Annotated in this window: 81 protein-coding genes, 1 tRNA gene and 1 pseudogene (1 of these 83 running past the window's edge); 46 read left to right on the forward strand and 37 right to left on the reverse strand. The window is 58.9% G+C overall.

Annotated features, from left to right (window positions below; genetic code table 11):
• Positions 1 to 1,292 carry the 5' portion of a hypothetical protein gene (locus FE702_RS18675; RefSeq protein WP_222611824.1) on the reverse strand. The gene continues 205 nt to the left of window position 1, outside the view, so the window shows 1,292 of its 1,497 coding nt (coding positions 1-1,292); it begins with the start codon at positions 1,290 to 1,292; its stop codon lies off the left edge, out of view.
• A gap of 117 nt (positions 1,293 to 1,409) precedes the next feature.
• Complete coding sequence (locus FE702_RS16275) at positions 1,410 to 1,961, reverse strand: GcrA family cell cycle regulator (protein WP_147127366.1); 552 nt, start codon at positions 1,959 to 1,961, stop codon at positions 1,410 to 1,412.
• 174 nt (positions 1,962 to 2,135) lie between these two features.
• Here FE702_RS16275 and FE702_RS16280 point away from each other — a divergent pair, with 174 nt between their 5' ends.
• The 6 genes from FE702_RS16280 to gndA all read left to right on the forward strand — a co-directional run bounded on the left by FE702_RS16280 (position 2,136) and on the right by gndA (position 7,912).
• Positions 2,136 to 2,921, forward strand: a complete 786-nt coding sequence (locus FE702_RS16280; protein ID WP_147127476.1) for an ABC transporter permease — start codon at positions 2,136 to 2,138, stop codon at positions 2,919 to 2,921.
• Positions 2,922 to 3,124: 203 nt separating this feature from the next.
• Complete coding sequence (locus FE702_RS16285) at positions 3,125 to 4,315, forward strand: aspartate aminotransferase family protein (RefSeq protein WP_147127367.1); 1,191 nt, start codon at positions 3,125 to 3,127, stop codon at positions 4,313 to 4,315.
• Positions 4,302 to 4,784 (forward strand): GNAT family N-acetyltransferase, encoded by a 483-nt coding sequence (locus tag FE702_RS16290; RefSeq protein ID WP_147127368.1) that lies wholly within the window; start codon positions 4,302 to 4,304, stop codon positions 4,782 to 4,784. The genes FE702_RS16285 and FE702_RS16290 overlap by 14 nt, the downstream gene beginning before the upstream one ends.
• A gap of 82 nt (positions 4,785 to 4,866) precedes the next feature.
• Positions 4,867 to 5,793, forward strand: coding sequence for an ornithine carbamoyltransferase (gene argF / locus FE702_RS16295; RefSeq protein ID WP_147127369.1), 927 nt, complete (start codon positions 4,867 to 4,869; stop codon positions 5,791 to 5,793).
• A gap of 96 nt (positions 5,794 to 5,889) precedes the next feature.
• On the forward strand, positions 5,890 to 6,378 hold the full coding sequence (locus FE702_RS16300; RefSeq protein WP_147127370.1) for a hypothetical protein: 489 nt from the start codon (positions 5,890 to 5,892) through the stop codon (positions 6,376 to 6,378).
• Positions 6,379 to 6,499: 121 nt separating this feature from the next.
• Positions 6,500 to 7,912, forward strand: a complete 1,413-nt coding sequence (gene gndA / locus FE702_RS16305) for an NADP-dependent phosphogluconate dehydrogenase (protein WP_147127371.1) — start codon at positions 6,500 to 6,502, stop codon at positions 7,910 to 7,912.
• 3 nt (positions 7,913 to 7,915) lie between these two features.
• On the opposite strand, the gene hrpB is transcribed toward gndA, so the two are convergent.
• Positions 7,916 to 10,336: an ATP-dependent helicase HrpB gene (gene hrpB / locus FE702_RS16310; protein WP_147127372.1), complete on the reverse strand. Its 2,421-nt coding sequence runs from the start codon at positions 10,334 to 10,336 to the stop codon at positions 7,916 to 7,918.
• Between the two features lie 111 nt (positions 10,337 to 10,447).
• On the opposite strand from hrpB, the gene FE702_RS16315 reads away from it, so the two are divergent.
• From FE702_RS16315 to FE702_RS16355, 9 genes are all read left to right on the forward strand, one after another.
• Positions 10,448 to 11,125 carry a response regulator transcription factor gene (locus tag FE702_RS16315; protein ID WP_147127373.1) on the forward strand — a complete coding sequence of 226 codons (678 nt, stop codon included), beginning with the start codon at positions 10,448 to 10,450 and terminating at the stop codon, positions 11,123 to 11,125.
• Positions 11,112 to 12,488 carry a HAMP domain-containing sensor histidine kinase gene (locus FE702_RS16320; RefSeq protein WP_147127374.1) on the forward strand — a complete coding sequence of 459 codons (1,377 nt, stop codon included), beginning with the start codon at positions 11,112 to 11,114 and terminating at the stop codon, positions 12,486 to 12,488. The genes FE702_RS16315 and FE702_RS16320 overlap by 14 nt, the downstream gene beginning before the upstream one ends.
• A gap of 113 nt (positions 12,489 to 12,601) precedes the next feature.
• Entirely contained in the window at positions 12,602 to 14,659 is a 2,058-nt protein-coding gene (locus FE702_RS16325) for a DUF1800 domain-containing protein (RefSeq protein WP_147127375.1), read from the forward strand.
• Between the two features lie 12 nt (positions 14,660 to 14,671).
• Positions 14,672 to 15,859, forward strand: coding sequence for a DUF1501 domain-containing protein (locus FE702_RS16330; RefSeq protein WP_147127376.1), 1,188 nt, complete (start codon positions 14,672 to 14,674; stop codon positions 15,857 to 15,859).
• Positions 15,860 to 15,899: 40 nt separating this feature from the next.
• Positions 15,900 to 16,859 carry a methylmalonyl Co-A mutase-associated GTPase MeaB gene (meaB, locus tag FE702_RS16335; RefSeq protein WP_147127377.1) on the forward strand — a complete coding sequence of 320 codons (960 nt, stop codon included), beginning with the start codon at positions 15,900 to 15,902 and terminating at the stop codon, positions 16,857 to 16,859.
• 249 nt (positions 16,860 to 17,108) lie between these two features.
• Positions 17,109 to 18,860, forward strand: a complete 1,752-nt coding sequence (locus FE702_RS16340) for an ATP-binding protein (RefSeq protein ID WP_147127378.1) — start codon at positions 17,109 to 17,111, stop codon at positions 18,858 to 18,860.
• Between the two features lie 339 nt (positions 18,861 to 19,199).
• Positions 19,200 to 19,487, forward strand: a complete 288-nt coding sequence (gene rpmB / locus FE702_RS16345) for a 50S ribosomal protein L28 (RefSeq protein WP_147127379.1) — start codon at positions 19,200 to 19,202, stop codon at positions 19,485 to 19,487.
• Between the two features lie 104 nt (positions 19,488 to 19,591).
• Positions 19,592 to 19,939, forward strand: coding sequence for a hypothetical protein (locus tag FE702_RS16350; protein ID WP_147127380.1), 348 nt, complete (start codon positions 19,592 to 19,594; stop codon positions 19,937 to 19,939).
• A 40-nt stretch (positions 19,940 to 19,979) separates the two neighbouring features.
• On the forward strand, positions 19,980 to 20,531 hold the full coding sequence (locus FE702_RS16355; RefSeq protein WP_255449711.1) for a copper chaperone PCu(A)C: 552 nt from the start codon (positions 19,980 to 19,982) through the stop codon (positions 20,529 to 20,531).
• Positions 20,532 to 20,541: 10 nt separating this feature from the next.
• On the opposite strand, the gene FE702_RS16360 is transcribed toward FE702_RS16355, so the two are convergent.
• A complete protein-coding gene (locus FE702_RS16360; protein WP_147127381.1) occupies positions 20,542 to 21,282 on the reverse strand; it encodes an NAD-dependent deacylase in 741 nt (246 codons plus the stop codon).
• A 27-nt stretch (positions 21,283 to 21,309) separates the two neighbouring features.
• Here FE702_RS16360 and FE702_RS16365 point away from each other — a divergent pair, with 27 nt between their 5' ends.
• The gene (locus FE702_RS16365; RefSeq protein ID WP_147127382.1) at positions 21,310 to 21,735 is read left to right on the forward strand and encodes a low molecular weight protein-tyrosine-phosphatase; all 426 of its coding nucleotides are present in this window, start codon (positions 21,310 to 21,312) and stop codon (positions 21,733 to 21,735) included.
• 45 nt (positions 21,736 to 21,780) lie between these two features.
• On the opposite strand, the gene FE702_RS16370 is transcribed toward FE702_RS16365, so the two are convergent.
• The 6 genes from FE702_RS16370 to FE702_RS16395 form a co-directional block, all read right to left on the reverse strand.
• Positions 21,781 to 22,122 (reverse strand): hypothetical protein, encoded by a 342-nt coding sequence (locus tag FE702_RS16370; RefSeq protein ID WP_147127383.1) that lies wholly within the window; start codon positions 22,120 to 22,122, stop codon positions 21,781 to 21,783.
• 130 nt (positions 22,123 to 22,252) lie between these two features.
• Positions 22,253 to 22,648, reverse strand: a complete 396-nt coding sequence (locus FE702_RS16375) for a hypothetical protein (RefSeq protein WP_147127384.1) — start codon at positions 22,646 to 22,648, stop codon at positions 22,253 to 22,255.
• 3 nt (positions 22,649 to 22,651) lie between these two features.
• On the reverse strand, positions 22,652 to 22,942 hold the full coding sequence (locus FE702_RS16380) for a hypothetical protein (RefSeq protein WP_147127385.1): 291 nt from the start codon (positions 22,940 to 22,942) through the stop codon (positions 22,652 to 22,654).
• Positions 22,943 to 23,000: 58 nt separating this feature from the next.
• Positions 23,001 to 23,204: a hypothetical protein gene (locus FE702_RS16385; protein ID WP_147127386.1), complete on the reverse strand. Its 204-nt coding sequence runs from the start codon at positions 23,202 to 23,204 to the stop codon at positions 23,001 to 23,003.
• Positions 23,205 to 23,337: 133 nt separating this feature from the next.
• The gene (locus tag FE702_RS16390; protein ID WP_147127387.1) at positions 23,338 to 23,640 is read right to left on the reverse strand and encodes a hypothetical protein; all 303 of its coding nucleotides are present in this window, start codon (positions 23,638 to 23,640) and stop codon (positions 23,338 to 23,340) included.
• 83 nt (positions 23,641 to 23,723) lie between these two features.
• Positions 23,724 to 23,978 (reverse strand): hypothetical protein, encoded by a 255-nt coding sequence (locus tag FE702_RS16395; RefSeq protein ID WP_147127388.1) that lies wholly within the window; start codon positions 23,976 to 23,978, stop codon positions 23,724 to 23,726.
• Between the two features lie 348 nt (positions 23,979 to 24,326).
• Between FE702_RS16395 and lepA the strand changes: the two genes are divergently transcribed.
• Together lepA and FE702_RS16405 are read left to right on the forward strand one after the other, a co-directional pair.
• The gene (lepA, locus tag FE702_RS16400; protein ID WP_147127389.1) at positions 24,327 to 26,123 is read left to right on the forward strand and encodes a translation elongation factor 4; all 1,797 of its coding nucleotides are present in this window, start codon (positions 24,327 to 24,329) and stop codon (positions 26,121 to 26,123) included.
• A gap of 520 nt (positions 26,124 to 26,643) precedes the next feature.
• Positions 26,644 to 27,951, forward strand: coding sequence for an RNA/DNA-binding domain-containing protein (locus FE702_RS16405; RefSeq protein WP_186827127.1), 1,308 nt, complete (start codon positions 26,644 to 26,646; stop codon positions 27,949 to 27,951).
• Positions 27,952 to 28,027: 76 nt separating this feature from the next.
• On the opposite strand, the gene FE702_RS16410 is transcribed toward FE702_RS16405, so the two are convergent.
• The 4 genes from FE702_RS16410 to FE702_RS16425 form a co-directional block, all read right to left on the reverse strand.
• Entirely contained in the window at positions 28,028 to 28,543 is a 516-nt protein-coding gene (locus tag FE702_RS16410) for an REP-associated tyrosine transposase (protein ID WP_147127391.1), read from the reverse strand.
• Positions 28,544 to 28,771: 228 nt separating this feature from the next.
• A complete protein-coding gene (locus FE702_RS16415; RefSeq protein WP_186827128.1) occupies positions 28,772 to 28,999 on the reverse strand; it encodes a type II toxin-antitoxin system prevent-host-death family antitoxin in 228 nt (75 codons plus the stop codon).
• Positions 29,000 to 29,178: 179 nt separating this feature from the next.
• Positions 29,179 to 29,589, reverse strand: coding sequence for a hypothetical protein (locus FE702_RS16420; protein WP_147127393.1), 411 nt, complete (start codon positions 29,587 to 29,589; stop codon positions 29,179 to 29,181).
• Between the two features lie 35 nt (positions 29,590 to 29,624).
• Positions 29,625 to 30,377: an alpha/beta fold hydrolase gene (locus FE702_RS16425; protein WP_147127394.1), complete on the reverse strand. Its 753-nt coding sequence runs from the start codon at positions 30,375 to 30,377 to the stop codon at positions 29,625 to 29,627.
• 59 nt (positions 30,378 to 30,436) lie between these two features.
• Here FE702_RS16425 and FE702_RS16430 point away from each other — a divergent pair, with 59 nt between their 5' ends.
• The 3 genes from FE702_RS16430 (at position 30,437) to FE702_RS16440 (ending at position 33,249) form a co-directional block, all read left to right on the forward strand.
• Positions 30,437 to 30,805: a hypothetical protein gene (locus FE702_RS16430; protein ID WP_147127395.1), complete on the forward strand. Its 369-nt coding sequence runs from the start codon at positions 30,437 to 30,439 to the stop codon at positions 30,803 to 30,805.
• A gap of 154 nt (positions 30,806 to 30,959) precedes the next feature.
• Entirely contained in the window at positions 30,960 to 31,502 is a 543-nt protein-coding gene (locus FE702_RS16435; RefSeq protein ID WP_147127396.1) for a heme NO-binding domain-containing protein, read from the forward strand.
• A 10-nt stretch (positions 31,503 to 31,512) separates the two neighbouring features.
• The gene (locus FE702_RS16440; RefSeq protein ID WP_147127397.1) at positions 31,513 to 33,249 is read left to right on the forward strand and encodes an ATP-binding protein; all 1,737 of its coding nucleotides are present in this window, start codon (positions 31,513 to 31,515) and stop codon (positions 33,247 to 33,249) included.
• A gap of 63 nt (positions 33,250 to 33,312) precedes the next feature.
• On the opposite strand, the gene glyA is transcribed toward FE702_RS16440, so the two are convergent.
• Positions 33,313 to 34,602, reverse strand: coding sequence for a serine hydroxymethyltransferase (gene glyA, locus FE702_RS16445; RefSeq protein WP_147127398.1), 1,290 nt, complete (start codon positions 34,600 to 34,602; stop codon positions 33,313 to 33,315).
• Between the two features lie 204 nt (positions 34,603 to 34,806).
• Here glyA and FE702_RS16450 point away from each other — a divergent pair, with 204 nt between their 5' ends.
• Both FE702_RS16450 and gloA2 read left to right on the forward strand, forming a co-directional pair.
• A complete protein-coding gene (locus FE702_RS16450) occupies positions 34,807 to 35,574 on the forward strand; it encodes an NAD kinase (protein WP_147127399.1) in 768 nt (255 codons plus the stop codon).
• Complete coding sequence (gene gloA2, locus FE702_RS16455) at positions 35,571 to 35,963, forward strand: SMU1112c/YaeR family gloxylase I-like metalloprotein (RefSeq protein WP_147127400.1); 393 nt, start codon at positions 35,571 to 35,573, stop codon at positions 35,961 to 35,963. Before FE702_RS16450 ends, gloA2 begins: the two co-directional genes overlap by 4 nt.
• A 12-nt stretch (positions 35,964 to 35,975) precedes the next feature.
• On the opposite strand, the gene FE702_RS16460 is transcribed toward gloA2, so the two are convergent.
• Positions 35,976 to 36,182, reverse strand: coding sequence for a cold-shock protein (locus FE702_RS16460; protein WP_147127401.1), 207 nt, complete (start codon positions 36,180 to 36,182; stop codon positions 35,976 to 35,978).
• Positions 36,183 to 36,430: 248 nt separating this feature from the next.
• On the opposite strand from FE702_RS16460, the gene FE702_RS16465 reads away from it, so the two are divergent.
• On the forward strand, positions 36,431 to 36,631 hold the full coding sequence (locus FE702_RS16465) for a CsbD family protein (protein WP_147127402.1): 201 nt from the start codon (positions 36,431 to 36,433) through the stop codon (positions 36,629 to 36,631).
• Positions 36,632 to 36,716: 85 nt separating this feature from the next.
• On the opposite strand, the gene FE702_RS16470 is transcribed toward FE702_RS16465, so the two are convergent.
• Both FE702_RS16470 and FE702_RS16475 read right to left on the reverse strand, forming a co-directional pair.
• Complete coding sequence (locus FE702_RS16470; RefSeq protein ID WP_147127403.1) at positions 36,717 to 38,606, reverse strand: propionyl-CoA synthetase; 1,890 nt, start codon at positions 38,604 to 38,606, stop codon at positions 36,717 to 36,719.
• Positions 38,607 to 38,782: 176 nt separating this feature from the next.
• Positions 38,783 to 41,062: an NADP-dependent malic enzyme gene (locus tag FE702_RS16475; RefSeq protein ID WP_147127404.1), complete on the reverse strand. Its 2,280-nt coding sequence runs from the start codon at positions 41,060 to 41,062 to the stop codon at positions 38,783 to 38,785.
• Between the two features lie 150 nt (positions 41,063 to 41,212).
• Here FE702_RS16475 and FE702_RS16480 point away from each other — a divergent pair, with 150 nt between their 5' ends.
• Positions 41,213 to 42,301 carry a cupin domain-containing protein gene (locus FE702_RS16480; RefSeq protein WP_147127405.1) on the forward strand — a complete coding sequence of 363 codons (1,089 nt, stop codon included), beginning with the start codon at positions 41,213 to 41,215 and terminating at the stop codon, positions 42,299 to 42,301.
• Here the strand turns inward: FE702_RS16480 and FE702_RS16485 are convergent.
• Complete coding sequence (locus tag FE702_RS16485) at positions 42,298 to 42,552, reverse strand: DUF3072 domain-containing protein (protein WP_186827129.1); 255 nt, start codon at positions 42,550 to 42,552, stop codon at positions 42,298 to 42,300. The two genes, FE702_RS16480 and FE702_RS16485, sit on opposite strands and share 4 nt — an antisense overlap.
• A gap of 113 nt (positions 42,553 to 42,665) precedes the next feature.
• On the opposite strand from FE702_RS16485, the gene FE702_RS16490 reads away from it, so the two are divergent.
• The 6 genes from FE702_RS16490 to FE702_RS16515 all read left to right on the forward strand — a co-directional run bounded on the left by FE702_RS16490 (position 42,666) and on the right by FE702_RS16515 (position 48,551).
• Positions 42,666 to 43,070: a cytidine deaminase gene (locus FE702_RS16490; protein ID WP_147127407.1), complete on the forward strand. Its 405-nt coding sequence runs from the start codon at positions 42,666 to 42,668 to the stop codon at positions 43,068 to 43,070.
• Complete coding sequence (locus tag FE702_RS16495; RefSeq protein WP_147127408.1) at positions 43,067 to 44,374, forward strand: thymidine phosphorylase; 1,308 nt, start codon at positions 43,067 to 43,069, stop codon at positions 44,372 to 44,374. Before FE702_RS16490 ends, FE702_RS16495 begins: the two co-directional genes overlap by 4 nt.
• Entirely contained in the window at positions 44,374 to 45,564 is a 1,191-nt protein-coding gene (locus FE702_RS16500; RefSeq protein WP_147127409.1) for a phosphopentomutase, read from the forward strand. The genes FE702_RS16495 and FE702_RS16500 overlap by 1 nt, the downstream gene beginning before the upstream one ends.
• Positions 45,561 to 46,538 carry an adenosine deaminase gene (locus FE702_RS16505; RefSeq protein ID WP_147127410.1) on the forward strand — a complete coding sequence of 326 codons (978 nt, stop codon included), beginning with the start codon at positions 45,561 to 45,563 and terminating at the stop codon, positions 46,536 to 46,538. The genes FE702_RS16500 and FE702_RS16505 overlap by 4 nt, the downstream gene beginning before the upstream one ends.
• Entirely contained in the window at positions 46,535 to 47,164 is a 630-nt protein-coding gene (gene upp, locus FE702_RS16510; RefSeq protein WP_147127411.1) for a uracil phosphoribosyltransferase, read from the forward strand. Before FE702_RS16505 ends, upp begins: the two co-directional genes overlap by 4 nt.
• Positions 47,165 to 47,228: 64 nt before the next feature.
• The gene (locus FE702_RS16515; RefSeq protein ID WP_147127412.1) at positions 47,229 to 48,551 is read left to right on the forward strand and encodes an SPOR domain-containing protein; all 1,323 of its coding nucleotides are present in this window, start codon (positions 47,229 to 47,231) and stop codon (positions 48,549 to 48,551) included.
• Between the two features lie 2 nt (positions 48,552 to 48,553).
• Here FE702_RS16515 and FE702_RS16520 read toward each other — a convergent pair whose 3' ends face one another.
• From FE702_RS16520 to FE702_RS16545, 6 genes are all read right to left on the reverse strand, one after another.
• Positions 48,554 to 49,573, reverse strand: coding sequence for a hypothetical protein (locus FE702_RS16520; RefSeq protein ID WP_147127413.1), 1,020 nt, complete (start codon positions 49,571 to 49,573; stop codon positions 48,554 to 48,556).
• 120 nt (positions 49,574 to 49,693) lie between these two features.
• Positions 49,694 to 49,933: a hypothetical protein gene (locus FE702_RS16525; protein ID WP_147127414.1), complete on the reverse strand. Its 240-nt coding sequence runs from the start codon at positions 49,931 to 49,933 to the stop codon at positions 49,694 to 49,696.
• 25 nt (positions 49,934 to 49,958) lie between these two features.
• Entirely contained in the window at positions 49,959 to 51,011 is a 1,053-nt protein-coding gene (locus FE702_RS16530; RefSeq protein ID WP_147127415.1) for a hypothetical protein, read from the reverse strand.
• Positions 51,008 to 51,418, reverse strand: coding sequence for a DUF4383 domain-containing protein (locus FE702_RS16535; protein ID WP_147127416.1), 411 nt, complete (start codon positions 51,416 to 51,418; stop codon positions 51,008 to 51,010). The genes FE702_RS16530 and FE702_RS16535 overlap by 4 nt, the downstream gene beginning before the upstream one ends.
• Positions 51,415 to 52,902, reverse strand: coding sequence for an FAD-binding oxidoreductase (locus tag FE702_RS16540; RefSeq protein WP_147127417.1), 1,488 nt, complete (start codon positions 52,900 to 52,902; stop codon positions 51,415 to 51,417). Before FE702_RS16540 ends, FE702_RS16535 begins: the two co-directional genes overlap by 4 nt.
• A gap of 263 nt (positions 52,903 to 53,165) precedes the next feature.
• The gene (locus tag FE702_RS16545) at positions 53,166 to 54,794 is read right to left on the reverse strand and encodes an AMP-binding protein (RefSeq protein ID WP_147127418.1); all 1,629 of its coding nucleotides are present in this window, start codon (positions 54,792 to 54,794) and stop codon (positions 53,166 to 53,168) included.
• 80 nt (positions 54,795 to 54,874) lie between these two features.
• On the opposite strand from FE702_RS16545, the gene FE702_RS16550 reads away from it, so the two are divergent.
• Both FE702_RS16550 and FE702_RS16555 read left to right on the forward strand, forming a co-directional pair.
• Positions 54,875 to 55,768 carry a DMT family transporter gene (locus FE702_RS16550; RefSeq protein WP_186827130.1) on the forward strand — a complete coding sequence of 298 codons (894 nt, stop codon included), beginning with the start codon at positions 54,875 to 54,877 and terminating at the stop codon, positions 55,766 to 55,768.
• Positions 55,765 to 56,418, forward strand: coding sequence for a sulfotransferase family 2 domain-containing protein (locus FE702_RS16555; RefSeq protein WP_147127420.1), 654 nt, complete (start codon positions 55,765 to 55,767; stop codon positions 56,416 to 56,418). The genes FE702_RS16550 and FE702_RS16555 overlap by 4 nt, the downstream gene beginning before the upstream one ends.
• Before the next feature lie 602 nt (positions 56,419 to 57,020).
• Here FE702_RS16555 and FE702_RS16560 read toward each other — a convergent pair.
• The 8 genes from FE702_RS16560 to FE702_RS16595 all read right to left on the reverse strand — a co-directional run bounded on the left by FE702_RS16560 (position 57,021) and on the right by FE702_RS16595 (position 65,424).
• Entirely contained in the window at positions 57,021 to 59,216 is a 2,196-nt protein-coding gene (locus FE702_RS16560; RefSeq protein WP_147127421.1) for a 3-hydroxyacyl-CoA dehydrogenase NAD-binding domain-containing protein, read from the reverse strand.
• A 92-nt stretch (positions 59,217 to 59,308) separates the two neighbouring features.
• Positions 59,309 to 59,779 carry a hypothetical protein gene (locus FE702_RS16565; protein ID WP_147127422.1) on the reverse strand — a complete coding sequence of 157 codons (471 nt, stop codon included), beginning with the start codon at positions 59,777 to 59,779 and terminating at the stop codon, positions 59,309 to 59,311.
• 112 nt (positions 59,780 to 59,891) lie between these two features.
• Positions 59,892 to 60,362, reverse strand: coding sequence for a hypothetical protein (locus tag FE702_RS16570; RefSeq protein WP_147127423.1), 471 nt, complete (start codon positions 60,360 to 60,362; stop codon positions 59,892 to 59,894).
• 3 nt (positions 60,363 to 60,365) lie between these two features.
• The gene (locus FE702_RS16575) at positions 60,366 to 61,577 is read right to left on the reverse strand and encodes an acetyl-CoA C-acetyltransferase (RefSeq protein ID WP_147127424.1); all 1,212 of its coding nucleotides are present in this window, start codon (positions 61,575 to 61,577) and stop codon (positions 60,366 to 60,368) included.
• 13 nt (positions 61,578 to 61,590) lie between these two features.
• The gene (locus tag FE702_RS16580; RefSeq protein WP_147127425.1) at positions 61,591 to 62,223 is read right to left on the reverse strand and encodes a glutathione S-transferase family protein; all 633 of its coding nucleotides are present in this window, start codon (positions 62,221 to 62,223) and stop codon (positions 61,591 to 61,593) included.
• Positions 62,224 to 62,532: 309 nt separating this feature from the next.
• Positions 62,533 to 64,311, reverse strand: coding sequence for an acyl-CoA dehydrogenase C-terminal domain-containing protein (locus tag FE702_RS16585; RefSeq protein ID WP_147127426.1), 1,779 nt, complete (start codon positions 64,309 to 64,311; stop codon positions 62,533 to 62,535).
• Positions 64,312 to 64,361: 50 nt separating this feature from the next.
• Positions 64,362 to 64,760: a MerR family transcriptional regulator gene (locus FE702_RS16590; RefSeq protein ID WP_147127427.1), complete on the reverse strand. Its 399-nt coding sequence runs from the start codon at positions 64,758 to 64,760 to the stop codon at positions 64,362 to 64,364.
• 295 nt (positions 64,761 to 65,055) lie between these two features.
• Positions 65,056 to 65,424 (reverse strand): MerR family transcriptional regulator, encoded by a 369-nt coding sequence (locus FE702_RS16595; RefSeq protein WP_147127428.1) that lies wholly within the window; start codon positions 65,422 to 65,424, stop codon positions 65,056 to 65,058.
• A 171-nt stretch (positions 65,425 to 65,595) separates the two neighbouring features.
• Between FE702_RS16595 and FE702_RS16600 the strand changes: the two genes are divergently transcribed.
• Genes FE702_RS16600 through FE702_RS16610 form a run of 3 tightly spaced genes read left to right on the forward strand, consistent with a single transcriptional unit; the run spans position 65,596 to position 67,845 of the window.
• Positions 65,596 to 66,021: a PaaI family thioesterase gene (locus FE702_RS16600; RefSeq protein WP_147127429.1), complete on the forward strand. Its 426-nt coding sequence runs from the start codon at positions 65,596 to 65,598 to the stop codon at positions 66,019 to 66,021.
• A complete protein-coding gene (locus FE702_RS16605) occupies positions 66,021 to 66,527 on the forward strand; it encodes a PaaI family thioesterase (RefSeq protein ID WP_147127430.1) in 507 nt (168 codons plus the stop codon). The genes FE702_RS16600 and FE702_RS16605 overlap by 1 nt, the downstream gene beginning before the upstream one ends.
• Positions 66,520 to 67,845 carry an MATE family efflux transporter gene (locus FE702_RS16610; RefSeq protein WP_147127431.1) on the forward strand — a complete coding sequence of 442 codons (1,326 nt, stop codon included), beginning with the start codon at positions 66,520 to 66,522 and terminating at the stop codon, positions 67,843 to 67,845. Before FE702_RS16605 ends, FE702_RS16610 begins: the two co-directional genes overlap by 8 nt.
• Here the strand turns inward: FE702_RS16610 and FE702_RS16615 are convergent.
• Together FE702_RS16615 and FE702_RS16620 are read right to left on the reverse strand one after the other, a co-directional pair.
• Positions 67,842 to 68,918: a quinone-dependent dihydroorotate dehydrogenase gene (locus FE702_RS16615; protein WP_147127432.1), complete on the reverse strand. Its 1,077-nt coding sequence runs from the start codon at positions 68,916 to 68,918 to the stop codon at positions 67,842 to 67,844. The genes FE702_RS16610 and FE702_RS16615 overlap by 4 nt on opposite strands.
• A complete protein-coding gene (locus tag FE702_RS16620; RefSeq protein WP_147127433.1) occupies positions 68,893 to 69,231 on the reverse strand; it encodes a DUF952 domain-containing protein in 339 nt (112 codons plus the stop codon). Before FE702_RS16620 ends, FE702_RS16615 begins: the two co-directional genes overlap by 26 nt.
• A gap of 112 nt (positions 69,232 to 69,343) precedes the next feature.
• Between FE702_RS16620 and FE702_RS16625 the strand changes: the two genes are divergently transcribed.
• From FE702_RS16625 to FE702_RS16635, 3 genes are all read left to right on the forward strand, one after another.
• Positions 69,344 to 70,903, forward strand: coding sequence for a bifunctional metallophosphatase/5'-nucleotidase (locus tag FE702_RS16625; protein WP_147127434.1), 1,560 nt, complete (start codon positions 69,344 to 69,346; stop codon positions 70,901 to 70,903).
• Positions 70,904 to 71,027: 124 nt separating this feature from the next.
• Positions 71,028 to 72,224: a class I SAM-dependent methyltransferase gene (locus FE702_RS16630; protein ID WP_147127435.1), complete on the forward strand. Its 1,197-nt coding sequence runs from the start codon at positions 71,028 to 71,030 to the stop codon at positions 72,222 to 72,224.
• 2 nt (positions 72,225 to 72,226) lie between these two features.
• Positions 72,227 to 72,910: an SOS response-associated peptidase gene (locus FE702_RS16635; protein WP_147127436.1), complete on the forward strand. Its 684-nt coding sequence runs from the start codon at positions 72,227 to 72,229 to the stop codon at positions 72,908 to 72,910.
• Here FE702_RS16635 and FE702_RS16640 read toward each other — a convergent pair.
• On the reverse strand, positions 72,874 to 73,440 hold the full coding sequence (locus tag FE702_RS16640) for a TetR/AcrR family transcriptional regulator (protein ID WP_147127437.1): 567 nt from the start codon (positions 73,438 to 73,440) through the stop codon (positions 72,874 to 72,876). The genes FE702_RS16635 and FE702_RS16640 overlap by 37 nt on opposite strands.
• A gap of 81 nt (positions 73,441 to 73,521) precedes the next feature.
• On the opposite strand from FE702_RS16640, the gene FE702_RS16645 reads away from it, so the two are divergent.
• The 6 genes from FE702_RS16645 (at position 73,522) to FE702_RS16670 (ending at position 82,200) form a co-directional block, all read left to right on the forward strand.
• A complete protein-coding gene (locus FE702_RS16645; RefSeq protein ID WP_147127438.1) occupies positions 73,522 to 73,941 on the forward strand; it encodes a hypothetical protein in 420 nt (139 codons plus the stop codon).
• Between the two features lie 181 nt (positions 73,942 to 74,122).
• Positions 74,123 to 74,196: transfer RNA gene (locus FE702_RS16650), tRNA-Gly, on the forward strand.
• A 106-nt stretch (positions 74,197 to 74,302) separates the two neighbouring features.
• Entirely contained in the window at positions 74,303 to 76,102 is a 1,800-nt protein-coding gene (locus FE702_RS16655; protein ID WP_147127439.1) for an ABC transporter transmembrane domain-containing protein, read from the forward strand.
• Positions 76,103 to 76,195: 93 nt separating this feature from the next.
• On the forward strand, positions 76,196 to 78,085 hold the full coding sequence (locus FE702_RS16660) for an acyl-CoA synthetase (protein ID WP_147127440.1): 1,890 nt from the start codon (positions 76,196 to 76,198) through the stop codon (positions 78,083 to 78,085).
• A 190-nt stretch (positions 78,086 to 78,275) separates the two neighbouring features.
• A complete protein-coding gene (locus tag FE702_RS16665) occupies positions 78,276 to 80,054 on the forward strand; it encodes an ABC transporter ATP-binding protein (protein ID WP_147127441.1) in 1,779 nt (592 codons plus the stop codon).
• A gap of 97 nt (positions 80,055 to 80,151) precedes the next feature.
• Positions 80,152 to 82,200: a DEAD/DEAH box helicase gene (locus FE702_RS16670; protein ID WP_147127442.1), complete on the forward strand. Its 2,049-nt coding sequence runs from the start codon at positions 80,152 to 80,154 to the stop codon at positions 82,198 to 82,200.
• Between the two features lie 118 nt (positions 82,201 to 82,318).
• Here FE702_RS16670 and FE702_RS16675 read toward each other — a convergent pair.
• A pseudogene (locus FE702_RS16675) lies at positions 82,319 to 83,038 on the reverse strand (transposase).
• Between FE702_RS16675 and FE702_RS18905 the strand changes: the two are divergent.
• The coding region (locus FE702_RS18905) for a hypothetical protein (protein WP_255449714.1) at positions 82,941 to 83,217 on the forward strand (277 nt) is incomplete at its 3' end. The pseudogene FE702_RS16675 and the gene FE702_RS18905 sit on opposite strands and share 98 nt — an antisense overlap.

Raw genomic sequence — 83,217 nt, forward strand, 5'->3', positions numbered from 1 at the left:
GTGCGCAGCCAGAGAGGTTGCTGAAACCCAATGGCCCCAAGTGCGATGATGGCGTGGAGCGCGGTTGGAATGAGCGTGGTAAGCAGCATGAACCCAAGCCATGAATAGGCACCCGGGTTGCTGACAAGCCCGTCAAAGAGAGTTTGCATGTCGAAGATGGGCGTGCCGTCTGAGAAGGTCACAAGGTGAAAATAGGTAATTGCGCCGCAGCCTAATAGGGCGAAGATCGCGGCACCGCCGATGATGTCCAGCGTTGCGCGCCAAGGGCCGAGATTGGTGAGGCCTTGACGAAGCAGGAAGCGGGTGAGGCCGACGGAGGCGAAGTCAGCCAGTGTGTTCATGAGGGGGAGGAGGCCGAGCATGATCAGGGGATAGGCCTGCTCAGCGGGACTGCTGGACGGCGGGTTGAACATCATGACGGTAGCAGAGATTGCGAGGAATGCATTATAAAGGGCCACCAAAGGCCATGTGCTGTCGGTGCGCTCTGCCATGCGCTTTGCCCACAATGCGGCTGCGGCTGCGCCTGCGCCTGCAGCTACCAACACGGCTGCGAATGCGGCTGCGGCGGCGCCTGCGGCTGCGAATGCAGCTGCGGTTGCGGCTGCGAATGCGGCTGCGGCTGCGGTTGCGGCTACGAAAGCGGCTACGAATGCGGTTGCGGTTGTGGCTGCGGCTGCGGCTGCGGTTACGGTTACGGCTACGAATGCGAATGCGAATGCGATGTCTTGCGGAATGCCCAACCAATCCGCGAAAAGGACTGCGCCCAATAAAATCACGACTGCGAACACAAACGATGGCAGGCGCAGCCATGATTTTGATACCTCGGAAGCCAAGAACAAAGCGCTAGTAACCGCTAGAAGTGCCCCGATTTTCAGCCGCTGCATCTCAGAGCCCTGGGCGAGGACCTCTTGCGCGCCGAAGGTGATCGCACTGCCCGATACCCATTGAGCAATGGCGGACAAAACCGGATAGGCAAACGCCGAGATTGCTATCACCTGAAACAACCCGGGCGACCAAGCCACCTGCGCGGCGCCCAATCTCTTTTCGCCCTCGGGCGTCAGCCGACGGTCGATCCCGTTCAAAATCGGCTCAATCACCTTGCGATAGCGGTCATGCGGTTTGTTCTGGATCAGCCGCCCGATATGGCGTTTGCGTTGGTCGGTCTGCGCATCCAGATGCAATTTGCCCATCGGTGACACTTGCCAGAGCACGACAAAGAGCACGGGTCCAAAGGTGATAACCCAATGCCCATCGGCCAACAAAACCTCAAACAATTTGACCAGTATTTCCAAAACCCTGCCCTGCACCGACCCTCGTTTTGCCACCTTAGGGTTGTGCGGCGGGCGTGCAAGGCAAAGAAAAAGCCGGGCAAAAGCCCGGCCTATATTTGTTTTAAGGGACGCTTGGCTTTACCGCCGACGATCTCGACGCGAGCTCATGGGCTGGAACGCCACACCGACATGCGCTTCACAGTATGGCTTGCCGGATTGGACGGGCAGGCCGCAGAACCAGAAGTCTTCGGTGGCGGGGTCGCCAATCGGCCATTTGCAGGTCCGTTCTGTCAGTTCCATCAGCTTGAGCTTCTTGGCCCCTTTTTCAACCTCGTTCACCTTGGCCAGCGCCTCTGGGCTGATCTCATTGGCGGATGGCTGCGGTGGCAGGGGTTGGCCCGCTGGAATGATCTTGCGCACGGCCGGGATCGGTGTCGCGGGCGGCGTTGCGCTTTCGGTCTTTGGCTCCGGCTTTGGCTCGACCTTGGGTTTGGCCTCTGCCTTGGGCTTTTCCTTGGCGGCGGGTTTCGACGCCGTTGTCCCGGCACGGTTCGACAGACCCAGGCGGTGGACCTTGCCGATCACCGCGTTGCGGGTCACGCCACCCAACTCCTTGGCGATGACAGAGGCGGATTGGCCTTCGCCCCACATCTTCTTCAGGATTTCAACGCGTTCGTCAGTCCAGGACATCCAGTGGCCTCCAGGCGGGACAGCATCCTTGCGATGCAGACCCGGTTTGTGAAACAGAGCATTAAACAAGCAGGGCAGACCCTTGGCCTGCCCGCGCTAGCGCCTTACTTTAGGCCTTCGCACAGCCAAGAACAACCGGGGGCAGCGGATTTGCGACAGGAAAATCAGATGCAAATGGGCACGCGGCGCTTTGGGCGGGTCAATTGGCTGGGTCTGTGGACGCTGGTCCAGCGTGAATGCCAGCGGTTTCTGGCCATTCCAACGCAGACAATCCTTGCGCCTTTGGTCACGGCTGGCCTGTTCTTGGTGATCTTCACCATCGCCGTTGGCGAACGGCGCGGCGATGTGATGGGCGTGTCCTTTACGACGTTTCTTGTCCCGGGGCTGATCGCCATGACGGTGATCCAGAATGCTTTTGCGAACACATCAAGCAGCCTGATGTCGGCCAAGGTTATGGGCAATATCGTCGACACACTTATGCCGCCGCTTTCTGGGTGGGAGTTGACCGTCGGCTATCTGGCTGGTGGGATCATGCGCGGGCTTATGATCGGGTTGGTGCTGGCCATCGCCACCGGCATCGTTCTGGGGCAGGGCGTCGCGCATCCTATCTGGGCGCTGGCTTTTGTTGTGCTGGGCGGCGCGTTTATGGCGGGGCTGGGCCTTCTGACCGGCATGCAAGCGCAAAAGTTCGACCAGCAGGCGGCGATCACCAATTTTATCATTACGCCGCTCGCGTTCCTGTCTGGCACGTTTTACTCGGTCACCGCTTTGCCGCCGGTGTTGGAGACGATAACGCGGTTCAACCCGTTCTTCTACATCATCGACGGGGTGCGGTGGTCATTTCTGGGCACTAGTGACACCGCACCCGCGATGTCGTTGACCGTGGTCGGCATCGCCGCATTGGCGGTTGGCATCGTGGTGTGGTTGGGGTTCCGCAGCGGCTATCGGCTCAAGACCTGATCAGATTTTTCTGGTCAAACGCCACGCGGCCCGCTATCCGGCAGCCATGGCACTGACACGCAGCACCACGCGACGTCGATACTAATACGTCCGACCTGACCCATCCAACGGGTCAGCCCGCTGCACCTGCGCCATCTCTTTCATTGACAATCAGGCCAAGGCTACGCCACGTAAGCGCCTCTATAAATCCAAGGACCAAGACCATGATCCCGTCGATCTTGCCGACCTACAATCGCGCACCGCTGAACTTCGTCAAAGGCGAAGGCAGCTGGCTGATTGAGGAAGACGGCCGACGTTATCTGGACCTCGGGGCCGGGATTGCCGTGAACTGTCTGGGACATGCCGCGCCGCCGCTGGTGGATGCGTTGGCCGAACAGGCGGGACAGCTTTGGCACACGTCGAACCTTTACGGCATTCCCAAGCAACAGGCGTTGGCAGACAAACTGGTCGCCAACACCTTTGCTGATACTGTGTTCTTTACCAATTCAGGCACGGAAAGCTGCGAACTGGCTGTGAAAATGGCGCGCAAGTATTTCCACGACAAAGGTCAGCCGGAACGCGTAGATATCATCACTTTTGCCGGGTCATTCCATGGGCGCTCCTCGGCCGGGATTGCGGCGGCTGGGTCGGAAAAGATGACCCATGGCTTCGGCCCGCTTTTGCCGGGTTTCGTGCATTTGCCTTTTGCTGATCACGATGCCATCGCGCCAGCGATCACCGACACCACTGCCGCGATCCTCGTGGAACCTGTGCAGGGCGAAGGCGGCATCAACGTGTTGCCCGATGTCTGCCTGAAAGGGCTGCGTGATCTGTGCGACGAACATGGGCTGCTTTTGATCTTTGACGAGGTCCAATGCGGCGTCGGCCGCACGGGCAAACTCTTTGCCCACGAATGGTCCGGCATCGCACCCGACATCATGATGGTGGCCAAGGGCATCGGTGGGGGCTTCCCCCTCGGCTGCGTTCTGGCGACCGAAGATGCAGCAAGCGGCATGACCGCAGGAACCCACGGATCGACCTATGGCGGCAACCCACTGGGCTGTGCCGTTGGATGCAAGGTGATGGATATCGTGTCGGATCGCGACTTCCTCGCCGATGTCGGGCGCAAGGCGGGCCTCTTCCGGCAAAAGCTGGAGGGCTTGGTGGCGAGCCATCCAGAGGTCTTCGAAGAGGTGCGCGGCGCGGGCCTCATGCTTGGTCTCAAATGTGTGGTCCCCAATACCGAAGTCGTTGCCGCGGGGCTGGCAGAACAGGTCCTGACGGTCGGGGCCGGAGACAATGTCGTGCGGCTATTGCCTGCGCTGAATATCCCAGACGGCGACATTCTTGAGGCCATTTCCCGGCTGGACGCTGCGGCATCCGCGCTGAAAGGGGGCGGAGATGCCGCAGTATAGCTTTCGCCCCATGACGCGCGCGGACCTGCCGATGTTTAAGGAGTGGCTCGCCAACGACCATATCGCCGGATGGTGGGGCGACCCGGGGACCGAAGCCCGCCTTGTCGAAGAGGACATGGCCGAGGACAAGGTCGACATGCGCGTGGCGCTCTGCGACGGCGCACCCTTTGCCTATATCCAGGACTACAATGCCCACGCCTTTGATGCGCCGCACTATGTCGATCAGGACAAAGACGCCCGGGCAATTGATACGTTTCTGGGCGACCCCGCTTTTCTGGGGCAGGGGCACGGCGCGGGCTATATTGCTGCGCGCTTGACCGAACTGCGCCGCTCCTATCCGACGGTGCTGACGGACCCGGACCCACGAAACACCCGTGCAATCGCCGCCTATACCCGGGCTGGGTTCCGACCGCTTGATATCCGACCCTGCGAAGATGGCGATCCCGTCCAAGTCATGATCCACCCCTGATCTTCATCTTTCCAAAAATACCTCTGCGGGGGTCTGGTGGTGCAAAACTCCCAGATCCCAGCTCTCAAGAAAGAGCCACCCGATGAACCATTTTCTAGACATCAACAAAACCGACCCTGAAACGCTGCGGTCCATTCTCACGCAAGCGCAGGTGACCAAGGATGCCCGCCAAGGGCTGCCCAAAGGGACGCCGGATGCCGATCAACCGCTCGCCAATCACATGGTCGCGCTGATTTTTGAAAAGCCATCGACGCGCACGCGGACATCCTTTGACGTGGGCGTGCGTCAGATGGGCGGGCAGACCATGGTGCTGTCGGGTAGCGACATGCAGCTTGGCCATGGCGAAACCATCGCTGACACGGCGCGCGTCCTCAGCCGCTATGTCGATCTCATCATGATCCGGACCTTCGAAGAAGAAACGCTTCTGGAGCTGGCCGAACATGCGACAGTTCCGGTGATCAACGGCCTGACCAACCGCACGCACCCCTGTCAGATCATGGCCGACATCATGACCTTCGAAGAACACCGTGGCCCGATTGTCGGCAAAAAGGTCGTATGGTGCGGAGATGGCAACAATGTCTGCGCGTCTTTTCTGCACGGGGCGCAGCAATTCGGATTTGATTTCACCTTCACCGGTCCCCAGACGCTCGAACCGGAGGCCGAGTTCATGGCGGCAGCTCGCAAAGCGGGCAGCAAGGTGATTGTCGAACGCGACCCGTTCAAGGCGGTTGAAGGTGCGGATTTGATTGTCGCGGACACATGGGTGTCGATGCATGACAGCCAGACCACCAAGGAACGCCGCCACAATCAGTTGCGCCCTTATCAAGTCAACGATGACCTGATGGCCGCAGCCGGGGAGCAAGCGCTATTCATGCATTGCCTGCCAGCCCATCGCGAAGAAGAGGTCACAAGTTCCGTCATGGACGGCCCTCAATCCGTGATCTTCGATGAAGCTGAAAACCGCCTGCATGCGCAAAAGGCGATCATGCGCTGGTGCGTGAACGGCTGATGCCAACAGGCTTTCGGGGCATTGCTGGTCTTGCTCCGAACGCGGCCTTGCGGCATGTCGTGGCATAACATTTCTGTATCGCGTGTGGAGTATCCGATGAAGCGTAGTATTTTTATGACCTTGGCTGCCCTGGCCCTTGTCGCGTGTCAGCAGACCCCTGAGCAGCAGGCGAATGCTGCCAAAAATGCCGAAATTATGAATGACAGCGCTGCGGATGCGTTGGTTGTCCCGGCCAATGCCTGTGCGCGGTTTTATTCTACCGGCGTGCTCCCAAAGGCGGATCTGGCGGCCGCTGGATTTGGCGAAGCCAATATCGGTTATGTACGTCAGGTCACGCCGGGGAGTTTTTCCGTGCCCGGGGGCACCAAGGTTCTGTTGAGTATCGGTCGGCGGGACATCTGCAATATCACTGTGACGAATGCGCCGTTTCGCCTGCTCTTTGCGCGCAACGCGGCCGTGCGCGGGCTGATGGATGACGGTTGGGAACATCAGGGTGATTTGATCTACACCAAAGGTGATCGCAGAATCCGTTTGACCGGCGGAGCAAGTGGGTTGCTTGTCACCATTTCCATGGTGCCGAAGTGACGTTCTGCCAGCCTACTGTGTGACCTCGCACCCCGGATGCGCGACATCGGGGGTTGCAGAGGTCTGGCGGCTCCATAAGTTGCACTCGCAATACAACGCGCATTTGACATGAGGGCAGGCGATGGCAGTGGCACATATGGGTTTGGTCGGCGTCGGCACGATGGGATCGGCCTTGGCTTTGAATATGGCCGAGAACGGCCATGATGTTGCGCTATACAACCTCGATTCCTCTACAATCGATGCGCTGATTGACAGGGCTGGCGACCTTGCCCCGCGCCTTAGCAAGGCGGACAGCATTGAGGCGCTGGTGGCGTCGATGCCGACACCGCGTGCGATCCTGATGATGGTGCCTGCAGGCGACCCGGTCGATCAGACCATCGACGCGCTGCTGCCGCATCTGGCCCCGGGCGATACGATCATCGACGGCGGCAACAGCGATTTCCGCGACACGCAGGCGCGCGTGAAACGGGTCGAGGATGCAGGATTTCGGTTTCTAGGTGTTGGTGTCTCGGGCGGAGAAGAGGGCGCGCGAAAGGGACCTTCGATGATGGTGGGTGGTTCACCAGAGGCGTGGGAGCCGATCCAGCCCATACTTGAGGCGATTGCCGCGAAATACGAAGGGTCGCCCTGTGTGGCGCATCTGGGAACCGATGGCGCAGGGCATTTCGTGAAGACCGTGCATAACGGGATTGAATATGCCGACATGCAGCTGATCGCCGAGGTTTACGGACTTTTGCGCGATGGAGAAGGCCTGCAGGCCGAGCAGATCGCACCGCTCTTTCACACGTGGAATGAGGGGCGGCTGCAATCCTATCTTGTGGAAATTACCGGGCATGTCTTGGATGCCAAAGACCCAAAGACGGGTCAGGCTTTGGTCGATGTGATTGTCGATCAGGCGGGGCAAAAGGGCACCGGGCGCTGGACCGTGATCGAAGCGATCCGCATGGGGCAGTCTGCCTCGATCATCGAAGCTGCTGTGGGCGCGCGGGTGCTGTCGTCTGAACGTGAGACCCGCAGGATCGCCGCGCCGATCCTGACACCTGCCGGGGTCGAGGAATACGGCTTGCGCTTTGACGAACGTGAGCTTGAAGCAGCGCTCTTTACGGCTCGTATCCTAGCCTATGCGCAGGGCTTCCGAATTCTGAAGGCGGCGGATGAAGAATTTGGCTGGGGCCTTGATTACGCGCGCATCGCGGAAATCTGGCGTGCGGGCTGCATCATTCGGTCATCGCTTCTCGATGACATCGCCACGGCGTTTCGCGGCGATCTGCCGGGTGGGCGTCTGGTTCTGTCAGACCACTTTGCACCGCTTCTGACCCAGAACGTGGGCGCGTTGCGGCGCATTGTGTCTGCTGCTGTACTCCGTGGTTTGCCTGTACCTGCGCTTTCTTCCGCGTTGAGCTGGTTTGACGAAATCCGGCAAGAACGCGGAACGGCAGACGTCATTCAGGGTATGCGAGACTACTTTGGCGCGCATTCCTTCGAACGGCTGGATGAAGAGGGCAGCCACCATGGCCCGTGGGCCAAAGACTGATCTTTATTTTCGGCGCTTGGCCCGCAGCGTTGGGTCGGCTTGGGTGGGGTCTTCGGGCCACGGGTGTTTGGGATAGCGCGCGCGCATATCCTTGCGGACGTCGGCGTAAGAGCCTGACCAAAAGCCGGGCAGGTCGGCTGTGGTCTGAACCGGGCGCTGGGCGGGCGACAGGAGTGTGATCAGCAAAGGCTGACCAGCCACTTGCGGGTGCGTCGTCTGGCCAAAAAGTTCCTGCAGGCGCAACGCGATTTCAGGCGTCTCGCCGCTGTAATCAATCGCGATCTGGCGGCCCAATGGGGTTGTGAAACTCTCTGGAACGATCTCATCCAGCCGTTGGGATTGCGACCAGTCCAAGAGCGATTTCAGCGCAGCAAGTTTTGACGCCTGCCGCCATGCGGTTGCCGTTGTGATGCCCGCCAGAAAAGGCGGCAGCCAATCGATGAGCGTGGCCATCAGATGCTCGTCGGACAGGTCAGGTAGGTCGGGTGCAACCGCTCGTGCGCGCAACACACGCGCCTGAAAAAGCCGCGATTTGGCGTCGAGGCACAGGCCGATCTCAGCGATCCCATCACACATAGCGCGCGCCACCGCGTCGGGCTCCGGGTCCGACCACGTCTGGTCGGTCAAGGCTAGCGCCCCCAGCATTTCGCGGCTGCGCGCTAGAACACGGCTGTCACGCTTGGACCATTCGCAGATGTTTTCCTGCGTGACGCTGTCGACAAAAAGCTCCCTGATCGATCCTTCGGCAATGGGCGCCGCCAGCCTGATCCGCGCTTCTCGCCGGTCGCCATCCGTATCGAGGGCCACGATGAACGGGGCCTCGGACGGATCACCATCTGGCAGGACAGCACCCTTGCCACCGGACAGCACATAACGCGGCGCGGTCCCCTTGCGCCGCGCGCCGATGCGGTCTGGATAGGCCAGTGCCGCGGATTCGGCGTCGCTGAGTGTGGATGCAGGCCCTGCCATTTTGCGCAGGCGTTTTGCTTCGTCCTTAATCGTGCGCAGCGCGCCGTCGCGAGTGGGAAATGCGCGCTCTTTCCGAAAGCGGCCCGTGTCCCTGATGGCCTCAAGCCTGAGAGACAGCGCCGTGTTGCGCGTTTCCACCGGATCGCGAGCCGAAAAAAGGGCTGCGAGCGCTGCCGCCTCGGGTCCCGCGCGCAGTAGCATATGCGCCAGACGGGGATGCACGGGGAGACGCGCCATGCGGCGCCCGTGGTCGGTCAGCGAGCCGCCCTGCAAGGCGCCCAATCGGGTCAGCAAATCCCGGGCTTCAGCCAGCGGTCCGGGCGGTGGCTGGGTCAGGAATGCAAGGTCATCGGCATCCGCGCCCCATTCGGCCAGTTCCAAAACCAGCCCTGTAAGGTCGGCTGTTTCAATTTCGGCCGGGGCAAAGGCCGCGCGCGCCCCCTGTTCGCCCGCTGTCCAAAGGCGCAGCGCCTGACCTGGTGCCACACGACCCGCACGACCGGCGCGTTGTTCTGCTTCGGCCCGGCTGGCACGTTCGGTGACAAGGCGGCTCATGCCAGACCCCGGATCAAACCGCGCACGGCGGGCTAGGCCAGCATCAATCACAACGCGGACGTCTTCGATGGTCAATGAGGTCTCAGCGATAGACGTCGCCAACACGACCTTGCGCTTCTGTTTCGTGGGTTGGATGGCGGCCTGCTGGTCGGCAAAGGGCAGCGCGCCATAGAGCGGGTGGTAGCTCACACCCGGTTGGTCCGGCAGGGCCGAAAGCGTGCGTTTGATTTCACCCTCACCCGGCAGAAATACTAGAATGCCGCCTTCGGTTTGATCCAGCATCTGGGTGATATGCCCCGCCACAAAGGGTTCCAACCGCTGAGATTTGTCGCGTGGGCGGTCGTTATAGGTCACATCGACGGGATAGGTGCGGCCTTCTGAGGTGATGATGGGTGCGTCGTCTAACATCCGCGCAACCGGGCCTGCGTCCAAAGTGGCCGACATCACGAGGATGTTCAGATCATCGCGCAGCGCCTGCCGCACCTCCCACGCCAGTGCCAGACCCAGATCGGCATTCAGCGACCGCTCGTGGAATTCGTCAAAGATCAGAGTAGAAATACCGCGCAGTTCCGGGTCGCTTTGCAGCATCCGGGTCAGGATTCCTTCGGTCACCACCTCGATCCGTCTACCTGCCACGCTGTCGCCGCGCATGCGGTAGCCCACGGTTTGTCCGGGTTTTTCGCCCAGCGTCTGCGCCAGTCGCGCCGCGGCACCTTTGGCTGCGAGCCGCCGAGGTTCCAACATGATGAGCTTGCCCGGCACATGATCAAGCAGCGCCAGAGGGACGCGTGTTGTCTTGCCCGCGCCGGGTGGTGCTTGCAGCACCGCGCGCCCATGCGTCACCAGCGCCGCGCACAACTCTGGCAATATCGGATCAATGGGCAAAGCTGGTGAATTCATAAGCTGGTTAAGGGCCAGCCGGCCGCGCCCGTCAACCCGGTCGCAGGACGGGCTGACACGAGCGGCGAATTCAGGCACGTTCACATCTGTAACAAGCAGTAGGGTTCATCAATGCAGGTGCTCGTCGTTGAAGATGAAGCCGAAACGCGGGAATTTCTGACTCGTGGCCTGTCAGAGGCCGGGTGGGATGTGACCGTGCACGATAACCCGCAGCCCGCGCTGCTGGATCTGGGGGCGCGGCGGTTCGACGTGATCATCCTCGATCGTATGATGCCGGGTATGGACGGGTTGAGCGCGCTTAAGTTGATGCGCGGGGCCGGGGTGACAACACCTGTCATACTGTTGACGGCAATGTCCGGAATTGATGACAGGGTCGAAGGGCTGGAAAGCGGTGCAGATGACTACCTCGTCAAACCCTTCGCGCTGAGCGAATTGATCGCCCGGATCAAGAGCATCGCCCGCAGGCCCGAGATCGTGGAGGAAGTGAATGAAAGACGGCTGGGATCATTGCATATCGACCGTTTGGCGCGTCAGGCGCGCCGGGGCGATGTGGTGTTGGACCTGTCACCGATCGAGTACAAACTGCTCGACGTGATCGTGGAACACGCGGGTGAAGTCGTCACGCGGTCCATGCTGCTTGAAAAGGTGTGGGGGTATCGGTTTGATCCGAAAACCAGCCTTGTTCAGACGCATATGAGCCGTCTGCGCGCCAAGCTGGACAAACCTTTTGACACCGAGATGATCCGCACCGTGCACGGGTCAGGATACATGATCCATGACCCGGACTAGGGTTCTTGCTTCGAATATCTTCCGCCGGACGGTGGCGGCGTCGATGGGCTATATCGCTGTCGCGGTGGGTCTTGTCTGGCTGATTGGGTTCATTGCCATCCTTCAAATCGAAGGAGAGGAATGGGCGCGGATCGAGGCAGAGATTGCGGAAACAGAAGACGCCTTTCAGGAAGGTGGGATCGAGGCCGCGCTGGACCTGCACAGGATCGGGGATGCGGCCGAGTGGGACGACGACGTCATCCTTGCCCGATTGGAAGAAGAGCAGATCGTTGTCGCGATCCGCAACTTCGATGATGACGTGCTGGTGGGCTATCCGGGCTTGTGGCCCGATGACGCGGCAGAGCTGGTCTACCTGGATCACCCGACACTGGACGAAGGCCTGCGCGCGGAAGCCTTTGGTTTGGGGGATGAGGCGTGGGGCACAATCGCGCTCTTTGTGCCAGAACGGGAATACTACTGGGGCTGGCTGATGCCTCAGATGACCTATGCCCTGATCCTTGTGGGTCTCCCGCTGTCCTTGATCATCGGGTTTCTGCTCAGCCGTGGTGTGCTGGCGCGGATCGAGGCTATTTCAGACACAGCTGGGGCCGTTGTGTCAGGCCGGATGCAAAGTCGGGTCGAATTGCAGGGCACGGGCGATGAATTCGACCGCCTGTCGTCAGAAATCAACGGGATGCTGGATAAGCTGGCTCAACTGAACCGCAATATCGAGGCTGTGTCTGTCGGCGTGGCCCATGACCTGAAAACGCCGCTGGCCAATGTGGCCGGGCGGCTGGACCTGATCCGCCGCGATCTAAATGACTCTGACGCAGCACATGCGCATATCGAAAAGGCAGAAAGGTATCTCGACGGCCTTTTGCGCGTGTTCGACGCGCTTTTGCGATTGGGTGAGGTCGAAACGGGACGCAGGCGCGCTGGGTTTGGGCAGGTTGATGTCTCTACGCTGGCGCAAGACATGGCCGATAGCTTCGCGCCGCTCTTCGATGACGCTCAGAAATCGCTGGACGTGCGGGTGGCCAAAGGCGTTGCAACCACCGGTGACCGCGAGTTGTTGCAGCAGCTCCTGTCGAACCTTCTCGAAAACGCTATCGAGCATTCCCGCGATGCGGCGCGCGTGTTTGTTGAATTGGAGCAAGCCCGGGACGCTGTCGTTCTACGTGTCGGCGATGACGGGCCGGGAGTATCGCCTATCGACCGTGCGCGCCTGTTTGATCGTTTCCACCGGGGCGACCAGAGCCGCAACACGCCCGGCAATGGGTTGGGGTTGAGCCTTGTAAAGGCGATCGCGGAACTGCATGGCGGCGACGTGACCCTTCTGGAGGGCACGACCGGCGCGGTTTTCGAAGTGAAAATTCCTGCCTAATCAGACACTTAGGAAAATCATACAAAACCGTATGATTTCCGCCCCGGAGTTGTAAAACACGCAACCGGCGAACGCCCTTAGATGTGTCTTCGTGATCCACGAAGGAGTGTCTGATGACGAATTTGGCCCGATTGATTGGTTCGACGGCAATGGTCCTGTGTGCGGCTGATGCGCTGGCCGGACCCGATGCGATGGACGCCGCTGAGGCGCGACATTTGCTGGCACGGACAGGGTTCGGTGCGTCCCCGGACGAAATCAGCGCATTTGTCGGCAAATCCTATACCGAGGCTGTGGCCGAGATCGTCGGTGGATCACGAACCGCTCCCTCGATCCCGATGCCCATATGGACGACAGGGTGGCACTATCCAACTGATCTGATCTTTGCGCTTGGTCAGACCGAACAGGAATTATTCTTCGCGAACCGTTACCTTGAATTCGAGGATCTCGCAGGTTGGTGGCTGGCCGAGATGGTCGCGACCCCGTCACCGTTGACCGAACGGTTGGTCCTGTTCTGGCATGACCATTTTGCAACGTCCTATGGCAATGCCGAAAATCCCCGTTGGATGGCGGACCAGAACCGACTGTTCCGGACACATGCCGCCGGAGATTTTGCTGCTCTCGCAGATGCAATCCTGCGCGATCCGGCCATGCTGGAGTTTCTGAGCAATACCGAAAACTCCAAAGAGGCTCCGAATGAGAACCTTGGGCGCGAGTTTCTGGAACTGTTCACTCTGGGGCAGGGGCGCGGCTACACCGAAAAGGATGTGAAGGAGGCCGCGCGCGCTCTGACTGGGCATTCCATCGGGGCCTTTGATGGGGGCCGCTATGCGTTTTATGCGGAGGATCACGATGCCGGGACGAAAACGATCCTTGGTCAGACTGGGCGGTTCGGCGCGGATGATCTGACCGACATCGTGACGGCTGATGCGAATTTTGGCCCTTACATCGTGGAAAAGCTTTGGCTGCATTTTGTGTCTGACGTGCCTGATCCTACCGAAATCACGCGGCTGGTTGAGGTTTGGAAGTCGAACGAACTGCAGATGAAGCCACTGCTTGAGGCGCTCTTCCTGACGGATGCCTTCTGGTCCGTGGAAAACCGGGGTCGGTTGGTGAAATCCCCAATCGAACTGCTCGTGGGCACCGTGCGCACGCTGGGTTTGGACGGGATCGACACCGGTCAGATGATCTGGGCTGCAGAAGAGATGGGGCAGATGCCCTTCATGCCGCCTAATGTGGGCGGTTGGCCGTCCGGAACCGCGTGGGTCACCGATGCCAGCGCCGTCAGCCGGGCCACCTTGATGGCCGAAGCGCTCGAGACCGATCGTGCGGGCTATGCCCGCGATCCGATGATGGCGGGCAAGTCCTCGCCAGCAATCACTGCCGGACCCAGTGACCTCCGCGTCGGTCAGGTCTTTGCGATCGACGGCGAAGCGGGCCGTGAGGATGGGCAGCCGTTTCGCGGCGCGTTCCTGACGCTCTTTGACGTCAGCTTTGGTGGTGAAACCTTCCGGTCGCTGCCGTTTTACGTCGAACAGTTTGGGCGTGAGGCACCGGAGGTGTCGATTTTCGTCGGCGATTGTGAACCGGGTTGCCTCTTTGGGGCCGAATTCGAGACCGAAGACGGTGACGCTTGGGTCTGGCTTCCGATGGATGCCGAGATGGCGGACTACTACGATGACGTGACACCAAAGGCCCGCGCGTTCCTCGGGGCGCTGGCAGGGCACATGCCGACGCTTCTTGCGTCCACCACGGAACAGCTTCTCTGGACCGAGGCACCCGAGGAGGATTTTAGCCCACCGACCTATCGCCAGATGAAACGCGTCGCACGGCAGGTTGCTCAGGCGGGGCAGGATATCTTTGGCAGTCCTACTGGCAACCTCGTGCAGGGCGCGAGCCAACCGGAAAAACTCGGTTTGGCCGGTTTGGATCAGGTGAGCAGCCTCGCGGATATCGACGCGATGTTCGAAGATTACGACGGCACGCCCGGTCGCCCGACGGCACCACCTTTTGTCTATGCCAGCATAAGCGATTGGATGGCGGCGCTGCCCGATGGCGCGACAGCAGAGGATGTGTTGCTGCCGATCACCTTGATGAGCCGCCCGATGCCCGAAGGCGACGCCCGCGCGCAGGTCGAGGCCTTGATCACAGCACCCGAATTTCAACTGAACTAAGAGGACGGACCCATGACATTTTCACCCAATCGTCGCCGCTTTCTGACAGCCCTTGGCGCGGGCGCAGCCAGTCTGCCGCTCTTGAACCTTCCCGGCTTCGCCGCTGCGCGTGCGGCCAATACCGGCAATATTCTGATCCTGATCGAATTGGCTGGCGGCAATGACGGGCTGAACACTGTCGTGCCCGTCACAGACCCCGCCTATCGCGGTTTGCGTCCGACAATAGGTCTGAACAAATCCACCACGCTCAGCCTTGACCGTGACACTGGCCTTCATCCCGCGATGCGCGACATGGCGGATCTGTGGGAAGACGGCACGCTGAGCATCGTTGAGGGCGTCGGCTATCCCAACCCGAACCGGTCGCATTTTCGCTCGATTGAGATCTGGAATGCGGGCATGGGGGCCGAAAGCACATCTGAAACCGGTTGGATTTCAACGGCGTTTTCTGAAGGGCGCGCGCCGCAGGCTGACGTTGCCTCGGGCGTAACGCTGGGCGGCGATATGGGACCACTGCGTGGACCCGGACGGTTTTCAGCCCTCAGGGATGAAGAAGGGTTTGCCGAGATGATCGAAAGCCTGCCGAACCGCCGCCATGCTGTGCGGCCTGTTCTGGCATCCTCACCTCTGGGTCACGTACTGAACACCTATGACAGCGCGCAGATCACCGGGGAGGGCATCAGTCGCCGTCTCGAACGCAGCGCGGCGCGTCATTTCGCGTTCCCGGACACCGAGCTTGGAAACCAACTGCGCGTGGCCGCACGTCTGCTTGAGGCTGGCGTCGATGCTCCGGTCCTGAAGGTCGTGCAAGATGGCTACGACACCCACGACAACCAGCCGGATGAACACAGTCTGCTGCTGTCGGACTTGTCAGAGGCGGTCGGCGCGTTCGCATCCGCCATGAAAACCATTGGTCTTTGGGATCAGGTGACCATGGTCACGTATTCCGAGTTCGGTCGGACGGCGCGCGAGAATGCCTCATTCGGCACCGATCACGGGACCGCTGCGCCTGTGTTTGTGGCCGGTGGGCAGGTGGCGGGCGGGTTTGCTGGTAAGCGGGTATCGCTTGATCGGCTGGTGGACGGTGATCTGGTTCACACCTCGGACTATCGCGGCGTATATCTAGGTTTGCTGAGCGATCTGTGGGGGATTGAGGCCCCTGAACTGGCCGCGTCAGACATTCGTCCCATCAGGGTCTTCTGACCTCTAGACCTCTGCGTCCGCTCCCGCCATACCGCTGGCCATGATCCAAGACCTTGCCGCTCAAGTTGCCACCGGAAACCGTCGCGCCATTGCCCGCGCGATCACATTGATCGAAAGCGGGCGCGCGGACCATCGCGCACAGGCGCAAGAGATGTTGGGGCACCTGCCAATCGACCGTCAGGCCCTGCGGATCGGGCTGTCCGGCACGCCGGGTGTCGGCAAATCGACCTTTATCGAAGCCTTTGGTCTAATGCTGGCCGAAGCGGGGAAGAAGGTGGCGGTGCTTGCCGTGGACCCATCATCGGCGCGCACCGGCGGTTCGATTCTTGGTGACAAAACCAGAATGGAACAGCTGTCGCGCCACCCCAACGCCTTTATCCGACCGTCCCCCTCACAATCCCATCTTGGCGGCGTCGCGCGCCGGACGCGCGAGGCGGTGCAAGTGTGCGAAGGCGCGGGCTATGATGTGGTGCTGATCGAAACCGTGGGCGTCGGCCAGTCCGAGACGATGGTCGCCGAGATGTGCGACCTCTTTGTCTTGCTCTTGGCACCCGCGGGCGGCGATGAGCTTCAGGGCGTGAAACGCGGCATCATGGAGATGGCCGACCTGATCCTTGTGAACAAAGCCGACGGCGACCTGCGCGCCCAAGCCATCCGCACCTGCGCCGACTATGCTGGCGCGCTCCGCCTCCTGCGAAAACGTCCACAGGACCCCGACGATTTCCCCAAGGCGCTAACTATGTCGGCCTATGACGGAGTAGGGCTGTATGAAGCCTGGGACGAAATGCAAACGCTCGCGAATTGGCGCAAAGACCACGGCCATTGGGAGGCCCGCCGCAGATCACAAGCTGTGGGGTGGTTTCAGGAAGAGGTTCAATCAGCCCTCCTTGCGCGTGCGCTTGCAGACCCCGAGACCAAGGATGAAATGGAGCGCATGGGGCAGGCGGTTGCCGAAGGTCAAGTTGCACCATCGGTAGCGGCGGCTCGGGTTTTGGGGTGAAGGTTCGGTAATGGCTGTGGCCCCCTAACCTGTAAATCAATGCGCGAATGAGCCAAATTGGGCACGTTCACCCAGCATGTTTCGACCATGCACCTTCAGGTGGCCAACGGAACGACAGCCGGGTGTTGGTCGATAGGCGAACTGCCAGAAAAAATGCGCACCACAACCCTAGCGGTAGAGCCGAGTGTCCGATCTGGACGAAATGCCCGTGAAGCAGCAAAATAGCTTGCATCGCAATCGAGAGGCATCGTGAATCGTCCTATCGACAAAGCCGGGTTACGGCTAACACAAATCGAGTCGATCGCCCAAGCCGAGCAATTGTGGAGCGTCATGTACTTTTCACATGTCGGCCTGATGCTTTTGGGGAGTCTGTCAGCTGCTGTCTTGCTCAACGCTTGGGCGCTGTCACTGATGGCGGTTTGCTACGTCTCCTTGTTCACTTTGGAAAAGTTCGTCGCGGCGAGAGCGTTGTCTCTGCGAGATCCGTCTCTTTATTCTTCGGTGCTGGTGACGCTGACTTTGCGCGCATTGTTCTACAACGCGTTGGCCGTGGCGGTCTGGTCGATTGAAGGCGACATTTTCAAGATGGCGGCCTTGGCTCTTCTGGTCGCCGCAACGATCAACATCATGGTGTTCCACGCCACGTTCCGCCCAATCATTGCCTGTGTCGTTGGGCCTATTTGGCTAGGGTTCCTAGCAATCGCGTGTCTGATATTCGCCGAGTTTGGCCTGTCCGCCGAAACCGCCGCAGCCTTTGTGACACTCTTGTGTATATCACCCTACTTTTATCTCGCCTTGATGAACGCCAGCGACAAACACAGTCAATTCGAGTGGACGAAACAGGCCCTTAACCGGTCCCAACGGCAGGAGATACTCGGGCGTCTCGTTGCCGGGGTGGCGCATGACTTCAACAATGTGCTTGCTGTATCGCTAGGCAACGCTGAGCTTGTGAAAGAGAGTTCCTCCGAAGAGGAAAAGCAGAGGTTCGCTGACGAGATCATCAAGGCAGCGCAACGTGGCTCGTCGCTGGCCTCGCATTTGCTGACATTTGCTGGTCAATCCAGGTTGGAGCCCAAGCAGCATGACCCAAAGGACATTCTCACGGACTTCAAGACAATGGTGGACCGGGTGTTGCCAGAGAGCATTCGGATTTCCACCTCGGTGAAACCGGGAATAAGTGAAGTTCTTGTGGATCGGCACCAATTGGATGTCGCGTTGCTCAACCTTGCGGTCAATGCGCGCGACGCCATGCCTGACGGCGGGACACTGCACCTACAAGTGGATGAGCTTGGTGTTTCCCGCGAAGAGTCGCATCGACTGGCTCACGATATCCCACAGGGGCATTTCGTTCGCTTTCGGGTATCAGACACTGGTACCGGCATTCCAAAGGACACGCTTCAGAGTATTTTCGATCCATTCTTTACGACAAAAGGGGTTGGAAAGGGGTCAGGGCTTGGCCTTTCGATGGTTCAGGGGTTTGCAAAACAATCCAACGGCACCGTGTTTGTCGAGAGCGAGATCAATGTCGGCTCAACGTTTTCCCTGCTCATTCCTGCTGTCGACAGAGGCATGAAAATTGCTGAAAACTCCTCGCCTCCAAACATCCTCGATAAGGCGTGTTCGCACGTGTTGTTGGTGGAAGATGACATCGCCGTTCGGCAGTTGCTTGAGACCCAGATCACCGAGCATGGCCATCAGGTGTCTGTCGCGACCAATGGCGACGGAGCCGCTGCGATGCTCCGTGGCGGTTTATGTCCGGATGTTCTAGTAACCGACAACGTGATGCCCGGCTCGATTCAAGGTCTAGATCTCCTGAGTATTGCCGTTGATCTCCATCCAAACCTGTCAACGATAATGGTCTCGGGGTATGCCGCAGATGCGCAGGATGTGCTCAAAGAGAAGAAGCTTGATACCTCCATCCTCACCAAGCCGGTGAAGATGGCTGAACTGCTTGCGGCGATTGAGGCAAAGGCCCCTGCGAAGCGAGGGTTTCGGAGATAGCGACGGGCGTCGTTTTCGAGAACTGTCTTGGGCTGGCCGCAATCACCGTAGAGGATTGGGACCTGAGACATAAAGCAGCCGTTCGCTCCGCTTCGAATTTTGGCGGATGCAAAGCTACTGACCGTGGACGGGAGAGACCCACTTAAACGTGCCGAAAGACAGAAGTCTAAAGAGGTCATAGGCCTTCAGGGACTTCCATGTCTGCTCGACCCGAATCCTCTTGACCCCATCCTCATCCCCGCCTAAACCGCGCGAACCGAATTAAGGGCCCTGCGCACGCGGGGCTTTGCCCGTTGACGGGCGCCCGACCAGACGAAGATATGAAACGAGGAGTGGACGATGTCGCGCCGCTGTGAATTGACCGGAAAAGGCCCGATGACTGGCAACAACGTCAGCCACGCCAACAACAAGACCAAGCGTCGGTTTCTGCCGAACCTGAACGACCAGACCCTGCACTCGGAAGTGCTGGATCGCTCGTTCAAACTGCGCATCTCGGCTTCGGCTCTGCGCTCGGTCGACCATCGTGGTGGCCTTGACGCGTTCCTTGCCAAAGCCAAAGACGAAGAGCTGTCGGCCAACGCGCTGAAGATCAAAAAAGACATCGCAAAGGCGCAGGCGTCGGCGTAAGCCCCTGACCATATTGCGGAACTGATGTACAGCCCTGCCGATCCGGCGGGGCTGTTTCATTTTGTCCGCTTGTTACGCAGGCCGGATTGTTTACATCCACACCCATGTTATTGCGTCGCACTCTAATTGGCCTGTGGCTGGTGGTGGCAAGTGTCACGCACCTCGCTGCTGGCGTTGCGACGGGCGCAGCGGAACCCACCTCGACCATCGTGATCTGTCGCGGTCATGCCGCCGTCACCATCCATCTGGACGCCAATGGTCAAGAGGTCGAAGGCTGGACGCTATGCCCAGAGGTCATTGGCACTCTGTTGGCCGCGGTTGATGCGGGGCAGTCCTCTGTTTTTTTCACAGACACTTCGGCCACGACGCTTTCACTGAGTCGCACCGCACCGCAGACCGACGGTCTGCGCGGGCACCAACAACGCTCCCGGGGGCCGCCTGTTTCGGTTTGAACCAACAAACTGACAGACATCCAATACTCGGAGCTTTCCAATGCTGACCAAACTCTTTGCGCGCGCGACTGCGCCCGTTCTGGCTGCGGCCCTTACCTTCTCGTCCCCCGTTTTCGCCGATGGCATGGGGCTTATGATCGATGACCCCTATGCGCGCAGCGCGACGTCCATGTCGACATCCGGCGCGGCCTTCATGGCGATCACGAACCACAGCGACACAGATGATCAACTGATTTCGGCTGCGACAGATATCGCAGCGCGTGTCGAACTACACACCCATACCGAGGATGAAAACGGCGTCATGCGCATGCGCGAGGTCGAAGGCGGTATCCCAATCCCCGCCGGTGAAACCACCGTTTTGCAGCGCGGCGGATTGCACGTGATGCTGATGGGCCTGACTGAAGGACTGGAGCAAGGCGATGAAATCGATGTGACGCTGACGTTCGAGAATGCGGGCGACATGGTGGTGAGCATACCGGTCGACAATGAACGCAAGGCGTCCCATGGCGGGATGCAAGGGCATGGGTCACATGATCACGGGGCCATGGACCACGGCGACAAGGACGAAGACCATTCCGGTCACAACCACTGATCACCTGTCCTTAGGACGGAAATGGCGCGTCGGATCCCGGTCCGGCGCGCCCTTTTGTTGCAAACCGCTCTTTGATCTCGGCCACCCATAGCGGCACGGTGTGCGTCGCAGGCCCCGCGATCACCCGATCAAAAATCGGGTTGCCGGACGGCTCCAGCGTCAATTCGTGACATTCCGCTCCGGCCTGCTGCGCAAACTCTCCAAACCCGGCAGCGGGATAGACCTGACCAGATGTTCCAATGGCGGCAAAAACCTCGGCCTGTGACAGCGCCTCCAGGATTCGGTCCATGTGATACGGGATTTCTCCAAACCAGACGATGTCAGGGCGTGCGCTCGGCGCCCCGCAGGATGGGCAGGCATGCCCAACTTCTAACTCTGTGGGTGACGGCCACCTGTGCCCGCAGGAGGCACACAGCGCCTGATCCAACTGACCATGCATATGCACCACCGCCCGGCTGCCGCCCGCCTCGTGCAGGCTATCCACGTTCTGTGTCACGAGCAGCAAGTCATCGCCAAAGGCGTGACCCAAATCAGTCAAAGCAATATGCGCGGCATTCGGTTGCGCTTTTGCCGCTCCTGCGCGGCGCTCGTTGTAGAACCGCTGAACCAGCGCCGGGTTGCGCGCGAACGCCTCTGGCGTTGCCACATCCTCAACTCGGTGGTTCTCCCAAAGGCCTCCACCACCGCGAAAGGTGTTCAGCCCGCTTTCGGCGGAAATTCCTGCGCCGGTCAGGATCACGATCTGGCTCATGGGCGCAGGCTATGGCAGGTAGAGGCCATGCGCATCCTCTTTGTCTGTCTCGGCAACATCTGCCGGTCCCCAACCGCCGAAGCCATCGCCCGCAATCAAGGGCTGGCGTGTGACAGTGCCGGGACCGGGAATTGGCATATTGGCAAACCACCTTATGGACCGATGCAGGATGCCGCCCGCGCGAGGGGTATCGACATGTCAGGCCTCCGCGCCCGGCAATTCGGTCATGCTGATTTCCATGATTTTGATCTGATCATCGGGATGGATGACGAAAACATCGCCAATATTGAGGCACTGCGCCCGACTGGGTCAGAGACACCGGTTGTAAAACTGACCGACTATGGCAGCAGCGCCGATCACGTCCCTGACCCGTATTTCACCCGCGATTTTGACGAGGCGCTCGACATTATTGACGACGCCATCACCGGGCTGCGCCAGACCATTCAGGGCTGACTCAGGTCCTTCTATGTTTCAAAAATACTCAAATCCGGCGCGCGCCTACCCGCGGCACGACCGCTCAGCCGTGCGTGCAAAGGCCTTGTAGCGGTCCCAAAACGCGTCGGCGGCCGGGCCATCTGCGGTGCGGGCATCTTGTGCTCTTTGAGGATCGGCGAAAAAGCCAACGGCGCGCGCCCGGTCGCGGCTGCTGAGTTCTCGATTGGCAACGGCCTGAACACACCCGCAAAGTTGCCGTGACGCAGCTTTGCGACCCGCTGCAAGGCAGGCATCTTTGATCGGTCCTTCGGCGTAATAGGCAAGACGCGCGCTTGATCCGCCCCGGTCACCGCCACCACAGCCCGCCAATGCCGCTGCCGCGACAATCATCAGTATTACTCGCATGTTCCGGCCTCTGCTCTGCCATCCGTCCGGTCTTATGCCGGTTCCTCATATCGTGCCACGGCAAGGCAGCCTTGGCAATTGGCGCGCGGTCGCACACCTGCCTTTAGGCGGACAATTGGCCGTGATGGGGCTACCCGAGATCCACACGTCCTTTGTATTCGATCTGGCCATCAAGATAGACGTTGACCGACACTGTGCGTGCCACAGCAGGCCCCAGATCAATGCGGATTTCCCGCGGCATGAGAGGCGCTCTGTTCACAGGCTCGGGACGGCGGGGTTGCAGAAAGTCGGGGTCGACGCCCGTGCCGCGGCTGGGCGCGCTGTTCTCCATGGTGCGCATTTCGGGTGGGTCAAAGTCCGGCCGCCATTGCGCTGTGCTTAAATCGACGCGGAGCGTTTGCGGATCAAGCCAACGGAATGCGTGATCCTTGAAGTAATGCGACCGCGACAGCATCCCTTTGATCATTAGGTAATCGCGGCCCTCCGCGCGTTGGGTGGTAATGGTTGGTTCAGACAGGCGCGGCATGGTCTAGGCGAGAATGAAGGAGCCGCCGGCCACGGCAGCGTCATTGCATGTGATGGTGTAAGAACAGGTGCCCGCCGGCATGGCGTCTAGCGACACGGTTTCGCGGACTTGTTTCAGCATCATGGCCGTCATTCCTCCGGATGATCCGCTGTCGTCGGTGTAATACCCAACGCTGATCTGGTTCCCGTTTGTCGAGATATGCGGGCCGCGCAGGGCGATGCCCACATGAGGTAGGGTCCCTGAAATAATCAGGCTGCGACCCTCTGGGGTCACGGATGTTACAGTCAAAGTCATCGAATTACCTCCTTCGATTGCCCCCCGGCGCGCGAGCGCACCGGGGGCCGATCCGCGATCAGGAATTGGCGCGCTTGGTCGCCTCTTGCGCGGCTCTGACCGCGTCACGTTTGCGCTGCTCGGCCTCTTGGCGCATTTGCGCGGCCTGACGGCGCGCATCCGCAGTCGTGGCGGCATTTTCCATCTCGTAGGCGCGTTTGATTTCCTCATCAGCTGCGTTCATCGCGTTGACGGCGGATTGTTGATCTGCTGTGCGGCCCATGAATTGGCCCTCCTGTGTTTAAGGTTTTTGATTTGAATGAGTGCTGAAACAAGCAACGCCAAAAGAGTTGCGAGAATTGTCAACTGGGAAAAGTCGGGAAACCCTGACCCAATCCCATGCGTCCGAAATGAGATTAGGACAAATTCAAGATCTTCTCCGGGCTTCCATCCACGAAAATATGGACAAGATACTGGTTTTGGATCGCTTCATCCGGAATTGGCGCGGCAAGCTTCTGTGTGGTCAGCACCTGCGCGCTTACGCCGCCGGGATTGGCGTCCCGCGTGTTGATCCGGACATGCAGTTCACTGCCACGCAAGATAATCTGATCGACGCTGGCTTTTATGGCCGGGGTGGCAGTTTCGACGTCAATCATCAACGTTGCGGGATGCGTCTCGGCCAGACTCCAGCCTGTGACGCGGGCGCGGAATGGGGTCATGTTGTTGGAACTCCTCAGAAAATGGTGCGTGCGGGAAGCCACATGCTCCCGCACAGGTTTGTTTGGAACTGTTTGAGCGCTGCCTAATGTGCTGCGGCTTTGGCCTCTTGGATGGCGCGGACACGATCCGCCCAGTCCTTGGTCCGGCGCGCAGCCTCTTCAAGTTCAAGGCGTTTGTTGTCGCGGGTGGAATGTTGGTCTGCGAGAATACCACTCTTGTCGAGGTCGCGGTAATAATCGGAGTCCCATTTGGCTTTGACTTCACGCTCGTGTTTCTCGGCGGCGCGAAGCTGCTTTAGGCTGCGTTGGTATTCCTTGTTTTCGTAAAGGGTCGTCATGGTCGCAATTCCATTTAATCGTGCTTCTGAATGGTCTTAGATTGTGTGGGGAATTGCTATCTCACCAGTAAGGAAAGCCGCACCCCTGTTTGGGGGATTGTTTCTTTGGGTGGCTGCTGTTTCTGGGCCAGACGCGATTGATCCGTGCTGAGCGCAAGGCTGCACAAGCGCCGCTCGTGGGGCTGATCTAGACCTCAGCGGAACGCAGCAAACACCGGGTCTCCAAGACCTCTTTTGGCCGACTGATTGTGGGGTGTGAGACGCACAAAAGACGCCTGTCGACACTGTGCATTTTCAACGCAGCCGCACGACCTTGACCGGGACCCCAACCTGCAGCATATCCGGTCCATGACACCGCTTTCAAACATCCGCAATTTCTCGATCGTGGCCCACATCGACCACGGGAAATCGACGCTGGCTGACCGCCTGATCCAGTCCACGAACACCGTGGCGGACCGGGACATGAAGGAGCAGCTGCTCGACAGCATGGATATCGAACGCGAGCGCGGGATCACGATCAAGGCGAACACGGTGCGCATTGATTACAAAGCCGCTGATGGTCAGGACTATGTTCTCAACCTGATCGACACCCCAGGACACGTGGACTTTGCCTATGAGGTGTCTCGGTCGATGCGCGCGGTCGAAGGGTCGCTGTTGGTCGTCGATAGCACCCAAGGGGTCGAAGCACAGACGCTGGCCAACGTTTATCAGGCCATCGACGCAGACCATGAGATTGTCCCGGTCCTGAACAAGATCGACCTGCCAGCCTCGGAACCCGAGCGCGTGGCTGAACAGATCGAGGATGTGATCGGCATCGACGCCACCGATGCTTTGCTCGTGTCGGCCAAATCTGGCATCGGCATCCCAGAGACACTTGAGGCCATCGTGCAGCGATTGCCCGCGCCCGACGGCAACGAAGATGCGCCGTTGAAGGCGATGCTGGTGGACAGTTGGTACGACGCCTATCTTGGTGTCATCGTCCTGATCCGCGTGATCGACGGTCGTCTGAAAAAGGGCGAAAAGGTCAAGTTCATGTCGAATGACTCGATCCACCATGTGGATCGCATCGGCGTGTTCCGTCCCGAGATGGAGAACGTCGACAGCCTCGGCCCCGGCGAAATCGGTTTCCTCACCGCGTCGATCAAACAGGTCCGCGACACTCGCGTGGGTGACACCATCACCCACCAGCGCAACGAAGTTGAGCCGCTGCCGGGCTTTAAGCCTGCGCAACCGGTGGTGTTCTGTGGCCTCTTCCCAGTGGATAGTGCCGAGTTCGAGGACCTGCGCGACGCGATTGAGAAACTCGCGCTCAACGATGCGAGCTTCAGCTTCGAGATGGAAACCTCCGCCGCCCTCGGCTTTGGCTTCCGCTGCGGCTTCCTCGGGCTTTTGCACCTTGAAGTGATCCGCGATCGCATCGAACGCGAATATAACATCGAATTGATCACCACCGCGCCGTCGGTGATCTACCACGTCTACATGAAGGACGGCACGCAGATCGACCTGCACAACCCCGCCGACATGCCCGACGTCACGCTGGTCGACCATATTGAAGAACCCCGGATCAAGGCGACGATCCTTGTGCCTGACGACTATCTGGGCGACGTGCTCAAGCTCTGCCAGGACCGCCGTGGCATCCAACTCGACCTGACCTATGCCGGCTCCCGCGCTATGGCAGTCTATGACCTGCCCCTGAACGAGGTCGTCTTTGACTTCTACGACCGCCTGAAATCGGTGACCAAGGGCTACGCGTCCTTTGACTATCAGATGGAGGGCTACCGTCAGGACAACCTCGTCAAGATGTCCGTTCTCGTGAACGAGGAACCGGTCGACGCGCTGTCGATGATGGTCCACCGCGACCGCGCCGAACAACGCGGCCGCGCCATGTGCGAAAAGCTCAAAGACCTCATCCCCCGACACATGTTCAAAATCCCGATCCAGGCGGCCATCGGCGGCAAGGTCATCGCGCGCGAGACACTGTCGGCACTCCGCAAAGACGTGACTGCCAAATGCTACGGCGGCGACGCGACGCGTAAGAAGAAGCTGCTGGAAAAGCAGAAGGCCGGTAAGAAGAAGATGCGCCAGTTTGGGAAAGTCGACATACCGCAGGAAGCTTTCATAAGTGCGCTTAAGATGGACGGCTAAAGCCGTCCATCCCGCGCGCACTTATGAAAGCGGTGCGCGAAAGCGACTTTCTGCAAGAAAGTCTGCGGGCGCACTCGGTGCAGAAAAGAGTACTGTCGCCCGTCGGGGAAAGCGACTTTTGGAACAAAAGTCTGCGGCCCGACCCGGTGCAGAAGAGAGCGCAACGCTGCAGCCATACCACCCGCAGCCCCGGACCCGATCCGGGGCCTCAAACCACCCAACCCTTCCAAATCACACTCCCAATCACCAAACCCGCCCGGTGGGAACCACCGGGCAGCGCCCGACCCTCCCCCCGGGAGGGCGCTTCACGCCCACCCAGGGTCGGGCGCTGGTCCCAAGAGCCATTTAGAGAAGCAAATCGCTTTTATTCACCCAACATCTGATTAAACTCCCGGTAAGCGTGCAGATTTAAGCATCCGTTGCACAATGTTAAATGAGGAACTTTATGACCACCTTTTCGTCGGGACACCTTAACAGTGACGAAGTCAAAGCCTTGTGTGCTCTGGATGAAGGACAAAGAATGGATTTGAAATCTGCGAGAATACAGCCTGCAAAACTGTCCCAGGCAATATCAGCTTTTGCAAACACAGATGGCGGTGAGCTCTATATTGGCATTGAAGATGATAAAGCCTGGAAGGGATTTGAAAAGCAGGAGGAGGCGAATGGCCTTACGAGTGTAATTTTTGACATGTTCCCTGTTCAGGACTATCTGCATGCGTCATTCCTGACCGGTGAAGGTCAACATGGGTATGTGCTAAAATTGGAGATATTTCGAACTCCAGATGTTAAATTTGCCACCAACGGGAATGCCTACACACGGTTTGGAGCGCAAAATAGGAAGGTCGCTGGTTCAGATGCAATTATGCGTCTCAAGTACACGAAGGGAGTGCACTCGTTTGAAGATGAGTTGGTCAATGACTCGATAGAGGATGTAGTAAACTCCCTTGCAATCCTAGAATTCTCTCTCAGTTTGCCAACTGAGCCTGAGCCAATTGAATGGCTTAAGAAGCAAAAGCTCATTTCCGGCGGCCGAGCTAATGTTGCCGCATACATGCTCTTCGGCGAGGAGCCGCAAATCGAGTTTCCTAAAGCTGCGGTCAAGATTTATAGATATAAAACGGCTGCCCCTGAGGGAACACGTGACACGCTTGCATTTGATCCCAAGACCATCGATGGACCACTTGTGTCGATGATTTCGGAGGCGGTAAAAACCACCAAGGAAGCTGTCCAAGATATCCCGAAAATCGGTGCGGTTGGTCTTGAGTCGGTTGTTTACCCCGAAGAGGCAATTCACGAAGTGTTAACCAATGCCGTATTGCATCGAGATTATAGCGCAAAGGATGAAGTGCACATTCGGATTTTTGACAACAGAATCGAAATATTTAGCCCCGGTAAGTTGCCTGGGTACGTTACTCCACAGAATATTTTGAAGGAGAGATTTGCCCGAAATCCAAAGATGGTTAGGATCGCCAATAAATTTCCGAACGCCCCAAACAAAGACATCGGAGAAGGGTTGAATACTACCTTTGAGAAAATGCGTGAACTAAAGCTTCGCGACCCCGTTATTGCAGAGTCTGAGGCTGGAGTTACAGTTACTTTGTTTCATGAACTGCTCGCATCGCCGGAGGAGATTATTAGTAAATACCTTGTTGAACATGGAGAAATAAATAACTCGAAAGCGAGGGAGATTTGTAGGGAGGGTAGTGAAAACAAAATTAAGCGAGTTTTTGAACGTATGATGGGTTCCGAAATCATTGAAAGAATTCCGGGAAAGAGGGGTAGGGCCACTTCATATAGACTTAAGGTGATTGAAGCGGATGAAAGCTGATTGTCTACCTCGGTGCTAGAAGCACGATGCCAAAAGAGAAATTGCCGAGCTATGAAAGACGCCGATCCCACTCCAATCACTCTGCATCACGTCTGGCATCGCGACTCACCGACGAATGCGGCCACTCATCGGGCGCGCTCACATATCCATGCTTCACTGGATTCCACGCGCAATACCGCATGTGATGCCAATAATCGGCCTCGTTTCGGATCAAATGCTCCCAAAATCGGGGTTGCCAAGACCCCACCTCGCCCTTCCGGCGTAGGGCGGGGTTCACCCCGCCGTACAATGCGCCAACCGGGGCAGGCGGGATAAATCCCGCCCTGCGGCAGCGGCGGGAAAAACCCGCCTTAATCGCACCCCAGCGTGTTGAAAAATCTGCGTCGCCATCTGGCAATGTCCAAACTGCGTGCAAATGATCCGGCAGCACCACCATCGCCTCAATTCGAAACGGCCGCCGCCTTTGCACCTCTGCCACCGCAGCTCGCAAATCCGCAACCCGGTCCACGAGCATCCCTGACGACCGATCCGCCAAGTTCACCGTAAAGAAAAACGTCCCACCCGGCGCATGGGCTCTCACATAGCGCGGCATGGCCTTACCCTATCGGGCGGGCACTTAACCAAATCCTAACCAAGCCCCCCAGGGCCACAGCCGCCGCCACCAACGCGCGCGGCTCTCTGTGATCTCACACTCCACCTCACCGCCCGGTACCGGTCGCAGGCCTGCACGTTTCAGAACCTCACGCTCCATACGGCGGTCCATTTGCGTGCGTTGGATCACCTCGGCGGCCTCTCGGTTCGTGTCGCAGCCCGTGCGGCCTCAGCGAAAGAAACCGGGCTCGCGCTTGCCGTCGATGATCGCGTCGATGTCCTCCTGGCTCCAGATGCGTTTGAGCATGTCCATCGAGACCAGCGCAGCCTCGGGACGTTCGTGGCGGGTCAGGACGATATAGGCGTCGGGGTGCTGGACGTGGCTGATCAGGTGACTGAGTTGATCGCGGGCCTGCGTCGTGGAAACGCGTTTGGGACGGGGGATGGTCAGCGTCATGGGCATGTCCGTTTTGGGGAAACGGATGGGATATTTCGTGCAAAACGTACATTTTCCGTCAGTGCACCGCACGGCGTCTGTACAGAGAGCGCACGTTCTCTCTCTTGGAGAACGGCGCAATATCGAGGCGTTATGCAGCCCTTTCCGGTCGGCTCGCGCGGTGCAATCGCCTCTCGCAACTAAGCTGCCACTCCCAACCGATGCACAGAACTAAAGGGCCAATCCTCGGCCTGTTCTACCAGACGCCACGCGACCGGCTGCGCGTGGATGTCGGCCACGGTGCGGGGGATGTCTTCGGACATCACGGGCGCGACCCATGCGGGATGCAGGGCCACGGGTTGGGGGAGGTGGCGCATCAAGGTCTTGGTGAAGCGTTGCCAACGGGGCAAAGGCTCCACTGTTGCAGGAAGTTGCCAGACGGCGTGGATAGATTGAGGCAGGACGACCATAGCGCGTGTCGTCAGTGGTCCCTCGGTCGCCGTAGCGCGATAACAGTCGCGCAGAAGGGCGATGTGGTGCGTCAGGCTAAGGTCTGTGTCGCGCAGGTGGCTGGCAAAGCGCCATGTGCGGGGGCGGTCAATGGGTGTCATACACGCAGAGTGGCGCGGTTATGGTTAATGACGGGTTACTGCGCCTGATCCAAAAAGACCCGAACAGCCGCCTCAAACTCCCGCGGTTTCTCGGCGTGCAGCCAGTGTCCCGCACCCGGAATCTTGGCAAACCGACTGTTCGGGAACAGCTCTCTGATCCTTGGGCGTGCCTCTGGAAGAACGTAGTCAGAGGTGGCGCCGGCGAGGAACAGAGCAGGTGCCTCGCAGCTGCCGGATATATCGGGAAATCCAATGATGTCAGGCATTTGTTCGGCGAGAATGTCGAGATTCAGTCGCCATGTGCGGGTCTTCACGTCAAGCGATTGGAGCAGGAAGGCGCGCGTCGTCGGGTCAGGTATCTGACTGACCAATGCAGCATCCGCGTCGCTGCGCTTTTCAATGCCGCTCAGGTCAAGCGCTTGCATCGCTTCGATCAGCGGCAGTTGCGTGTGCCCGTAGGCCACAGGCGCGATGTCGGCCACGATCAGCTTGCGGATCGGCGCGCCGTTCAGCGCGGCGACCATTGCCGCCTTGCCCCCCATGGAGTGTCCCAAAAGGTCGACGGTCCCGAAGCGGGCGATCACCTCTTGTAGGTCACCAGCCAGAGCGGCGTAGCTGTGATCCGGGTCCCAGAACGATCTTGCATGGTTGCGCATATCAACAGTGATGACGCGGCGGCTTTCGGCCAACCGTTTGGCGATGACGCCCCAGTTGCGGCCAGAGCCAAAAAGCCCATGCGCGATGATCAGTGGCGTGCCGCCTGTGCCGAATTCCTGAAAGGCCAACATGCGCATGGGCTTAGCGGATCAGGGGTGACATCGCCAGAGCTTCGCGGCTAGATCAGGTCATGGACCCGACCGAGCTTCAGAAAGAACTGACCAAATTGCAGGCGGAAATCGCTGATCGCTACGGCATCAAGGGACGGACGCTGCGCGATCAGGTACGGAAATTGGGCCGCTGGTTGCCTCGTTATGAGCGCGGACAAGCGCGGGTGCTGGTCGAGGCCGAGACCGCTTTGCAGCATCCAAAGATGGCGATGTTGGTCCAGCCCAAGCCATTTCACCACGCCAAGACGGCATTGATGATGCATCTGGAAGGGATCGACCCCGCCGAGCGGCGCAAGGGTATGATGCTCAGCATTGCTGCTACTATTTTGGTAAACGTGGTTTGCGCAATTGGTGTATTGGCGCTGCTCTGGTTTCTCGTGCAAGATTGACCTGTGGGGCGCGTGTGATCCACGGCTTTTGAACTAAGGCCGGTCTTTCGGGAGTGCGTTGCCGATGATAGCCATGAGGTGTGGGGCCTGTGGCAAACGCAGCTGGATCGGCGACGATGGTCGCGATCGCAGGCAAAAGAGAGAGGGTGACCGGATGAAGGGAGTGGTTTTTGTCGAACTGCTAAACATGGCTGAGTCCGCATTTGGCGAAGACGCGGTTGATGAGGTTCTGGATTCAGCCGATCTTGAAAACGACGGGGCGTACACGGCGGTTGGGAACTATCCCTGCGCGGAACTTATGAAGATCGTTGAAGGGTTCAGCGAAAAATCCGGCGCCAGCCCAGAAGTGCTTCAACGCAAGTTTGGTCACTGGATGATGGAATTCTTTGAACGCGGGTATCCCGAATTCTTTGCTGGCAAGGAAAACGCGTTCGAAATGCTCAACGCGATCGAAGACGAAATCCACGTTGAAGTGCGCAAACTTTATCCGGATGCCGAGCTGCCGACGTTTCGCACCCGGCAGGTGAGCGACGCCCATCTTGAGATGATCTACAGTTCACCAAGGCCCCTAGCCGAATTCTGCCATGGCCTGATCGAAGCTTGTGTGGGCCACTTTGGCCAGACCGCCGAGATCACGGCGCAGCCGACGGTGGGCCGGTCCGACTCCATGACATTCCAGATCGCGCTGGCCGCGTAACGGACGGCAGGTGGGTTCGGACGAAGACAAGGGCGTTTCGCGCCGCCGCTACAACCGGGCGGTTGCTGCGCGTGCAGAGGCTGAAAAGCTTCTCGATGAAAAGAGCCGTGCCTTGTTCGAGGCAAACGAAGCGCTGCGCGAACATCAATCCGCCCTAGAAGACACCGTGCGCGAACGAACCGCTGATCTTCAGGCCGCGCTGCAAAAAGCACAGATGGCTTCTGAGGTCCGGGCCCGGTTCATCGCAACGATGAGCCATGAAATCCGCACCCCGTTAGGGGGATTGATGGGGATCGTCGACCTTCTGCACATGGAAGAGAGCGATCCTAAGAAACAAGAACTTCTATCCTTTGCCAAGACGTCCGGCACCGCGTTGAAAACCATCGTGAATGACGTGCTTGATTTCTCCAAAATGGAGGCGGGCGCGTTCCAATTCAAAACCGAACAGGTCGATATCAGGTCGCTGGCTACCGGCGTTGCAGCGCTTGCGCGGTATTCGGCGGATGAAACCGAGCGTGAGATAGAAGTCGAAATTGGCGATGATGTTCCGCAGCGGTTTTATGGCGATGCAACGCGCATCCGGCAGGTCATCTCAAACTTGGTCAGCAACGCGGTTCGATATTCGACCGACGGTTTGATCTCGGTCAGGGCGCGGATGATCGAGGTGGATGATGCGCCGTGGCTGCGCGTTGAGGTCGAGGATTTTGGCGTCGGGATCGCCGCTGATAAGCGGGATGATCTCTTCAAGGACTTCTCGCAGGTGTCTAACGAATTGAGCGATCAGGCACAGGGAACGGGCCTTGGATTGGCCATCAGCCGCCGCATCATCGAAGGCGCGAACGGGCACATTGGGGTCGATAGTGAACTGGGTGTCGGTTCGACGTTTTGGTTCGAGATTCCGATTGAAGAGGTACCGCATGCGCCTTTGTCCGACCCAACGACGACGGCCGAAGTGGACAATGCAGAAGATATTGTCCGCGGCGCGCGGGTCCTCTTGGCAGAGGACAATACGATCAACCAGACCCTGCTCATGCGGTTCCTGAAGAAGATGGGCGTCGTCGCTACGCTGGCAGAGAACGGGCAGGTGGCCGTGGATCTGTTCAGGCCCGGTGCCTTTGACCTGATCTTGATGGATGTTGCGATGCCCGTGATGGACGGGCTTCAGGCGATCAGACATATCCGCGACGCGCATCCGCCCGATCAGGTTCCGCCGATTTCACTACTGACCGCGCATGTGATGGAGACGGTTGCGGATGACGCGATTGCAGTCGGGGTGGAGCATGTCTTGAGCAAACCGATTGCGTTTGACGATCTGCGCCTTGGAATCGCGAGCCTGATGACAGGGCGGAAAGTGCATTCGCTGTCACTGTCCGCGCCGCAAGCAGGGTCCCATGTGCCTGTCATGGACCTGATGTCAGAGGATATCAGTGCGGGATTGGCAGCCAGTCTGTCAGGTGCCGAGATCGAGGAATTGGCAGCGCAATTCGTCACGGATGCCGAATCTCTTTGGGCGGATGTCATGAAACATTCGGATGATGCTGCCAGTCGTGGGAACTGCAAAGCGCCTGCCCATGCTTTGAAGGGCGCTGCAGGGTTGCTGGGCTTCGCCACGGTTTCGGAACATGCGGCGATGGTCGAGGAAAGCTGCGCGTTTCTGGACGCAGAGGATTTCGACGTGATCGGCGGAATGATCGCAAGCGAACTGGACCGCATCCGTGCCACGCTTCCGAGCGGGGCCTCTGCGTAATCTCCAAAAGAAAAGGCCGGGGAGGGACCCCGGCCTTTGGTATTCTCTCAGAACCAGCTTTGATTAGGAATAAAGCGGGAAACGCGCGCACATTTCGGCGACTTCTGCTTTGACCTTTTCTTCGACAGCCGCGTTTCCTTCTTCACCATTGGCGGCAAGGCCGTCGACGACTTCATTGATCCAGTCCGCGATTTGGCGGAACTCGGCCTCGCCAAAGCCACGGGTGGTGCCAGCCGGTGTCCCAAGACGGATGCCCGAGGTGACCATTGGTTTTTCCGGGTCAAACGGGACGCCGTTTTTGTTGCAGGTAATGTGGGCGCGGCCCAATGCTTTCTCGGTCGCGTTGCCCTTCACACCCTTGGGGCGCAGGTCGACAAGCATGACGTGAGTGTCGGTGCCGTTCGTGACCGTCGCCAAACCGCCTTTTTCCAGCTGATCGGCCAGTGCCTGAGCGTTCTTGATGACCTGTTTTTGGTAGGTTTTGAACGACGGTTGCAGAGCCTCACCGAACGCAACAGCCTTGGCTGCGATCACGTGCATCAGCGGTCCGCCCTGAATGCCAGGGAAGATGGCCGAGTTGACCTTTTTTGCGATCGCTTCGTTGTTGGTCAGGATCATGCCGCCGCGTGGTCCGCGTAGGGTTTTGTGCGTAGTTGTCGTTGCAACGTCGACGTGCGGGAACGGATCGGGATATTCACCTGCCGCGATCAGACCGGCAAAGTGTGCAACGTCCGCGAGCAACCATGCGCCGACGCTGTCTGCGATTTCGCGGAACTTGGCGAAATCCAAATGGCGTGGGATGGCCGATCCGCCTGCGATGATCATCGCTGGCTTATGCTCTTGGGCCAGACGCGCGACCTCGTCATAGTCGATCAGGTTGGTGTCTTTTGACACGCCGTACTGGACCGCCTTGAACCATTTGCCGGATTGGTTAGGCGCCGCACCGTGGGTCAAGTGACCGCCTGCATCCAATGACATGCCAAGGATGGTGTCGCCGGGTTTGATCAGTGCTTGAAAGACACCTTGGTTGGCCTGCGAGCCCGAGTTTGGCTGTACGTTGGCGTATTCCACGCCAAAGAGTTGCTTGGCACGCTCAATGGCCAGGTTTTCGGCGACATCGACATATTGGCATCCGCCGTAATAACGGCGACCTGGATAGCCCTCGGCGTATTTGTTTGTCATGACCGAGCCCTGTGCGTCGAGCACGGCCTTGGACACGATGTTTTCCGACGCGATCAGTTCGATCTCGTCGCGCTGACGGCCGAGTTCCTGATCAATGGCCGCAGCCAGTTCCGGGTCGGTATCAGCAACCGACTGGGTGAAAAACGCGGCTTCGCGATGGGGGGCATTCATGACGTGTCTCCTTTTGGAGGCTCTGTAAGGGACGTTTCCTATCGGAAATACTCAAAAATCGACTTCGGACAAGGCGATTCCGTCCAGATTGCAGAAAAGCGAGGGAATAAGTGTTCGCATCCGATCCTTGCCTTTCCTTTGGGCGCAGGCGATGACTTTGGGAAACAGGGGTGCAAACGGTCCCTCAGGGAAGGAAGCAAAGCCATGGGCGGAAACCAGAAAATCGCGTTCGTGGCCAGCGATGCAGAGGTCGCGCAGAGCGCGCTGATCGCGTTTCAGGGGAGGTATCCATCGGTTCCCTTGGAAGAGGCCGATGTCATCGTGGCACTGGGAGGTGATGGTTTCATGCTGGAGACGCTGCATGGGACAGAGCATCTGGATAAGCCGGTCTATGGTCTCAATCGTGGCACCGTAGGATTTCTGATGAACGAGTATGGCGAAGATGACCTTATGTTTCGCCTTGCTGCCGCAGAGGAAGAGGTCATCAATCCGCTGAAAATGCGTGCAATCACCAAGGATGAGGTCGAGGTCGAACGGTTGGCCATCAACGAAGTTTCGCTGCTGCGTCAGGGGCCGCAAGCAGCCAAGTTGCGGATCTACGTAGATAACAAGCTGCGCCTGAGAGAGTTGTCTTGTGACGGCGCGCTGGTTGCTACACCCGCTGGCTCAACGGCCTACAACTATAGTGCGCATGGGCCGATCCTGCCGATTGGGTCCGATGTTCTTGCGCTGACGGCTGTTGCCGCGTACCGGCCGCGTCGCTGGCGTGGGGCGCTTTTGCCGAAAGAGGCAACGGTCAGGATTGAGGTCATTAGCCCAGAGAAGCGTCCGGTGATGGCAGATGCTGATGGTCAGTCGGTTCGCGATGTAACGTCGGTTGAAATCACGTCAGACAGCAGTGTCGAACATCGCCTGCTCTTTGATCCTGGCCACGGATTGGAAGAGCGGCTGATTCAAGAGCAATTCGTGTGATCCCGGGCCTGCAAGGTATCCATCACGTTGCAGTAATTTGCAGCGATTATGCACAATCCAAGGCTTTCTATACCGAAACACTTGGGCTGCAGATTATTCAGGAAACCTACCGAGACGCGCGGGATAGTTGGAAGCTGGATTTGGCACTGCCGGATGGTGGACAGATCGAGCTGTTTTCGTTCCCGGAGGCGCCGCAACGCCCATCGTACCCGGAGGCCCAGGGCCTGAGGCATCTCGCGTTTGCTGTGAACGATATCGAGAAAGCCGTATGCGACCTTACGGCGAAGGGAGTAGCTTTCGAACCCATACGTGTCGACGAACTAACAGGCCGGCGATTTATGTTTTTCGCCGACCCCGATGATTTGCCGCTGGAACTATACGAAGCCTAGCGGACTGCTGGCTTACAGAAGCTCGATGTTGACTGCGCTTTCGCGACCGTCGCGGCCAGCTTCGACTTCGTAGCTGACTTTTTGGTTGTCGTTCAGACCTTCGAGACCCGAGCGCTGTACCGCGCGGATGTGGACAAATGCGTCCTTGCCGCCCTCATCTGGTGCGATGAAGCCATAGCCTTTTTCGGTGTTGAACCATTTGACGGTGCCGGTTGGCATATCCCGTTCTCCTTAAAATGTCCGGCTGCGGTATGCGCCGGTTCCTGTAGCGTCGGTGCAGATCGAGACCGGATCGCCAGATAGGAAAACGGGGGTCGATGTAGTGCGCACGTCGTGCGACACAGGCCGTCGCACGATAGCGCTCACAAGTAAAGTGAAGATTTCGGAACCATTCGTCAGGTCATCCCGTTGGCAATATGTGCGGCCATCGCCGCACTGAGCAGACATGGAACCGAAAGGAGGACACGATGAATTGGGAACGTATCAAGGGCAACTGGAACGAGTGGACCGGCAAAGCGCGCCAGGAGTGGGGCGAATTGACGGAAGACGAACTGGAAAAAACCAAGGGCGAGCGCGATGAAGTGATCGGCCTGATCCAGCAGAAATACGGTGTGGCCAAAGACGAAGCCGAGAAGAAGGTCGATGCCTTCTTTGACAAGGCGGCGTAAACGACCAGAGCCCCATAAACACTGCGGGCCGGAACCTATGTCAGGTTCCGGCCCGCGTGCGTTTGTGAAAGGGCGCAGGCCATGACTAGGATTTGGCGTAACCCATTCCCTGCAATGCCTCTTTGATCTCATCAAGGATTGCTGGATCGTCAATGGTTGCTGGCATTTTGAAGGGTTCGCCATCGGCGATTTTGACCATCGTGCCACGCAGGATTTTGCCCGAGCGGGTTTTCGGCAGACGCTGCACAACGCAGGCCAGCTTGAAGGCCGCAACAGGTCCGATTTCCGAGCGAACCTTGGCGACGACTTCTTTCACGATCTCTGCGTCATCCCTGTCTGTCCCAGCGTTCAGGCACAAAAAGCCCATCGGTAGCTGGCCTTTCAGGGTATCAGTCACGCCGATCACTGCGCACTCGGCAACGTCCGGGTGCCCTGCAAGGACCTCTTCCATAGCGCCGGTCGACAGGCGGTGGCCCGCGACGTTGATGACGTCATCGGTGCGCGCCATGATGTAGAGGTAACCGTCTTCGTCGATCATTCCGGCATCGCCGGTTTCGTAATAACCTTCGAACGTGTTCAGATAGCTTTTCTTGAAGCGTTCCTCGGCATTCCAGAGCGTCGGTAGTGTACCAGGCGGCAAAGGCAGTTTGACGGCGATGGCACCCAGCGTGTTGGGACCGAGTTGTTCGCCTTCATCATTCAAAATCTGCACGTCATAGCCGGGCATCGCCACCGTCGGTGAGCCAAGCTTGATCGGCAGTTGCTCAATGCCAGTTGGGTTTGCCGCGATGGCGTAGCCGGTTTCAGTTTGCCACCAGTGGTCGATCACCGGCACTTTCAGGTGCCGTTCAGCCCATTGGATCGTGTCGGGGTCTGCGCGCTCACCTGCAAGGAACAGGCTTTCCAATGACGAAATGTCGTAGTCGCCGATCAGCTTGGCCTCTGGGTCATCCCGCTTGATCGCGCGGAAGGCGGTTGGGGCGGTAAAAAGGCATTTGACGTTGTGATCCTGAATGACGCGCCAGAATGTGCCTGCATCAGGCGTGCCGACGGGTTTACCTTCGAACACGATCGTCGTGTTGCCGTGGATGAGCGGCGCATAGCAGATATAGCTATGGCCCACGACCCAACCGACGTCTGAAGCGGCCCAGAAAACGTCGCCGGGGTCGATGTTGTAGATGTTCTTCATCGTCCAATTCAGAGCAACGAGGTGGCCGGCAGTGTGCCGCACGACGCCTTTGGGCTGACCGGTCGTACCCGAGGTATAGAGGATATAGGCTGGGTGGTTGCCTTCGACCGGGACGCAATCAACCGGGGCGATGCCTTCCTGCATGCGGTGCCAGTCCAGATCGCGTTCGCCCAATTCACAGGGACCTTCTTCGCGCTGAAGGATGACGCAAAAGTCAGGCTTGTGTTCGGCTAGCTCAATGGCCCCATCAAGCAGTGGTTTGTATGCAACCACGCGGCCGGGTTCGCAGCCGCAGGATGCAGCAAGGATCGCCTTGGGCGTCGCGTCGTCGATGCGCACGGCAAGCTCGTTTGCGGCAAACCCGCCGAAGACGACCGAGTGGATCGCACCAATGCGGGAGCAGGCCAGCATGGCGACCAATGCCTCGGGTACCATCGGCATGTAGATGATGACCCGGTCGCCTTTGGTAATCCCGTTCGCTGCAAGCGCACCTGCAAGCCGCGACACCTGATCCTTCAATTCCGCGTAAGATGTCTTGCCGGCTTTGCCGGTGATCGGGCTGTCATAGATGATGGCGGTCTGGTCACCGCGCCCGGCCTCTACATGTCGGTCGACGGCGTTCCAGCAGGTATTGACCTTGGCATCGGTGAACCACTGATAAAGTGGCGCGTTGCTGTCATCCAACGCGCGGGACGGGGCCTGATCCCAATCAATCGCCTCAGACGCCTGCATCCAGAATGCCTCTGGGTCAGCTTGCCACGCGTGATACACGTCTTTGTAGGTCATCAGTCGTCCTCCCGTCTTCCGACAAAAGGCATAGGGGGTGCGCAATAGGGCGATCAAGCGTGGATGCGCCCTTGTTCGCGCCAACAGGGAAATATGTCGCGGACCTTTGCAGCGATTTGCAGCTGAATTTTGCAAAGAAGCGCCTGTAGGTGCAGGCGCTTTGCAGAGTTTGCAATCTAGCCGTAATGCGCCACCGGTGTGCCCGCCAGCGCAGTCATGTTGAGCAGACCGCGTGCGGTGATCGACGGAGTCACGATGTGTGCGCGGTTGCCCATGCCCATGAGGATCGGTCCAACCTCAAGACCGCCTGCCTTCATCTTGAGGATATTGCGGACGCCGGATGCAGCATCAGAGTTTCCAAAGACCAGCACGTTGGCCTGACCTGTCAGGCGCGAGTCCGGGAAAATGCGCGCACGCAGTTCCGGGTTGAGCGCGGTTTCGACATGCATTTCGCCTTCATAGACGAAGTCGCGGTCTTCGCTATCCAGCAGGTCCAGCGCTGCGCGCATCGTGCGCCCGGTACCGCAATCCTGATCGCCGAATTGCGAGCGGCTCATCAAGGCAATGTTCGGGGTGATCCCGAAGCGCCTGACGTGGCGAGCGCAGCCAATGACCGTTTCGCAAATCTGCTCTGGCGTCGGCTGATCGTGAACATGCGTGTCGGCGAGGTAGAGCGGCCCATCCTCTAGGATCATCATTGATAGCGCACCGACAGGGTGCAATTGATCCGTCCCGACCTGTCCGGTGCCAAGGCATTCCGTTAAGTATTTCAGGTGCCAGTGATACTGACCGAAGGTGCCGCAGATCAGGCTGTCGGCCTCTTCGCGGTGGACCATGACCGCGCCGATGGCTGTGGTGTTTGTCCGCATAATCGCGCGGGCGATGTCGGGCGTCACGCCACGGCGTGCCATCATCGAATGATAGGTACCCCAGTAGTCGCGGTAACGCGGGTCATTATTTGGGTCGACGACCTGAAAGTCGCCAGGCCGAATTTTGAGACCAGCGCGCTCACAGCGTTGGGCAATCACGTCGGGACGGCCGATCAGGATCGGTTGTTCGGTCAAATCCTCCATCGTCGCCTGAGCGCAGCGCAGCACACGCTCGTCTTCGCCCTCGGCAAATACGATCCGGCGCGATGATGTTGCAGCGGCTTCGAAGACCGGGCGCATGATCAGGGCCGATTTGAAGACCGAGCCGTCGAGGTCGGCCTTGTAGGCCTCAAGATCCGCGATGGGTTTCGTGGCTACACCGCTCTCCATAGCGGCACGGGCCACGGCGGTGGCCACAACCCCCATGAGGCGCGGGTCGAATGGTTTAGGGATCAGGTAATCAGCCCCGAATGTCAGCTTTTCACCAGAGTAAGCGGCGGCTGCCTCGGCAGATGTTGTTTCGCGGGCCAGTGCTGCGATGCCTTCGATACAGCCCAGCTTCATCGCGTCGTTGATTTCGGTCGCGCCCACATCCAACGCGCCTCGGAAGATGAACGGGAAGCAAAGGACGTTGTTGACCTGATTGGGGAAGTCGCTGCGGCCAGTCGCAATGATGGCCTGTGGCGCAACTTCGCGGGCGGCTTCTGGAAGGATTTCGGGTGTGGGATTGGCAAGCGCGAAAATGATGGGACGGTCGGCCATTTTGGCGACCATGTCAGGCTTCAGCACGTTCGGGCCCGAGAGGCCAAGGAACAGGTCCGCGCCTTCGATGACGTCGTCCAGGGTCGCGGGCGTTTTGCCTTGGGCGTATTCCGCCTTCTGCGGGGTCATGTCGTTTTCTCGGCCTTCATAAACAAGGCCTTCGATATCGCAGAGCCAGACATTTTCGCGTTTGACGCCCAGTTTCAGCAACATGTTGAGGCATGCGATCCCGGCTGCCCCGCCGCCGGTCGAGACGATCTTGATATCCTCAAACGCTTTGCCCGCAACGCGCAGCGCATTTGTTGCCGCCGCGCCGACGACGATGGCGGTGCCATGTTGGTCGTCGTGGAAGACAGGGATGTTCATCCGCTCATTGCAGAGTTTTTCCACAATGAAACAGTCGGGGGCCTTGATGTCTTCGAGGTTGATGGCCCCAAAGGTGGGCTCTAGCGCGCAAACGATATCCGCAATCTTTTCCGGATCGGACTCATTTAGTTCAATGTCAAAACAATCGATATTGGCGAATTTCTTGAATAGGACCGCCTTACCTTCCATCACGGGCTTGGATGCCAGCGCGCCGATATTTCCAAGGCCCAGAACAGCTGATCCATTGGTCACAACCGCTACTAGGTTACCACGTGCTGTGTAGTCTGATGCGCGGGCCGGATCGGTGTGGATGGCGCTAGAAGCTTCTGCAACGCCGGGCGAATAGGCAAGAGCCAGGTCGCGCCCGTTGGCCAATGGCTTGGTTGCGCGGATTTCGAGTTTGCCGGGCTTTGGCTCTTGATGATAGCGCAGAGCCGGGCTGTCAAAGTCGCTGGCCATGGCTGTTCTCCCCAATATTGTTTAACGTTGAACTATTTTGTTTCGGACCCAAAGTCCACGATGGTTGCGCAAACGATGGCACGGCTGATGTCACGCCACCCTTGATCCCCATTTCGAACCGCCGCAAAACCGGTCGCAAGAGGAGATGCAATGCAGAATATCCGCGCCGAAGTGTTACTGCCAACGCAAGAGCTGCGGGATGATATCCCGTTCTTCACCAAGACGCTTGGCATGCGCATGGATGAGATTTTTCCTGCGGACGATCCCAGCGAAGCTGTGTTTTCAGGTCATGGCTTGAGGGTGCGCGTGCGTAAGGGAGCTGAGGTTGCGCCGGGTGTCCTTCGCATTCTTGCCGACGACCCGATTCTGATTGCCGATGGCGCAACCGAACTCACCGCGCCGAACGGGACGCGCGTTGAAATCGCTCCCTTGGCTCCACCGGTGGTTATGCCAGAAACCGAACATGCGTTTGTCGTACGGCGTCTTGCGGATCAGGCCCCATGGGTCGTGGGGCGCGCGGGCATGCAGTATCGCGACCTCATCCCATCGCGGCTTGGCGGGTCCATCATTGCAAGCCACATCCGCATTCCGGACGCGGGACCTGTGCCGGACATGGTGCATTACCACAGCGTCGGATTTCAGTTGATCTTTTGCTACAAAGGTTGGGTTGATCTTGTGTACGAGGATCAAGGTGAGCCGTTCCGCTTGCACGCCGGAAACTGCGTAATCCAACCGCCCGAAATTCGGCACCGTGTGCTGTTTGCGAGCGATGGACTGGAAGTGATCGAGATTGGCGTTCCGGCTGAGCACATCACGACCATTGATCATGACATGGAATTACCGACGCCCACGTTTCAGCCGGATCGTGAATTTAACGGCCAGCGCTTTGTCCATCATCGCGCGGACGAGGCCGAGTGGGAGCCGTTCCGGCTGCCCGGCTATATCAGCCGCGATACGACAATCTACGCGAACACCAAAGGTGTGGCAGGGGTGCATGTCATCAAGCCCGGGCAGGGCGCGCCAGAGTGGACGCGCCATGACGGTGACATCTTGTTCAGTTTCGTGATGGCGGGGGAGATGACCTTGCAGGGACAGGGCCAAGAGGCGCAACGGCTGTCCGCCGGAGATGCTTTTGTCGTGCCACCGGGGCTGCCGACATTGTACGACAGCCCCAGCGCTGATCTCGAGTTGCTTGAAGTGGCTTTGCCGGGCGCGTTCACCACTGAGGTGGGGTCTTAGAGAAGCGGCTTGCCCGCTTGCCCGTCACCATCAACATCGGTGCCTGTCTTGCGCTCAAGCTCTTGGATTTTGGCTTCGGCCTCGGCCTCGCTGATGCCGTCGAGAAAGGGCTCATCGGCTTTTTTGCACAGCGCTCTGAGATGGTCGGCCTGCAGGCTTGTCATCGGTTTGGTGTCGCTCGCGTTCGAGCCACCTGCAGTGGTCATGCCAATCCTGTCGATGGCAGCGGCGGCGCGGATATTGCTAGTCATGTCGGCTCCTTTCGTTTGCCTGTTGGGTAGAAAACGTCCCGAGGGTGACGAAGGTTCCCGCTTGATCATCCGGGCGCGTATCCGCACGATGGTGCGGACGGAAAGGACCATTGATGACATCGACCGACCTGATGGAAGCCGCACGCACGGTGCGCGAAAATGCCCATGCGCCCTATTCGAATTTCAAGGTCGGAGCCGCGATCCGCGGGAAATCGGGAAAGGTCTATGTCGGGTGCAACGTGGAAAACGTGGCTTATCCGCAAGGCACCTGCGCCGAAGCTGGGGCAATTGCGGCCATGGTGGCAGCAGGAGAGACCGAGATTGCCGAAATTGCCGTGATTGCGGGCAGCCCCGAGCCTGTGTCGTGCTGTGGCGGATGTCGCCAAAAGATCGCTGAATTCGCGGCAGGCGATGTTGTTGTGTCGATGGGCACAACCGGAGGCAATACGATGACAGCCACGGTTGCCGAACTGCTGCCGGGGGCGTTTGACCAAAGCTATATGGGTGGGTCCAAGTGACTGTAGACGCCCGTCAGTTGCTGGACGGTTTGCGCCAGGGCCGCAGGCCCGATGCGGCGTCGCTTGAGGCCTTTGTCATGGGGTTGGCCAGCGGTGCTGTTTCTGACGCGCAAGCTGGTGCCTTTGCCATGGCGGTCTGTCAGCACGGGCTGGGGGATGATGGCCGGGTCGTCTTGACCCGCGCGATGCGTGACAGTGGCGCGTTGCTCAATTGGGATTTGCCAGCGCCTGTTGTGGACAAACACTCGACCGGCGGCGTTGGCGACGCGGTGTCATTGGTTTTGGCCCCGTTGTTGGCGGCCTGCGGCGTATACGTCCCGATGATCTCTGGCCGGGGTCTTGGGCATACGGGTGGTACCTTGGATAAGCTGGAAGCGATCCCGGGTCTCACAACTCAGGTCGACGAGGTGGCGCTCAAACACATCGTGCGGTCTTGTGGAGCGGCCATCGTAGGTGCGACTGCTGAACTCGCGCCTGCAGATAAGCGGCTTTACAAGGTGCGCGATGTGACCGGGACGATTGCGTCGATGGACCTCATCACCGCGTCGATCCTGTCCAAGAAACTCGCAGAAGGTCTGGGGGCGCTGGTGCTGGACGTGAAAGTCGGGTCTGGCGCGTTCATGAAAACCGAAGCCGAGGCACGAGAGCTTGCAACCTCGCTTGTTGAAACCGCAAAGGGCGCGGGGTGCCCGACGACGGCGTTGGTCACCGATATGTCCCAGCCTCTTTTGCCTGCTCTTGGCAATGCGCTTGAGGTGGCAGAGGTGCTAGCAATCCTGCGCGGGGATGCAGCAGGTCCGCTGGTCGAGGTTGCAATTGCGTTGGGGGCAGAGGTCTTGCAATCGGCGGGTGTCGCCGCTTCCGAGACCGAGGCAAATGTCGCGCTGACCCATGCTTTGCGGTCAGGGCAGGCGGCAGAGCGGTTTGCCCGGATGGTGGCGGCACAAGGCGGGCCTATGGATTTGATTGACCGGCCTGAGCAGTTGCCCGTCGCCCCAGTGGTTTATGCCGTGACCGCGCAGGCGGATGGATTTGTCACCGCAATGAACGGAGAGGCCTTGGGTCATGCGGTCGTTTCACTTGGTGGCGGCCGCAAGGTCGAGACCGATGTGATTGATCCAGCCGTCGGGCTGAGTGATGTCCTGCCTCTGGGCGCACCTGTGCAAAAAGGAGCGCCGCTTGCCCTCGTTCATGCTGCCGATCAAAACAGCGCCGAGGCGGCCGCGCATGCCGTTTCACAGGCCATCACGGTGACGGGTGCGCGCCCGGGGCTTCCCGATCTTGTGCGCCAGAGGATCAGCTGATGGCGCGCGCGTTTTTGATCGTGATGGACAGCGTCGGGGCTGGCGGAGCGCCGGATGCAGCAGACTTCGGTGATGAGGGTTCCAACACGCTTGGGCATATTGCTGCGGCCTGCGCTGCGGGCAAAGCCGAAGACGGACGCTCAGGTCCGTTGAATGTACCTGTCATGGCCTCGCTCGGCTTGGGCGAAGCAGTGCGCATGGCGTCTGGCATGGACATGGGACTAAACGCGCCGACGCGCGGGGCCTACGGGGCCGCAACCGAGGTGTCGCCCGGCAAGGACACGCCATCGGGCCACTGGGAATTGGCCGGACTGCCAGTGCCGTGGAATTGGCATTTTTTCCCTGATGCAGAACCGGCATTTCCCGATGACATTGCCGCGCTGGCCTGCCGAGCCGCCGGAGTGAACGGGATATTGGGCAATTGCCATGCCTCCGGCACTGAGATCATCGACCGCCTAGGCGCAGAGCATCTGCGAACAGGTTATCCGATCTGTTATACATCTGCCGATAGCGTGTTTCAGATCGCAGCCCACGAAGAGCATTTCGGCTTGGAGCGGCTCTTGAACATGTGCAAGGCGATGGCGCCTATTTTGCACGAAATGAAGGTTGGTCGCGTTATCGCGCGCCCATTTGTCGGAGAGCCGGGGGCCTTCGAACGGACGACCAATCGCAAGGATTTTGCCATCGAGCCACCCGGGCCGACGCTGTGTGATTGGGTTCACGGCGCGGGGCGCGGTGTGCAGGCCATTGGAAAGATTGGAGATATCTTTTCGATGCGCGGAATTGATACGGTTGTCAAAGGATCCGACGCCGCGCTGATGGAGCATCTGCAAAAGGCGGTTGCGGATGCAGCCGACGGGTCGCTGACCTTTGCCAATTTTGTCGAGTTCGACACCAACTATGGTCACCGGCGTGACGTCTCGGGCTACGCCCGCGCGCTTGAGTGGTTTGATGGGGCGCTGGGTGCCGTCATGGACGATTTGCGCGAAGGCGACCTCCTGATCCTGACGGCGGATCACGGCAATGACCCCACATGGCACGGCACCGAACATACACGTGAACGGGTGCCCGTCTTGATGGCTGGTGGTCCGGCGGGGCCCCTGTCGCCTATGGGTTTTGTCGATGTTGCTGCGACAATTGCGGATCATCTGGGGGTTCCCTCACAGGGGCCGGGACGGAGCGTTTTATGAGCTGGAAAGAGTTTCCGAAGGTTGAACTTCACCTGCACCTCGAAGGGGCAGCGCCGCCTGCGTTTATCCGTGGGCTTGCAGCGGAGAAAAAGATCGATCTGACAGGCGTGTTCGATGAACACGGCCACTATGCCTATCGCGACTTTGATCATTTCCTGAAAGTCTATGAGGCCGCGACCGAGGCGCTCAAGACCCCGGACGATTTCAAACGATTGACGCAAGCGGTGCTTGAGGAATTGGCCGAGCACAATGTCGTCTATGCCGAGACGTTTGTGTCGCCGGATTTCTGTGGCGGCGGCGATGTCGGGGCATGGCGCGAATACTTGGCCGCGATGCAAGAGGCGCATGTCGACGGCGTGACGCTCAAGGGCATCGTGACCTGTATCCGGCATTTCGGTCCAGAGCAGGCCAAGACAGCAGCTTTGTGTGCGGCCGAGACCCATGGCGATTTCATCCTGGGCTTTGGCATTGCAGGGGCCGAATTGGTCGGCACGGCGCGCGACTATCTTTGGTCCTTTGATTGCGCCCGTGAGGCCGGGTTGCGGCTGACGGCCCATGCAGGCGAATGGGGCGCGCCGGACACGGTGCGCGCGACTTGGAAGGATTTGGGCGTCGAGCGTCTGGGTCACGGTGTCAGGGCATCTGAGGACCCGGCGCTGGTGGATGATTTGGCCGAGACCGGTGTCGTGCTTGAGGTCTGTCCAGGATCGAATGTGGCGCTGGGCCTTTACCCCGATGTTGCCCATCACCCAATCGCCCGGCTGCGTGACCGAGGCGTGAAGGTTACGGTGTCTACGGACGATCCGCCCTTTTTTCACACCACCATGACCAAGGAATTCGAAAATCTCGAACGTGCTTTCCGATGGGGGGCAGAGGATTTTGATGCGTTGAACCGGACTGCTCTGGAAGCAGCGTTTTGTGATGATGAGACCAAGGCGCGTGTCGCCAAGCAGCTTGATGAGGCCACACCATGAAAGATGTCACCGTTGTTGATCACCCGCTGGTCCAGCACAAATTGACGCTGATGCGGCGCAAAGAGACGTCGACAGCCGAGTTTCGGCGTCTGTTGCGCGAGATTTCTCAGTTTCTTGCCTATGAAATCACGCGCGAGTTGCCGCTGACCAAGCGCACGATTGATACGCCACTGCAGGAGATGGAAGCCCCTGTTTTGGCGGGTAAAAAGCTGGCGCTGATTTCGATCCTGCGCGCGGGGAACGGGCTGTTGGACGGGGTGCTGGAATTGATCCCGTCGGCGCGGGTCGGTTTCGTCGGGCTCTATCGCGACGAAGAAACGCTGAAGCCTGTCGAGTATTACTTCAAGGTGCCTGACAGCCTGAATGAACGGGTGACGATTGCGGTTGATCCGATGCTGGCTACGGGCAACTCATCAGCGGCTGCGATTGATAAACTGAAAGAGGCCGGTGCGACTGACATCCGGTTTCTGTGTCTACTGGCCGCGCCAGAGGGCATTGCAAGGATGCAGGAGGCGCATCCGGACGTCAGCATCGTCACCGCAGCTGTGGATGAACGTCTCAATGAGGTCGGATATATCGTTCCCGGCCTAGGGGATGCGGGCGATAGGATGTTCGGCACAAAATAGCCACATTCGCTTTACTCGTTAGGGGAATTGGTGCATCTTTCCGCAAGATATTGTGGGGAGAGCTATGGGTCGTCTGTCTGTCGCATCCGTTCTGTTGATGTTGAGCTTTGGAATGGCTGCGCCTCTAGGGGCAAAGTCACTGTCCGAGGCCGAAAACCCCACAGAATTTCCGCCGTCTGACTACAATGGCCGCCAATATGTGGACAGCTCAGGCTGCGTCTATGTGCGCGCTGGTTTTGACGGCAACGTCAAATGGGTGCCACGGGTCACGCGTCAGCGTCAGGTCGTCTGTGGCCAAACCCCGACATTCGCACGTGCAAAGCCTGCGACGGTTGCACCTGCGCCGCGTCCGGCTGCGGTCGCCAATCGCCCAGCCCCCGTTGCCGCGCCCCCACGGCCAACGCCGCGTACAGCCCCCGCACCTCAGCGGCGAGTAGCGCAAGCCACGCCGCGTCCGACACAGGCCCGCCGTGTTGCAGCGCCCCAGACCCTTGCCGCGCCTGCGATTGAGATCGTTCGCGCGCCGCACCCACCCAAAGCAGGCACCAATGCAGCGCGCGGTTGCTCCGGCGGCGATGCGCTGACCCAGCGCTATACCAATCCCGGCGCGCGCTGCGGTCCACAGACACAAAGCCCATCGGCTGGTTTCCGTGTTGTGCAGGGTGGCACGGCGCTTGCCGGATCGCAGGGAGGCGTCATTCAGATCACTGGCGCGAATGGCGTGAAACGGGTGGTGCCGGTCGCACCGAAGGTGCCCCATGGTTTCCGCCCGGCTTGGGACGACGGTCGTCTGAACCCATTCAGGGGCGTGCCGACCTATACAACAAGCCCGAACGTCGCGCAGGGCGGGCCGATTGTGATCGCTGGTGCGCCCGGGTTCCAACGCGGGACCTCCGGCACCGATCACGGGTATGATTTGGCTTGGACCAAGACCCCGCCGCATCTGTTGTTTGACCGCCGGTCCGGGCTGGTCGTCGGGCATGAATTCCCGCAACTGAAATATCCAAATACATCTGTGGCAGCGGCTGGTGGCGCAGCGACCAAAACGGTGACACGGCGCGCAGGCACAGTTGTTTCGACCAAGGCCGCCCCGCGTCCTGCACCCAGCATCGCGCCATCGGTCGCACCGCGTCAGGCGGCGGTCGTGGCTCCCACGCTGGCGCACCGCCACATTCAGGTCGCGACCTATGCCTCAATGGCCGCCGCTACGGCAGACGCTCAGCGTCTGGCCAATGCCGGATTGCCAACGCGGATCGGGAAATACACACGCGATGGGCAGCGGCGTCAGGTGATCGTGCTTGGCCCGTTCACCAATGCGAGCGCACTAAATTCGGCCCTTGGGACCGCGCGCTCCTATGGGTTCTCGCAAGCGTTTAGCCGGAAATAGCTTTACTCGGTTTCGCAGATGCCTTGCAGGCTGATCCATTCGCCATCGCTGAGAAGCGGTGTCGTTTGTGTTTCGTAAAACGGGTCAGCCTCGATCAGATCAAGAGTGGTTTCGCCTGTGACATCCTTGGCCAAGGCATAAGGGCGCGATGACACTTCGGCGGTCTTGAAGGTTTCGAGCAATGCAGCAGTCGAAGCAGGCGGGTCCGAGCGCAACAGAAGGTATTCTGCATAGGCGTCCAAGGTCTCAGACGCAATTTGGCCGGTGGTCAAAAGCTGAACGGTGCTCCAGGTGCCGGTTGCCTCCAGCATTTGGCGTAGCGGATCATTGCTGGCTGCGGATGCAGCGGCGGCGATGGCGTATCCTGCTGGGACGGCGGGATCGTCATGATCTTCGATCGTTTTGCGCCCCATGGCGATGGTGCCCCCGGGTAGGACGCGGGTGGTCTCCGGACCGGACCTAAGAACGAGTAAAGTGTGATCCCCTGACGGCAGGATGCGGGCGTTCAGCTTGGACAGGGCCACAGCCCCGAAGGGCTCGGCGCAGGGCTGACCCGTGAGGCGGATGACGCGCGTCTGAAGCTCTTGCCCGATATCGGCGCGTTTGACCTGTGGTACGACGGTGGTTGCATGGTTGACCAAGGCATCGGGCAACCACCACAGCCCCAGATAACCCACAGTTGCAAAGCTGGCAGTGAGCAGAAGCCACCGCAGACGTCCAGGGCGTGGGCGCGCGCGGTCAATGCTGCGTTGCACCTTTTCGATGGCGTCGATCATGTCCGTGTCGGCGAGTTCGATCGTCTCGGCCTCTGTGCCGTCGGGACTAAACAGTGCAGGAAGATTGCCGGGGTTCACCCTGTGAACGGCAGCAAGCGACCAATGCGTCAGCGCTTGGCCTGCGCTGTCCGATAAGACCAACGTGGCTTTGCCAAAGGAAACGCCGACCTCACGCCGCTGCGCCTCTGGGCCAGAGCGCCAGAGGCCGACGGTCTCTAACCGTTCGAATTCCTTGAGTGCTGTCATGTCGGGCTGCTCTGCCTCTATTTCCAGCAGAGTATCGCAAATTGCTGCATCTCACAATGGAAGGGACAATGGGAAAGGGCCGCCGTGCCATAGTGTTTTTCTCAGGCCCTGACGGTTGGGTCAGATGCAGCCGGTCATCCGTGCGGGCAGCACGATGAACGATCCGTTTTGGTACAGTCTGCGTGCCAGATCGCCCTCGGTTGAGGCAAGGGTTACCGAAAACCGTGTGGCATCCAGGATCGCGACATCTGCGGCCATCGTCGAGATTAGGTCATCATTTGGAAAAAGGACCAGAACGGCAGGTGCCGCATCGCTTATAAGCGTGACGCCTACAAGGAGGCCAAGCCAGCCGACGACCATGCAAAAAGATGCGAACAGAATACCCCTAATAGTCATGGATATGCTCTAGCCGTGAGGATGTGCTTTTGATCCCGCGAAGGTCGTTTGCAAGCTCACGCACTTTGGTCAGCACCACATGCCGATGATCTTCAAAGCCTTGCCGCGCAGAACTGAAGATCGCCTTTGGATGGCTGGGTTCGTGCGAGATAATTGTGAACATGATGTCATCATTGCCTGCGATTTCGACAAAATCCACACCGGCTTGGGCCATGTCACGCATCAGATGGGTCAGCGCCCGGTAGCGGATCGTTTCAATCTGAGTGCCACGTTCGGTAGGCCCAATGACCCGCACACCTTCGAACCCGGCAAGCATGTCGTCAGTCGCTCCGGTGACGATCATCCTGAGCGTCAACTCATCTGCGCCAACCTCGGCGACGGCGGCAGCTATGACATCGGCATAAGCGGCTTTGGCACGGTATTCGAGACCAAGGGCCATACGGCGTTCCCGGTCGCGGAACCCGCTGGTTGCCGTGTCGCTCAGCGCCTGCGCATCGGCTGCAAAGTCCCATTTGTACCACGGCACCTGTCTTAGGAAGATGGCGTAATCAGTGGCCTGCTCCGCCGAGAGATCATCAAGCGCAGCCCGCTCCGGTCCACAAATAGCGGCGGAAAGGCGTCCCAGTGTTTCCTCGTACATGGCCTTCGCCAAGAGCTCGGCCGTGAAGCTGACTCCAATGACATAAACCAGTTGTTTGGTGTCACCGTCTACGGAACCAAGCTGTCCGGATGCTTTGGAAAGCGCACAGTTGGCGCGCCAGAAACCACGGATGGCAGCAAGGTAATCGAACTGATGCGGATCACCTGAAGAAATGACATGCGCGTAGTCTTCGTAAGCATGGACGATATGCCATTCCGGATAGGTCATCAGCGTGCGCGTCTCCAACCGGTGCTCTGTCGGGTCGGTCAGCGATGTATAGGGGGTTGGCTCACCTTCTGCTCGGCACATGATTTCGGAATAGGCCACAGGCGACAGAAGGCCCGCTGCGACGAGCAGCATGAGGGCAACCAGCCTGATCGCCCAACGCCAAAGCGACCTCATGCGGGCCGACCAATATTGCGCACACCCGCCCACAGAGCGATGCCACCCAAGATGAGATGCGGTGCATTGGCCAGAACGCGGCCTAGCGACAGGTTCATACCCTCGGACGCATTGGTGAAGATGCCGAGGTCAAGATAGCCGTACCCGGTGAAAAAGCCGAAGACGCCGTCGCCGAGATAAGCCAGACCAAAGAGCAGCATGAACATGCGCGCGGCCCGGTGTGACACCAGTGCCGCAACAAGCGCCCAAAGTGCCGAGGCCACGTGCAGAGCGTCATCATAGATATCGAGCGCGAATATCCCGAACGCACGACCCTGTGCATCGGTCAGTCCCGGCACATAGTTCAGGGAGGCCGCGATCAGGAGCGCGCCGACATAGGCGAGGCATAGTTTCTGCATGGATGTCATAGCGGCTCCAGATAGGTGTCCCAGAAGTTGCTGCCGAGGATCGTGGTTGGATCAAGCGCGCGTTTCTTCGCGGCGAACTCTGCGGCTGCGGGGTAGACGTTGGTGAATTGATCCAACCGGGCATGCGGCCGATAGGGCAGGTAATACGCCCCGCCATCCGCTGCGATACGGTCGATCAGGGCCTGTGTCATTCGTTTCATGTCCGCTTCCGCGCGTTGGGTCATTTCCTGACTAAATGACATGACCGCCGCGATCCGCGGTGTGGTCGCGTAAGCCAATTCGCTTTGGTCGTCTTGGGCGACATAGCGGAGGGTGACGTTCAAGAACTCTTGGTAGGACGCCGGTATAATCTCGCGGCAGGCCTGCAGAAACGGCTCAAAGGCATCAAAGCTGACGAAGTATTCGTGCAAGATGTCGGTGCGGTCGGGATTGCGGTCATCGAGTGTGACGACCGGTTCATTGATCAGCGAATTGCGCGTGACCGCGCCGCCGCCGATCATTGGACCCAAGGTGGTTTCATTCCACCAACGGAACGACTTCATGGTCTCGTTGCCAAGCTGCGCCCGATAGAGTCGGCTGGCCAAATGTGACACCCAACCCGAACCTGACGCAGCCGGAAGATCAGATTGATCGTCGGAATGACGAAAAGTCACAAGCAGCCCCTTTTCAAAAAAGGAGCTGCGTTCGACGTTGAGCCGTCCATAGGCCATGCCAACACTTGGGTCGGATACCGCTGCCTGAAAGGCGGAGGGGAATGCACTGGCGTCCATCTCCGCAAAGCTGGGTGTCAGGCGCGTGTTGGGCACCATGTCGACTTCAAGGTCGATGATGACCCCGATCAACCCGTATCCCCCCATGGCGAGGTTAAAGAGATCGCTGTTTTCGGTTGGCGAACAGGTCACCAAGTCACCGGATGGCAGGATCATCCTGAGCGCGCGAACGGTGACTCCCATCGGACCAAAGGGGACGGGCCAGCCGTGGGCATTGACCGAGAATGTCGCTGCGACGCCAAAGTCGTTGTTCGATTGCATGACAGCGGGCGACCATCCCATCGGATCGAGCGCAGAAATGACCTGCGACCACCGTGCACCTGCGTGAACGCGATAGGTTTGGGCGGCTGTGTCGATCTCGATATTGCCATTGTCCAAGGTCACGGCTGTGCCGTTCCTCGGAATGGCCTGTCCGCCCATGGAATGCCGCGCTGCGCCCACGTTAAAGGGGCGGCCTTCAAGACCGGCATCAGCCATTTCCTTGCGAATTGCTGCGATGAGAGTGTCACCGGCATCGTCGGAGAGCGTCAGGTGCTTGTGGATCGGTGTCGCTGACAGCCCGCTCGCGTCGTTGAGTACAGGGCCTGCGTGGGTCGCGTTTGCGGGGCGTGTGCCATCAAGAACAGGAAGGTCGCCGCCCAGTGTACGTGCAGCGCCCCAACCCACAGCCGCACCACCAAGAGCGAGCGCCGAGCGCCGTGTGAGTGACTTCATGGTTCGCGTGCTCCGGCATTGTCGTTATCACCGCGCAATTCACAGGGCCTTGTGAGACCGGGTTAAACCAACCCCATGGCCGCACCGGGTTTCTGCGCTTTGCTGAGTGTCACTTTTGCATGCGACCGGCCCGGCTCAAGTGCGGTTTTTCTGACATTGTAATGCGCACAGGAATGCATAGGCCCTGCGTGAGTTATGCAAGGCTATGATTTGATTTGGTTTTTTGAGGGATTCATCTGCGCAGGAGCGCAGATGTTCCGTGTTCAGGCCATCTCTTTGGCCTGCGTGCGTAGTTCAAACTTCTGGATTTTGCCCGTGGATGTCTTTGGCAATTCCTGGAAAACCACCATCTTGGGTGTCTTAAAACCGGCCAGACGTTCACGCGCAAAGGCGATGAGTTCCTTGTCCGTGACCTCCGCGCCGTCCTTGAGTTCGACGAATGCACAGGGCACCTCGCCCCATTTGTCGTCGGGCTTTGCGACAACTGCACATAGCGACACGGCGGGGTGGTGCATCAGGATGCCTTCGACCTCGACCGAGGACACGTTTTCGCCGCCTGAGATGATGATATCCTTCGCGCGGTCCGCGATCTGGATATAGCTGTTGGGGTGTTGCAGCGCGATGTCGCCCGAGTGGAAATAACCGCCTGCAAAGGCTTCTTCGGTCGCTTCGGGGTTCTTGAGATACCCTTTCATGACGGAATTGCCGCGCATAACGATTTCCCCGGTCGCCTGACCGTCCTGCGGAATCTGTGTCATGTCTGATGAGACGACAGTGATGTCCTCCATCATAGGGAAGGCGACGCCCTGCTGTGCTTTGATCGAGGCCTTTTCGTCAGGGGCCATTGTGTCCCAATCGCCGTCCCAAAGGCATTCGGTGACGTGGCCGTAGGTTTCCGTCAGGCCGTAGACCTGAGTGACGTTGAAGCCGAGTTTCTCGATGGCAGCGAGGGTTGCTGCGGCCGGCGGTGCGCCTGCGGTGAAGACTTCGACTGTGTGATCAAAGGGACGACGGCTGTCTTCAGGTGCGTTGACGATCAGGTTCAAGACAATAGGTGCACCGCCGAAATGCGTGACGCCGTGATCGGCAATGGCGTCATAGATGGCGTTGGGGGTGATATCGCGGCAGCAGACAACGGTGCCGCCAAGGACGGGCATCATCCAGCTGTGGTTCCACCCATTGCAGTGGAACAGTGGCACGATGGCAAGGAACTTGGGGTTCAGCGTCATGCGCCAGCTGATGACCGTGCCCATGGTCATCAGGTAGGCCCCGCGATGGTGGTAAACGACGCCCTTGGGCCGGCCCGTGGTGCCCGAAGTATAGTTCAGCGCGAGGCTTTCCCATTCATCCTCTGGCATGATCCAGTTGAAATCCGCATCGCCGGTCGAAAGGACCTCTTCGTATTCCGGATAGCGCCCGGTGGCCGGAAAACCTGCCCCCGCATCGGCGACCTCGATGATTTTTGGGGCGTCACCTTGCATGGCGTCGATCGCGGCTTCGGCGAGGTCCATGAATTGGGTATCGACCAACACGACCTTGGCTTCGCCATGGTCGAAAATGTAGGCCACGGTCGCCACATCGAGGCGGATGTTGATTGTGTTTAATACAGCGCCGGTGGCAGGCACGGCAAAATGTGCCTCGACCTGTGCCGGAATGTTTGGAAGCAGAGTGGCGACCACGTCCCCCGGTTTGACACCCATGCCGACCAGCGCAGAGGCCATGCGGGTCACCCGGGTGTGGTAGTCGGCGTAGGTGGTTTCCTTGTCCTGATAGACCAACGCGGTCTTCTTTGGGAACACCTTGGCCGCACGACGCAAATGCGACAGGGGTGTCAGCGGAACGTAATTCGCTGCACGCTTTTCCAGTCCGCGCTCATCCTGCAACCAACCCATGTGACCCTCCCGTTGATCTTTGGCTTTGATGTGTCGTTATGAGGCTTGCGACGCCAAAGTCAAAGCGCGAAAAGGCGGCTGTGTTGACGCGTACTGAAATGGTTTCTCAGCCGATGACGGCAGCCGGTCTTACTGTTGGGGCCATGTTTCTGATTGCGGTCAGCGACAACGGCACTCCGGCGGTCGCGGAGCATATCGGTCTTTGGCAGTTTCATTATTTACGGTCGTCCATAGCGCTCGCTGTTCTGGCGGCGATGGCAAGTGTTCTTGGCTGGTCTCTAGCGCCCGCAAACTGGCGCGGTGTCACCGCCCGAGGCGGGCTGCACGCCATTGCTATGGTGATCTATTTTGGTTGCGCCGCCTTTCTGCCGGTGACGCAGGTTTTGGCAGCCTTGTTCACAGCGCCGTTGTTCCTGCTTCTTTTGGGGGTGTTCGAAGGCAAACGGCCCGATGCCGGTCGCTTTGGGCTGACACTGCTTGGCTTCATGGGGTGTCTGGCCGTGGTTCAACCGGATTTCTCGACGCTGGGCCTGATATCTGCCGCCTCTTTTGTCGCCGCGATCTTTTACGGGTTGGGCAATTCGGTCACCTCAACGTGGTGCCGGGATGAAAGCCCTTGGGTCATGGTTGGCGTTTACCTCGCGATCCTTGCCTTAGTCGGGGCCATCGGGTTGCTGCTGACACCAGGCGGCGACAGTTTTCTGACACGGTCTTGGGTGCAGCCGCCGCGCCATGTCTGGTTCATCCTTATCGGACAGGCTGTTGCATCCTTGATTGCGTTGGCGATGCTGACGCGGGCCTATCAATTGGCGACACCGACCTTCACCGGCGCGTGGGAGTATTCTGTTCTGATCCTCGCAGCGATCGTTGGATATGTTCTGTGGGGACAAACCGTTAATTTCGCAGCGGTGTTGGGCATCTGTACGATCCTGATCACGGGCTTTGTGCTGGCGTTAAGGGGGGATCCAACGTGATCCTGTCGCGTGGGCGCGGCTATCTGTTCATCCATATCCCCAAGACCGGGGGCACGTCGCTTGCGCTTGCGCTAGAAGAGCGGGCCAAGGCGGATGATGAAATGCTTGGTGACACACCCAAAGCCCGCAAACGGCGCGGGCGGTTGAAGGGGGTAGAGGTCGCCGGGCGTCTTTGGAAACATTCGACGTTGCGAGATCTGCGAGGTTTGGTCACCGAAGATGATCTCGACACACTGTTCATCGTGACACTTGTGAGGAACCCGTGGGATCGCTGTGTCAGTTATTATCATTGGCTTCGTGATCAGACCTTTGATCATCCAGCGGTTAGCCTTGCCAAAGCAGAGGCTTTCAAGGGTTTCCTGACAAGCGCGCATACACAAGCTACGCTGCGCTCCAACCCATATGCAAGCTACGTCACGGACTGGCACGGTCAGCACCGCTGTGGGTGTTATATCCGGCTTGAGCACCTTGCAGATGATTTGCAGGCATTTGAGGATCATCTGGGCTTTGCCCTCAACGTGCCGCACGTGAACCAATCAGAGCGTGAAAGCGACTATCGCGCTGCCTATGACGATTCGACACGCGATTTGATCGGCGAGATTTGCGCCGATGACATTGCGCGCTTTGGCTACAAATTCGATTCAGATTAGGGCCGTTTTTTAAAACAATTCAGGCCCATCACTGGCGATTGACCTGCCTCAGGCATCAATGCCGCAAACATGCCGAAATGCGGGCCAAGGTCTGACGCAGCCCAAGAGCCAAGTATGCCTGTCGCCCAAGCTGCCCGGGCGAATTGTTTTGATAATGAGTTTGCAAGGGAGAGGACCATGTTTCAGCGGATTTGCGCGATGCATTGGCCCTTGCACGTCATGGTCATGACGTCGTCGCCGGGCAGAGCATGCTTATCATCAGTGCGCGGCGCGCTTGGGAATGAGAGGCCCCAAAGCGCGCCCGCTGATGACGGGTTTGCCCGGTCGGCTTGGTTTGGGCGTTTGTCCGAACCAGCCACACCGGGGTCCGACGTGTCTGCCGGCCCACTGCTTGCGCAATTGACCGCGCAGAAGGTGTCACAGCAGAGAACCCCGACACCCCATGTCAGACCCCATTGGGCCAGAGGTCATACCCCACTATCGGCAGATGAGCCGACGCCATGACCTGATGGCCCGCTGTCCCTGTACTTGCAGGTGGATTGGGCAAAAAAGGGGCGGTCCCTGATCGGGACCGCCCCACCATCATTCAGATGTCAGCCGGTTTATTCAGCCGCAATCGCCGGTTGGAAGCGGCTGTAAAAGGTCTCAGACCCGTCGGCCAAATCCTTGAGCAACTGAGGTGTCGCGAAGCGGTCGCCGTAGCGTTCGGTCAGCTCTGCGGTGCGCTCGACAGCGTAATCCGCGCCAATCATGTCGAGCCATGACAGTGGACCGCCGGACCACGGGGCAAAGCCCCATGCAAGGATCGCGCCCACGTCACCTTCGCGGATGTCCATCAGCACATCTTCTTCCAGCGCGCGGACTGCTTCGAGCGACTGGATCATCAGAAGGCGATGTTGCACTTCGATCAGGTCGGGTTGCTCGTCGGCCACTGGGTATTTGGCCGCGAGACCTTCCCACAGGCCCTGACGTTTGCCCTTTTCATCGTAGTTGTAGAAGCCCGCGTTCGACTTGCGGCCAAGACGGCCCTCGTCGAACATCCAGAAGATGACTTCGTCGACTTCGCCATCTGGATAGGCGTCGCCCATCGCGGCCTTGGTCGCCTTGGCGATCTTGGCCCCCAGATCAATCGAGGTTTCATCAACAAGCTGCAGTGGCCCCAACGGCATGCCGACCATACGCGCTGCGTTCTCGATCAAGGCAGGTTCAACACCTTCCTTCACCATGCGGATGCCTTCGTTGATGTAGGGGATGATGCAGCGGTTGCAGTAGAAGAACCGCGCATCGTTCACGACGATAGGTGTCTTGCGGATTTGGCGCACGTAATCCAGCGCCTTGGCGGTTGCTCGGTCGCCGGTTTCCGCGCCTTTGATGATCTCGACCAGCATCATCGACTGCACTGGGCTAAAGAAGTGGATGCCGATGAACTGATCCGGTTTGTCCGACGCCTTGGCCAACTCGCTGATTGGCAAGGTCGAGGTGTTGGTGGCGAAGATGCAGTCATCGCCCACGACCTTGAGCACGTTCTTTGTGACTTCGGCTTTGACGCCCGGATCCTCGAACACGGCCTCGATGATCAGATCACAGCCTTCGAGCGCGGCATAATCGGTCGTCGCGTTGATGCGCGCGAGATTTTCGTCCTTTTTCTCTGGCGTGATCTTCTTGCGGCTGATGCCTTTATCGAAATAGTCGGCTGCGTAGGCTTTGCCTTTGTCGGCCGCTTCCTGTTTTTGGTCGATCAGCACAACGTCGATGCCAGCCATTGCCGATACCAACGCGATGCCCGCGCCCATCATGCCCGCGCCCATGACGCCGACCTTTTTGACCGATTGATCCGGCACTCCGGCAGGACGCACAGCGCCTTTGTCCAGCGCCTCTTTGTTGATGAAAAGGCTGCGGATCATGGCAGAGGAACTTGGGTTCATCAGCACGTTCGTGAACCAGCGTGCCTCGATTTTGACAGCGGTATCAAACGGCACCATCGCGCCTTCGTAAACCGCGCTCAGCAGGGCCTTGGCTGCAGGGTAGACACCCATCGTATTGCCGTTGACCATCGCGGAGGCACCCACAAAGGTCATGAAACCGGCGGGGTGGTACGGCGCACCACCGGGCATTTTCCAGCCCTTCTCATCCCAAGGTTTCACGATTTTCGGCTCGGACAGCACCCACTCTCTTGCCGCTGCGACCGGATCATCGACGACCTCGTGGATCAGACCAGAAGACTTGGCTTTCTTTGGGTCCAGCATTTTGCCTTCGAGCAGGATCGGGGCCGCCGCCATCGCACCCAGCATCCGGCTGACACGCGTGGTGCCGCCTGCGCCGGGGAAGATGCCGACCTTGATCTCTGGCAGGCCAATCTTGGCCTTTGGGTTGTCGGCACAGAAAATACGGTGACAGGCCAGCGGCAATTCCAAACCGATGCCCAGCGCGGTGCCGGGCAGGGCGGCCGCAATAGGCTTGCCGCCCTTGTTGGTTTTCGCGTCCATACCCGCGCGTTCGATTTTGCGGAGCAGGTGGTGGATATCCATGATGCCGTCGAACAGACCCTTGGCCGGGTTGTCGCCTGCCATGTCCTTCATCTTGGCGATGATGTTGAGGTCCATCCCACCGGCAAAGCTTCCTTTCTTGCCGGATGTGATCACCGCGCCCTTGATGGCGTCATCCGACAGAACCTGGTCGATCATCTTGTCGAGATCGAGAAAGCCCTGTTCGTTCATCACGTTCATGGATTTGCCCTGGGTATCCCAGGTGATCATTGCGACGCCGTCGGCGTCCACGTTCATGCTGAAATCAGACATCTTTGGTTCCTGTCTTGCGAATGGCTTAGATTGATTGCCATCCTGTGTGGGTCTTTGAAGGTTGCGCCTCCATGACCCACAGTTCGTGCAAGTCAGGACGCGATTTGTTGTCGTCTTTCGATGGCCGTTTCGCTCACCAAGCCATCAGCGATTTGAAGGGCATCAAACGGCCAGGTGCCGATCTCGAGCGCGTTCGTGACTTCGGCAATTTTCCAACCGGTCTCGCCGCGCTCAAGGATAAGTCGGCTGGCAATGGGGTCCGCTTGAGCAACACCATCCGCCATCATGTAAGCCACATGGTGACCACGGATTTTGTTCTCGGTCAGAAACTCTGCGCATTCGACGACGCGTTGGATTCGCTCAGCGCCAAATTGAACAAGTGTCTCCCGCAAGCCGTCCATGACCGCGATATGCTGTTCCCGCGTGGTGACGTAAAAGTCCTTCTTCTCAGTGTGGACTTTGTGTGGGAACTCTACGATCTCACACCATAAGTCTGCGTCTCGCAGGTTTATGGCATGATCCATCTTGTTCAGAATGTCGTTGTAAACACGAAAGGCTGGCACCGTACACCTCATAGCTAACGCCAAGTAAGATGCGTGGTTGAGGCTGACTGAGTCAAGCATCTCAGCTAGTCGATCACCTCTGTCTAATCTCCTCTTCTAGTTGGGATTTGGTTTAGCCAAGACGCTGGTGTTTTGGTTCGCGCGCGTGAAAAGGGATGATTTTCCCATTCTCGTTTTGTGCAAACTCAGACCAGTTTTGAGCTCCAACAGCCCCCATAATTGCCATGGCTTTCCACGCGCCATTGCGAAATTGCAAAGTTGCCGTTGACGTGTATGGCGCGATTATGTCGTCGGATCCGCTCAGGAGTTCGGTCGAAAACCGTGCGATCAGGTGTGTTGGGCTGACATGGTCAATCGAAATGACGTTACGTCGGATTTCGGTCACGCCATGTTCGGCGAGCAGACCAACAAACGTGTCGAAATCCGAGCGCAAGTCATCCCAAGCTTCATACTGTTTGGACCCCGAGCGGCTCACAAAGGTGAACGGGAGCATGACCGAGCGTGACCACATTGCAAAATCCCCATCCAGCAATGCCTGTGCGCTGCGGTTGAGAGTTGCTTTGATAACGCTCGGGGTGCTCATGACTTAGACGCGCTCCAGAACGGTTGCTGCGCCCATGCCCGACGCGATGCAAAGCGTCGCCATGCCGGTTTCCTTGTCGCTGCGTTCCATCTCATCCAGCAAGGTGCCGATGATGATCGAACCGGTAGCACCCAGAGGGTGACCCATGGCAATCGCGCCTCCGTTCACGTTGACCTTGGCGGGATCAACGTCGAAGGCCTGCTGGAACCGCAGAACGACGGAGGCAAAGGCCTCGTTGACTTCGAACAGGTCGATGTCGCTGATGTCCATGCCAAGCTCGCGCAGGACCTTTTCGGTCACCGGTACGGGGCCGGTCAGGTTGATGGTTGGGTCGGAGCCGATCTTGGCTGTGTGCTTGATCCGCGCGCGGGGTGTGAGCCCCCACTTTTCGCCGAACTCCTTCGACCCGATAAGCACAGCCGCTGATCCGTCAACGATGCCAGACGAGTTCCCGGCGTGGTGGATGTGATTGATCTTTTCCAGATGCGGGTACTTCATCAGCGCAACCTTGTCGAAGCCGGGCATGACTTCCCCTTGGTCCTTGAAGGCCGCTTTGAGCGCGCCAAGCGACTGCATGTCCGTGCCGCGGCGGATGTATTCATCTTCGGCCAGGATTGGCAGACCGTTCTGATCGACGATTGGAACGATGGATTTGGCAAAGCGACCTTCGTCCCACGCTTGAGCCGCGCGGCGTTGGCTTTCGACTGACAGTGCGTCCGCGTCATCGCGGGTAAAGCCGTATTCGGTCGCGATCAGGTCTGCGCCGATACCCTGCGGCACGAAATACTGCTCCATCGCGAGCGACGGGTCGGCGGCAATGGCCGCACCATCCGCGCCCATAGGGACGCGGCTCATCATCTCCACGCCGCCTGCAATATAGGCCTCGCCCGCTCCAGCGCGGACTTGGTTGGCGGCAAGGTTCACGGCTTCCATGCCCGAGGCGCAAAAGCGGTTAATCGACAGGCCCGGAATGCTTTCGTCCAGATCAGAGCCCAGCACGGCGGTCCGCGCGAGGCAACCGCCTTGCTCCATGACCTGCGTGACGTTGCCCCAGATCACGTCCTCAACTGCATGCCCTTCAAGTCCGTTGCGGTCCTTGATGGCGTTTAGCATCTGGATCGACAGGCGCGCCGAGGTGACCTCATGCAGGCTGCCGTCTTTGCGTCCTTTGCCGCGCGGGGATCGCACGGCGTCATAGATATATGCGTCGGTCATGTGGGTCCTTTCTTTATGCGCGGTCGCTTGGGTGACCGGGCATCAGGTCGTAGGGATGTTTCCAACCTGGCAGAGCCGCGATGCGATCCAGCCAGGCATTGATGTGGGGCCAGTCGGCGCGATCAAAGCCGAAGGGTTCTGGGTAATAGAGGTAAGAGCAGCATGAGATATCTGCGATGGTGACGTCACGACCAACAATCCAGTCGCGGCCATCAAGGTGTCTGTTCAGCGTGTCATAGGCTGCTTTCAGGCGACCTTGCATGAAGCCGATGACCTGCGTGGGGCGTTTGTCTTCGGGAAGAAAATTCATCAGGAAGCGGGTCATGCCAGCCTGAGAGGACAGTTTGTGGTTGTCCCACAGCACCCAGCGTAGCACGTCATATTTGTCTTCGGGCGCGCCGCCCAGTCTGTCTGTGGTGTCGACCACCCACTGCTGGATCACACCGGACTGGCTAAGCGTCAGATCGCCGGTTTCCAAAACCGGCGCTTCGGCCATTGGGTTCAACTCTCGAAACGCATCCGTGCGGGCCGCGCCTCCAAAAAAATCGACCTTGACCGGTTGCCACTCAATGCCTGCCAGCTCAAGCGCCAGCGCAGCCTTGTAGGAATTGCCGCTTTCTCCAAAGCAGTGGAGTTTGACTGTCATCGTGCCCTCCCAGTCACTGATGCCGTACTGGGGGTTTTGCACCCCCAGACCCCCGCAGAGTTATTATGGAAAGATGAAGTTAGGGCTTTTTTTACCAAGCGCGGCCCAGACTGCCTGCGCGGTACAGGCTGGAGAGTCGATGGCCGTGAAAGGTGAAGCTCTGCTTTTCGGCGTGGCTGCACCCGGTGACTAAGCGCCGGAAGGTAGAGTGGACCTTCCATCCTTCATCTTTCCATAAAAACTCCCGCCGGAGGCATCCGGCGTTTGAGGTATGCGGGGCACCCTGAGAAGTGGGTGCCCCGATTGACGTTAGAAATTCGCCGCGTCGAGCGTCATGACCGTGTCTGCACCAGATTGGATACGTGCCAAATGGGTGCCCGTCATTTTCAGCGGACGTGCCATGTAGTACCGGCCTGTGGCGAGCTTCGTCTCATAGAACTCTTTATCCTCTGCACCGTTGTCCAAAGCCTCATGCGCGGCTTTGGCCATCTTGGCCCACATCAAGCCCAGCGAGACGTGGCCGAAAAGGTGCATGAAGTCATAGGAGCCGGACAACGCATTGTTGGGGTTCTTCATGCCTTCCTGCATGAAGTACATGCCGGCGGCCTGCAGGTCTTTTGACGCCTCTTTGAGCGGGTCGAGGAAGTCGGCTTTGAGCGCCTCGTTGCCTTCGTTTTCCTTGATGAAGGTTTTGACCATGTCAAAGAAAGCCATGACCGTCTTGCCACCATTCAGGCCAAGTTTGCGGCCGACAAGGTCGAGCGCCTGAACGCCGTTTGTGCCTTCGTAGATCATGGTGATCCGGGCGTCGCGCACGAATTGTTCCAGACCCCATTCTTGCGTGAAGCCGGAACCGCCGAGCGTCTGTTGCGCCAGAACGCAGGTTTCAAAGCCTTTGTCAGTCAGGAAGCCTTTGATGACAGGGGTCATCAGGGACATCATGTCTTCGGCGTCTTTGTCATTCGACAGGTGGCCGCGATCCAGCATCGAAGACGACCAATAGACCAGCGCGCGGGCCCCTTCGACGAAGGACTTCTGGTCCAGCAGGTTCCGACGCACATCTGGATGGACGATGATCGGATCGGCCGGTTTGTCAGCATGCTCGGTCCCTGTCACGGCGCGGCCTTGCAGGCGGTCGCGGGCGAAACCAAGCGCGTTTTCATAAGCAACGGCACCTTGTGCATAGCCCTGCAGGCCCACACCGAGACGCGCTTCATTCATCATGGTGAACATGGCGCGCATGCCTTTGTGCATCTCACCGATCAGGTAGCCCGTCGCACCATCATAGTTCATCACGCAAGTCGCGTTGCCGTGAATGCCCATCTTCTCTTCCAGGCCGCCGCAGGACAGGCTGTTGCGTTCACCAAGGCTGCCGTCATCGTTCACCAGGAACTTCGGCACGATAAACAGGCTGATGCCTTTTACGCCCTCCGGACCGCCGGGGATTTTCGCCAGAACGAGGTGGATGATGTTCTCGGCCATCTCGTGTTCGCCGGCGGAAATCCAGATTTTCTGGCCGCTGATCTTGTAGGTGCCGTCGTCCTGAGGCTCTGCTTTGGTGCGCATCAGGCCCAGATCGGTGCCACAATGCGGCTCGGTCAGGTTCATGGTGCCGGACCATTCGCCCGAGCACATCTTTGGCAGGTAGGTTTCTTTCTGCTCGTCCGTGCCGTGGGCCAGGATCGCGGCCATGTTTCCGTGGGTCAGGCCCGGGTACATGTTGAAGGCCATGTTGGCCGATACCATTGGTTCCATCGCAGCGGTGTGCATGATGTAGGGAAGGCCCTGACCGCCGTATTCCTCTGGCATGTCCATGGCCATCCAGCCACCTTCGGCCATCTGGTCATAGGCAGCCTTGAAGCCTTCGGGGACGCGGACGACACCGTTTTCCAGCTTGCAGCCCTGCTTGTCACCCACTGGGTTCAGCGGCGCGAGCACCTCGCTGGCCAGCTTGCCAGCCTCTTCCAGAACCGCGTTGGTGAAGTCACGGTCCAAGTCCCCATAACCCGGCACATCCATGGCCGAGATGTTCAGGACATCATGCAGGATAAACTGTTGGTCTTTTGTTGGGGCGGTGTAGGTCGGCATGTTGTTGTCTCCCTAGACAGACGAGATTGTGTTTGGCTTGGCAGATCGCCCTATTGGGCGGCCTGCGGTTGTTCCATGTCAGCCAAGATCTTTTCGACCCAGCTGAGTTGGTCTTTCAAATCGTCAATGGCCTTGTTCAGATCATCGCGCTGGCTGATCATTTCGCCGAGGTGCATGGTCGCGACCTCATGTGTTTTGCGCAGCTGCGTCGCCTGGCTGTCACCGATATGGTACAAGTCCAAGAGCTGACGGATTTCTTCGAGGCTGAAGCCAAAGCGCTTGCCGCGCAGGATGAGCTTGAGCCGTGCCTGATCGCGTTTTGTGAACAGGCGGCGTGTGCCTTGGCGGATCGGGAACAGCAGTTCCTTCGCTTCGTAGAACCGAAGCGTCCGGGGCGTCACATCAAAGGCGTCGCACATCTGGCGTATGGTCAGCGTGGTTTCAGTCATTTCCATTCCTCTCGGCGTCTGTCTCGCATCAACGGACACCGAGTTGTCGATTCAACACTCATCTTACAAGCAAAGTTGACGCGCACGTAAATGTAACGCCGCGTCAGAAAGGGGGGCACGAAATCATGCTAAAGCTTACGCAGAGGCAACGGTAATTTTTGGTAATCCAAAGCGTTTAGAATAAGGGTTTTGCAGTATGGAATTCCTTACGGGGAACAGATGGCTGCCATTCCCCGTCGCTAGAAATTCCGCGACGTCAGCGTGAAAGGGCTGAGATTTCCGGTGCGTTTCGCGCTTAGCCTAGGTCGGTTTTCAAGCGGTCGCGTAGCGTGGTGACTTCTTCGATGTGCTCGGCGAGTTCGGCCTGCTGCGCGCGCAGTTTAACCAGCTGGTCATCGGCCAACTCGATAAAGGCCTGCATCTGGGCCTCTGTGCCTTCGTTGTCGTAGATCAAAAGCCACTGGCGCAGGGCTTCGAGAGAAAAGCCCCAGCGGCGGCCGCGCATGATCAATGTCATGCGCGCGATTTCCCGGGGGCCATAAAACCGCGAACGGCCTTCGCGTTCGGGCGACAAAAGCTCGATGTATTCGTAATACCGAAGCGTGCGCGGCGTCACGTCGAACTTTGCGCACATCTCCTTAAAGCTTAGTCGTGTCTCAGCCATGTGTCCTCCCGTGCGCGTAACGTAAGGCGACAGCGCTCCATTCCGCAACTGAATACTCCGAAGTTTTTAGGCCGTTTGCATGTTTCCCAGGCAATTCAATGCCGTTGGGGAAGTTGGGAAGTTGCACTAACGCATCTAGGCAGGTCCAAAGGGCCGGTGTAGGAGATCATCATGGCCAAAGATCCCGATAGTTTTGCCGATCAGTTCATTTCCGCCTTGCCGCATGCGCGCGCTTTGGGTCTGCGTGTGGTTCAAGTCGAGGCCGGGATCGCAGAAATAGAAATGCCGTACGATAGCCGCTTTATTGGGGATCCCCAAACAGGCGTTATCGCGGGCGGCGCCGTGTCGGCTTTGATGGATACTTGTGGCGGTGCTGCGGTCATGAGCCACCCGAAGAACGGCGGTGGCACGGCCACGATTGATTTGCGGATCGATTACATGCGCTCCGCAACGCCTGGCCAAACCATTCGCGCGCGGGCCGAGGCCTATCATGTCACCCGTTCGGTGGCCTTCGTGCGCGCAACGGCGACAGATGATGACACGGATAACCCGGTTGCAACCGCAACGGGGGCATTCACGGTAGAGGGCAAGGTCTGATGGCGCGTCAACGGCCTGAACCTGTGCAAGTGGTCAAGACCCGACGCGATGGCGTGTTGGCGGCACTGACCGGGTCCATTCCCTATGCGCAATTTCTTGGCGTGACGTTCGAGCGGCGGGGGGATGAGCTCACGGCGGTCTTGAATTACTCCGATGACCTGATCGGGAATCCCCTTCTGCCCGCCATCCATGGCGGCGTCACCGCCGCTTTTCTGGAGATCGCGGCCACAGTTTCGCTGACGTGGGCGACGATCTGGGACGATGTCGAGAGCGGCGCGATTGATGCAACGTCTTTGCCGCGTCTGCCAAAGACGATTGATTTCACGATTGATTACCTGCGATCGGGTCTGCCGCGTGATGCGTATGCCCGCGCACGGATTACGCGTTCGGGACGCCGCTACGCGAGCGTGCAGGTCGAAGCGTGGCAGGACAACCGGGCGCGTCCTTTTGCGCAGGGTTTGGGGCATTTCGTGATGCCGAGGAAACCCGAGGCCTCAGGTGTCTGACGCCGCTGCGCGCCCTGACCCGATCACGCACCGCCGAATTCTGACGATTGCCGGTCCGATTGTCCTGAGCAACGCGACGGTACCGATTCTGGGCGCGGTGGACACCGGCGTCGTAGGTCAGTTGGGGGAGGCGGCCCCGATTGGGGCTGTTGGGATTGGCGCGATCATCCTGTCGTCTTTGTATTGGCTGTTCGGCTTTTTGCGGATGGGTACGGTCGGCTTGACCGGGCAGGCGCTGGGGCAGGGGGATCAGGACGAAGTCGACGCTTTGCTTGCGCGGGCCTTGATGATCGGTGCGCTTGCGGGCTGTGCCTTCGTTGTCTTTCAGGTGCCGGTTCTCTGGGCCGCCTTTCAGATCGCGCCAGCCTCGGAGGAGGTGGAAACGCTGGCCTACGCCTATACGCAAATCCGCATCTATTCGGCCCCGGCAGCTATTGCCGTCTACGGTATCACCGGTTGGTTGATCGCACAGGAGCGGACGGCGGCGGTGCTGATCGTTCAGGTCTGGATGAACGGTCTCAACATGCTGCTCGACCTTTGGTTCGTCTTGGGTCTGGGGTGGGGTGTCGAAGGTGTGGCCATCGCAACCTTTATCGCCGAGTGGTCGGGCGCGCTTGTCGGGCTCTGGTTTTGTCGCGCAGTCTTTGGCCGCACGGCTTGGCGCATGGCGTCCAAGGTTCTGGATCCTGCACGCATGATCCGGTTCTTTGCGCTGGGCGGAGATATCTTGATCCGCTCGGTTCTGTTGATGGCGGGGTTCACATCATTCACCTTCTTGGGCGCGCGATACGGAGATGTGACGCTCGCGGCCAACGAAATCCTGACCCAGTTCATGCACATCACGGCCTACGGTCTGGATGGGTTTGCCTTTGCCGCGGAAGCATTGGTCGCGCAGCGGTTGGGAGCGCGCGATCAGGCCGGGCTGCGCCGTGCGGTTCTCATGACCTCGTTCTGGGGCGTCATTCTCTGCATCGGGCTATCCGTGATTTTTCTCACCGCAGGCCCTGTCTTAATTGACATCATGACGACCTCGGAACCCGTGCGTGCGGAAACGCGGATTTATCTGCCTTGGATGGCGGCAGCGCCGCTGGTGGGGGTCGCCGCGTGGATGCTGGACGGGGTCTTTATCGGCGCAACGCGGGGCCGAGATATGCGCAACATGATGATCATCAGTTTCGCGATCTACGTCGCCGCAGTTCTGCTGCTTGAACCGCAATTTGCAAACCACGGCCTATGGGCCGCATTATTGGTGTTCTTTGTGGCGCGCGGCGTCACGCTGGCGTGGAAATATCCGGGGATCGAGGCGGAGGCGCGCTAGGTCAGCCAGCGCACCCGATCTGTTCCCACCGCCTCGGCAATCGACGTGTAGCCATCGTCTTTCAGCAGTTTATCAAGACCTTTGGTGATTTCGTCCACGAGTCCCAAACCGCGATAGATCAAGGCGGTATAAAGCTGGATTGCTGAGGCCCCGGCGCGAATTTTTGCGTAGGCTTGCTCTGCGCTGCCAATGCCACCCACACCAATGAGCGGGATCGGCGTGATCGACGACAGGCGTGCAAGGACGCGCGTCGATGGGTCAAATAAAGGCGCACCAGAAAGGCCACCTTTTTGTGCCGAATGGTGCGATCGCAGCCCTGCTCGGTCGATGGTCGTGTTGGTAGCGATGATGGCATCGACGCCCGCGTCGGCAGCCACGACGGCGATTTCTTCCAACTCCCCATCGGTCAGATCAGGCGCGATCTTGAGGAATATCGGGATCGAGCGTGGCAGTCCGGCGCGCGCCGACATCACACCGTCCAGCAAGGCGGCCAAGGCTTCTGCACCTTGTAGATCGCGAAGCTTTTCGGTGTTGGGTGAGCTGATATTCACAGTCGCGAAGTCTAGGTGTTTGCCACAGTGCTTTAGAACCGTTGCGTAATCCTTTGCGCGGTCTTCACTGTCTTTGTTCGCACCGAGGTTGAGACCCAAGGGCGCGTCGCCTTGATAGGCGGCCATGCGTTCGGCGATGACGTCCATGCCATCATTGTTGAACCCGAACCGATTAATTGCAGCCCGGTCTTCGCTCAGACGGAAAAGGCGGGGCTTTGGGTTGCCCGGCTGAGGGCGTGGGGTTGCGGCCCCAACTTCAATCCAGCCAAAGCCTGCACGGGCCAGGGGCTGGGCCACTTCGGCGTTCTTGTCGAAGCCCGCAGCAATCCCAACCGGCGAGGAAAGGTTGAGGCCACCAACGCTGGTCCGGAGGCGGCGCGAAGGTGTTGCGCGACCTGCGGGCAGGAGCCCCGACTTTAGCGCCTTGATCGCAAGGCCATGGGCGCGTTCAGGGTCGAGTTGATGCAGGGCCATGAGCCCAAGCCGATTTAGCACGTCAGACCATCTCCATGGGGAACACATGCGTGTCCCCGTTCAATCTCAGTGATTGGTGCCAAACGACGTCGGTGATGTGCAGTGATTTGTAAAGATGCGGGAACAGCGCACCCCCGCGCGATGCCTCCCACTTCAGATCAGCACCAAGTGCCGCCGCGTCAACTGCCGCAAGAATAAGCGCATCCTCGCCTGCGAAGTGTTTTGCGGCTGTCTCCCGTGCCTGCTCTGCGGTGGAAAAATGGATGTATCCGTCTTGCAGATCTATCGGGGCACCATCGGTAACTCCTTGGTCTTGCAAGGTCTTCCATTCATCGGCGCGGAATATTTTGTAGATCAGCATGGCGCGTGACTTGCCCCAGAACGGCCAAAGCGGTCAAGCGTCCAACGTCAAAGAAGTTTTACAATTCTCACGCATCTGCCAGACTGCATCTGTCTTTATGGGGAGTCGATCTATGCGTCTTTTATCTACTACTGCTGCTCTTGCTTTGACCGCTTCGGTCGCATCGGCGGATTACACACTGCATGTCATCCACATCAACGATCTGCACAGCCGGATCGAGTCGATCAACCGGTTCGACAGCAACTGCAACGCCGAAAGCGAAGCCGAAGGCAAATGCTTTGGTGGTGTCGCGCGCGTCAAAACCATGTTCGACCAAATCCGCGAAAAGCTCGCTGGTGAGAACGTGATCTTTGTCGACGCCGGTGACCAATTCCAGGGGTCGCTGATGTACACGACCTACAAGGGTGCCGTCGAAGCCGAGATGATGGGCAAGATCGGGTTTGACGCCATGGCCGTGGGCAACCACGAATTCGACGACGGGCCAGAGAAGCTTGCTGAATTCATTGATGCCGTGTCCTTCCCTGTGATCTCGGGCAACATTGACGTGTCGCAATCGAACGTCCTGAACGGCAAGGTGATGAACCACGTCGTGCTGGAAGTCGGCGGCGAAAAGATTGGTCTCGTCTCGGCGCTTGCGACCGATACAGTTGAAACTTCGTCTCCTGGACCATCGGTCATCTTTCAGGATGAAATCGACAGCCTTGCCGCTGATGTGGCGACGCTGGAAGCCGAAGGTGTGACCAAGATCATCGCGCTGAACCACGTGGGTCTGGCGAAAGACATGGAAATCGCGGAGGCGGTGCCCGGTCTTGATGCTGTGATCGGCGGTCACTCGCACACGCTGTTGTCGAACACGGTCGAAGATACGCCGCCTTATCCGGTGATGGTTGGCGACACACCTGTTGCGCAGGCCTATGCCTATTCCAAATATGTCGGTCACCTGACGCTCGAATTTGATGCTGATGGCAACGTCACCTCGGCAACCGGCGACACCATGGTTCTTGATGCGAGCGTTGAACCCGATGCTGACATCATTGCGCGCGTCGGCGAGTTGGCTGGCCCAATCGAAGAACTGAAGGCGCGCGTCGTTGGCTCGACCGATATGGCCATCGACGGTGATCGTGCCGTGTGCCGGACACAGGAATGCCCGATGGGGAACCTTGTGGCGACCGCGATGCTGGAGCGTGTGAAGGATCAGGGCGTTCAAATCGCGATCCAGAACGGCGGTGGTCTGCGCGCGTCGATTGATGCGGGTGAGGTGACCATGGGTGAAGTTCTGACGGTGCTGCCGTTCCAGAACACCTTGGCGACCTTTGAGTTGAAGGGCTCGGACGTGATCGCGGCGCTTGAAAACGGTGTCAGCCAAGTCGAAGAGGTCAAGGGCCGCTTCCCGCAAGTCGCAGGTCTGACGTTCAAGTGGGACCCGACGGTCGCCCCAATGGAAGGCCGCATCACCGAGGTCATGGTCGGTGGCGAGCCGATTGATCCTGAAGCGACCTATGGCGTTGTGTCGAACAATTACATGCGCGGTGGCGGTGACGGCTACGGTGTCTTCGAGACCGGCGGCATGAACGCCTATGACTTCGGCCCAGATCTGGCCGACGTCGTGGCTGAATTCATCATGGAGAACGGAACTGCAGCGGCGGCGCTGGATGGGCGTATCGCCCAATAAGGGCAAGTCCTGTCAGTAAGAGTGAGGGGCGCGGCGTTGGCTGCGCCCTTTTTCATGGCGACCCTGCGGGTTGACCCGGAGCGCGGACGGCTTCACACCTGCGCCAACCATCAAAGGACGCGGCATGACCGACACTGTCACCTCTCAATATAATGCCTATCCCTATCCGGCGCGGGACCCAAAGGACGAGGCAAAGCGGCTGGTCATTGGATCGCCGTCTCACCCGGTCGAGATTGACCACCACCTGTTTTCGGGATCACGCGATTGGTCACAGCCGTTTCGTGCGCTGGTCGCGGGCGGTGGGACCGGGGACGCGCTGGTTCAGATGGCGCAAATTCTGACCTCGGCGAAACGTCCATACGAGATCACGTATCTCGACCTGTCGACCTCGGCACGCGAAATTGCAGAGGCCCGGATTGCGGCGCGGGGGCTGTCGGGCGTGCGCTTTGTTACCGGTGATCTGACACAGGCCGCAGAGCACGGACCGTTCGACTACATAGACTGCTGCGGAGTGCTGCATCACTTGCCTGATCCGGGCGTAGGACTGTCGGCCTTGGCAGCGGCGCTCGCACCGCGTGGCGGATTGGGCTTTATGGTTTACGCCCCCTATGGACGGAGCGGCGTCTATCCTCTGCAAGAGGCGTTTTCGTCCCTTGCACCGGATGCCAGCCCGGAAGAACGCCTCAAGCTGGCCAAGGCTGTTTTGCCGACGCTGCCAGAACATCACCCGTTCCGCCGCAATGGTTTGGTCGGAGATCACATGCAAAGCGATGCGGGTCTTTACGATCTGCTGCTGCATCAACAGGATATGCCGTTCACTATCGACGCGTGGGTACATGCGCTTGAGGAAGCCGGGTTCGCGCACCCGTCGATGATCACACCGGGTCTGTATGACCTTTCGATGATCACGCCGGTTCCGGAAGACATGGACCAAGTGATGGCCATGGCCGTGGCGGAAAAGCTGCGCGGTGTGATCCGCAAACATGTGGGTTACGCCACGCTCAAAGGGCAGGAGAGAGCACCTGCTGGGCCGCTGACCCTGTCTGAGGTGCCTCACATAAGCGGCAACGCCAAGGACATGGCCAAGGCAATCAGCAAGGGCGCAACGCTAAAGTTCAACGCGCAGGGCGTCGGCTTTAATCTCAAGGTTCCGCAATCGGCAGCCGCAATCATCGGTCGCGTCGATGGGCGACGTTCCTTGTCCGAAATCGCGACAAGCGCCAAGTTGGACCCGATTGCGTTCCAACGCGTGTGGGACAAGCTGCATGATCCGCTGACCAAGATGGGCGTGCTGACCTATTCGCGGATATTCCGGGCCTAGCCATGTGTGGGCGGTTTGCGGTCACTCTTCCGGATGATGCCATGGCGGCGCTCTTTGATGCGCTTGCGGCCAATGACCTTCCGGATGTGCCCAATTACAACGTTTGCCCGACCAACCAAATCAGTGTCGTAACAAGCGATGAGGGGACGCGGCGTTTGCGTCCGATGCGCTGGGGGTTCCTGCCGCATTGGTACAAGACGCCCAATGGCGGTCCGCTGTTGATCAATGCCCGGTCCGAGACGATTGCCGAAAAGCCTGCTTTCAAGGCCGCGTGCCGCGAGCGGCGCTGCCTGATAACCTGCACGGGGTTTTATGAATGGACCAAAACGCCAGAGGGGCAGCGTCTGCCTTGGTATATCTATCGCGCGGACGGTGCGCCGATGGTGTTTGCCGGGGTATGGCAGGACTGGCGCGCCAGGGACGACAGCGGCGACGAATTCACCACAACCGCCATTGTGACCTGTGCAGCCAATGATCCGATGTCAAAGATACATCACCGGATGCCGGTGGTGTTGGAACCGGACGATTGGGGCAAATGGCTGGGTGAAGAGGGCAAGGGGGCTGCAACCCTCATGCGGCCTGCTGCCGATGATGTGCTCGACTATTTTCGTGTCGATCCTGCGGTAAATTCAAACCGCGCGGCGGGCGCTCAACTGATCGAACCGCTCGATCCGTCCGAGATTTGAGCAAAGAGGGCAACGGCCTGATCCGCGGTCGCCGAATGCCCCGTTGCATCTAGCATCTCGATCCCATCCAAGATTGTGAGGATCAGCGCTGTTGCCGCTTCAGGGTCGGGATCGTCAACGGGCAAGCGCAAACGCACCCAATTTAGGAAATAGCCCTGAATCTCATGGACAGCCTTGGCATAGTTTGGCTCGCCCGCCTTGGCATGGGACACTGCCTCGAACCAGATGCGCAGATGTCCGGCGAGTTCCGGACGCCGGATTAGCGGCACAATCTGGGCGAGGCATTCGGCTCTACTTCTTGCCGGTTCAGTTGGCCGCGACGCGTCCAGACCGTCGGAAAAGCCCTGAGCGAGATAGTCAAGCAACGCCGCGACAAGCTCTTCCTTTGACCCGAAGTGATAGATCAGCATGCGGTCGCTTGTTCCCGCCGCCTTGGCAAGTGGCCGCAATGATGCCGTTGCCAGCCCATTTGCCAGAACATGTGGCGCCATCGCAGCCAACAAAAGCTCTTTCGTCATGCGTTTTGCCATGACCTTCTTGTAGCGACTGCTACAATCGGGGTAAAGTGTAGCACTCGCTACAGAATCGCAACGCTAGAGAAAGTGCCCAAGATGACGTCATTTACCTTTGTCGAAATAGCGCCCATGATCGCGCTCTTTGCTGTTCTGGCATATGGTGTTTGGGTGACCGCAGGACCGGATGGTCAATGGCAGCCGCCTCTAGCGGCATGGATTATCCCGGCGGGGCTGTCGGCCCTGTTCGGCGCCTTTTCCATTGCAACGCTCTGGCAAGAGGGTTTGATCGCCGTCTACACCAACCATTCGCAGAACTTGTGGGGTAATCAGGTGTGGTTTGACTTGCTCTTGGCGGTGGCCATGTCGTGGACACTGCTGTTGCCATACGCACGTCGCCACGGAACACGCATCCTACCTTGGATGATCTTTGTTTTTGCGACAGCTAGCATTGGCCTATTGGCTTTGGCCGCGCGGGTTCTCTACCTTGAAGCACGCAGGCCCAAACACAACGCATAGTACGTGCCATCACAAAAAACGACCGCCTGCAAATGCGGGCGGTCGGCCAGTTGGGGAGGAAAATTATTCTTAACCATACCGCTGAAATGAGGCGAAACTGTGTCATGGCTTCTTGCCGGGTCACTGGCGGCGTTTGAGGCTTGACGATAATCGTCCTGCCCCATATCCCATCCGGTACCGAGCGGGCATGGTGAAATGGTATCACACGAGCCTTCCAAGCTCTTGGTGCGGGTTCGATTCCCGCTGCCCGCTCCAGCTTCTCCAAACCTGTTTCACCCTGCGACAATGGGCATGTCCCAGAGCCTTGTTGCACGCGCTGACTCCGGCTAAGTCCTGACAAACTGCAAAACGGGGGCCTGTAATGGCTGATACTGGCCAAGCTGGGCAGAACATCATCGAAAAGCCAGGCGATCGGGCCAAGTCGAAAAAGGTTGGCGTTCTGCGTGCCCTGATCCCCTTTTTTGCCCCCTACAAGCCCGCTGTTGCGCTTGCCATCGTTGCTTTGTTGGTAACGGCGACCGTGTCGCTCTTGCTGCCCATCGCTGCACGGCGGGTGATTGACGGATTCAACCAGGACATCACACAGCTCAACAGCTATTTCCTGGCGGCGTTTGGCTTTGCTTTGGTTTTCGCGCTGGGCACGGCGCTGCGCTATTGGGTCGTGACTCGACTGGGCGAACGCGTGGTCGCGGATATCCGGAAGGCCGTGTTCGACAACATGATCGGCATGAGCCCCAGCTATTTTGAGCGGCTGATGACCGGTGAGGTTCTGAGCCGGATCACGACGGACACCACCCTTTTGCTGACGGTTGTCGGCTCATCCATGAGCTGGTTCCTCCGGAATATCCTATTGCTGTCCGGCGGATTGGTTCTGATGCTGATCACATCGCCAAAGCTGACAGGCATGGTGCTGTTGCTGGTACCGGTGGTGATGCTGCCGATCTTTATCTTGGGCCGCCGTCTGCGGAGCCTCTCGAAAGAAAACCAGGATTTGATTGCTGCGTCGTCCGGCAAGGCATCCGAGAGCCTTCTTTCGTTGCAGACCGTTCAGGCCTTCACCCACGAAGCGCTGAGCCGCAACCAATTCTCAGAAGTGACAGAGGCATCGTTCCTGTCTGCCCGGCGCCGCATCACGGTGCGTGCGATGATCACGGCGATCATTATCTTCGTGGTCTTTAACGGTATTCTTGGCGTGCTGTGGATTGGCGCGACGGACGTGCGCAACGGCCTGATGACGGCGGGCGAGCTTGTGCAGTTCCTGATCTATGCGGGTATCGTGGCCTCTTCTGTGGCGGCCTTGTCTGAACTCTGGACCGAACTGCAACGGGCGGCTGGCGCGACAGAGCGCTTGATCGAATTGATGTCTGCCAACGACCTTATTGAGGATCCCGTGACCCCGGCCAAGGCTGTTGCCGGGCCGATCAAGTTCGACAATGTCAGCTTTACCTTTCCAAGCCGTCCGGACACCCCCGCGCTGGATGAGGTGTCTTTCACGGTGTCACCCGGCGAGACGGTGGCCCTTGTCGGGCCGTCAGGAGCCGGGAAATCCACCGTGATCCAGTTGCTGCTTAGGTTTTACGATCCGGTCTCTGGCGCGGTGCGTTTTGGGGATTCGGCCTTGACCGAACTGAGCCGTCAGGAATTCCGGCGCTTGATTGCGTTGGTCCCGCAGGATCCGGTGATCTTTGCGGCCTCTGCATTTGATAACATTCGCTTTGGACGCCCTGACGCCACACAGGCAGATGTCGAAGCCGCGGCGAAGGCGGCGGCGGCTCATGATTTCATCATGGACCTGCCAGAGGGCTATGACACCTATGTCGGCGAGCGTGGGGTGATGCTGTCTGGTGGGCAGAAACAGCGCATTGCCATTGCGCGCGCCATCTTGCGCGATGCACCTGTCCTGCTGCTGGACGAAGCAACAAGCGCCCTCGATGCCGAAAGCGAATATGCCGTACAACAGGCATTCGAGACGTTGGCGCAGGATCGCACGACCATCGTCGTCGCGCACAGGCTGGCGACGGTTAAGTCCGCGGACCGCATCATCGTCATGGACGGAGGGCGTGTGGTGGCCCAAGGCACACATGCGCAACTGGTCGAACAGGGCGGCCTCTATGCGCGCCTCGCGCGGTTGCAATTCACCGAAGATATCGCAGCGGAATAACCTCGAAACGCCGCGTTAATCTTGCACTAGCGAAAAAGACGTCTCACAGTCCTTCCCAATCTGGCGGCAAGTCAGTTTCAGGGGAGGAAGCAAATGCCATCGCCATTCAGAAATGTGGCGGATCGCGACGCGATTCAAAGTCAAGCAACCTGGGCCGAGCGGGACATTCCCGTCACCATGCTGGAGTTCATCGACAGCGTGGCAGATCGGCATGGAAACCGGCCCGGTGTCAGTTTCCAGATTACGTCTGGCCCCAAGGACAAGGCCGAGACTTTGACATGGCAGGAATTCCGCAATCAGTCGGTGCAGGCGGCCAACTTCTTCCGTTCGTTGGGGGTCGGTCCGAATGATGCGGTTGCCTATATGCTTCCGATTTGCACCGAGGCCGCGGTCACGCTTGTGGGGGGCGCGATTGCCGGTATCGCCAACCCTGTGAACCCGTTGCTCGACGCTGAGCAGATCGCGGCGATCCTGCGTGAAACGAACGCCAAGGTCCTTGTGACGCTCAAGACCTTCCCGAAGACGGATGTCGCCCAAAAAGCGGCGGCTGCTGTAGCGATGGCCCCGAATGTTGAGCATGTCGTCGAAGTGGACCTGCTGCGGTATCTGAGCCCGCCAAAAAGCTGGATCGCAAACCTGATCCGGCCCAAGAATCCGGTCAGCCACAAAGCCAAGGTGCATCCTTTCACACAGTCTGTGGCGCGTCAGAACACGCAGCCCGATTGGCAAGAACCGCGTGAAGACCGTGTCGGGGCCTATTTCCATACCGGTGGTACAACCGGCATGCCCAAGGTCGCGCAGCACACCTATGGTGGCATGATCTACAACGGTTGGGTCGGCAACGAGCTGCTCTTCTCGGAAGGCGACACGATCCTGTGTCCATTGCCGCTTTTCCACGTATTCGCCTGTCACCCGATCCTGATGTCGATGATCGCGTCCGGCGCCCATGTCGTTTTCCCGACACCGCAGGGCTATCGCGGCGACGGGGTTTTTGACAACTTCTGGAAGCTGATCGAACGGTGGAATGTGACCTTCATGATCACCGTACCAACGGCTCTTTCCGCGCTGATGCAGCGGCCCGTTAATGCAGATGTGTCCTCGCTGCGCACCGCTTTCTCGGGTTCCGCACCGTTGCCTGTCGAGCTTTACAAACGCTTTGAAAAGGCGACGGGTGTTGAGATCATCGAAGGTTATGGTCTGACCGAGGCGACCTGTCTGGTCAGCTGTAATCCGATTGATGGTGACAAGAAGATCGGGTCAATTGGCATTCCTTTCCCCTATTGTGACGTCAAAATCCTCTCGGATACCAAAGACGGACCGCATGAGATGGGCGTTGATGAGATCGGTGAAATCTGCATCTCGAACCCCGGTGTTTTTGCGGGCAATACCTATACCGAGGCGGACAAGAACAAGAACCTGTTCCATTTCGATGAATACCTGCGGACAGGTGATCTGGGCCGTAAGGACGCGGATGGATACCTGTGGATCACAGGACGCGCCAAAGACCTGATCATTCGGGGCGGTCACAACATCGACCCAGCCGAGATCGAAGAGGCGCTGGCCGGACACGACGCCGTTGCCTTTGTCGGAGCGATTGGCCAGCCTGATGCCCACGCCGGCGAAATTCCCTGCGCCTATGTTGAATTGGTCGAAGGGGCCTCAGTCACTACGGACGAGCTGATGGCGTTCTGCGAAAAGCACGTTCACGAACGCGCCGCGCAACCCAAATACGTCGAAGTGTTGGATGAATTGCCCAAGACCGCAGTGGGCAAGGTGTTCAAACCAGACCTCCGTCGCCTCGCGATCACGCGAATTTATGACAAGGCGCTGGCGGATGCAGGCGTGTCGGCCCATGTGGCCAGCGTCACCGAAGACAAAAAGCGCGGTTTGGTTGCTCAACTCGCCAACACCGGAAACGCGACGGACGACGACGTCACCAAGGTGCTGGGCAGCTTTACGCGCCCGTGGGAGTGGGCGGCCTAGCCCACGACCATCGTGCGCACGTCTTGGGGCAGTGTGTCCGCGCGGCACGCTGCCCCTTTTCATTTGTGACGTTCCGGTCGGGCCTGTTGTGTCATTGCCATCAACCGCTTACATGACGCCGTGGCGGTCGAGCCAAGTAACCGGCACGCGCCTGCAAGTCTTGGCTGACGACAAAGGGGCCTGATCTGGCATGGGACTGTTTCGGACGTCAAAGAACGGCCCCCTGTTCACGCCGCGCGACAAGGACAATCTTGGCTGGTTCTGGACGAACTATTTCAAGAAGCGCAGCCCTTGGCTGATTGTCGTTTTCGTTTTCGTCGGCATTCAGGCGCTTGTTTACCAACAGTTTCTGGCGCTGACCGAGAACGGGCTGCGGGTCATCTTTGATAGCGGTGACGTTCAAGCGCTGTTTCGCGTCTGTGCCATCGTTTTTGGGCTGTTTCTGATCCGTGCGATCGTGAGCTATCTCACCGCACGCCTATCTGCGATCCTTGCCTCCGGCGCGGTCAAGGAACTGCGGATCGATATGATCAATCACATGATGACGCTCGATCTGGCGTATTTCGAGCGCACACGGTCGGGACAGGTGATGAACCGGCTTGTGCGACAGACCGGAACCCTATCGTCACTGGTCGGCCAGAGCACGGTGAATGCCCTGCGTGATATCGTGACGATTGTCGTGGTCGCTATCTACCTGATCTACAAAAGCGCGATACTGTTTGCGGCGGCCATCATTGTCGTCCCCGCGATTGTCCTATTGGTCAACGCGATTTCAGCGCGTGTGAAAAAGGCGCAACGCCAGACCGAAGCCGCGAATGCGGAATTCATGAACGGCATCGAAGAGATGCTTGGCGGGATGCGCACGGTCAAGATCTCGAACCAGGAACCGATGGAGGCCGAGCGCATCGGGGGCACGGCGCGCAAGCTGCGCAAGCTGGCCATCCGCCTGAATTCGATCCATGCGCTGGTTTTGCCGTCACTCGATATGACCTCTGCGGTCGTCTACACGCTTGTCATTGGTGGTGGCGGTTACCTTGCGCTGTCGGGGACAGCCGGATTTGACGGTGCATCGATCATTACGTTCCTTCTGGGCATGGTCCTGATCTTTGATCCGGCCCGCCACTTTGCCAAATTCGTCGCCCAATTGCAGGGCCAGATGGTGGTTCTCGATCAGGTGCGGGATGTGTTCCGCGAGCAGCCGCTGATTGCTGACAAACCCGATGCCCGTGCCGACATCGACCACTCCGGCGACATCGTTCTTGAGAATGTGAGCTTTGGGTATTCCGAGGGTCAGCCGTTGTTCAATGGGCTGAATATGACGCTTGAGGGCGGCAAGACGACAGCGATCGTCGGAGGCACAGGGTCGGGCAAAACCACCGTCCTCAGCCTGCTCGCACGGCTTTATGAAGTTCAGGGCGGGCGCGTATCCATCGGTGGCACCGACATCCGTGATATCAAGCTCGAAACGCTGCGGCGCGCGTTTTCGATGGTCGCGCAGGACATCGTGATTTTTAACAACACGATCTGGGAAAACATCAAATATGTGCGCCCCGAAGCTACGGATGATGAAGTCTGGGCTGCGGCCGAGGCCGCGACGATCGCCGATCTGATCCGTCAGCGTGGCGATGCCGAATTGGGACCCAAGGGCAATCAGCTGTCTGGCGGCCAGAAACAGCGGATCGCGATTGCCCGCGCCTTCCTGCGCACTGCGCCAATCCTTTTGTTGGACGAAGCGACCTCGGCACTGGACCAGAAAACCGAGGAACGCATTCAATCATCCTTGAACACGTTGTCCTCGGACAAGACGGTTGTGATCATCGCGCACCGCCTGTCTTCGATCACGCATGCCGACAAGATATATTTGATGGATGCTGGGCGGATCGTCGAACAAGGGACCCATGCAGAGTTGATGGCTCTCAACGGTCTTTATGCGCAGATGTACTCATCCCAGAAAGAAAACTACGTGTGACTGAACGCGCGCTGTACATACGACAGCGCGCACTGTAGGCGGGCAGACTTGTTGACATGGCGCGTCAAGCTGGCTGCGCCGACCCGAAGGATACCCCATGAAATCGACCCTGGCAGAAGCGCTTTCCGCGCGCGGATATACTGCGTTGACGCCTGTGCAAGAGGCTGTGACGGCCCCAGAGACTCTGGGTCGAGACATGTTGGTGTCGGCGCAAACCGGGTCCGGCAAGACGCTAGGCTTTGGGTTGGCGATAGCACCGACGCTGCTGCAACAGTCCGATCACTTTCCTGAAGCGGCAGCGCCGCTTGCCTTGATCATCGCGCCGACGCGCGAGTTGGCGTTGCAGGTAAAGCGCGAGCTGGGATGGCTGTATGAAAAAGCCGGTGTTGCCATGGCTTCGACGGTCGGCGGCATGGATATGCGCGATGAACGCCGGGCGCTTGCCCGTGGCGCACATGTCGTGGTCGCGACGCCAGGACGCCTCCGGGACCACATCATGCGCGAAACCATCGATCTCAGCGCGCTCAAAGCCGTGGTTCTCGACGAGGCGGATGAGATGCTCGACCTCGGCTTTCGCGAGGATCTGGAGTTCATTCTCGAAGCTGCGCCAGAAGATCGCCAGACGCTTCTCTTCTCGGCGACGGTGCCTCCGATCATTGGGCGATTGGCCGAGAATTTTCAGCGCGACGCGTTGCGCATTGCAACCACAAGCGGCGCGCGCCAGCACGCCGACATTGATTATCAGGCCCTGCGCGTGGCGGCCCGCGATGGTGAAAATGCGATTATCAACGTATTGCGATATCACGAAGCCCCCAATGCCATCGTGTTCTGCAACACCCGGGCCATGGTGAACCGGCTGACGACGCGGCTTTCCAATCGGGGGTTCCCTGTGGTGGCCTTGTCCGGTGAACTGTCGCAAAGCGAGCGGGGCCACGCGCTTCAATCCATGCGGGACGGTCGCGCCCGGGTGTGCGTCGCAACGGATGTCGCTGCGCGCGGCATCGATTTGCCCAACCTAGATCTTGTGATCCACGCCGAATTGCCGAGCAATCAGGAAACGCTCTTGCACCGGTCCGGTCGAACGGGGCGGGCTGGCCGCAAAGGCACCAGCGCCTTGATCGTACCTCCGGCGTCGCGGCGCAAAGCGGATCGCCTGCTTGGGTGGGCCAAGGTGCGTGCGACATGGGCCAATGCTCCCAGCGCAGAGGACGTGCGCGCACAGGACCGCGCGCGGATGCTGAGCGCTGAGGATTGGAACGAACAAACCAGCGACGCTGATCAAGAAGACCTTGCCGAACTCACTGCGCGCTTTTCGCCCGAACAGCTTGCGGCTGGGTATCTCCGACTTTTCCGGGCGAAACATGCGGCACCAGAAGAGCTTTCCGATGTCGATGCGCCGGAGGCTCCGCGCCCGGCCTTTGGCCCTAGCCGGTGGTATTCTTTGCCCGGTGGCCGCGCGGCTGGTGCAGAACCAAGGCGTTTGCTGTCGCTTTTGTCCAAACTGGGTGGGCTGGGCCGTGATGATGTCGGGGCCATTCGCATGCGGGACGACTTTACCCTGATCGAAATCCGCGAAAGCGCAGTCGCAGGCTTGGAAAAGGCGCTGGGCGCTGAGATGGAATTGGGTGATCTGGGGGCGCTGAGTCCTGCAGAGGCACCGGCAGAGCGCAACAAGCCACGGGGAGCGAAATCGGCGCGTGGTTCAAAACCGCACCGGGGCCAAACCAGTGGCCAATACCGAGGCAAAGCGCCTGCTGCCGCGCGCGATGGCACGAAACGGGACGCGCAAGAGAGCAACCGCAAGCCTAAGGCACATGACAAGCCTGCGGGAAAACCAAAGCCGTCAAAGGCACGGTTCGATAAACCGGCCCCCAAGTCAGATGCCAAACCTGCCGCCAAGCCAGCGCGCCCCGGCAAACCGGCGACGTCGAAGCCAAAGCCCTCGAAATCGGCCAAGGGGCAGGGCGGTGACGCGTTTCCAAGCAAACGGGGCGCGAGCGCTGGCAAGCCATCTAAGGCGTCAAAACCAGACTCGCAGCCGGTTCGGGGCAAAGGCCCAAAGCCACCAGTCGGCAAACCCAATAGCAAAAAGAACAAGGCCCGCCGCGCCGCCGCGGCCGCTCAATCCAAACGTGGCAAGGGCTAAAACCCAAAAGCCACGAATGGGTGTCAGACGTCTGGGAAAAACGCTGCTGCTGGGGAAGATCAAAGGCTTTGTTGCTCAAATTCAGCCAAAGGTGGCGTTCTCATTTTCCGGGACGGACCTATCCTGTGGCATCTGTGACGCGAATGCCGAGTGCAGTGTAGCGGTTGAGCCCGTCGATGCGAATTTGGATTTCCGCGACCTGTCAGTCGAAGTCTCGGACCAAGAGGCCTTGGCCAAGAAGTTTGACGCAGTGCATCTGTGTCTTTGCGCTGCTCCGGCGGCGATACCATCGTGATATCTGCGCGTGGCTTAGGCCCCGTGTAGCTGCAATCGTGGCAATCCCCTGGACTGACGGCTTCTGGTCCAGCAGGTCGGTACAAGCGCATCACCAACATTGCTGGTGCCAACCTCGATAGATCGAACCTCCGGTGTTTCCTGATCCTGACCGAGGTGACGCTTTCGCCATCGGCGATTTTTGCTCCTGCCATGCTTGCGGGCGTTCTACTTCCCTTCATCCTCGGCTTTGGGGCCGGTTGCATCGATCAACAGGAGCAAAGGACCTGTCCCACCGCGATAGGGGTTAGCGACTTTGAAGGTTCTCTGACGGCGGTACAGGATGCCGTCGTCTGTTACGGTCCAGTCCAGCTGGGCCAACCGCAAAAGGTTGCGAGGAAGCAGGTCATTTGTTGCCATGGCCTAGCGAACGGCACTTTCAGGTCAGGCACACCGGAATCGCGGCGTTGCTGAACTGGCACCAGCGCCTACGCTTTTCGCTCGGCGGCGGCACCCAGCCCATGTCCGGATCACACCATATCGACAATAATCGGCTTTGTTTCATAGATTTTCTCACCGAAAGCCAGTTTTTGGCTTGGTATTTTGTCGGCGCCCAACTGCTCATAAATTCCAGCTATCACACTGAATTTATTAAGTTAATATACGGTGTGATCTGTATGCCAAGGCTGCGTCCGGGCGGAGAAAACCTTCAAGCCGGGCGCGGTTGGCTGCGTCAAGCTATCC

This window comes from Shimia ponticola, assembly GCF_007995215.1.
Classification (GTDB): Bacteria; Pseudomonadota; Alphaproteobacteria; order Rhodobacterales; family Rhodobacteraceae; genus Shimia_B; species Shimia_B ponticola.

Bases quoted from the DNA above. Each gene is read 5' to 3' on its own strand.
- FE702_RS16625 (WP_147127434.1), top strand. From the start codon at position 69,344: ATGCGTCTTTTATCTACTACTGCTGCTCTTGCTTTGACCGCTTCGGTC.
- FE702_RS16645 (WP_147127438.1), top strand. From the start codon at position 73,522: ATGACGTCATTTACCTTTGTCGAAATAGCGCCCATGATCGCGCTCTTT.
- glyA (WP_147127398.1), bottom strand. From the start codon at position 34,602: ATGAATGCCCCCCATCGCGAAGCCGCGTTTTTCACCCAGTCGGTTGCT.
- FE702_RS16665 (WP_147127441.1), top strand. From the start codon at position 78,276: ATGGGACTGTTTCGGACGTCAAAGAACGGCCCCCTGTTCACGCCGCGC.
- FE702_RS16330 (WP_147127376.1), top strand. From the start codon at position 14,672: ATGACATTTTCACCCAATCGTCGCCGCTTTCTGACAGCCCTTGGCGCG.
- FE702_RS16500 (WP_147127409.1), top strand. From the start codon at position 44,374: ATGGCGCGCGCGTTTTTGATCGTGATGGACAGCGTCGGGGCTGGCGGA.
- FE702_RS16420 (WP_147127393.1), bottom strand. From the start codon at position 29,589: ATGACACCCATTGACCGCCCCCGCACATGGCGCTTTGCCAGCCACCTG.
- FE702_RS16515 (WP_147127412.1), top strand. From the start codon at position 47,229: ATGGGTCGTCTGTCTGTCGCATCCGTTCTGTTGATGTTGAGCTTTGGA.
- FE702_RS16405 (WP_186827127.1), top strand. From the start codon at position 26,644: ATGGATTTGAAATCTGCGAGAATACAGCCTGCAAAACTGTCCCAGGCA.
- FE702_RS16640 (WP_147127437.1), bottom strand. From the start codon at position 73,440: ATGGCAAAACGCATGACGAAAGAGCTTTTGTTGGCTGCGATGGCGCCA.
- FE702_RS16425 (WP_147127394.1), bottom strand. From the start codon at position 30,377: ATGTTGGCCTTTCAGGAATTCGGCACAGGCGGCACGCCACTGATCATC.
- FE702_RS16365 (WP_147127382.1), top strand. From the start codon at position 21,310: ATGCGCATCCTCTTTGTCTGTCTCGGCAACATCTGCCGGTCCCCAACC.
- FE702_RS16450 (WP_147127399.1), top strand. From the start codon at position 34,807: ATGGGCGGAAACCAGAAAATCGCGTTCGTGGCCAGCGATGCAGAGGTC.
- FE702_RS16470 (WP_147127403.1), bottom strand. From the start codon at position 38,606: ATGACCTACAAAGACGTGTATCACGCGTGGCAAGCTGACCCAGAGGCA.
- FE702_RS16545 (WP_147127418.1), bottom strand. From the start codon at position 54,794: ATGGGTTGGTTGCAGGATGAGCGCGGACTGGAAAAGCGTGCAGCGAAT.
- FE702_RS16320 (WP_147127374.1), top strand. From the start codon at position 11,112: ATGACCCGGACTAGGGTTCTTGCTTCGAATATCTTCCGCCGGACGGTG.
- FE702_RS16375 (WP_147127384.1), bottom strand. From the start codon at position 22,648: ATGCCGCGCCTGTCTGAACCAACCATTACCACCCAACGCGCGGAGGGC.
- FE702_RS16635 (WP_147127436.1), top strand. From the start codon at position 72,227: ATGTGTGGGCGGTTTGCGGTCACTCTTCCGGATGATGCCATGGCGGCG.
- FE702_RS16460 (WP_147127401.1), bottom strand. From the start codon at position 36,182: ATGCCAACCGGCACCGTCAAATGGTTCAACACCGAAAAAGGCTATGGC.
- FE702_RS16390 (WP_147127387.1), bottom strand. From the start codon at position 23,640: ATGACCCCATTCCGCGCCCGCGTCACAGGCTGGAGTCTGGCCGAGACG.
- rpmB (WP_147127379.1), top strand. From the start codon at position 19,200: ATGTCGCGCCGCTGTGAATTGACCGGAAAAGGCCCGATGACTGGCAAC.
- FE702_RS16670 (WP_147127442.1), top strand. From the start codon at position 80,152: ATGAAATCGACCCTGGCAGAAGCGCTTTCCGCGCGCGGATATACTGCG.
- FE702_RS16370 (WP_147127383.1), bottom strand. From the start codon at position 22,122: ATGCGAGTAATACTGATGATTGTCGCGGCAGCGGCATTGGCGGGCTGT.
- FE702_RS16620 (WP_147127433.1), bottom strand. From the start codon at position 69,231: ATGCTGATCTACAAAATATTCCGCGCCGATGAATGGAAGACCTTGCAA.
- FE702_RS16315 (WP_147127373.1), top strand. From the start codon at position 10,448: ATGCAGGTGCTCGTCGTTGAAGATGAAGCCGAAACGCGGGAATTTCTG.
- FE702_RS16360 (WP_147127381.1), bottom strand. From the start codon at position 21,282: ATGAGCCAGATCGTGATCCTGACCGGCGCAGGAATTTCCGCCGAAAGC.
- FE702_RS16660 (WP_147127440.1), top strand. From the start codon at position 76,196: ATGCCATCGCCATTCAGAAATGTGGCGGATCGCGACGCGATTCAAAGT.
- FE702_RS16605 (WP_147127430.1), top strand. From the start codon at position 66,021: ATGGCGCGTCAACGGCCTGAACCTGTGCAAGTGGTCAAGACCCGACGC.
- lepA (WP_147127389.1), top strand. From the start codon at position 24,327: ATGACACCGCTTTCAAACATCCGCAATTTCTCGATCGTGGCCCACATC.
- gndA (WP_147127371.1), top strand. From the start codon at position 6,500: ATGGCAGTGGCACATATGGGTTTGGTCGGCGTCGGCACGATGGGATCG.
- FE702_RS16435 (WP_147127396.1), top strand. From the start codon at position 30,960: ATGAAGGGAGTGGTTTTTGTCGAACTGCTAAACATGGCTGAGTCCGCA.
- FE702_RS16595 (WP_147127428.1), bottom strand. From the start codon at position 65,424: ATGGCTGAGACACGACTAAGCTTTAAGGAGATGTGCGCAAAGTTCGAC.
- upp (WP_147127411.1), top strand. From the start codon at position 46,535: ATGAAAGATGTCACCGTTGTTGATCACCCGCTGGTCCAGCACAAATTG.
- FE702_RS16395 (WP_147127388.1), bottom strand. From the start codon at position 23,978: ATGACGACCCTTTACGAAAACAAGGAATACCAACGCAGCCTAAAGCAG.
- FE702_RS16485 (WP_186827129.1), bottom strand. From the start codon at position 42,552: ATGACTAGCAATATCCGCGCCGCCGCTGCCATCGACAGGATTGGCATG.
- FE702_RS16570 (WP_147127423.1), bottom strand. From the start codon at position 60,362: ATGAGCACCCCGAGCGTTATCAAAGCAACTCTCAACCGCAGCGCACAG.
- FE702_RS16520 (WP_147127413.1), bottom strand. From the start codon at position 49,573: ATGACAGCACTCAAGGAATTCGAACGGTTAGAGACCGTCGGCCTCTGG.
- hrpB (WP_147127372.1), bottom strand. From the start codon at position 10,336: ATGAATTCACCAGCTTTGCCCATTGATCCGATATTGCCAGAGTTGTGC.
- FE702_RS16535 (WP_147127416.1), bottom strand. From the start codon at position 51,418: ATGACATCCATGCAGAAACTATGCCTCGCCTATGTCGGCGCGCTCCTG.
- FE702_RS16530 (WP_147127415.1), bottom strand. From the start codon at position 51,011: ATGAGGTCGCTTTGGCGTTGGGCGATCAGGCTGGTTGCCCTCATGCTG.
- FE702_RS16615 (WP_147127432.1), bottom strand. From the start codon at position 68,918: ATGTGTTCCCCATGGAGATGGTCTGACGTGCTAAATCGGCTTGGGCTC.
- FE702_RS16465 (WP_147127402.1), top strand. From the start codon at position 36,431: ATGAATTGGGAACGTATCAAGGGCAACTGGAACGAGTGGACCGGCAAA.
- FE702_RS16540 (WP_147127417.1), bottom strand. From the start codon at position 52,902: ATGAAGTCACTCACACGGCGCTCGGCGCTCGCTCTTGGTGGTGCGGCT.
- FE702_RS16490 (WP_147127407.1), top strand. From the start codon at position 42,666: ATGACATCGACCGACCTGATGGAAGCCGCACGCACGGTGCGCGAAAAT.
- FE702_RS16580 (WP_147127425.1), bottom strand. From the start codon at position 62,223: ATGACAGTCAAACTCCACTGCTTTGGAGAAAGCGGCAATTCCTACAAG.
- FE702_RS16430 (WP_147127395.1), top strand. From the start codon at position 30,437: ATGGACCCGACCGAGCTTCAGAAAGAACTGACCAAATTGCAGGCGGAA.
- FE702_RS16480 (WP_147127405.1), top strand. From the start codon at position 41,213: ATGCAGAATATCCGCGCCGAAGTGTTACTGCCAACGCAAGAGCTGCGG.
- FE702_RS16655 (WP_147127439.1), top strand. From the start codon at position 74,303: ATGGCTGATACTGGCCAAGCTGGGCAGAACATCATCGAAAAGCCAGGC.
- argF (WP_147127369.1), top strand. From the start codon at position 4,867: ATGAACCATTTTCTAGACATCAACAAAACCGACCCTGAAACGCTGCGG.
- FE702_RS16275 (WP_147127366.1), bottom strand. From the start codon at position 1,961: ATGTCCTGGACTGACGAACGCGTTGAAATCCTGAAGAAGATGTGGGGC.
- FE702_RS16285 (WP_147127367.1), top strand. From the start codon at position 3,125: ATGATCCCGTCGATCTTGCCGACCTACAATCGCGCACCGCTGAACTTC.
- FE702_RS16600 (WP_147127429.1), top strand. From the start codon at position 65,596: ATGGCCAAAGATCCCGATAGTTTTGCCGATCAGTTCATTTCCGCCTTG.
- FE702_RS16560 (WP_147127421.1), bottom strand. From the start codon at position 59,216: ATGTCTGATTTCAGCATGAACGTGGACGCCGACGGCGTCGCAATGATC.
- FE702_RS16290 (WP_147127368.1), top strand. From the start codon at position 4,302: ATGCCGCAGTATAGCTTTCGCCCCATGACGCGCGCGGACCTGCCGATG.
- FE702_RS16350 (WP_147127380.1), top strand. From the start codon at position 19,592: ATGTTATTGCGTCGCACTCTAATTGGCCTGTGGCTGGTGGTGGCAAGT.
- FE702_RS16410 (WP_147127391.1), bottom strand. From the start codon at position 28,543: ATGCCGCGCTATGTGAGAGCCCATGCGCCGGGTGGGACGTTTTTCTTT.
- FE702_RS16385 (WP_147127386.1), bottom strand. From the start codon at position 23,204: ATGGGCCGCACAGCAGATCAACAATCCGCCGTCAACGCGATGAACGCA.
- FE702_RS16415 (WP_186827128.1), bottom strand. From the start codon at position 28,999: ATGACGCTGACCATCCCCCGTCCCAAACGCGTTTCCACGACGCAGGCC.
- FE702_RS16325 (WP_147127375.1), top strand. From the start codon at position 12,602: ATGACGAATTTGGCCCGATTGATTGGTTCGACGGCAATGGTCCTGTGT.
- FE702_RS16505 (WP_147127410.1), top strand. From the start codon at position 45,561: ATGAGCTGGAAAGAGTTTCCGAAGGTTGAACTTCACCTGCACCTCGAA.
- FE702_RS16355 (WP_255449711.1), top strand. From the start codon at position 19,980: ATGCTGACCAAACTCTTTGCGCGCGCGACTGCGCCCGTTCTGGCTGCG.
- meaB (WP_147127377.1), top strand. From the start codon at position 15,900: ATGATCCAAGACCTTGCCGCTCAAGTTGCCACCGGAAACCGTCGCGCC.
- FE702_RS16475 (WP_147127404.1), bottom strand. From the start codon at position 41,062: ATGGCCAGCGACTTTGACAGCCCGGCTCTGCGCTATCATCAAGAGCCA.
- FE702_RS16380 (WP_147127385.1), bottom strand. From the start codon at position 22,942: ATGACTTTGACTGTAACATCCGTGACCCCAGAGGGTCGCAGCCTGATT.
- FE702_RS16630 (WP_147127435.1), top strand. From the start codon at position 71,028: ATGACCGACACTGTCACCTCTCAATATAATGCCTATCCCTATCCGGCG.
- FE702_RS16300 (WP_147127370.1), top strand. From the start codon at position 5,890: ATGAAGCGTAGTATTTTTATGACCTTGGCTGCCCTGGCCCTTGTCGCG.
- FE702_RS16575 (WP_147127424.1), bottom strand. From the start codon at position 61,577: ATGACCGACGCATATATCTATGACGCCGTGCGATCCCCGCGCGGCAAA.
- FE702_RS16280 (WP_147127476.1), top strand. From the start codon at position 2,136: ATGGGCACGCGGCGCTTTGGGCGGGTCAATTGGCTGGGTCTGTGGACG.
- FE702_RS16590 (WP_147127427.1), bottom strand. From the start codon at position 64,760: ATGACTGAAACCACGCTGACCATACGCCAGATGTGCGACGCCTTTGAT.
- FE702_RS16525 (WP_147127414.1), bottom strand. From the start codon at position 49,933: ATGGTCGTCGGCTGGCTTGGCCTCCTTGTAGGCGTCACGCTTATAAGC.
- FE702_RS16585 (WP_147127426.1), bottom strand. From the start codon at position 64,311: ATGCCGACCTACACCGCCCCAACAAAAGACCAACAGTTTATCCTGCAT.